General features: G+C 39.0%; 108 protein-coding genes, 3 tRNA genes and 2 pseudogenes (1 of these 113 running past the window's edge). 65 read left to right on the plus strand and 48 right to left on the minus strand.

What is annotated here, in order from left to right:
- Nucleotides 1–713: 713 nt before the first annotated feature.
- The 5 genes from G6W41_RS01230 (at nucleotide 714) to G6W41_RS01250 (ending at nucleotide 4,207) form a co-directional block, all read left to right on the plus strand.
- Complete coding sequence (locus tag G6W41_RS01230) at nucleotides 714–1,079, plus strand: SU10 major capsid protein (protein WP_194170367.1); 366 nt, start codon at nucleotides 714–716, stop codon at nucleotides 1,077–1,079.
- Nucleotides 1,048–1,296 carry a hypothetical protein gene (locus tag G6W41_RS01235; RefSeq protein WP_194170485.1) on the plus strand — a complete coding sequence of 83 codons (249 nt, stop codon included), beginning with the start codon at nucleotides 1,048–1,050 and terminating at the stop codon, nucleotides 1,294–1,296. The genes G6W41_RS01230 and G6W41_RS01235 overlap by 32 nt, the downstream gene beginning before the upstream one ends.
- Before the next feature lie 90 nt (nucleotides 1,297–1,386).
- Nucleotides 1,387–2,553 (plus strand): Cj0814 family flagellar-dependent secreted protein, encoded by a 1,167-nt coding sequence (locus G6W41_RS01240; protein ID WP_194170368.1) that lies wholly within the window; start codon nucleotides 1,387–1,389, stop codon nucleotides 2,551–2,553.
- A 26-nt stretch (nucleotides 2,554–2,579) separates the two neighbouring features.
- Nucleotides 2,580–3,383 (plus strand): hypothetical protein, encoded by an 804-nt coding sequence (locus G6W41_RS10005; RefSeq protein WP_196779788.1) that lies wholly within the window; start codon nucleotides 2,580–2,582, stop codon nucleotides 3,381–3,383.
- 11 nt (nucleotides 3,384–3,394) lie between these two features.
- Nucleotides 3,395–4,207, plus strand: a complete 813-nt coding sequence (locus tag G6W41_RS01250) for a cell surface protein (protein WP_194170369.1) — start codon at nucleotides 3,395–3,397, stop codon at nucleotides 4,205–4,207.
- A 34-nt stretch (nucleotides 4,208–4,241) separates the two neighbouring features.
- Here the strand turns inward: G6W41_RS01250 and G6W41_RS01255 are convergent, their stop codons facing one another.
- The 4 genes from G6W41_RS01255 to G6W41_RS01270 all read right to left on the minus strand — a co-directional run bounded on the left by G6W41_RS01255 (nucleotide 4,242) and on the right by G6W41_RS01270 (nucleotide 6,765).
- Nucleotides 4,242–5,285 carry a Cj0814 family flagellar-dependent secreted protein gene (locus G6W41_RS01255; RefSeq protein ID WP_194170370.1) on the minus strand — a complete coding sequence of 348 codons (1,044 nt, stop codon included), beginning with the start codon at nucleotides 5,283–5,285 and terminating at the stop codon, nucleotides 4,242–4,244.
- A gap of 148 nt (nucleotides 5,286–5,433) precedes the next feature.
- A tRNA-Leu gene (locus G6W41_RS01260) sits at nucleotides 5,434–5,520 on the minus strand.
- A gap of 71 nt (nucleotides 5,521–5,591) precedes the next feature.
- Complete coding sequence (locus G6W41_RS01265; RefSeq protein WP_012001719.1) at nucleotides 5,592–5,894, minus strand: HU family DNA-binding protein; 303 nt, start codon at nucleotides 5,892–5,894, stop codon at nucleotides 5,592–5,594.
- A gap of 124 nt (nucleotides 5,895–6,018) precedes the next feature.
- Entirely contained in the window at nucleotides 6,019–6,765 is a 747-nt protein-coding gene (locus tag G6W41_RS01270; RefSeq protein WP_194170371.1) for a YaaA family protein, read from the minus strand.
- Nucleotides 6,766–6,906: 141 nt separating this feature from the next.
- On the opposite strand from G6W41_RS01270, the gene G6W41_RS01275 reads away from it, so the two are divergent.
- The 4 genes from G6W41_RS01275 to G6W41_RS01290 all read left to right on the plus strand — a co-directional run bounded on the left by G6W41_RS01275 (nucleotide 6,907) and on the right by G6W41_RS01290 (nucleotide 13,605).
- Nucleotides 6,907–9,222: a flagellin gene (locus G6W41_RS01275; protein ID WP_021088208.1), complete on the plus strand. Its 2,316-nt coding sequence runs from the start codon at nucleotides 6,907–6,909 to the stop codon at nucleotides 9,220–9,222.
- 143 nt (nucleotides 9,223–9,365) lie between these two features.
- On the plus strand, nucleotides 9,366–11,471 hold the full coding sequence (locus G6W41_RS01280) for a DNA translocase FtsK 4TM domain-containing protein (RefSeq protein WP_430733010.1): 2,106 nt from the start codon (nucleotides 9,366–9,368) through the stop codon (nucleotides 11,469–11,471).
- Nucleotides 11,472–11,588: 117 nt separating this feature from the next.
- The gene (locus tag G6W41_RS01285) at nucleotides 11,589–12,707 is read left to right on the plus strand and encodes a GGDEF domain-containing protein (RefSeq protein ID WP_194170372.1); all 1,119 of its coding nucleotides are present in this window, start codon (nucleotides 11,589–11,591) and stop codon (nucleotides 12,705–12,707) included.
- Between the two features lie 523 nt (nucleotides 12,708–13,230).
- Nucleotides 13,231–13,605, plus strand: a complete 375-nt coding sequence (locus tag G6W41_RS01290; protein WP_194170373.1) for a hypothetical protein — start codon at nucleotides 13,231–13,233, stop codon at nucleotides 13,603–13,605.
- Nucleotides 13,606–13,679: 74 nt separating this feature from the next.
- Here the strand turns inward: G6W41_RS01290 and G6W41_RS01295 are convergent, their stop codons facing one another.
- Both G6W41_RS01295 and G6W41_RS01300 read right to left on the minus strand, forming a co-directional pair.
- Nucleotides 13,680–14,147 (minus strand): hypothetical protein, encoded by a 468-nt coding sequence (locus tag G6W41_RS01295; protein WP_194170374.1) that lies wholly within the window; start codon nucleotides 14,145–14,147, stop codon nucleotides 13,680–13,682.
- On the minus strand, nucleotides 14,147–14,356 hold the full coding sequence (locus G6W41_RS01300) for a helix-turn-helix domain-containing protein (protein ID WP_194170375.1): 210 nt from the start codon (nucleotides 14,354–14,356) through the stop codon (nucleotides 14,147–14,149). The genes G6W41_RS01295 and G6W41_RS01300 overlap by 1 nt, the downstream gene beginning before the upstream one ends.
- Nucleotides 14,357–14,648: 292 nt before the next feature.
- Here G6W41_RS01300 and G6W41_RS01305 point away from each other — a divergent pair, with 292 nt between their 5' ends.
- The 8 genes from G6W41_RS01305 to G6W41_RS01340 all read left to right on the plus strand — a co-directional run bounded on the left by G6W41_RS01305 (nucleotide 14,649) and on the right by G6W41_RS01340 (nucleotide 22,480).
- Nucleotides 14,649–15,026, plus strand: coding sequence for a hypothetical protein (locus tag G6W41_RS01305; protein WP_194170376.1), 378 nt, complete (start codon nucleotides 14,649–14,651; stop codon nucleotides 15,024–15,026).
- A gap of 93 nt (nucleotides 15,027–15,119) precedes the next feature.
- On the plus strand, nucleotides 15,120–15,338 hold the full coding sequence (locus tag G6W41_RS01310; protein WP_148804140.1) for a hypothetical protein: 219 nt from the start codon (nucleotides 15,120–15,122) through the stop codon (nucleotides 15,336–15,338).
- 544 nt (nucleotides 15,339–15,882) lie between these two features.
- Entirely contained in the window at nucleotides 15,883–17,394 is a 1,512-nt protein-coding gene (locus G6W41_RS01315) for a hypothetical protein (protein ID WP_194170377.1), read from the plus strand.
- Between the two features lie 3 nt (nucleotides 17,395–17,397).
- Nucleotides 17,398–17,814 carry a hypothetical protein gene (locus tag G6W41_RS01320; protein ID WP_194170378.1) on the plus strand — a complete coding sequence of 139 codons (417 nt, stop codon included), beginning with the start codon at nucleotides 17,398–17,400 and terminating at the stop codon, nucleotides 17,812–17,814.
- Between the two features lie 2 nt (nucleotides 17,815–17,816).
- A complete protein-coding gene (locus G6W41_RS01325; protein WP_194170379.1) occupies nucleotides 17,817–18,941 on the plus strand; it encodes a zonular occludens toxin domain-containing protein in 1,125 nt (374 codons plus the stop codon).
- Nucleotides 18,892–20,034 carry a type II secretion system protein GspD gene (locus G6W41_RS01330; RefSeq protein ID WP_103644209.1) on the plus strand — a complete coding sequence of 381 codons (1,143 nt, stop codon included), beginning with the start codon at nucleotides 18,892–18,894 and terminating at the stop codon, nucleotides 20,032–20,034. The genes G6W41_RS01325 and G6W41_RS01330 overlap by 50 nt, the downstream gene beginning before the upstream one ends.
- Nucleotides 20,035–20,264: 230 nt before the next feature.
- Nucleotides 20,265–21,605 carry a rolling circle replication-associated protein gene (locus G6W41_RS01335; protein WP_194170380.1) on the plus strand — a complete coding sequence of 447 codons (1,341 nt, stop codon included), beginning with the start codon at nucleotides 20,265–20,267 and terminating at the stop codon, nucleotides 21,603–21,605.
- Between the two features lie 2 nt (nucleotides 21,606–21,607).
- On the plus strand, nucleotides 21,608–22,480 hold the full coding sequence (locus G6W41_RS01340) for a tyrosine-type recombinase/integrase (protein WP_194170381.1): 873 nt from the start codon (nucleotides 21,608–21,610) through the stop codon (nucleotides 22,478–22,480).
- Nucleotides 22,481–22,527: 47 nt separating this feature from the next.
- Here the strand turns inward: G6W41_RS01340 and G6W41_RS01345 are convergent.
- The 5 genes from G6W41_RS01345 to rpmB form a co-directional block, all read right to left on the minus strand.
- Nucleotides 22,528–22,602, minus strand: a tRNA-Met gene (locus G6W41_RS01345).
- A 27-nt stretch (nucleotides 22,603–22,629) separates the two neighbouring features.
- Nucleotides 22,630–22,704, minus strand: a tRNA-Gln gene (locus G6W41_RS01350).
- Between the two features lie 134 nt (nucleotides 22,705–22,838).
- Complete coding sequence (locus G6W41_RS01355) at nucleotides 22,839–23,045, minus strand: DUF465 domain-containing protein (RefSeq protein WP_021088212.1); 207 nt, start codon at nucleotides 23,043–23,045, stop codon at nucleotides 22,839–22,841.
- A gap of 118 nt (nucleotides 23,046–23,163) precedes the next feature.
- Nucleotides 23,164–24,294, minus strand: a complete 1,131-nt coding sequence (locus tag G6W41_RS01360) for a potassium channel family protein (RefSeq protein ID WP_009293929.1) — start codon at nucleotides 24,292–24,294, stop codon at nucleotides 23,164–23,166.
- 22 nt (nucleotides 24,295–24,316) lie between these two features.
- Nucleotides 24,317–24,508, minus strand: coding sequence for a 50S ribosomal protein L28 (rpmB, locus tag G6W41_RS01365; protein ID WP_002942221.1), 192 nt, complete (start codon nucleotides 24,506–24,508; stop codon nucleotides 24,317–24,319).
- Nucleotides 24,509–24,660: 152 nt separating this feature from the next.
- On the opposite strand from rpmB, the gene G6W41_RS01370 reads away from it, so the two are divergent.
- From G6W41_RS01370 to G6W41_RS01385, 4 genes are read left to right on the plus strand one after another with little or no spacing between them, the layout of a single operon-like run.
- Nucleotides 24,661–25,407, plus strand: a complete 747-nt coding sequence (locus tag G6W41_RS01370) for a hypothetical protein (RefSeq protein WP_194170382.1) — start codon at nucleotides 24,661–24,663, stop codon at nucleotides 25,405–25,407.
- The gene (locus tag G6W41_RS01375) at nucleotides 25,404–26,777 is read left to right on the plus strand and encodes a hypothetical protein (protein WP_194170383.1); all 1,374 of its coding nucleotides are present in this window, start codon (nucleotides 25,404–25,406) and stop codon (nucleotides 26,775–26,777) included. The genes G6W41_RS01370 and G6W41_RS01375 overlap by 4 nt, the downstream gene beginning before the upstream one ends.
- Nucleotides 26,778–26,786: 9 nt before the next feature.
- Nucleotides 26,787–27,434: a ribulose-phosphate 3-epimerase gene (gene rpe / locus G6W41_RS01380; RefSeq protein ID WP_194170384.1), complete on the plus strand. Its 648-nt coding sequence runs from the start codon at nucleotides 26,787–26,789 to the stop codon at nucleotides 27,432–27,434.
- Entirely contained in the window at nucleotides 27,431–28,234 is an 804-nt protein-coding gene (locus tag G6W41_RS01385) for a 3'-5' exonuclease (protein WP_194170385.1), read from the plus strand. Before rpe ends, G6W41_RS01385 begins: the two co-directional genes overlap by 4 nt.
- A gap of 440 nt (nucleotides 28,235–28,674) precedes the next feature.
- Here the strand turns inward: G6W41_RS01385 and G6W41_RS01390 are convergent, their stop codons facing one another.
- The 4 genes from G6W41_RS01390 to G6W41_RS01405 form a co-directional block, all read right to left on the minus strand.
- The gene (locus tag G6W41_RS01390) at nucleotides 28,675–30,792 is read right to left on the minus strand and encodes an RNA degradosome polyphosphate kinase (RefSeq protein ID WP_346010873.1); all 2,118 of its coding nucleotides are present in this window, start codon (nucleotides 30,790–30,792) and stop codon (nucleotides 28,675–28,677) included.
- 163 nt (nucleotides 30,793–30,955) lie between these two features.
- Nucleotides 30,956–31,540 carry an NUDIX domain-containing protein gene (locus G6W41_RS01395; protein ID WP_103597555.1) on the minus strand — a complete coding sequence of 195 codons (585 nt, stop codon included), beginning with the start codon at nucleotides 31,538–31,540 and terminating at the stop codon, nucleotides 30,956–30,958.
- Complete coding sequence (gene mgtE, locus G6W41_RS01400) at nucleotides 31,525–32,892, minus strand: magnesium transporter (RefSeq protein WP_103586625.1); 1,368 nt, start codon at nucleotides 32,890–32,892, stop codon at nucleotides 31,525–31,527. The genes G6W41_RS01395 and mgtE overlap by 16 nt, the downstream gene beginning before the upstream one ends.
- Nucleotides 32,893–32,901: 9 nt before the next feature.
- Entirely contained in the window at nucleotides 32,902–34,071 is a 1,170-nt protein-coding gene (locus G6W41_RS01405) for a peptidoglycan DD-metalloendopeptidase family protein (protein WP_194170387.1), read from the minus strand.
- Between the two features lie 114 nt (nucleotides 34,072–34,185).
- On the opposite strand from G6W41_RS01405, the gene G6W41_RS01410 reads away from it, so the two are divergent.
- Nucleotides 34,186–34,908, plus strand: a complete 723-nt coding sequence (locus tag G6W41_RS01410; protein WP_002942758.1) for a plasminogen-binding N-terminal domain-containing protein — start codon at nucleotides 34,186–34,188, stop codon at nucleotides 34,906–34,908.
- 3 nt (nucleotides 34,909–34,911) lie between these two features.
- Nucleotides 34,912–35,733 carry a YihY family inner membrane protein gene (locus tag G6W41_RS01415; protein ID WP_194170388.1) on the plus strand — a complete coding sequence of 274 codons (822 nt, stop codon included), beginning with the start codon at nucleotides 34,912–34,914 and terminating at the stop codon, nucleotides 35,731–35,733.
- A 74-nt stretch (nucleotides 35,734–35,807) separates the two neighbouring features.
- On the opposite strand, the gene G6W41_RS01420 is transcribed toward G6W41_RS01415, so the two are convergent.
- From G6W41_RS01420 to murJ, 19 genes are all read right to left on the minus strand, one after another.
- The gene (locus G6W41_RS01420; protein ID WP_194170389.1) at nucleotides 35,808–36,833 is read right to left on the minus strand and encodes a hypothetical protein; all 1,026 of its coding nucleotides are present in this window, start codon (nucleotides 36,831–36,833) and stop codon (nucleotides 35,808–35,810) included.
- The gene (locus G6W41_RS01425) at nucleotides 36,820–37,536 is read right to left on the minus strand and encodes a metallophosphoesterase (RefSeq protein WP_194170390.1); all 717 of its coding nucleotides are present in this window, start codon (nucleotides 37,534–37,536) and stop codon (nucleotides 36,820–36,822) included. The genes G6W41_RS01420 and G6W41_RS01425 overlap by 14 nt, the downstream gene beginning before the upstream one ends.
- Nucleotides 37,537–37,662: 126 nt before the next feature.
- The gene (locus tag G6W41_RS01430) at nucleotides 37,663–39,138 is read right to left on the minus strand and encodes an aldehyde dehydrogenase family protein (RefSeq protein ID WP_194170391.1); all 1,476 of its coding nucleotides are present in this window, start codon (nucleotides 39,136–39,138) and stop codon (nucleotides 37,663–37,665) included.
- 126 nt (nucleotides 39,139–39,264) lie between these two features.
- On the minus strand, nucleotides 39,265–40,434 hold the full coding sequence (locus tag G6W41_RS01435; RefSeq protein ID WP_194170480.1) for a sensor histidine kinase: 1,170 nt from the start codon (nucleotides 40,432–40,434) through the stop codon (nucleotides 39,265–39,267).
- Complete coding sequence (locus G6W41_RS01440; RefSeq protein ID WP_021089189.1) at nucleotides 40,427–41,089, minus strand: response regulator transcription factor; 663 nt, start codon at nucleotides 41,087–41,089, stop codon at nucleotides 40,427–40,429. Before G6W41_RS01440 ends, G6W41_RS01435 begins: the two co-directional genes overlap by 8 nt.
- 9 nt (nucleotides 41,090–41,098) lie before the next feature.
- Complete coding sequence (locus tag G6W41_RS01445) at nucleotides 41,099–41,425, minus strand: hypothetical protein (protein ID WP_021085558.1); 327 nt, start codon at nucleotides 41,423–41,425, stop codon at nucleotides 41,099–41,101.
- 63 nt (nucleotides 41,426–41,488) lie between these two features.
- On the minus strand, nucleotides 41,489–42,394 hold the full coding sequence (locus tag G6W41_RS01450; protein WP_194170392.1) for an AEC family transporter: 906 nt from the start codon (nucleotides 42,392–42,394) through the stop codon (nucleotides 41,489–41,491).
- 94 nt (nucleotides 42,395–42,488) lie between these two features.
- Entirely contained in the window at nucleotides 42,489–44,249 is a 1,761-nt protein-coding gene (locus G6W41_RS01455) for a response regulator (RefSeq protein WP_194170393.1), read from the minus strand.
- 91 nt (nucleotides 44,250–44,340) lie between these two features.
- Nucleotides 44,341–44,979, minus strand: a complete 639-nt coding sequence (locus G6W41_RS01460) for a YggS family pyridoxal phosphate-dependent enzyme (RefSeq protein ID WP_194170394.1) — start codon at nucleotides 44,977–44,979, stop codon at nucleotides 44,341–44,343.
- Nucleotides 44,976–46,085, minus strand: a complete 1,110-nt coding sequence (rseP, locus tag G6W41_RS01465) for an RIP metalloprotease RseP (RefSeq protein WP_194170395.1) — start codon at nucleotides 46,083–46,085, stop codon at nucleotides 44,976–44,978. The genes G6W41_RS01460 and rseP overlap by 4 nt, the downstream gene beginning before the upstream one ends.
- Nucleotides 46,086–46,106: 21 nt before the next feature.
- Nucleotides 46,107–47,105 carry an AI-2E family transporter gene (locus G6W41_RS01470; RefSeq protein WP_430733011.1) on the minus strand — a complete coding sequence of 333 codons (999 nt, stop codon included), beginning with the start codon at nucleotides 47,103–47,105 and terminating at the stop codon, nucleotides 46,107–46,109.
- A gap of 20 nt (nucleotides 47,106–47,125) precedes the next feature.
- Complete coding sequence (gene pgsA / locus G6W41_RS01475; RefSeq protein WP_107892539.1) at nucleotides 47,126–47,671, minus strand: CDP-diacylglycerol--glycerol-3-phosphate 3-phosphatidyltransferase; 546 nt, start codon at nucleotides 47,669–47,671, stop codon at nucleotides 47,126–47,128.
- A 31-nt stretch (nucleotides 47,672–47,702) separates the two neighbouring features.
- Nucleotides 47,703–48,491, minus strand: coding sequence for an enoyl-ACP reductase (locus G6W41_RS01480; RefSeq protein WP_194170397.1), 789 nt, complete (start codon nucleotides 48,489–48,491; stop codon nucleotides 47,703–47,705).
- A complete protein-coding gene (dapA, locus tag G6W41_RS01485; RefSeq protein WP_196779791.1) occupies nucleotides 48,491–49,360 on the minus strand; it encodes a 4-hydroxy-tetrahydrodipicolinate synthase in 870 nt (289 codons plus the stop codon). The genes G6W41_RS01480 and dapA overlap by 1 nt, the downstream gene beginning before the upstream one ends.
- A gap of 26 nt (nucleotides 49,361–49,386) precedes the next feature.
- The gene (locus G6W41_RS01490) at nucleotides 49,387–50,628 is read right to left on the minus strand and encodes a M16 family metallopeptidase (RefSeq protein ID WP_194170398.1); all 1,242 of its coding nucleotides are present in this window, start codon (nucleotides 50,626–50,628) and stop codon (nucleotides 49,387–49,389) included.
- 11 nt (nucleotides 50,629–50,639) lie between these two features.
- On the minus strand, nucleotides 50,640–51,713 hold the full coding sequence (locus tag G6W41_RS01495; RefSeq protein ID WP_194170399.1) for a quinone-dependent dihydroorotate dehydrogenase: 1,074 nt from the start codon (nucleotides 51,711–51,713) through the stop codon (nucleotides 50,640–50,642).
- A gap of 52 nt (nucleotides 51,714–51,765) precedes the next feature.
- Entirely contained in the window at nucleotides 51,766–53,490 is a 1,725-nt protein-coding gene (locus tag G6W41_RS01500) for an ABC transporter ATP-binding protein (RefSeq protein ID WP_194170400.1), read from the minus strand.
- Nucleotides 53,483–54,877 carry a cysteine--tRNA ligase gene (gene cysS / locus G6W41_RS01505; RefSeq protein ID WP_194170401.1) on the minus strand — a complete coding sequence of 465 codons (1,395 nt, stop codon included), beginning with the start codon at nucleotides 54,875–54,877 and terminating at the stop codon, nucleotides 53,483–53,485. The genes G6W41_RS01500 and cysS overlap by 8 nt, the downstream gene beginning before the upstream one ends.
- Nucleotides 54,864–56,264, minus strand: a complete 1,401-nt coding sequence (murJ, locus tag G6W41_RS01510) for a murein biosynthesis integral membrane protein MurJ (RefSeq protein WP_194170402.1) — start codon at nucleotides 56,262–56,264, stop codon at nucleotides 54,864–54,866. The genes cysS and murJ overlap by 14 nt, the downstream gene beginning before the upstream one ends.
- Nucleotides 56,265–56,386: 122 nt before the next feature.
- Between murJ and G6W41_RS01515 the strand changes: the two genes are divergently transcribed.
- From G6W41_RS01515 to G6W41_RS01545, 7 genes are all read left to right on the plus strand, one after another.
- On the plus strand, nucleotides 56,387–58,318 hold the full coding sequence (locus G6W41_RS01515) for a flagellar assembly protein A (RefSeq protein ID WP_194170403.1): 1,932 nt from the start codon (nucleotides 56,387–56,389) through the stop codon (nucleotides 58,316–58,318).
- Nucleotides 58,318–58,872, plus strand: coding sequence for a Holliday junction branch migration protein RuvA (gene ruvA, locus G6W41_RS01520; protein WP_021085097.1), 555 nt, complete (start codon nucleotides 58,318–58,320; stop codon nucleotides 58,870–58,872). The genes G6W41_RS01515 and ruvA overlap by 1 nt, the downstream gene beginning before the upstream one ends.
- An 11-nt stretch (nucleotides 58,873–58,883) precedes the next feature.
- Nucleotides 58,884–59,924, plus strand: a complete 1,041-nt coding sequence (locus tag G6W41_RS01525) for a D-alanine--D-alanine ligase (protein WP_194170404.1) — start codon at nucleotides 58,884–58,886, stop codon at nucleotides 59,922–59,924.
- 62 nt (nucleotides 59,925–59,986) lie between these two features.
- A complete protein-coding gene (locus G6W41_RS01530; protein ID WP_002942153.1) occupies nucleotides 59,987–60,217 on the plus strand; it encodes a type II toxin-antitoxin system Phd/YefM family antitoxin in 231 nt (76 codons plus the stop codon).
- A complete protein-coding gene (locus G6W41_RS01535; protein WP_194170405.1) occupies nucleotides 60,207–60,992 on the plus strand; it encodes an alpha/beta fold hydrolase in 786 nt (261 codons plus the stop codon). Before G6W41_RS01530 ends, G6W41_RS01535 begins: the two co-directional genes overlap by 11 nt.
- Nucleotides 60,989–62,413 carry a UDP-N-acetylmuramoyl-tripeptide--D-alanyl-D-alanine ligase gene (locus tag G6W41_RS01540; RefSeq protein WP_194170406.1) on the plus strand — a complete coding sequence of 475 codons (1,425 nt, stop codon included), beginning with the start codon at nucleotides 60,989–60,991 and terminating at the stop codon, nucleotides 62,411–62,413. The genes G6W41_RS01535 and G6W41_RS01540 overlap by 4 nt, the downstream gene beginning before the upstream one ends.
- Complete coding sequence (locus tag G6W41_RS01545) at nucleotides 62,410–62,862, plus strand: hypothetical protein (RefSeq protein ID WP_194170407.1); 453 nt, start codon at nucleotides 62,410–62,412, stop codon at nucleotides 62,860–62,862. The genes G6W41_RS01540 and G6W41_RS01545 overlap by 4 nt, the downstream gene beginning before the upstream one ends.
- A gap of 170 nt (nucleotides 62,863–63,032) precedes the next feature.
- Here G6W41_RS01545 and G6W41_RS01550 read toward each other — a convergent pair whose 3' ends face one another.
- The 4 genes from G6W41_RS01550 to pta form a co-directional block, all read right to left on the minus strand.
- On the minus strand, nucleotides 63,033–63,428 hold the full coding sequence (locus tag G6W41_RS01550; RefSeq protein WP_194170408.1) for an NINE protein: 396 nt from the start codon (nucleotides 63,426–63,428) through the stop codon (nucleotides 63,033–63,035).
- 110 nt (nucleotides 63,429–63,538) lie between these two features.
- A complete protein-coding gene (locus tag G6W41_RS01555; RefSeq protein WP_194170409.1) occupies nucleotides 63,539–64,603 on the minus strand; it encodes a tyrosine-type recombinase/integrase in 1,065 nt (354 codons plus the stop codon).
- 2 nt (nucleotides 64,604–64,605) lie between these two features.
- Nucleotides 64,606–65,799, minus strand: a complete 1,194-nt coding sequence (locus G6W41_RS01560) for an acetate kinase (RefSeq protein ID WP_194170410.1) — start codon at nucleotides 65,797–65,799, stop codon at nucleotides 64,606–64,608.
- 1 nt (nucleotide 65,800) lies between these two features.
- Nucleotides 65,801–67,168 carry a phosphate acetyltransferase gene (gene pta / locus G6W41_RS01565; RefSeq protein WP_194170411.1) on the minus strand — a complete coding sequence of 456 codons (1,368 nt, stop codon included), beginning with the start codon at nucleotides 67,166–67,168 and terminating at the stop codon, nucleotides 65,801–65,803.
- A 66-nt stretch (nucleotides 67,169–67,234) separates the two neighbouring features.
- Here pta and flgH point away from each other — a divergent pair, with 66 nt between their 5' ends.
- The 16 genes from flgH (at nucleotide 67,235) to G6W41_RS10070 (ending at nucleotide 82,852) form a co-directional block, all read left to right on the plus strand.
- The gene (gene flgH / locus G6W41_RS01570) at nucleotides 67,235–67,942 is read left to right on the plus strand and encodes a flagellar basal body L-ring protein FlgH (protein WP_002940928.1); all 708 of its coding nucleotides are present in this window, start codon (nucleotides 67,235–67,237) and stop codon (nucleotides 67,940–67,942) included.
- A 342-nt stretch (nucleotides 67,943–68,284) separates the two neighbouring features.
- A complete protein-coding gene (locus G6W41_RS01575; protein WP_002940950.1) occupies nucleotides 68,285–69,430 on the plus strand; it encodes a hydrogenase small subunit in 1,146 nt (381 codons plus the stop codon).
- A 9-nt stretch (nucleotides 69,431–69,439) separates the two neighbouring features.
- Nucleotides 69,440–71,158, plus strand: a complete 1,719-nt coding sequence (locus G6W41_RS01580) for a nickel-dependent hydrogenase large subunit (RefSeq protein ID WP_194170412.1) — start codon at nucleotides 69,440–69,442, stop codon at nucleotides 71,156–71,158.
- A 9-nt stretch (nucleotides 71,159–71,167) separates the two neighbouring features.
- Nucleotides 71,168–71,848 (plus strand): Ni/Fe-hydrogenase, b-type cytochrome subunit, encoded by a 681-nt coding sequence (gene cybH, locus G6W41_RS01585; RefSeq protein ID WP_021087640.1) that lies wholly within the window; start codon nucleotides 71,168–71,170, stop codon nucleotides 71,846–71,848.
- Nucleotides 71,848–72,390, plus strand: a complete 543-nt coding sequence (locus G6W41_RS01590; RefSeq protein ID WP_194170413.1) for a HyaD/HybD family hydrogenase maturation endopeptidase — start codon at nucleotides 71,848–71,850, stop codon at nucleotides 72,388–72,390. Before cybH ends, G6W41_RS01590 begins: the two co-directional genes overlap by 1 nt.
- Nucleotides 72,387–73,859: a hypothetical protein gene (locus G6W41_RS01595; RefSeq protein WP_194170414.1), complete on the plus strand. Its 1,473-nt coding sequence runs from the start codon at nucleotides 72,387–72,389 to the stop codon at nucleotides 73,857–73,859. Before G6W41_RS01590 ends, G6W41_RS01595 begins: the two co-directional genes overlap by 4 nt.
- Entirely contained in the window at nucleotides 73,843–76,068 is a 2,226-nt protein-coding gene (gene hypF / locus G6W41_RS01600) for a carbamoyltransferase HypF (RefSeq protein ID WP_194170415.1), read from the plus strand. The genes G6W41_RS01595 and hypF overlap by 17 nt, the downstream gene beginning before the upstream one ends.
- A 45-nt stretch (nucleotides 76,069–76,113) precedes the next feature.
- Nucleotides 76,114–76,527: a nickel-responsive transcriptional regulator NikR gene (gene nikR, locus G6W41_RS01605; protein WP_194170416.1), complete on the plus strand. Its 414-nt coding sequence runs from the start codon at nucleotides 76,114–76,116 to the stop codon at nucleotides 76,525–76,527.
- Between the two features lie 363 nt (nucleotides 76,528–76,890).
- On the plus strand, nucleotides 76,891–78,156 hold the full coding sequence (locus G6W41_RS01610; protein ID WP_194170417.1) for a DUF2157 domain-containing protein: 1,266 nt from the start codon (nucleotides 76,891–76,893) through the stop codon (nucleotides 78,154–78,156).
- The gene (locus G6W41_RS01615; RefSeq protein ID WP_194170418.1) at nucleotides 78,153–78,785 is read left to right on the plus strand and encodes a GDYXXLXY domain-containing protein; all 633 of its coding nucleotides are present in this window, start codon (nucleotides 78,153–78,155) and stop codon (nucleotides 78,783–78,785) included. The genes G6W41_RS01610 and G6W41_RS01615 overlap by 4 nt, the downstream gene beginning before the upstream one ends.
- A 124-nt stretch (nucleotides 78,786–78,909) precedes the next feature.
- Nucleotides 78,910–79,722, plus strand: coding sequence for a hydrogenase nickel incorporation protein HypB (gene hypB / locus G6W41_RS01620; RefSeq protein ID WP_021093192.1), 813 nt, complete (start codon nucleotides 78,910–78,912; stop codon nucleotides 79,720–79,722).
- A complete protein-coding gene (locus G6W41_RS01625) occupies nucleotides 79,722–79,961 on the plus strand; it encodes a HypC/HybG/HupF family hydrogenase formation chaperone (protein WP_009293878.1) in 240 nt (79 codons plus the stop codon). Before hypB ends, G6W41_RS01625 begins: the two co-directional genes overlap by 1 nt.
- Nucleotides 79,961–81,049: a hydrogenase formation protein HypD gene (hypD, locus tag G6W41_RS01630; protein WP_107856757.1), complete on the plus strand. Its 1,089-nt coding sequence runs from the start codon at nucleotides 79,961–79,963 to the stop codon at nucleotides 81,047–81,049. The genes G6W41_RS01625 and hypD overlap by 1 nt, the downstream gene beginning before the upstream one ends.
- An 8-nt stretch (nucleotides 81,050–81,057) precedes the next feature.
- Entirely contained in the window at nucleotides 81,058–82,050 is a 993-nt protein-coding gene (gene hypE, locus G6W41_RS01635; protein WP_194170419.1) for a hydrogenase expression/formation protein HypE, read from the plus strand.
- On the plus strand, nucleotides 82,050–82,391 hold the full coding sequence (hypA, locus tag G6W41_RS01640) for a hydrogenase maturation nickel metallochaperone HypA (RefSeq protein ID WP_021085088.1): 342 nt from the start codon (nucleotides 82,050–82,052) through the stop codon (nucleotides 82,389–82,391). Before hypE ends, hypA begins: the two co-directional genes overlap by 1 nt.
- Nucleotides 82,392–82,588: 197 nt before the next feature.
- On the plus strand, nucleotides 82,589–82,852 hold the full coding sequence (locus G6W41_RS10070) for a hypothetical protein (RefSeq protein ID WP_242039882.1): 264 nt from the start codon (nucleotides 82,589–82,591) through the stop codon (nucleotides 82,850–82,852).
- Nucleotides 82,853–83,070: 218 nt separating this feature from the next.
- Here G6W41_RS10070 and G6W41_RS01650 read toward each other — a convergent pair whose 3' ends face one another.
- Entirely contained in the window at nucleotides 83,071–85,536 is a 2,466-nt protein-coding gene (locus G6W41_RS01650; protein ID WP_194170420.1) for an AsmA-like C-terminal domain-containing protein, read from the minus strand.
- Nucleotides 85,537–85,609: 73 nt separating this feature from the next.
- Between G6W41_RS01650 and mltG the strand changes: the two genes are divergently transcribed.
- The 12 genes from mltG to G6W41_RS01710 all read left to right on the plus strand — a co-directional run bounded on the left by mltG (nucleotide 85,610) and on the right by G6W41_RS01710 (nucleotide 98,479).
- Nucleotides 85,610–86,554, plus strand: a complete 945-nt coding sequence (gene mltG, locus G6W41_RS01655; protein WP_194170421.1) for an endolytic transglycosylase MltG — start codon at nucleotides 85,610–85,612, stop codon at nucleotides 86,552–86,554.
- Between the two features lie 63 nt (nucleotides 86,555–86,617).
- Entirely contained in the window at nucleotides 86,618–88,792 is a 2,175-nt protein-coding gene (locus G6W41_RS01660) for an NADP-dependent isocitrate dehydrogenase (protein ID WP_194170422.1), read from the plus strand.
- A gap of 3 nt (nucleotides 88,793–88,795) precedes the next feature.
- A complete protein-coding gene (locus G6W41_RS01665; protein WP_103576033.1) occupies nucleotides 88,796–89,689 on the plus strand; it encodes a lactate/malate family dehydrogenase in 894 nt (297 codons plus the stop codon).
- 8 nt (nucleotides 89,690–89,697) lie between these two features.
- Nucleotides 89,698–90,009, plus strand: coding sequence for a 4Fe-4S dicluster domain-containing protein (locus tag G6W41_RS01670; protein WP_009293870.1), 312 nt, complete (start codon nucleotides 89,698–89,700; stop codon nucleotides 90,007–90,009).
- Nucleotides 90,006–91,136 carry a 2-oxoglutarate synthase subunit alpha gene (locus G6W41_RS01675; RefSeq protein WP_194170423.1) on the plus strand — a complete coding sequence of 377 codons (1,131 nt, stop codon included), beginning with the start codon at nucleotides 90,006–90,008 and terminating at the stop codon, nucleotides 91,134–91,136. Before G6W41_RS01670 ends, G6W41_RS01675 begins: the two co-directional genes overlap by 4 nt.
- Nucleotides 91,126–91,971, plus strand: coding sequence for a 2-oxoglutarate ferredoxin oxidoreductase subunit beta (locus tag G6W41_RS01680; RefSeq protein ID WP_021091283.1), 846 nt, complete (start codon nucleotides 91,126–91,128; stop codon nucleotides 91,969–91,971). Before G6W41_RS01675 ends, G6W41_RS01680 begins: the two co-directional genes overlap by 11 nt.
- Nucleotides 91,968–92,519 (plus strand): 2-oxoacid:acceptor oxidoreductase family protein, encoded by a 552-nt coding sequence (locus tag G6W41_RS01685; RefSeq protein ID WP_194170424.1) that lies wholly within the window; start codon nucleotides 91,968–91,970, stop codon nucleotides 92,517–92,519. Before G6W41_RS01680 ends, G6W41_RS01685 begins: the two co-directional genes overlap by 4 nt.
- A 39-nt stretch (nucleotides 92,520–92,558) precedes the next feature.
- Nucleotides 92,559–92,981, plus strand: a complete 423-nt coding sequence (locus G6W41_RS01690) for a heat-shock protein (protein WP_194170425.1) — start codon at nucleotides 92,559–92,561, stop codon at nucleotides 92,979–92,981.
- Between the two features lie 430 nt (nucleotides 92,982–93,411).
- Nucleotides 93,412–95,250 (plus strand): 8-methylmenaquinol:fumarate reductase flavoprotein subunit, encoded by a 1,839-nt coding sequence (gene sdhA / locus G6W41_RS01695; protein WP_103568870.1) that lies wholly within the window; start codon nucleotides 93,412–93,414, stop codon nucleotides 95,248–95,250.
- 9 nt (nucleotides 95,251–95,259) lie between these two features.
- The gene (sdhB, locus tag G6W41_RS01700; RefSeq protein WP_103568869.1) at nucleotides 95,260–96,225 is read left to right on the plus strand and encodes an 8-methylmenaquinol:fumarate reductase iron-sulfur subunit; all 966 of its coding nucleotides are present in this window, start codon (nucleotides 95,260–95,262) and stop codon (nucleotides 96,223–96,225) included.
- A 2-nt stretch (nucleotides 96,226–96,227) separates the two neighbouring features.
- The gene (sdhE, locus tag G6W41_RS01705) at nucleotides 96,228–97,085 is read left to right on the plus strand and encodes an 8-methylmenaquinol:fumarate reductase membrane anchor subunit (RefSeq protein ID WP_194170426.1); all 858 of its coding nucleotides are present in this window, start codon (nucleotides 96,228–96,230) and stop codon (nucleotides 97,083–97,085) included.
- Nucleotides 97,086–97,195: 110 nt separating this feature from the next.
- Nucleotides 97,196–98,479 (plus strand): tetratricopeptide repeat protein, encoded by a 1,284-nt coding sequence (locus G6W41_RS01710; RefSeq protein WP_194170427.1) that lies wholly within the window; start codon nucleotides 97,196–97,198, stop codon nucleotides 98,477–98,479.
- A gap of 57 nt (nucleotides 98,480–98,536) precedes the next feature.
- Here the strand turns inward: G6W41_RS01710 and htpG are convergent, their stop codons facing one another.
- Nucleotides 98,537–100,393 carry a molecular chaperone HtpG gene (htpG, locus tag G6W41_RS01715; protein WP_194170428.1) on the minus strand — a complete coding sequence of 619 codons (1,857 nt, stop codon included), beginning with the start codon at nucleotides 100,391–100,393 and terminating at the stop codon, nucleotides 98,537–98,539.
- Between the two features lie 311 nt (nucleotides 100,394–100,704).
- Between htpG and G6W41_RS10415 the strand changes: the two are divergent.
- A pseudogene (locus tag G6W41_RS10415) lies at nucleotides 100,705–101,538 on the plus strand (Cache 3/Cache 2 fusion domain-containing protein); the annotation flags it as partial.
- Between the two features lie 27 nt (nucleotides 101,539–101,565).
- A pseudogene (locus tag G6W41_RS10420) lies at nucleotides 101,566–102,618 on the plus strand (methyl-accepting chemotaxis protein); the annotation flags it as partial.
- A 158-nt stretch (nucleotides 102,619–102,776) separates the two neighbouring features.
- On the opposite strand, the gene G6W41_RS01725 reads toward G6W41_RS10420, so the two are convergent.
- From G6W41_RS01725 to G6W41_RS01750, 6 genes are read right to left on the minus strand one after another with little or no spacing between them, the layout of a single operon-like run.
- Nucleotides 102,777–103,445: a lysophospholipid acyltransferase family protein gene (locus G6W41_RS01725; RefSeq protein ID WP_194170429.1), complete on the minus strand. Its 669-nt coding sequence runs from the start codon at nucleotides 103,443–103,445 to the stop codon at nucleotides 102,777–102,779.
- On the minus strand, nucleotides 103,432–104,739 hold the full coding sequence (locus G6W41_RS01730; RefSeq protein ID WP_194170430.1) for an SH3 domain-containing protein: 1,308 nt from the start codon (nucleotides 104,737–104,739) through the stop codon (nucleotides 103,432–103,434). Before G6W41_RS01730 ends, G6W41_RS01725 begins: the two co-directional genes overlap by 14 nt.
- Nucleotides 104,733–105,398, minus strand: coding sequence for a phosphoribosylformylglycinamidine synthase I (purQ, locus tag G6W41_RS01735; protein WP_012001682.1), 666 nt, complete (start codon nucleotides 105,396–105,398; stop codon nucleotides 104,733–104,735). The genes G6W41_RS01730 and purQ overlap by 7 nt, the downstream gene beginning before the upstream one ends.
- A complete protein-coding gene (purS, locus tag G6W41_RS01740; RefSeq protein ID WP_009293857.1) occupies nucleotides 105,395–105,631 on the minus strand; it encodes a phosphoribosylformylglycinamidine synthase subunit PurS in 237 nt (78 codons plus the stop codon). The genes purQ and purS overlap by 4 nt, the downstream gene beginning before the upstream one ends.
- A gap of 8 nt (nucleotides 105,632–105,639) precedes the next feature.
- Nucleotides 105,640–106,350, minus strand: coding sequence for a phosphoribosylaminoimidazolesuccinocarboxamide synthase (purC, locus tag G6W41_RS01745; RefSeq protein ID WP_194170431.1), 711 nt, complete (start codon nucleotides 106,348–106,350; stop codon nucleotides 105,640–105,642).
- Between the two features lie 16 nt (nucleotides 106,351–106,366).
- Nucleotides 106,367–107,641, minus strand: a complete 1,275-nt coding sequence (locus G6W41_RS01750; RefSeq protein ID WP_346010874.1) for a S41 family peptidase — start codon at nucleotides 107,639–107,641, stop codon at nucleotides 106,367–106,369.
- Between the two features lie 252 nt (nucleotides 107,642–107,893).
- Between G6W41_RS01750 and G6W41_RS01755 the strand changes: the two genes are divergently transcribed.
- Nucleotides 107,894–110,467, plus strand: coding sequence for an ATP-dependent Clp protease ATP-binding subunit (locus G6W41_RS01755; protein WP_194170433.1), 2,574 nt, complete (start codon nucleotides 107,894–107,896; stop codon nucleotides 110,465–110,467).
- A 50-nt stretch (nucleotides 110,468–110,517) separates the two neighbouring features.
- Here G6W41_RS01755 and G6W41_RS01760 read toward each other — a convergent pair whose 3' ends face one another.
- Together G6W41_RS01760 and tgt are read right to left on the minus strand one after the other, a co-directional pair.
- Complete coding sequence (locus tag G6W41_RS01760; protein ID WP_107930596.1) at nucleotides 110,518–111,216, minus strand: CorA family divalent cation transporter; 699 nt, start codon at nucleotides 111,214–111,216, stop codon at nucleotides 110,518–110,520.
- Complete coding sequence (gene tgt / locus G6W41_RS01765) at nucleotides 111,206–112,336, minus strand: tRNA guanosine(34) transglycosylase Tgt (protein WP_194170434.1); 1,131 nt, start codon at nucleotides 112,334–112,336, stop codon at nucleotides 111,206–111,208. Before tgt ends, G6W41_RS01760 begins: the two co-directional genes overlap by 11 nt.
- A 79-nt stretch (nucleotides 112,337–112,415) precedes the next feature.
- Between tgt and G6W41_RS01770 the strand changes: the two genes are divergently transcribed.
- The 4 genes in view from G6W41_RS01770 to G6W41_RS01785 are tightly spaced (each overlapping or abutting the next) and all read left to right on the plus strand, a layout consistent with a single transcriptional unit that may run on beyond the window.
- On the plus strand, nucleotides 112,416–113,522 hold the full coding sequence (locus G6W41_RS01770; RefSeq protein ID WP_103558129.1) for an MlaE family ABC transporter permease: 1,107 nt from the start codon (nucleotides 112,416–112,418) through the stop codon (nucleotides 113,520–113,522).
- Nucleotides 113,519–114,259 (plus strand): ABC transporter ATP-binding protein, encoded by a 741-nt coding sequence (locus tag G6W41_RS01775; RefSeq protein WP_021086168.1) that lies wholly within the window; start codon nucleotides 113,519–113,521, stop codon nucleotides 114,257–114,259. The genes G6W41_RS01770 and G6W41_RS01775 overlap by 4 nt, the downstream gene beginning before the upstream one ends.
- A complete protein-coding gene (locus G6W41_RS01780; protein ID WP_107829716.1) occupies nucleotides 114,260–115,192 on the plus strand; it encodes an MlaD family protein in 933 nt (310 codons plus the stop codon).
- On the plus strand, nucleotides 115,189–115,343 hold the 5' end (the start) of the coding sequence (locus G6W41_RS01785; RefSeq protein ID WP_002940902.1) for an ABC-type transport auxiliary lipoprotein family protein. It continues 406 nt past the right edge of the window; only the first 155 of its 561 coding nucleotides appear in the window; its start codon is at nucleotides 115,189–115,191; the stop codon falls past the right edge of the window. The genes G6W41_RS01780 and G6W41_RS01785 overlap by 4 nt, the downstream gene beginning before the upstream one ends.

A 115,343-nucleotide genomic window follows, 5' to 3' on the forward strand; every position in this document is an offset into this window, starting at 1 on the left:
CTCCCTTACTGGGATGTTGGAAAAGTAGGTCGTTGCGGGCTTTGTTGTTTGTCTGCTTTAATTCTTATATTATTTGATTCTAGTTTTTATTAGTGTTTATTGCTGTTTAAGTATAAAATATTGGTTTTTATTTTTATTTTTAGATTATTGGTTTGATTGTCTTTTTATTTTTAGTTTTTTACCAATTTTTAAATTCTTTAGGCTGAATTTAACTTATGGGTTTTTCTAAAAAATAATGACATGGCTAAAGTAGAACTATAAAAAGAGTTACGATGATTAAAATTTTTAGATTAAAGCTCGAATGTATATGTCTTTATAAAAATTTGATATAAATTTTTTGGAATTTTAACAATGTTTTTATTCTTTTTTTAAATGAGTTGCGAAGTTTGAGAACCCAAAGCTTAAACTACTTGATGCAATAGACACAAGTAGCGACAAGATAGGCTTAGTTAAGAAAGTGCTACTAAATAAAGACATAAGTGACGAAGTAAAAGCTAAAGCAGTAAATAGGCTGACTAAAAATAAAATTAGTCAAGGTGCAAAAACTAGCTATATATCTACTAAAAACTCCAAAAATAATTAAAAGCCCTATCTTTAGGGCTTGTTCTCTTTTTCAAAGCAAACAAAAAAATATTCTTTTTGCCAAAATTGGGTAGATTTGACACAGCGACAAATGATAAATTGCCATTAAATTGCATAAAAGGAGCAAAGAAATGGCAATAACTACAACTGGGTTTCAAGCCCCGGCTACAAAAAGAGAAGGCTTAAAGCCCTCAGTCTATGAAAACATAATCTTAATAGGTGCTGACGAGACGCCTATACTTAAACTAATTGGCACTTCAAGTGTTAAAGGTATAGAGCACTCCTGGCTAACTGACAGCTTAGCTGCCCCTAAGAAAAACGCACAGCTAGAAATTTCTGACTTTGACGATCAGATAAAATCAAGCGTGCAAAAGACTTCAAACGCAGTGCAAATTTTTACTTCAAACGTTAGCGTTTCAAGAAGTATGCAAGCAGTGGCTACTTATGGCGGTAAAGAGCTAGAGCGTGAGACAGCTAAAAAGAGCAAAAGAGCATAAGCTAGATATGGAATACGCTCTTTTTGGTCTTGGTCGTGATGCTGATGTTAAAAACCTCTCTGATAAATTTACAAGTAAATTCCTAATCGGACTTGAAAACGGCAAAAGTATCACCATCAAAGAAATTTACAACATTACCTACCTTGAAAACGACCTCAAATTTAAGGAACTATCTAGCAAAGATAGGCTTTATAAAAAGGTAGATACGAGAGTTTAGGAGTAAATTTATGTAGACTAAAAACCTTTGTAAAATAAATCTTTTCGCAAAAAAGACGATATCTTTAGCATAAAGCTAAAAGGATATTAGATGATAAACACACTTGGTAGCTACCCCTTAAATTTAGAGCAGAACATAAAGGTATCAACCAAAGTTGCCACTAACCAAACAAGCTCAGAGGTTTTAGGCTACAAGGTAGATAAGGATGGCTACTTTACAGATGAGTTTAATAAGCAAGCTGGCATCCCAAGTGAATATAAAATTCACTCAAGCACGCTAGAGTCGTTAGTCAATGTTGCAGAGGGGACATCATTTTTTAGTCGCACCTTTAAAAGCATAGATATAGCAAAGACTGCTGGCAATGCCTACAAAATCCTCTCACAAGTAGTTGGTGAAGATACATTAAACTCAAAGGATAGCTTTAGCTTAGATGAGATAAGAAATTTCCCTCAAGGCTTTGAGTATAATCGCCAAAGCATGCAAGTAACTAAGATATATAACTCCATTTATGACTTTGATGCAGCTGCTTCTAGCTTTAACTACAAAGAGTCAAACAAGCAGATGATAAGCACGCTCTTTTTCAACCCAAGCTTTAATGGCGGAGATGGCAGGCAGCCACTAAAGCCAACAACAGATATCTTTAACAACAATAATGGTGGCAAAGAGAGTGTAGGGAGTGGTGTTTTTATCGATCCGCATGGAGAGAAATACACTAATAAAGATGGCTCAATAACTAAAGGCGGACTTTTAGCAGCTGTCATAAATAGCAACCTTGACGTCAAAGAAGGTGAAACCACAGTTTTTGGAAAGAAGCAAGGCTTTGATAAGAGTGTAGATAGTAAAGAATTTAGCAGGGCATTTGAGCTATTTGAGCTTATGGGCGAGATGAAATTTGGAGCAAATTTTAACAAAGCAAGCGACTCTGATCTAGCTGGTATGCCTGAATATATGCAAGAGTATGTTAAGTATAAAAGAGACCTTGTCTATGTAGATCTAACGACTGGGTTTGTCGGTAAGTATTCAGATGAAGAAGACGAACTATCATTTAAAAAGATGATGGAGCATAATCTAAAAATGCTAAAGCTACTCTTTGGTGAGATAGACAAAGACGGCAAAAAGAGCAAAGACTTTATGGATAGCTTTTTGAAATTTAGTATGCCACCTTTAAATTTAGTAAAAGAGCTAAATGAAAACCCAGCTGGAAAATATCTAGTAGATATGCTTGGTATAAAAAGAGATGTTGATATAAAGGCATAAATTTAAAAGAAACTAAGGATAGTAAAGTGCAAATTTCTAATAATCTTTCAACTCCTAACTATCTCTCAAGAGAGAACATAGCAAGGGAGATGGGTTTTAAATTTAACGATATAAACGAGATACTTAGTAACGATATGGGTCATGGTATGACATTTCCTAAGTATGCAAGGCTAGATGATAAAGAAAGAGCAAGAGAATACGACAGATATGATCACTCACTTACTGGATTTGTAAAAGGTGAAGGAGAGCCAAGAGTAAGCATACTTGGCAAGTTGATGGGCTATGACGACGCTTTTTCAAAAGATGAGATAGATGAGCTAAAGAAATTTATAGATGATAGCGGTGCTTTAGGGCTTGAGAGAAATCCAGTATTTGAGCCAAAAGGGATTTTTAAAGATCCATTAAATAGTAAAAAGCTTAGCGTTGATGATTTTATAGATCAGTTTGCAAATAAAAAAATCCTCTCTTTTATAGCTTTTGGTGGCAGCAAGACAGCTGAACTACTTGATAGCGATATGAGTGTTGATGAGTTTAAAGGCAAATGGGCTAAATTTGCACTAAATGAGCGTTTTGGTTTAGAGCTTGACGAGGAGCTAGCAAAAGAGATTATAAATTCTATCAACGATCTTGAAACACAAAACGAAGAAGATAAAAAAGAGAAGAAATTTACGCCTATACAAGTTACTAAAAAATCTCAAACCTATAAGTTTGAAGCCGATGAGAGATTTAAAGAGATATATAAATTTATAAAGAGTGAATTTGATAGTGGCAAGAGTATGTTTGAAATTTTAGAAAAAGTGGCAAAGCTTAAAGTGGATAAGACAGCATAAGGGGAGCTGAAATGATAACTAGCATAAACGGACTTAGCAACACATCGATACAAGATAACACTATTCAAAAAGAAAATGCAACAGAAAATGTAGCCAAAGAAGGCAAGCAAGATAAAAGCGTCATCGAAGAAAAATTTGATTACTCAAAGTATATGTTTAGACCCTGGACTGATAATGTAAAAGAATTTATCGATATAGACCAAAGTAAAGAGGACTGGATAACAGATACTATAAATCGAATTGATAATATGCTGTCTGATTATCCAATGAAAGAAAGAAGAGCTTTAGCATCAAAATACCCTCCAGAAACTATGGAAGAATTTAGAGTTGGGGAGTTACAAAGCTATATGGATTGGTTGCTTACAAACTCTATAGACGGCAAACCAACGATAGTTGGTAAAATGGTTGGTCTTGGCACAGCAGAAGAGGAGGCGGAACTAGAAGCTTTTGTAAATTCATTTTCTGAAGATACGATGATGAGTAATGATGGTGCTGCTTTGTTTGTTAGAGCTGATCTAAGTATAGAAGAGTTTAAAAAGCTTTATAAAGAAGATGTAGAAAAAACTACAAAAGAGCATAAAGAATTTTTAGCCAAACTACATAAAGAAGAAAAAGAATACAATGCAAATTTTGCCAAAGAGCAAAGTGAGAAGAAATTTAAACCTATGCAGGTTAAGAAGAAGTATGAGACCTATGATATAAATAAGGATCAGAAATTTCTCTATGCAAGAGAGCTTTTAAATTTCAAAGAAAAAAGAGGCATAGACGTCTTAGAACTTATGCAAAAGATAGATAAGAAGCAAATTTTAAATAAGATGGCTTGATGGATAAAGATAGCCACCTTTTAAATTTATCTATTTAAACTTTTGTCTCGTTTTGAAGCTTTGTGGCATGAGCTAGCACACTATCTACTATCTCACCAGCACTTTTGCCATCTTTTGAAGTGAGCAAATTTCTCTTTAGTAGCTCTTCTAAGATAAATTTGATCATCTTATCATTTTTTAAAAGCCTTGAGAGAGGCACTATATCATCAGCTAGGCTTTGCTCATTCATTAACTTTGAGTAAGAGCTTGCATCTGCGCTAAGCTTCGTCTCGCCACTATCACTAGCGATAGGACTAAAACTCTTTAAAAATCCCACAAACACACCAGCATTGCTATAAGTATCATCTGCTTGATATACCAACATATCAGGGTTAAATGTATATTCGTCACTAGCTCTTGTGTCAAGATGCTCTTTGCTAAAATTTAGCTCATAGACCTCGTGGCTTACTCCAAAGCCTCTAAGCTCATCTCTAACGATCTTTGCATCATTAAATTGATCAAATGTTTTATAGACATTTGTAACGGATATTAGGCTCACATCTTTTAAGAAATTTGCATTTTTACCAAAGGTTTTTTGGTTAGTATCCAGGCTAAATCCTTTTGGTAAATTTGCTAGATCAGCTTCACTATATCTATCTTTTTCATCGCCTACAATGCTTTTAAAAAGTTTATAGTAGTGCTTTGTAGTATCAGCTACATCTATCTTTTCAAAGGCAGCCTTGCTTCTATCTTGCGTAAAGAGATATGTCTTGTTGTTGTATCTAACTATCTCATCAAGTGTGCTTTTGTGAATTTTAAAGTCTTGCGGCAAACCTGCAGCCTTGTTAAAATCAGCTCCCATAAAGCCAGCCTTATCTACTGTGTAGCCATAAGCTTGAAGGTCATTAAAATTTAATGAGATGAGGCTATTTTGTGAAGAAGAGATATAAGTAAATTTGGCTGGCTCTTGGCTTGGCTCGCTAATCTTTTCTTTGGTCTTTTGGTTAAAGATATCACTAAAATTTAAAGATCTATCTTGTTTGTGTTGTTGCTTGGTATATGAATTTATATTGGTGCTTAAGATGCTAATATCATTCATGGTTTGCCTCCTAGCTTCTTTTATAGTTTAAAGCAAAAGGTGTTCCAGAAAAAATTGGTATTTCATGCTCCGTTGTTATTCAGTAAAAAATAATTACTTATAATTATATATCGTTACATGTATTTGGATTTTTTAAGATATTGTATAATGGTGCCCGAGGTCGGACTCGAACCGACACAAGGTTGCCCTTATCAGATTTTGAGTCTGACGCGTCTACCAGTTTCACCACTCGGGCTAAGTTAAGATTGAATTTTTAAGTTTGTGAGAAGAAAGAAAAAGGGGAGACTTGCTCCCCGAAAAAGAAAATTATTTCTTTTTACCTTTTTTAGCAGCACCAGCAGCAACTGCTTCTTTAAGTTTTTTGCCAACTTTGAATTTGACTGCTTTGCTAGCAGGAACGTCGATTACTTTCTTAGTTCCAGGAACTCTAGCTTTCCTTGCAGCTCTGTCAGCAGTACCGAAAGTACCAAAGCCTATAAAGCTAATTGTATCGCCTTTTTCAAGAACCGCTTGGATTGTCTCCAAAGTAGCATCAACAACTTTTAGAGTATCTTTTTTTGAAAGACCAGCCTTGTCGGCAACCGCTTGAATAAATTCAGCTTTTTTCATGAACCATCCTTTTAAGAAGTTATGCGGCAATTCTACACTCTTTTAAAAAAAAATACAATACTTTTTCCCTAAATTTAGCTCTTTTTTTGCATTTTTTTAGTAAAAAAGACCAAAATTTGAACTTTCACTCACAAATTTCAAACGTAAGCTCGTTTTTTAGCCCTATCTTTTTCATATCTACAAGCTTTAAATTTTCAAAATTTAGAGCCATTAGCTCATCTTTGTTTGTCACTTTAGCATTTGCGATCTGGCGCAAAACCTCACCTCTATAAGCTTTTGCATGGTGGCTTAGTATCTTTTTGTTTTTCAAAAAACAAAATGTTGTAAATTCTTTTTTTACCACATAAAATTTTTCATAAAATTTAGCTCTAAGATCTAAAATTTCATCATTTTCTAAAAAGCTATCGACTGCCTTGCTAAAATTTTGCTCATAAAATTTACAAATATCAAAGCCAGCTAGCTTTTCGCCTTGTTTTAGTTTATACTCAGCTATCTCATCTTTTGCCAAAATTGGCCCAAATAAATTTGAAAATATCAAAACATTATTATCTATATATTTTTGAGCCTCAAAGCTTAGTCCGCGGTAGTTTAGGTGCTTGTAGGCAACGCCGTCATATCTTAAGATAGCTTTTATGCTACCTTTTTTAGATAGGCTTTCTCGCAGTTGCTCGCTATCCTCAAGCTCTTTTAGTCCAAAAAGCTTTTTTATCTCGTCTAAATTTGCACTTTTTAAAAACTCATCATATCGTTTTAAAATTTCAGCCCTTTTGCTAAAAAGCTCAGAAAATATCAAATTTTTACCATCAAATTTATCATTTGTATTTAGAGAAATTTTGCTTTCGCTTGGTGAGAAGAGGATTTTTAACGCCATTTTCTTTCCTATTTTATATATGTAAATTTTGGCAGATTATACAATAAAACTTTTTTGCACTAAAAAAAATCAAATTTTCACCGATATATCACAAAGCGGAATTATTCTTGCTTAGAGTGAATAAAAATTTAGGGAAAAATTATGAGAATTACAAATCAACTACGTTTTAGTCAGACTTTGCACGACTATCAAAAAAATATGGTTGGCGTAAATAAAAGCTACCAGCAGCTTTCAAACGGACTTAAAATCCAAGATCCATACGACGGTGCTGCGGTTTATAACGATGCGATGAGGCTTGATTATGAAGCGACCACTCTCACTCAAGTGGCTGATGCTACCGGTAAGTCAGTAAATTTTGCAAAAAACACAGACAATGCGCTGAAAGAATTTGAAAAACAGCTTGAAAATTTTAAAACAAAAGTCGTTCAAGCAGCCAGCGACGTGCATAGCACAACATCTCTTGAAGCTTTGGCAAACGACCTTCAAGGCATCAAAAATCACCTTGTAAATATTGCAAATACCTCTATAAATGGTCAGTTTTTATTCTCAGGTAGTGCTGTGGATACTAAGCCGATCGATGGCTCAGGTAAATATCAAGGCAACCGCGACTATATGAAAACCTCAGCCGGTGCGCAGGTTGAGCTACCTTACAATATCCCAGGATTTGATCTTTTTTTAGGAAAAGATGGCGACTACAACAAAATTTTAACAACAAACGTGATGCTAGCTGATCAAACTAGAACCGACATCTCTTATGCACCAAAATATCTTGATGAAAATAGCAAGATAAAAAATATGATCGGTCTAAACTACGCAAGCGACTCAGTTGTGGGCAGTGATGGCTCTTACAAAGGCACTATCGAGCCAGATTTTGACTTTTTGGATACTTCAAATGTAAATTTCCCTGACACATACTTTTTCATGCAGGGCAAAAAGCCAGACGGCACGACATTTACGAGCAAATTTAAAATGAGTGCTGATACGTCAATGGCTGGTTTGATGGAGAAGATCGGCATGGAATTTGGCAACACAAAGACGACAAAAGTTGTCGATGTGAGCATAAATAACGACGGACAATTTAATATAAAAGACCTTACTAAAGGCAATCAAACGATAGACTTTCACATGGTTGCAGCTACTTCTGTGGCGACAAATCGTGGTGCGATAGCTCCAAACAATACTCTTGATACGATAAATTCGCTACAAAGCCTTGAAAATATGGCAAATGCTGTGCCAAAAACGGTTCATATAACTGAATTTACAAAGAGCAAATACCTTGATAAAGATGGAAATTTAACAAACGCATTTGACTACGATAAGGTTAGGTTTGAGCGAAAAGACAATGAACTTATCGCAAATTTACCTCAAGTAGCTAGAAGAACTGGTGAGTTTGCAACCGATCAGACCAAGCTAAGTGAGGTTTCTGGTACAAAAGAGAGCTACAATAGAAATTTATACCCAAAAGATGTCGATGCTAGAAAGAGAGAGCTTTACAATATAGATAATCAAGAGATAGGTCTTCAAGTAAAATCAATCACTGGCACAACGTATGACATCAAAGTAAAAATGGGCGAAGCAGGTGGCACAAACACCCCAGTGCAGTTTCAAATAACATCAACAACAGCTGCTGGTGTGGTATCTCCAACTAGAAATTTGACCGTCTATAACTCTGATGAATTTGGTAGTTACAGAACCTATGCAAGCGACTTTACATATCGTCAGCTAATGGACATCGTAGCAATGGCTGCAAGTGACAACATCCCAAATCCTCCACACGCAGAGAATGCGAACTTTGATACAGATATCGAAAAAGTAAGAAGAGATCAAAACTATAATGCCTATAAAGACGCCCTATCAAAGACTAAAGGCGCAGTAGAGGTAAATTTAGACGATCGTGGCAGGATGGTTTTAACTGACAAGACAAAATCTGTTACAAATATAGAGCTAACCATGTATGATGCGAAAAATGGAGATATATTTGACGGAGATAGCACTGGTATGAACACAGCTGGCGCTGCAAGCCACCCTCAAGGCAAGGGCTCAGTATTTAGCTTTAACGAAAATAATGCTTTAACTATCGATGAGCCAAGCACAAGTGTCTTTCAAGACCTTGATGATATGATATTTGCCGTTAGAAACGGCTACTATAGAGCAGACGCTAATAATCACGACCCGCGAAATACCGGCATGCAAGGCGCTTTAAAAAGGCTGGATCACTTGATAGATCACGCAAATAAAGAACTTACAAAGATAGGCTCTCAAACAAAGCTACTAACTGCGACAAACCAGCGTGCGGAGGTCATGAAAGTAAATGTGCTAACTGTTAAAAATGACGTCATAGACGCAGACTATGCAGAGTCATATCTTAAATTTACACAGCTTTCACTCTCATATCAAGCTACTCTTCAAGCAAGCGCTAAGATAAATCAACTAAGCTTGCTAAACTACCTAAACTAAAATGATAAATCAGCAGGCCTAGCTTGCTGATTTTTTAAAAATTAAACTCAAGCGTGCTATAATAAGCCTTTTTAACAAAAGGATCTAAAATTTTAAGACATATATTATTTACTATTTTTGTTTGTTTTTTTATATATTTTGGTATCGCTACGGCTGCTCCGACTGCTGATTTTGTAGGCTCACTTGGACAAAGCCTTGGCGTTTTTAATATTAAATATTTTGGACTTATAGCCTATGTTTATCCATTTTTACTTATCGTTTTAGGCTATTTTGTATATAAAAATTTTAAGAAATTTGACTTTGATTTTGCCCAGTTTGTAGTTGGGATTTTTCTATTTTTTATCGCATTTTTGATGTTTCAAGCGCTAAGTACTTCTGGGGCAAATAGCGGCGTGATAGGCGGCTTTATAGTCTCAGCGCTAAAAGAAGTCATCGGCGCTATCGGCACTGCGGTTGCTATACTTATGATATTTATCATCTCACTTGGACTTGCTTTTAGAGAAAATTTTATCATCGTTTTAAGAAAGGCTTTTGTAGATAAAGAGCCAAATAGCTATGAAGAAAAAAGCAGAAGCGTAAAAGAGGTAAGGGCAAGGCAGATACCAAAGATAGAGCGCAAAAAGCCAAAAGCTGAAGAGATAAAAGAAGAAGAGCTTATAGACGCTCAGGTGCTAAATGATGATGAGCCAAATTTAGATAGTGAGCCAGAATTTGAACCAGAGCCAGAGATGGAGCCGGCACAAGAGAGCAGACCTGCAACCATAGGCGGGGTTGAAATTTTAAATGAAGTGGCTGAAAACAAAAAACTTCTTGATCAGATAGAGCGCGGCAAGGTCGAAAAACCAAAAGACTTTGTCTTGCCGCCACTTAAATTTCTAAACGATCCCCCAAAGCGCTCGCACAATATCAATGAGGCCGAGATCGACCAACAAATTTCAAATTTGCTAGATAAACTGCGTAAATTTAAGATAGATGGTGACGTGGTGAGAACTTATACTGGCCCTATCGTCACGACATTTGAGTTTCGCCCAGCCCCGCACATCAAGGTGAGTAAAATTCTCACTTTGCAAGATGATCTAGCGATGGCGCTAAAGGCTCAAACTATCCGTATCCAAGCGCCGATCCCTGGCAAAGACGTCGTTGGCATAGAGGTGCCAAATCAAAATTTAGAGACGATTTATCTAAAAGAAATTTTAGAGAGTGAAGTCTTTAAAAACGCGAGCAGCCCGCTAACCATGGCTCTTGGTAAAGATATCGTGGGCGCTCCTTTTGTGACTGACCTTAAAAAGCTCCCACATTTGCTAATAGCTGGAACAACTGGATCTGGTAAGAGTGTGGGCATAAATGCGATGCTTTTAAGTTTGCTTTATAGAAATAGCCCACAAACTTTGCGCCTAATGATGATCGATCCAAAGATGCTTGAATTTAGCATATATAACGACATCCCACATCTTTTGACGCCTGTTATCACAGAGGCTAAAAAGGCGATCACAGCGCTTTCAAACATGGTCGCTGAGATGGAGCGAAGATATAAGATAATGAGCCAAACTCGCACAAAAAATATAGAGAGCTACAACGAAAAGATGAAGAACGAGGGCGGCGAGCAGTTTCCATATATCGTCGTGATCATCGATGAGCTGGCTGATCTTATGATGACTAGCGGCAAGGATGTGGAGCTTTACATCGGCCGCCTAGCGCAGATGGCAAGGGCTAGTGGCATACACTTAATAGTAGCGACCCAGCGTCCAAGTGTCGACGTCGTGACTGGCCTTATAAAGGCAAATTTACCAAGCAGGATAAGCTATAGAGTAGGGCAGAGGATCGATAGTAAGGTCATCCTTGATCAAATGGGAGCTGAGAGCTTGCTAGGGCGAGGAGATATGCTATTTACGCCTCCTGGAAGCCCTGGAGTGATCAGGCTACATGCGCCATTTGCAAGCGAAAAAGAGATCGAGACAATCGTAAATTTCTTAAAAGAGCAACAAGATGTGATTTACGATGAGAAATTTCTAGCAGAAGAGGGCTCTAGCGCAGGCTCAGCTGCTGGTGTGCTAGGTGAAGAAGAGCTTGATGAGCTTTATGAAGAGGCAAAAGAGATCATCTTAAGCGAGCAAAAAACATCGATCAGCTACCTGCAAAGACGCTTAAAAATAGGCTACAACAAAGCTGCAAATATAATCGAGCAAATGGAGAAAATGGGTGTTTTAAGCCCAGTCAATGCAAAAGGCCAAAGAGAAATTTTAGTTTAATATAATTTTATATTTAAAAAAATAAACTAATCTCATTACTTGCAAAGAAATTTATTTATATATAAGTTATATTAAAATAAAATAAAGTGCAAATAAAGCTATGCAGGGAGTAGTAAAATGGCACAACAAGTCGTATTTGCTTGGGGAAGGGAATTTGAAACAAATATTAAACAAGTTGATTCTGAACATAGATATTTGGTTGAAATAATCAACTCTTTAGGGAATAAACTTGCTGCACATAATACAACTTTAAGTGATCTTATACCTTTGTTTGAAGAACTGGTTAGTTATTCGAAATATCATTTTTCAAATGAAGAAGGGTTGATGCTGGAGGCAGGCGTTGATGCAAGACATGCCAAAGAACATCTTAAAGCTCATAAAATTTTTATCAAAGAAGTTACATCAAAATATAAAAATTTAAATTCAAATAATATAAAGATTGAGGCAAAGGAGCTACTTGACTTTTTGGTGCAATGGCTAACCTTTCATATACTTGGCATAGATAAAAATTTATCCGCTCAAATGCGACTTATAAAATCAGGCTATACTCCAGAACAGGCATATGAAGAAGTTAGTGGAGTAAATCATGAGCAGCTTGATACTTTAGTTAAATCTTTTAATGGTGTTTTTGGTGTTTTGATGAAATATAATGAAGAACTTTTGATGCTTAAAAATTCACTTGAAGAAAAAGTTAAACAGCGCACAGAAGAGTTGATTGAGAGTAATAAAAAACTAGAAATTTTAGCGATGACAGATCAATTAACAGCACTTGCAAATCGTCGTAGAATGAGTTATGAGCTTGAAGCCTGTTTGCAAAAATACACTGAAAGCAAAGTTCCATTTACGATTATAATGTTCGATCTTGATAATTTCAAAACTATTAATGATACTTTTGGACATGATGCTGGTGATGTTGTGCTTGTGGAATTTTCAAATGTCCTTAAATTTAATCTACGCACCGATGATATAATATGCCGTATAGGCGGAGATGAATTTTTAGTAATATGTCCTGACACTGATGCTGATGGTGCATTAAAAATAGCTACAAAAATCCATAAAAAAATAAATAAAATACGTATCGAATTTACAAATGCTTGTTGGATCGGATCTGCAAGTATCGGAGTTGTTACAGTAAATGATAATATCGCAGCAAAGGATAAAATTTTAAAAGCTGCTGATGAATCAGTTTATGATGCTAAAAATGCTGGAAAAAATAAAGTTGTTTGTTTTAAATGATTTTTAGATTTCAAGTTTGAAATTTAAACTAAAAATATAACTTCTCGTTTTTTAAAATTTTTATTCATTTTTATTCGAAGAATAATATACCCTTTTTACCGTATAGACTTAGAATGCTACTCGAAGTTTAAGTCTAAACCAAACTTCAAAGGACTTCAAGCTAGGCAAGTAATACCCAAAAGACCTGCTTTAAGAGACGATGAACTTCTAAGTGCTAAAGAGTTTTTATATAACAGAGTTAAAAAATCTAAGGCACTATCTAGCGTAGAGATATACGAACTCTTTATAGTGCTATCTAATCTTGGACTAAGACCTGCTGAATACTTTGCATTAGAGCTTGGAGTAAACTTCGAGCACGATACACTCTCTATCTCAAAGGCAATTAAGACACATAAAACTAAGAAACCTATCATAGGAGCTCCTAAGAATGAACAAAGCAGAACCCTACCTTGCGGAGAGAGTGTTATGGAAGTCTTTAGAGTCATTAAGCAACGCTTAGAAATAGCTAAGAGCGTAAGTAAAAGTGGAAGCTAGAAAACTCTTTACAGAGACAAAAGATGACCCAGTGCTTAAAATGACCTACTACTGGGTATCTCAAGGGGCTTATGATAACTGCAGAGACCTACCACTAGATAAGTGTCCTATAACCCACCTAAATATTGATAGTAGCAGTAGGATGTGGTGGTTAGTAAAAGAGTTTTTAGGATATAAGGGAGATGATAGTGCTCACGGACTTTACGTATTACGCCATACAGTGGCTTCTAGGCTAGTGAGTTTAAAAGGATTTAACGCTCATAAATTAATGAGATTTATGGGTCATAAGGATATAAAGAGCAGCTTGCATTACGTCCATCTAAATGTTGATGATATACGCGATGGCACAGGGGTTGGCGTTTAGTTTTTAGTGTAGGGTATTTGGTTGCGGAGGACGGATTTGAACCGCCGACCTTCGGGTTATGAGTGTTATGCGCTTTATTTTATGTCTATTTTGATATCTTTTTTAAGCCTTGTATTCTTTACTTGCTTGCTATCTCCAAGCCTTTGCATTATTAGTTTGTCGTTTGTGCCTATTATTTCAACTAGGTATTTATTAAATTCTATTTTCTTAATTATTTTTATATCGTTGTTTGCTAGATTTTTAAATCTTCCATTTAGCATTTTTTCACCGCTGTTGTTTTGGTTATAAAATTCTATGTTTATTATTCCTTGCTCTCTTGTGTAGCTCCATCTTTCGTGTATAAATTTGCCATCTTCTAGATCATAAATAAATCCGTCATCTTTGATTTCAACTTTCCATCTATTGCCTGGACTTGTCATAAAATTAACAAATTGATTGTTTTCTGTTGTGATTTCCCATTTACCCATTATATTTACGTCTTCGCCAAAGTCATAACAAATAGCATTTATTGAAAATATTAGTATTATTAGTATTTTTTGCATTATCTTGTTTCCTTTATATTTATTTTTCCATTATTTGCTTTTTCTTTTATTTTTTCTAACTTTTCTAAGAATTTTTGGGTTTCTGAAATTTGTTCGTCTAGTGCTAGACCTTGGTTTATTAGTCTTATTAATTCTGGTTTTTCTTTTTCCCAGTTTGTGAGCGTGTTTCTAGTGATATTTAATTTTTCTGCTAATTCTTGTCTAGTCATTTTTAATACTTTTTGACAAATTATTTGGCATTTTATTAATTTTTAAGGTTTTTTTATTTAACATTTCACTATCCAAATGCATAATTATTGTGCATAGTTTTTTGATTTTTTGTGTCGCAACAAAATTATATCAAAAAAAGTTTTTAAATCTAACATAATTGTAATTATATCTATAATTATTTTAGATTTTGCCCTGAATATGGCACAAAACTATTCTAGCCCCGTTTGGACGAAACACCTTTTCGGGGCTGTGTTAAATGGTGTTTCAAATAAATAAAAAAAGGTGTTAAACATGCAAATCGTTAAATCTGACTATGATTTAAAATACATTCTAAAAGGTGGTCTTGTAAGAAGTTCAGCTTCTGGCAAGTTTGAAGGTAATGACTACTCTTCTTCTGTTCGCATATCTTCATCAAATATCTATGACGTTGTCAATGAAAAGACTGGCTTTACCGATGAAGTAGAGCAAAAGGTCGTTTTTAAAATAATTTGTCCTGATAACAACACGGCTGGACTTGTAGCAAGTGCTATAAAAGAGAAATTTCGTAAAGGCGAAGAGATACCGGTTGAAGGTGGCTTCCCAAACGATCAAAGAATTATCACAATAGCAAATCCAGTTGAATACTTCCTATTTGATACAAAGCCAGCTAAAAAGACTGAAAACAAGTAAATAAAGGGGTTTAGCCCCTTTAACTATTTATATAAGCGTGTTTCCTTATATAAGTAGTTAAGGCTACTAAATTTCTTAAAAAAAGGATTTCAGATGAAATTTCTTGCTTCTGCTAAATCTAAGGTTTTAGCTGGTGTTGCGGCTGTTAGCGTTCTTTCAAGTAATGCTTTGGCTGCTGGTATAACAATGGCGGCTGACGGCACTGTTACGGGCGATCTTAATGTTGGTCCGTTTATGAGTATCGCTGGCGCTGTTCTTGTTGCTTATGGCGTGTTCTTTGCTGTTAAAAAGGGTCTTGGTCTTTTGAAATAAAAGGCTTTTTGCTCTTTATAATGGTGTTGCCCCTTTAAAAGGGGGCTAATTTTTAAAAAGGTTAAAAATGTATTTTGATTTTATAGACGTTACGAAATTTGGTATATTTTTAAACTCTTTCTTTGGTGCTGTGATCGTTTTCTTTGCGATAGTTTTTTCCATATCTTCAGCCTTAAACCTTTTTAAAAATTAGCCCTTAAATTTATAGCTTAAAGCAGAGTGCGAAGCAAAGCTTTAAGCCGACAAACGAAGTGCGTCAGTAATGTATAGGATATAAATATTATGGATAAAGTCTATCTAAATTTAACATTAGAGCAATATAACTTCTTGATGTCCCTGACTGGGGCATTATGTGGGTTTTTGCTCTGTATGTTTATTTTTATAGTCTTATCCAAAATTTAAAAAAGGTGTTTAAATGTTTAGTGTGATTGGCGTCCCAGCTTTTGACTATTTTTTCTCTATATTTATTTGGTTTATGATCTTAACCTTGCCGATTTGTGCTGGCTTAGTCCTATTTACAAAAAAGTTTTTTTAAGGATTTCTTATGAAATTTCTTTTAAAAATTCTTTGCCTGCTTAGCTTGTTAAGCTCTTTAGGTTTTGCTTTTAATTGGCCTGATGCTTATAGTATTGGTTTATATCGTGGTAACTCTTTAAGTAGATATAATCTTGGTTCTTCTGTTGATGCTTTATTGATGCCTGATAATTTTATAAAAATAGATAACGATGTTTATCAACATAATAGTTTTAATGTTGAGTTTGTTGATCTTTCTTTAGGTGTTTCTTGGGCTGGGTTTCAATTTGATAGTAAGAATTTAACTTTATATTCTTATTTTTCTTCATTTGGGCAAAAGTCTTTATATTGTTTATTTAATAATGGTGTTAATATTGGTTCTTGCAAAGATAATTCTTCATCTTTTCAAGGTGCTTTAGATGTTAGATCTGTAGCTTTTTCTTATGTTAAAATTTATAGTCTTTCTAAATTTACTACTTGTAATGCTGGCGAGAATTTTAACACTAATTTAAAACAATGCGTGCCAGCTTGTCCAGCTGGTCAGTCTTGGGATGCTGAAAACAATCTTTGTTATGTTGATTGTTCTGATAAAAATTTAAATAAATATGGCTATTCAAACGGTACAGCTCAAGGCGGTTGCGTTGATTGCTCTAACGCTTTAAGTGATGATCAAATAATGCGTTGCGCTTGCTCTGGTTTTGGTTCTTCTTATGAACCTGGTGTGATGGTGATTAAACCACCTTTTAAATTTGGTAGTTGCTCAGATGGTAAATTAATTCGTTTTAAGCCTAAATTGAATGATAAAGATAAAGACAAAGATAAAAAGAAAGATAACAACTCTACAAATTCAAGCGATAAAGACAAAGAAAACCCTAAACCTGATAAAGATAAAGACAAGAAAAATGATAACAACTCTACAAATTCAAGCAATAAAGACAATAAAAAAGAAGATACTAAACCTAATAAAAAGGACAATAATGAAAACTCAAACAACTCTGGCGGGGAAGCTGGCAACCCTTCAAATAATAATATTGGTGGCACTTCTGGCAATGGTTCTAGCGGTGGCGGTGGGACTGGTGTAGAAACAAAGCCAAATCCTAATAACGGCAATGGCAAAGAAAACGGAAAAGGTGACGGCAAAGAAGACGGCAAAGGCGAAGAAGGTAGGGGTGATGATGCTGAAGCTCAAAAATTAGATTTTGGCGATCTTGAAAAAGATGCAGGTAAATTTGAAGGTGAATTTAAAAAAGCCGTTGATGATAGTTTTAGTTTTGTAAATGATGTAAAAGCTAGTCTAATGGATACTTTGCAAAAGATTAAAGACGGAAATTTAATGTCTTTAAATAAGGGTTCTATTTCAAGCACTTGCCCTTTAAATTATAGAATTAACTTAATATATTTTGAAAAAGATGTAACTTTTGATATTTGCAAATCTATTTCTCCAGCTTCTCAAACTCTTTATTATTTCTTTTATGTAGCCTTTTTTGTTTTGTTCTTGGTGCTTATTATCAAGTTATTTTTATTTACTTTTATGGGGTGGTAGTATATGCCAGCAATTATTGCAGTGATTTTTAATTTTTTTAGCTTCTTTAAGTGGGGAAAAATTGTTGATTATGCTCTTCGTGCTGTTACTTTTTCAAAAATGGTTATTATTAATGCCATTTTGGGCGGTTTAATCCTTTCTTACGCAACCGCTGTTCTTTATATTATAAATTTTATATATTCGAAATTTAATTATATTGTTGATTTTATTAATAATCTTTCTGTAGGCAATGATAAGCTTTTTGTAACTGCAATTTCTGTTTTAAGGGCTTTAGGTGCTTGGAATGCTTTTTGCGATGTATTTGCTATTTTCTCGCCTATATTGTTGAGTTTCTTTGTTATCTACGCTACGAAAATAGGTATTGTAGTCTTTAGATTTGTTCGCGAAACTTTAATAACCTTTATTCTTGCTAAGCTATAAAGATGATTACGTATTTAGTCGGCAATCCTGGAAGCGGTAAAACTTATTACGCTGTCTTTATGATATATAAGCTCTTTCTTTATGAGCCTAAGAAGACATTTTTAACTAAATTTGTTAAACCTAAAGAAAAGCCTAATTATTCATTTTGTTATACGAATATTAATGAGTTTAAATTTGATCTATGCGATAAATTTAAAAAGTTTGATTTTGATGAATTTTATTTAGGCTTAAGAAATTTATATGCTCTTTACAAGACTGGTGCTACCGATAATGAAGTAAATGAAAAAGCCAAAGAGTTAAATTTATATGGTTGTGTATTCGTTCTTGATGAGTGTCACAACTTCTTTAAAAATCAAAAAGATGAAATTTTAGTTTGGTGGCTTACATATCATAGGCATTTATATCAAGATATTTATTTAATTACGCAAGATCTAACGCTTGTAAATAATGAATATAAACGCATCGCAGAGAAATTTTATAGGGCTGTTGATAGCTCACGAAGATTATTCTCAAAGAAATTTCGTTATGAAGTGTATGCCAGCTTTAGGCTTTATAAAAAAGATCAATTAGAGATTATTAATATTCCATTTCTTGAAGAAGTATTTAATCTTTATCACTCAGGGCAAAGCTCAAATAAAAAATCATTTGTTCGCTTCTATTTCTTTTTAGCTGTATTAGTCTTTGTTTTACTTTTACTTTATTTTTATTTTATTGTTATGTCTATGTTTGAAGTTGAAAATCCTGATAAAGATGTTCCACCTATTGAAAATAAAACTATTGTTCCAGTTTCCGAGCAGCCTAAAAATTCAAATTTATTCTTTGATGATAAAAAGCTTAAAAACAATAATATTGATCTTTCTGAAATTTACATTTATGATATTACTTGCCTTAACAATAATTGCCATTTTAGCGATGATTATCATTTGTACCCATTATCATTGATTAGTTACATTTCTTCAACGCATACCCCATTATATTTTTATTTCGAGCCAAAATCTCACGAGCTTGTTAAATACTATTACGTATTTGACAAGCCAGTTTTTCAAAATTTACAAAAAAATAACAAAGGTGTTTCCGATGAAAAGTTTAATCAAATTCCTAATTCTTCCGTGTCTGCTATTAAATAGCCTTTTTTCTGCTGAAATTTATACTGATCTTTTAGATTTCGCACGTTTAACGAGTAAGGCGAACAATATAGCTATTGTAACTGATGAGAGCATTCATCAAGGCGAATACTATTTTATCTATCAAGACGAAGTAAAAATAACGATTTCGATGTTTAGAAAGATGCTTGAAGCAAAGAATTTGTATCTTTACAAAAAAGATAATTTTTACTATGTAAGCTCTCAAAAATTGCCTGATTATGATTTAAGGCGTATCGATCTTAAAAATTATGTTGTCGAAGATGTCAATAAAATTTTAAGCCAGTTTGATCTAAATGCTACCTATGCGACCGCTTCAAATTCTGTCTTCTTTAGGGCTGATGATTACATTTTTGATCAAGTTAAAGACGCTATCGCTAAGATCGATAAAAGCTTAGAGCAAGTAACATTTAAGCTTACAATTACTGAAACAAATTTAAAAGATATAAAAGATTTAGGCACAAATTTGCAGGGCTTACTTAAGCCACTTAATCACGGCGATTTAGCTTACTATATAAATTTAATTACTTCGCCTTACATTACTAATTCAAACGTCATTAAAAACGATGATAGTGCATTTTTTGGCATATTAAATTTTCTTGATACAAACGGCATTACAAAAATCATCTCTTCGCCAGTCTTGACGGCAAAAAATCACACAGAAGTTTATTTTAGTTCTGTCCAAAATATCCCTTATCTTGTTTCAAAAACTGATATATCAAACGTTAATTACCAAAAGACTGATAGTTATGAATATAAAGACATTGGTTTAAAAATCAATTTAAAGCCTATAATCCTATCCGATCACATTGATTTTGACTTACATCTAATCCTTGAAGATATTCTTTCTCAAAGTTCATCTCTAACGCCCATTGTTTCAAAGAAAGAGCTTAAAAGTTCATATTCTTTAAAGCGTGGCGACGTTCTGGTTCTTAGCGGCATAAATAAAAAAACTACTGCTAAGCAACGTAACGGCGTGCCTATCCTTAAAGATATTTGGCTTCTTAAGTATCTTTTTTCAGTAGAGCAAGACAGCGAAATAAACTCTGTTTTAACTCTCACAATTCAAATAATTTAATGTTTTAAGGGGTGTAGGGGATATCCCCTACAAAAGGCGAGTAGTAAGCTTTTTAGTTCGTCCAGCCTTTTCGAGCCGTGCAACAAACGAGCCAGCTGGGTCATAAAAGCCCCCTTTCGCCTAAGTGTGTTTTGGCGTAGCCAAAAAGCCAACCATTTGTGCGGACGAAGTCCGCCAAATGGTGGCTCTTGTCAAATTAATAAAAAACTTTCACCTTTAAGGAAGCGACTATGCGAGCAAGGAATTTATACGGTGTTTCGCCCTTTGATGTAGAGCTTTGTCAAGAGAAGCTTGATAGTCAAAGGGAGTATATGCGCTCTTTTTCTTTTGTTAATAGTTTAGGGCAGGTTAAAAATTTGCTTGATATTTCAATGTCAGCAAACTTTAGCCCGAAATATTACGCTGAAGTGTCTAACCGCGTTAATGTGTTTAGCTCATTTGCTATTGATAACTTTCAAGTGCCAGTTTTCTTAACGATCACTTTAAACGGCTGTTTTAGGGGTGCTTTAAATGGCGATTATTCTAAATTTAAGTCTATTGATTATAAGTATTTACCTGATGAAATCAAATATAAGGCTAAAAATTTAGCACCTTTGACTATCTCTGATTTGGTTGCCGTATTGAATTACCAATGGGTTTTGTTTCTTAAGCGCTATCATAAAGCATTTAAAAAAATAGATAGAAGCTATATAAGATGTTTTGAGCCACACAAAAAAGACGGCGTGCCACATATTCACGCTTTATTTTACGTCCCAGCCTATACGCTTGATTTTATGAAAAGAATTTATACAAATATCTTTTATGCTCCACAAAATTTAAAGACAGACGCCATTACAAGTGAGCAAGAGAAAAACGGCGAGCTAAACGGCTTTCAAACTTCAATTAATAATCCCAGTGGCTACGTGATGAAATATATTCAAAAGACTTTCATAAATTTAAAGGAAACTCAGGATTTCGATGAGCTTTCTGCGTGGTATGTAAAGCATAAGGTTAGACGTTTTTTAAGCTCACGCACTAAAGTGCCTTTGTGGGTGTATAGAAAGATTAATTTTATTAGCTCAATGCAAGACTTTTATCATTTAAACGACTTAACAAACGATCATAGGGCATTAATTGAGTGGAATAAAAAAGATGATTATATTTATATAAATTTGCCTTTTAATAAAGAAGAGATCATTTATTTAAATGGCAGATTGGAGCATTTTATAAATGGCAGGCTTATGAATTTTTACGATAGATTAAAGATAAATAATAAAGTTGATGAAGATGCAAGCGATGAAATAAAGAATTTTGGTAGCACTTTAAAACAAAGGCAAATTTTAAAAATTTGCGATGAATTGTTTAAGACTGAAAAAAGAGTTAAGCCAGTAAGCAAAATGCGAGATTATGAGCTAGTTAATTATTATCAAAGCTTGGGCGGTGATGTGAATGTTCAACACTTGGCTTACGTTGAAAATTTAATGCTAGATCGTAATTTAGATAACTTTACACACTATCACGAAAGGCACGATTTAAATGCCCCTGATATTGATAGCTTTGTAGATAGATTTTTGATTTGTAATGAGTTTTAAAAATGTGTTTAAATGATCTTTTTGATAATTATATTAGCTATTATGAGCTTATATTAAGCTCTTCAACCCTTAGAAGTGATATAGCTACTTATAACAAGCATTTTAAAAACTCGCTTGGATTAAGAGATATAAAAAAGATAAATTTTATTGATATTCAAAAGTTTTGCAATGATCTAATAAAGCAAGAATACAAGATTAAGACAATTAAAAATATTGTCGCTAAGCTTAAAGTTATCTTTAAGCTTGGCATCAAGCTGGAGCTAATAAGTAAAAATCCTTGTGATTTTATTGAGCTTCCAAAATTTGACAATAAAAGATATTTTGATTATCCGATAGCTATTCAAAAACGCTTTATAAAAGCTATTTGTGAAAATACCGATGCAAGCTCTGATATATTCTTTTTTTTACTTCACGGCAGGCGTAAAAATGAAGTATTAAGCCTTAAATTTAGCGATATAAACTTTAAAACAAGAACTTATACTATCCCTTTTAAGATCAATAAGGCGAAAAGAGATATGATTTATAAGATGAGTGATGAGTTATATTCTAGGCTTTATAAAAGGTATATAGTAGCTAAAGAGCAAAAACGTCTAAATGATTATGTATTTATTAATCCTATGACAGATGATAAATTTAAAGATTTGCGTAAAAGTTGGGCTTCACTTCTTAAAAGAAATAATTTGCCAAAGATAAGATTGCACGATATTAGGCATTTAATAGGCACATACTCAATTAATTATCTTAAAATTCCTATCGAGCAAGTATCATTTACGCTAGGTCATACAAATATAATTACTACGCAAAAATATATAACTGCAAACGTCAAAAAATCTAAAGAAACTATCGAAATTTTGCTTAATTCAATTTCAGAGTAATTTAAGCATTTTAAAAAGTGGCTCGGAGTGCCGATAAAATGGGTATTTGGTTGCGGAGGACGGATTTGAACCGCCGACCTTCGGGTTATGAGCCCGACGAGCTACCACTGCTCTACTCCGCGATAAGAGTTATTTGGGATTTTTAAAAGTGGATGGGGTAAGAGGATTCGAACCTCTGAATGACTGGACCAAAACCAGTTGCCTTACCGCTTGGCGATACCCCAATGTTTTTAAGAGTTGTAATTATATAGACTTTAATGCCATTTGTCAAGGTTTTTTGTAAAAAAATTATTTTTATTAAAAATAAAATTTTCCAAACCAAGATTTAAAAGCAAAAAATGGTTTGGAAATGGTTTGCTTATTTTTGCTCTTTGTATTTTAAAACTTGAGCGTAAATTTCATCTTTTAGTTTTAATTTTTCTTTTTTCAAGGCATCAAGCTCAGAGGCTTGCGCTGCTTTGCTATCTATCTTTTCATTTAGCTCGTCATGCTTTTTGCAAAGTGCGGCAAAATGAACATCTACTTTTTTCAACTCATTTATGAGATCAGTGTATTCGTGTAACATACGTAGCTCCTGTAAAAAATTTATAAATTTTAACAAGGCTTTGTAAATATTTGGCTATCTAAATTTAGATCTATAAAAGCTTAGTGGTTAAGTCAAATTTATCACAAAATGCAAAAAACTAAACGTATTTTAGCTCTTCTGGCTTATGCTTGCTCTTTACTAGGCGTTTGGTTAGTCGTATGCCATCAACTGTGCCGATGACTAAAAGCTTTGTGCCTGTGCCAATTAGAGTGTCACCATTTGGCATCGGGATAAATTTATTATTTATGTCTCTAATGCCGACCACGTCAGCGTTTGTGATATTTCTTAGGTGCGTCTCTTTTAGTCTTTTAAACCTGATCCAAGAGTAGTCAGGCACAAGAATTTCTTCTATGTCGATAGGTGAGCTTTTTGTGTATAGAAATTGCTCGAGTAAATTTTCCATATCAGGTCTTACGCTCATGGCACTTAGACGCTGTGCGACTAGGCGAGATGGGCTGACTACGTTATCAGCACCAAGTTTTTTAAGCCTTTGTGTGTCATCTTCACTGTCGGAGTTTGTGATGATATGGTAAGGTTTTTTGCGGCCTATCTCTTTTTCATAAAGTCTAACAGATGCGATAAGTGCGATATTGTCAGCGATATTTGGGCTAAGAGTGATTAGTCCTTTTGCACTTGATAGATGCGTTTTTAAAAAGGCGATTTGAGTGTGAGGCTGAGCTTTTATGAAGTATGGATACTTGTAAATTTGAGCTAATTCTGCGATGTCTTCTCTGTCATCAACCACTACAAATGGTATGTGATTTTCGCGAAACTGAGCACTAAGCTCGATCGTGTAGAGGTTGTGATAACAAATAACGAAGTGATTTTTTAGTCTTGCGATCTTGTAAAGCATACGCCTTTCCTTTAAAATGCTAATTAATGTGCCTCTTTTTAGAACTTCTACAACGATACCGATTGATAGCGTAAAAATGATGAAGCCAACAAGGATAAATGTTATAGTAAAAATTCGCCCCTTTGGAGTTATGGGCGCAACTTCGGTAAAACCGACCGTCGTGAATGTCATACCTGCTTGGTAAAAGGCATCTATGAGAGAGAAGTTATCTATAAAGATATAACCCAGTGTTCCAAAAAGTAACAGTAATACCACTGAAATTAGTGGAAATCTAAAAGGTTTTAGTTGTTCGTAAAGCTCAGTATCTAGGCTTATTTCTGGTTTTGCGGAGTTTGACCAGTTGAGGAATTTTAAAAGTCTTGAGAGAAAAGACATAAATTCCTCTTCATTTTATCTCTTAGTTTGACTGCTTTTTCATTGTTCTTAGAGTAGAAGCAGCAACTTTTATTCTTCTTGTTGTGCCATCTTCTAGAGTAACACGGATAGTTCTAAGATTTGGTAAAAATCTTCTTTTAGTTTTATTGTTGGCGTGGCTCACGTTGTTGCCTACCATTGGTCCTTTGCCAGTTATTGCACATCTTTTTGACATTTTTTTTCCTTATAAACAAAAATTTCTGCTGATTTTATCTAAACAAAACCAAAGTATTGCTTAAAATGAACATTTATATTTATAAGTTTTGTTGATTTTTTATTTAATTAAGGCTAAAATAGCCCCAAAATAAAAAAATCGGTAAAACAAAAATGCTAACTAAAAATCAAATAGATGAAATTTCAAATTTTATCTATACAATGCCCGATGTTTTTTATGAGTGCCAAAAGCATTTAGATGAGGGCGACATCACTGCTGCTATGGAGCTTTTTAGGGGTGACGAAGTTTTTAAAGCATATTTTACTACTGTTATAAAATTAGGAGATTTTGCTCTTAAAAGTTGGTCAAAAGATATATATTTAATGGCATATATGGTTGGCATAGACAACCTAAAAATGATAATTTGCTCTTATTTTGTTTTTATCAAATCTCCAAAAAGATATAAAAATTTTGGTGTAAATTTACACTCGATGATGGAGTTTAATGCCAAATTTCTATCTGATTGGAGCAAGCTTCTAAACTATCTTGGGCTAAAAAATCAAAAAAATTTGTTTCTAGCTGCCTACGCGCTAATTTTGTTTATATTTTGCGAGCTGATCTTTTTAAAGTATCCACACTCGCTTAAACATATCGTTGGTTTTTCTGATATGAGCTTTGATAGGATCTTGCAGCGAAGGTTTGATATTTCGCTATTTGGAGTACTTTTAAAGCTTGCGGGATGGGATAGCGATAGGCTCACTAGAGAAGAGGTTTTGGTCTTAAAATACTTTAAAATTTTGCTCTCTTATGAGGCAAGCATTGCTAAATTTTTTGACTTTGGCATCGATAGGATCACCGATGTTAGCGTCCATGCTTCGGCTGATATGGTTATAAATTTAAAAAAGGCTCTTAGAAAATGAAAGTAACTTTTGAGGGCTCTTTAGCCATAGTTAGGCCATTTGGATTTTTAGAGGTTAATATCACCCCTTCAAGTATCAAAAAGGCCGAAGTAGAGCAAATTTGCGCAAGGCAGATAAGCGCCATTTTGCTTTCATTAAAAAATGTCACATTTTTTAGCCCACTTTGGCTAAATAGCACATGCGAGCATCTATCAAGCATCGCCAGAGAGATAGGCGCTGAGTTTGCAGTCTGCGACTATGACGATACTTTTTACGAGCTTGTCGCAAAGACTTCAAAAAATATTTTGAGATTTTCACTCTTTGAAAATGAAAAAGTTGCGACGCTGTTTTTAAACGATACACTAGCAGATAGCAGCGAAGCTATCGTGATTTATAACAAAAATGAGCAGTACAAAGACTACATCAACTCGCTTTTGGAGCAAAAGTGCTACAAGTGTAAATTTGTAAAAAGCGTAGAAGAATTTAACGCTGCCAAACAAGCTTACAAATACACCATTAGCACCCTAAATCACATCGTTTTAGGTAAAAAAGAGTTTAGCACCTTTGTAAGAGGCGACGTTGTCATTTACAAGGCAGCAGGGCTTATAGATAGCTCTTTTGTGCAGAATTTTGACTATAAATTTCACGAAAGGTTGCAAAAAATTGGCTTTAAATTCTTTGTTTTTTGGTCTGATTCGGTTGGCGCTTTAAATACCATAGGTGCTAGTTTTTTGATAAAACTATCTGAGCTGAGCCAAAAAAGTGGCGCTATAGTGGCGATTTGTGGCTTAAATGAGGGCAACATCTCAGAGACACTTGCGTCAAATTTAAAAGCGGCAAAGATACTTTTATATAAAAAGATGGATGACTTTTTCAAAGATGACTCGACGCTTTATTTTAAAAAGCGCCTTATCGACATTGAGCCCACAAAGATGAATAAAAATTTAGTTGAGTTTTTGCCACTTGTCATTTCAAGCGTCACAGACGTGCTCTCGCCTTTGATAGAGAGTGAAATTTTATGCCTTGATGCAAAGATCAGCAACTTTAATGTAGAGGGCGAAAATGACTATTTGAGGGCTTGCGTGCTCTTTTATGGCGACATACAGATGAGAATTTTGCTTGGTGTTAAAAAGGACAAGCTTGGTAAAATTTGCTCGATTTTTTCAGATAATGGCGATCTAGAGTGTGGCTGTTTAAGCGGATTTTCTCAAATTTTTAGTATCATTGCAAGCAAAATTTTAGATATTTTCATCGAGAGAAATTTAAAGGTAAAACTTAGCAACTTTAAATTTTTCGAAAATGAGATGTTTTTTGACAGAGCAAGCAGTGGAATTTATGCCACATTAAATGCAAAAGAGAGCCAAACTGGCGTGATTTTTATAAGTAAATAAGGATTTAAAATGTACGTTGCACCTAGTATTTTGTCGGCTGATTTCGGAAATTTAGCAGCTGAGATAAGAGCCATTTGCGAGGCTGGGTGCGATCTGGTGCATGTTGATGTTATGGATGGGCATTTTGTGCCAAATTTAACCATCGGACCAGTCGTGGTAAGTGCCGTTGTAAAGGCTGCTACAAAGCCACTTGATATTCATTTGATGGTTGAAAATAACTCATTTTTTGCTGACCTTTTCTTGCCGCTAAAGCCAAAATTTCTAACCTTTCATATCGAAGAAGAGAAGCACCCAATGAGGCTCATCGATCACATCAGAAAAAACGGCGTAAGTCCTGGCATCGTGCTAAATCCACACACGCCAGTTAGCGCGATCGAGCACATCATCGATGAAGTCGATATGGTGCTTTTAATGAGCGTAAATCCCGGCTTTGGCGGTCAGAAATTTATGCCAGTCGTGCTTGAGAAAACAAGGGCTCTAAGAGAGCTAATAGAGCGCAAAAATGCCAAGTGCCTCATCGAAGTAGATGGCGGCGTAAACGGACTAAATGCACCTGATCTTGAAGAGGCTGGGGCTGATGTCTTGGTGGCTGGCAGCTATATCTTTTCATCAAATTCATACGAACAAGCCATTCGCGCCATAAAGCTTGAGTTTTGAAACCAAAAAAACAGCGTTTAGAAAATAGCATTGAAATTTTAGCTAGGCAAAATTTAGGCTATCACGAGTTTATCTTGAAATTTAGCGATATCGAGGAAATTTCATCGCTCATTGACGTGCGCGACCTTGATATGTGGCGAACTCTCGGGCTTGACATCACTAGAAATGAAAGCAACGAGATCGAGCTTGGCACGAGATTTAGAGATATAAGCGAGCAGGAATTTTGCGTCGTGGATATCGAAACGACTGGTGGTACGACAAATGGACAGATCATAGAAATAGGCGCTATAAAAATGAAAAATGGCACTGAAATAGGGCGCTTTGAAAGCTTTGTAGCAGCTCCTATGGTACCTGAAAATATCACAGAGCTAACTGGCATAAGAGCGAGCGATCTAGTTGGTGCGCCAAATTTACTAAACGTGCTGGAGCGGTTTAAAATTTTTCTGGGGACTAGCGTCTTTATCGCGCACAACGTAAATTTTGACTACGGATTTATCTCGCACAGCCTAAATGAGATCGGCCTTGGCATACTGCTAAATAGAAAGCTTTGCACCATCGATCTTAGCCGCCGCACCATCGCCTCGCAAAAATACGGCCTTGGCTCGCTAAAAGAACTCCTTGGCATAAACAACACCCATCACAGAGCCCTAAATGACGCCATAGCAGCGGCTGAAATTTTCAAAGTCTGCTTAACTCGCCTACCTTTTAGCATCCAAACGACAGAGGATCTCATAAGCTTTAGCAAAAATGCCCCAAGCGTAAAGCTAAAACCAGAGCCAGTTTTAATAGCTTTGGAGTAGGGCTGGTTTAAATTTAAGCCACTTGGCTGGGAATTTAGAAATTTGATTTAGCTATGACCTATTTAAACGAGATCGTCTATCTTTTTCTCGGTTTGCGATCATTGTGTTTTCAATAACGTCACGATCTATCGCCCTGCAAGCGCCGATCTTTATAAAAGCCCTAAAACAACGTTGCCGTTGTGATAAATTTCTCGTGAATGTTAGTTTTTGTATGTGTAAAATAGCCAAGCCGTCGCTACTGATGACGCAGTTTGCTAGGCGGTTTGCCTTTTGTAGCTAAATTTAGAGCTTGTGCTAATGTGAAATTTTACTTTTGCTAAAATTGCTAGCTAAATTTGGAATCAAATTTAGCTAGAAGATTAAATTTAGTCTTTTGGTTTAAGATTTATTATTTAAGATAAAAATGGCTTCTAAACTTAAATTTAAAAGCCATTTATCTTTTAGCTCTCTTTTAAAAGCTTGCTTGCAAGCATATCTGCTTTTGCTTTGTCTGTGTCTTTTTTGACGGATTTGTAAATTTTAGAGATATAGTTTTCTAAAACTTCGTGGCAAGAGATCGTTTTTTCGCCCTCGCGTCTAGCTACTTTTGTGTATTCGCCGTTATTTTGTAGCTCAAATGCTAGGTCATTATCGCTTAGCTGAAGCTCTAAAATTTCAAGCAGTCTCTCTTGTAGTCTTGGCTCAAAGATAGGCGTCATGAGCTCCAAGCGACGCTCTAAATTTCGTGGCATCCAGTCAGCGCTTGAGATGTAAATTTTTGGATTAGCGTGTTTGAAATATAAAATTCTAGCGTGCTCCAAATACTTACCGATGATCGAGCGAACTCTTATATTTTCACTTTTGCCTTTTACGCCAGGCCTTAGCCCGCACACACCTCGGACGATTAAGTCGATCTTCACGCCTGCGTTTGAGGCGCGGCTAAGCTCGTTTATCACGTCTTCGTCTATTAGCGCGTTCATCTTGGCGATGATCCTGCCCTCGCTGCCTTTGCTGGCCTCCACTCTTATCTTTTCGATGATGCGCTCTTTTATCTGAAAGGGCGACATGCTAAGGGCGTTTAGACGGCGGTTTTTGTTATATCCTGAGAGGATGTGAAAAAACGAGGTCGTATCTTGGCTAAATTCCTCTTTGCTCGTAAATAGGCTCACGTCAGTGTAAATTTTAGCTGAGCTGCCGTTGTAGTTGCCAGTGCCAAAGTGCATGTAAAATTTGAGTTTATCGCCGATCTGGCGGATCACTTGGCTAACTTTTGCATGGACTTTAAAGCCTGTGATGCCATATATCACGTGTGCGCCAGCATCTTCAAGCGCCTTTGCCCAGTGCAAGTTATTTTCTTCATCAAACCTTGCTTTTAGCTCGACCATCACGGTTACTTGCTTGCCGTCGCTTGCAGCGTCTATCAGGCTTTGGATGATCGGTGAGTTTTTATCGACCCTGTAAAGCGTCATGCGTATCGAGATCACCTTTGGATCTTTGCTAGCCTCTCTTATAAAGCTAACGACTGGATCAAAGCTCTCAAATGGATGAACTAGCAGCACATCCTCTTTGTCTATGGCGTCAAAAACTGAGATACCGTTACCAAATGGAGGCAGGGTTTTTGGGGCGTAGGGCGGATTTGCTAGGTGGCTAAAGTTCTTGCTCCCAGCTATCTCCCAAAGAGAGCTAAGCGTGAGCGGGATGCTTGAAAAGTAGATATCTTTGTGAAAAATTTTCATGTGAAAATTTAAAAACTCTAAGATATCAGCGTCTGCATCTTTATCTATCTGCATACGCACAAAAGCCCCTTTTCTACGAAGCTTTAGCCCTTGCTCAAGTATCATCATAAAGTCATCCGCCTCTTCTTCTTCGATGACGATGTCAGCGTTTCTTGTCACTCTAAAGGCAGCCGAGCTAATGAGCTTATATCCTGGGAAAATTTCTTCTGCGTGGCGGTGTACGATCGTCTCAATAGGCACAAAGACGTTGCTACTTGGCTGGGTAAATCTTGGCAATACTCTTGAAATTCTTATCATGCCATATTTTAAAATTTCAGGATGCTCGATATCAGCAAGTTTAACGGCAAGCGAGAAGCTAAGGTTGTTTAGGTGAGGGAATGGATGTGTCGCATCAACAGCGATAGGCACGATAACTGGCAGGATGTTTGAGAAAAAGTATTCGTCGCATTTTTGCTTTAAGCTATCGTCAAGCTCGTCATAGTTTTTAATAAAAAGACCCTCTTTACTAAGTGCGTCCACGGTGTTTTTGTAGTGAGCCTCGACTAAATTTTGCTCATCTTGCAGATACTTTCTGATCTCTCTTAGCTGATCAAGCGGACTCATGCCATCGCTACTGCTTGTCGTCACTCCAGCTGCAAAAAGCTGCTTTAGACCGGCCACTCTTATCATATAAAATTCATCAAGATTTGTCATATAAATGGCTATAAATTTTAGCTTTTCAAGTAAAGGTATATCCTTTTCACACTGAGCGAGCACCCTTGAGTTAAAGCGTAGCCAGCTTAATTCGCGGTTGATAAAAAGAGTTTCATTTTCGCTCATCATTTTCTCCTTATGATTTTTGATTATTTTATGATATGTGCGGTTATAAAGTTCTTATTTTGTTAAAAATTTAGTTACAATAGTGCAAATTTTAAACGTAAAGGTTTCTTATGTCGGATTATATTATTTTAGTTGGCATTTTTGTTGTGGCGGTTGTTGTCTTTGCGCTTATCAAAAAGGTCTCTTTTTAGCCTTTAAATTTCTCCCACCATAAGTAGGCAAAGATGAGCCCAAAGCCCTTGACCTTGCTCTCGTCAAAGGCAAATTTCATCATATCTTCTCGTTTTATAAAAACTAGCTCGATATCTTCGCCATCGACGCCGCCGCCTGCATTTACCTTCATGCTCTCATTTATCTTTGCGTAAAACATCGTTTGCATGTTGCCACCAAAGCCAAAAGCGCCATACGTCATCGTGATGCGCTCCATCTCTTTTAGCTCATATCCGACCTCTTCGACTGCCTCTTCTCTAGCGGTCTGCTCCTCGCTTAGCCCCTTATCCATAAGCCCTGCGCAAAGCTCATAAGTAAAGCCTTGCTCGCTTGTTTTGATGCCTTCTTTTTCTTGCGAGTACCAAACGGCTGGACGAAACTGCTTGACAAACAAAAATGCATCTTTTTGCTCGTGATATAAAAATATACTGACGCTGTTCATCACCTTGACGCAGTCCCAGTCCCTTTGCAAGCCATTTTGTTTAAATTTCATCTTAAATGGCTTTAGGTATTTTGACTCACCAAGAGGTAAAATTTCTAAATTTGTTATAGTAGTATCCATTTTGCAAGTCCTAAAAAGCTAAAAAAACCTATCGCATCGGTAAATGTAGTAAGAATGACCGCCGAGCCAACGGCAGGATCGATGTTAAAACGCCTTAGCGTCAAAGGTATGATCGTGCCAAAAAAGCCAGCAAAGAATAAATTTGTGATCATACTAAGGCCGATAACCACGCCAAGCATGCCTTTATCAAACCAAACGGCGGCGATGATACCCATGATGACGCCAAAGATGAGGCCATTTACGAGTGAGATCGTCACCTCACGCTTTAAAACGCTCTTTGCATCTTTAAATTCTATCTCGCCAAGTGCCAAACGACGAACCGTAACGGCAAGTGCTTGCGTGCCAGTGTTGCCACCCATTGAAGCAACTATTGGCATAAGCACGGCAAGTGCGACGTAAGCTGCTATCGTCTCGTCAAAAAGTCCGATGATAGATGAGCTAAAAAGGGCTGTTAGCAAATTTATACCAAGCCAAACCGCACGGCCACGACCCGCTTTAAATAGCGTATCGTCCTCTTCTGACTCGTCATCAACGCCAGCTAGGTTATAAATTTGCTCTGTTGCGCTCTCTTGGATGTAGTCGTGGATATCATCATACGTGATACGACCAAGCAGTATGCCAGTGCTACTTGTAACTGCGATAACGTTTAGATCGTACTCTTGAAACATATCAGCGACATCTTGCATGAGATCCATATCATTTGCCATGTGAGGCTTGTAGTGGTCGATCTGGGTTGATTCGATATTTTGTTTTAGCGTTTTTGTGAAGTCAAAGAGGATGAGATCTTCAAGCGGGATGGCGTATTGCAAGACGCTATTTTTATCGATGATGAAAAGCTGTGAGACATTTTCTAGTTTGCCTTCTTGCTTCTCTTGTCTTAGTCTTGCAACTGCGCTGCCAAGCTTCTCTTCAAGATGAGCTGAAAATAGCTCTGTTTGCATGTGCGCACCAGCTCTATCTTCATCGTAGCTTCTAAGTCTTAAAATTTCGTTTTGATTTTCTTTATCTAGCTCGTTAAAAAGCTCTCTAGCTTTGTCTTCATCGATATCCTCGATGTATTGGAGTAGGTCGGTCGCATCGTCACTCTCTAGCTCTTCGAGCGCTTCTACGATCTTTTCAGCTGGGAGCGTGTCAATCACGTCTTTTAGCATGTGATCAGGAAGCTCGATCGCCACGTCACCCAAAATTTCAGGATCTAGCTTTTCAAGATACTTGGCAAAAAGCTCCTCGTCGTGCTTTTTAAGTGTTTTTAGGTGCTGGGCTAGCTCGTATGCAGAGAGCTCGCCGTCTTCTAAATTTTCATCTAAGTGCTGATCTATCAGCTCTTTTGCTTCTTCTAGTTCTTGGCTCAAGTTTTACCTTTAAAAATCTATTACGTTAGGGAAAAATTCCACCTTGTGATACTCTTTGTCGTTGCTTAGAGCCTGTTTTATCAGCTCATCATTTCTATTTATGACTGCTTTAAATTTAGCAGACTCTTTTTTGTCTTCTATATTTTTTACGACCTTGATGGCGCTTTCTGGATTGATCGGTTTGCCACCTAGATAGAGGCCAAAGTGTAGGTGAGGGCCAGTGCTCATGCCGCTTGTACCAACATATGCTATTAGTGTGCCTTGTTTTACTCTAAGACCGCCTCTTATGCCCTTTGCAAAGCCGTTTAGGTGGGCATAAAGTGTCTCATAGCCACCAGCGTGAGAGATGATGACGGTTCTGCCATAACCGCTCTTTTGTCCGACAAATTTGACCGTGCCATCGCCTGCAGCCTTGATCGGTGTGCCTTTTGGAGCACCATAATCAACCCCAAGGTGCGCTCTATATCTTTGAAGGATCGGATGCCATCTTTTTAGAGTGAAATTTGATGTGATCCTAGCGTTTGCAAGAGGGCGAACGAGCAAAAATTTATCACTTTTCTTGCCGTTTTTATCATAAAATTTATCTTCAAATTTATACATCACGTAGCGTTTGTTTTTTGTCTCTATCATCGCTGCGTAAATTTCAGGCGTGCCAAAAGAGCGACCCATGCGTAGTTTTTGGTTATAAACGATAGCGATCGTATCGCCTTTATTTATCTTTTTAAAATCGATCCCGCTGCCGCTAAAAACCTCTTTGAAACCAAGTGCTAGCGTGCCAGAGCCAGTGTAGTCAAAGATATCTTCAGAGACTGATTTATCGACTTTTAGGGCTAAAACTTTATCTTCGCTTTGGTATAAGATCGGGATAAACTCAAGCTGAAATTTACCCTTGTCGTCTCTATAAATATGTATCTGAAGCTCGTCACTAACGGGGATGAGAGCTTGTTTAACCTCGCCGTTATCGTCTTTGTAAATTTGATATTTTGTGCCAGCGATGATCTCTTCTGTTAGCTCTTGATCTTCGCTTGCTAGGTTGTAGTAAAGTGAAAGTGGGATTTTATTTGATTCAAGGAAATTTAAAAAGCTGCTGCCATTTGGCCAACTAAGCTCATCGACAGTTGGTTTTATGGCATATAAATTTATACATAATATTGCAAAAATCACAAATATACGAGGCATCGATATCCTTTTAAAAAGCTGGAGGGGATTTTAACTAAAACTTGCTTTAATTTTGCAAAAGATAAAGCATTTTAGGCTATAATCGCTCTAAAAATTTAAACTTAGGAGATATTTTTGAAACGTATAATCGTGATTTTATCGCTGTTTTTTGGCTTTGCTTTTGGGGCTGATTTTTCTTTAAATGAGTATAGAACTCCTCTTATTAGCGTCGAGAGTGACGGCACGGCAACGATAGTTGATAGTCCTGAAATTTTGATCGGATCAAGCGGTGTTGTGCTTCATAAATTTGACACTGATAGTTCTATCATCGCAAGAGTGAGCGTTGTCTCTAAAAATGCCGGCTTTGCGAAGGTTAGATTTGAGGTGTTTGACCTGCTCGAGCAAAAGGCTCTTCCACTCCCTGGCATCGCACCTGCAAGTGGCGATATAGTCGTGCTAAACTACCTTTATAACCGCTCATTAATCGTCGTGCCAAATAAAGAAATTTATGAAGAGGTTTTGGGCGCATTTCCTAATATGATATTTATCCATCCAGACCTTGTCGGAGCATACTTAAGCTACGAATACAAGCCAAATCCAAGCAGAGATGACTTTAGAAAGATGTGCGCTCAAAGTGCAGCTGGACTTATCTTTGTCGCGATGGATGGCAGGAGCGTTTTTGCTGATTGTCAAAGCTTTAAGGTGCTAAAAGAGTTTAAAACTGGCGAGGTTGAGTATTACCAACTACCATTTTACACAAGAGTTAGCGACATAGATACTGTATTTTGGAAGCTAAATAGCGAGCACATCAACAACTACGACGCTCACTACGAAAAACTTTTTGAAGAAGATAACTGATAAATGAGCCGTTTGTCCTTAAGCAAGAGCGATTTAAAGAGTGGTTTAAATTTGCTAGCTGCTCTTAAGGACAAAGAGCTCTTTCACTACGCAGCAAGCCTTAGTTTTCACACGATCTTATCGATCATACCGATACTTCTTATATCGTTTTCTATCTTTACAAAACTGCCTAGCTTTGAGGATTATTACGCCAAAATTCAAGACTTTGTCTTCTCAGCTCTTTTGCCAAGCAACCAAGAGATCATCTCAAACTACTTGCAAAATTTTCTCCAAAATAGCGGAAATTTAGGCATAGTTGGCTTTGTGGCGATGATATTTACTTCAGCTATGTTTTTTAGCGATTATGAATACGTAGTCTTAAAAGTGACAAGAGCTAGCAAGGCTAGGGGCTTTTGGTCGGCACTTAGCTCGTACTGGACGCTCATCACGCTTGCGCCGCTCGGACTTGCTGGCAGTTTTTACCTCTCAAGCCTTGTGCAAGAGATGTTAAATTCAAACGTGATAACAAGCTCGATAAATTTCTTAAGCATCGTGCCATATCTCATCATCTGGGTGATATTTTGCGTCACATATCTCATCTCAGTAAATGACGAGATAAAATTTAAAAGCGCGCTTTTTAGCTCGTTTGCAGCATCGCTCGTTTGGTATCTTGGCAAGTCAGCCTTTGTTTATTACGTCCTTTACAACAAGACCTATCTAAGTGTCTATGGCTCGTTTTCAGCTGTGCTTTTCTTCTTTGTCTGGATCTACATCTCGTGGATCATCTTTTTATATGGGCTTAAATTTTGCGCCTATCTTTCAAACAGCTCTAAATTTAAAGGATAAATTTATTGCCAGCTGGCTATTTTAAATTTACCAGCTAGCAGAATATGCAATATTTTACGTAAAATTTTATGTATCTAGCGTTTAAATTCGCAAGTTTCTATCTTGATATCAAGCTCTTTGCTAAATTTACTAACAGCCTTTTCAAGCTCGTCTTTGTCAAAACAGATAAGATCAACATAAGAGTGCTTAGTGCCAGTCGCTGCTCCCATGCCCTCGCAAAAAGTACTAGTTTCAAGCTCATCTTCTATCTTAGTTTTGCTATCAATGCCAAACTGCACATCGCCGCCGTGATACAATACTAAAAAGCAGAAATTTATACCAAGCTCGTAAGCTTCGTTATAGATATCGCTTTTGCCGTCATAGTATTCATTTAACAGTGGGATTAGGCTTGTATATCCCATAAAAACATCATCTCTTAGCGCATCTGAGCGGGGTTCAAGCTCATAAAAGCTAAACTGCTTTAGCGGCTCGCTTGATGCCTCTTTGCCAAATTTATCATCTATAAGATCAGCAAAGTCGGTAAGCGCGACGCCTTTTTCTCTTGGTTCATCTACGATCTCGAAGTCTCCAAGTGTGTTTATCATCGCCGTCTCGCCAACAACATTGTCGCAAAGTATAAAAGCTAGCGTGTAGGCTTTGTTTTCATCTTCGCTTTTTAGCTTACTCAAAGTTTCATTGTATAGGCACATATCCACGCTTTTTTCTTCAAAATTTGCATAGACCATGACCTCGTTTGCATCAACACTCACGCCATACATCTGTATAGTGGCTACTTCGCGTGGTGCACGTTGTTTGCCAAGTGTGCAAGTAAGCTTTGCCTCATACTCTTTTGGCATGCGTGATTTGATAAATTTAAGCCAAAAAAGCCTATATTTCATCCCTTCTGGAGTGAGCACTAGGTCGATCTTGTCATTAACAAGACCTATCATAAAGGTTGGATCTACTAAACATAAATTTAGCGCCTCTTCTGTTATTTTGCTCGCTGTTTCGTAATTTTTATCCTCTAAATTTCGCTTGATGGCGTCTAAATTTTTACCAAGTTCGCTCCAAAATTTATCAACCCTGCTAGCAAAGCTAGAGCCCTTTTTAGAAAACCACATTTTTATCCTTTTTGTTAAAATTTTCAACATTTCTTTGCGTATAAATTTTCATCGATGGAAATTCTAACGCACTTAGTTTATCAAAACCAACTTCGTTAAAAACGCAACCTGTGTCGATATCTGCGCTATTTTTATAAAATTTTACCTCTCTTACTGGCGTGTGCCCATAGACGTTAAATATGCCTTCTACTTGAGCCTCGTCGCCTCTGCCTGAGAGTAGGTGCCTTTTAAACTCTTCGCTAGCATATTTATCGTTTCTTAGCTCCCACATATTGCCAACGGCTGAGTGAGAGACGACTAAATGCTCGCCATTTTGGGTTTTATAGTCTTTAAATTCCAGATAAACTGGCCTGCTTTCTAAAAAATCCACATGCCTTTGCTTAAACTCTACGCTTTGTCCAAGATATGATCTATATGTCGCTTCGCCGCCATTTCCAAAGAACCAGCTCCTATCAAATGGCACTTTGTTGTTTAGAAATTCAAATTTATTGCTTAGCAGTCTTCGCTCGTGATTTCCCATTACCATTTTATAGTCATTTTGCATGATAAACTCGACCACGTCGCAGCTAAAAAGCCCACGATCTATCACATCGCCAACAAAGCAAATTTGAGATTTTTCTTTGTTTGGAAACTGCTTGATAAGCTCTAAAAGCGTGTTAAAACAGCCGTGAACGTCGCCGATAATGTAAATTTGCTCGCTCAAATTTTCTCCTTTGCGCCAAATTTTAGTCTATTAAACTTAAAAATAGAGATTGTTAATTGCTGATAAATTTAGAAAGAAATTTTATTTATGAAATTTAAAGCAGTAGGGAGCATAAGCCCCCTAAAATCATTGTGCGTAAAAGCCGCTAACCTTGCCGGTTAGATCTATCATGATGTTTTTCATCTGAGTGTAGTGCTCAAGGATGATCTTGTGCGTCTCACGGCCGATACCTGAGTTTTTATATCCGCCAAATGGGCTGCCTGCTGGGATTTGGTTGTAAGTGTTGATCCAGACCCTGCCAGTCTCCATAGACCTTGCAACGCGAAGCGCTTTTGTGATGTCTTGCGTGAAAATTCCACCACCAAGGCCGTATTCGCTGTCATTTACCATTTTGATAAGTTCGGCTTCATCTTTAAATTTGATGACAACGCCAACTGGTCCAAAAATTTCTTCTTGAGCCACTCTCATATCATTTGTCACATCAACTAGCAGCGTTGGCTCGACAAATGCGCCCTTGTCGCAACCATTTGCTGTGTAGGCTTTGCCACCGACTGCCACTTTTGCGCCTTCTTTTTTGCCGATCTCGACGTAGTTTAAAATTTGCTCAGCTTGTTTTTTATTGATCTGAGAGCCCATTTGAGTGCTAGGATCTAGTGGATCACCAACTTTTATGGTGCTAAATTTCTTAACCGCAGCCTCTATAAATTTCTCATAAAAGCTCTCTTCTACGAAAATTCTCGATCCCGCGCAACAAACTTGACCTTGGTTAAACAAAATTCCAAGCTGAAGGCCATCAAGTGCCTTGTCTAAATTTGCGTCGCTAAAGAAGATATTTGCGCTCTTGCCGCCAAGTTCAAGTGTGGCTGGGATGATACGTCGAGCCGCTGCTATGGCGATATCGCGGCCGATCTCGGTTGAGCCAGTAAATGCTAGCTTGTCAAGGCCTGGATGGTTTTTGATCCACTCGCCGCTCTTGCTGCCTCTGCCAGTTACTATGTTTATCAAACCTTTTGGCAAAATTTTATCTATCAGCCTAAATAGCTCAAGCACGCTTAGGCTTGTCTCGCTTGAAGGCTTAAACACGCTCGCATCGCCTGCTGCGATAACCGGAGCTAGCTTCCAAGCTGCCATTAAAAATGGAAAATTCCAAGGCACGATCTGACCCACAACTCCTATTGGCTCGCGCAAAACGATAGAGAGTTGCTTCTCATCAAGCACGTTTGCGCTACCTTCTTCGCCCATGATAACGCCAGCAAAGTACCTAAAATGCTCGGCTGCAAAAGGGATATCGACATTTAGCGTTTCTCTAATCGGCTTGCCGTTGTCCATGCTTTCAACTTTTGCTAAGTGCTCTTTGTGCTCATCGATGATATCAGCGATCTTGTTTAGCAGCTTTGCGCGCTCGCTAACTGTGGTGTGTTTAAATTTCTTAAAAGCTTCACGTGCAGCACGAACTGCGTCATTTACATCTTCTTCGGTAGCATCAGCGATATTTGCAAGGTGCTCGCCGTTTGCTGGATTTTTGGCATCAAGTGTAGCGCCGTCTTTTGCGTCACGCCACTCACCATTTATGAAAAGCCCGTATTTTTCAAGTAGTTTCATACTTTTCTCCTTGATTAAGATTTTGTAAAAGGATTATAATATTAATAAAATTTATCAAAAATAAATTTTGGATATAAATTCTCTTTTTTAATAAATTTTATTATTTAGAGTAGGGTGATTTTAAATTTAACTCTGCCAAGAGAGCAAAAATGTAGTCTCGCCATCAAATTCGCTTTGGCATTTTACGGTGATGTCATTTTTCTTGCAGCACTCTTTTACTAAATTTAGCCCTATGCCAAAGCCACCTTGATCGTCGTTAAATCTCGTGTAGCGATCAAAAATTTTCATCTGCTGCTCTTTACTGATGCCACGCCCAGTGTTGCTTATACTAAAGAAATTTGATTCTAAAACGATGCTAACCTTTGAATTTGGCGCTGCATATTTTGAGGCGTTGCTTAAGAGGTTGTCTAAAATTTTACTCACATCCTCAAGGTCTGCGTTTATGAAGCTTGGTTTTAAGCTAGCCTCTATCTTAAGCCCGCGTTTGGCAAAAAATGGCGAGAAGTAGCTAAGCCTTTGTGTGGTTAGTAAATTTAGATCGATTAGCTCTTTTTTACTTGGTTTATCAAGGTTGAAGCTTAGATGAACTAGCGCGTCATAGATGCTGCCTAGGCTCTTTGCAGCAAGGCTGATGTTGTTAAAACGCTTTAAATTTCGCTCATTTAGGTTGTTGCGATCAGCCGTTTCTATGCTCATCGAGATGACGCTTAGAGGCGTGTTTATCTCGTGTGTTGAGTCTTTTATGAAGTGATTTAGCATCTCTATCTTTTCATAAAGTGGTCTTAGGCTTAGTTTTGCGAGGTAAAAGGCGATGAAGAGCAGTATAAAAAGGAAAAATATAGCATCCACAACGCATGAAATTACAAGGGATAAGATCTCTTTTTTGATGTCCTTGCCAACTAAAAATATCTCAGCGCTAGATAGCTCATCTGTTATATCGTTATCCATGCTTTGGATGTTTTCAAAGATCGTGACCTTGCCGTTTATCAAATTTATATTTTTTTCTCTATCTATCTTCTCGCAGTCAAAGTCCTGATAAATTTTGGCTCCATTTTTTGAGATGATGCAGGCTTTTACCCCTTTTTCTTTTGTTAGGCTTGAAACCGAACTAAGACCATTTGTCCTTGCTTTCATATAAATGCCCATCTTTATCTCTTTTAGCATTTTGACCTCGTTTAAGATGAGCGCGTTTTTTTTATTTTTATAGTCGTTTATGAAAAAATAGCCCAGAAAGAGCACGGAGCTAACAAGATAGAGGGATAAAATTTTAAATAAAATTTGCGTCTTTTCAGACATAGATGTAACCATCTCCACGCCTATTTAAAATGGCATCTTTGCCTAAAATCTGGCGTAGATTTTTGATATAAACACGAAGGCTAAGCTCGCTTGGCTCCTCGTCAAATTTCCAAATTTTATTAAAAATTTCATCTTTGGTTAAAATTTTGCCCTTGTTTTGCAAAAATAGGGCGAGCAGGTCGCTCTCTTTGCTCGAGATATTTACATTTTCGCCGTTTTTACTTAGAGTTTTGCTCTGTGGGTGAAAGCAAAGATCATCTAAAATTTTGATATCTTCGCCGTTTTGGTGTGAGAAATTTCTTTTTATGAGAGCTTGCATGCGGATAAGTAGCTCTTTTAGCTCAAATGGCTTTTTTAGATAGTCATCGCAGCCGCTTTTGTAGCCTTTTTCAAGGTCGTCTATGGTGTTTAGCGAGGTGGTAAATATGCTAGGTGTTGTGACGCCAAGCTCACGTAGCGATGAAAGTAGGGAGAAGCCGTCGCCTTGCGGGAGTTTGACGTCTAGTATAAGTAGGTCAAAATTTCGCTCGTATGCAAGATCTAGTGCGTCTTTGGCATTGTTTGTAGTGGTGACATCGTAACCATTTTCGCCCAGATACTCGCTTATTAGATCAAGTAATGTTTCATCATCTTCAACAAGCAAAATTCTGACCATTAAGCACCTTTACATGCCTTTTTTCATTTCGTCTTTCATGCCCATGTCGTCTTTTTTCATACCCATGTCATCTTTTTTCATTTCGTCTTTCATGCCCATGTCGTCTTTTTTCATACCCATGTCATCTTTTTTCATTTCGTCTTTCATGCCCATGTCTTCTTTTTTAGCTTCGTGTTTTTTGACAGGATGTTTTTTAGACATATCATCTTTCATCATCTGCTCTTTCTTCATCATCTCATCTTTGCCCATCTTGTCCTTTTGCATCATTTCAGTAGCATTTGCAAGACCGCCAAACATAAACATAGCACCAAGTGCAACTAAGATTAACTTTTTCATAAAGTCTCCTTTAAATTAAATTATGTTGCAATTGTAGCCTCTTAGTGTGAAATAAGTGTGAATTTACGCAAATACAAAATAGATAACTGGTAACGTGATAAATGAAAAAAGCACGCCTATGGCCACTGACGAGATCGCTAGCGAGCTGTCAAGGCCTGCTTTTATAACCATCGCACTTGCAAGGGCTGACGTTGGCATAGCGCACTGAAAGAGGCCGACGACCCAAGTTTTACTCATCTGTATGTCTGAAATTTTTAAGATGACAAAAAAGACGATCGCTGGCAAGATCATCTTGCATAAAAGCACGACGCTAACGCCTTTATATGAGCTTGTGATACTGCTAAAGTTAAGACCAACGCCGATCGCAAAAAGTGCCACTGGAGTGACGCTGCCTTCAAACATCCTAAGCGGTGCAAAGATAAAATCTGGAAGTGGGACTTCTTTTAAGATAAGACCCATAATGAGCGCTATAAATGGTGGAAATTTTAAAATTTTCATTGTATTTTGAAATAGCGAAACCTTCTCTGGTGCGGCAAAAGATAGGATGAGTGGTCCAAGGATCGAAAGCGGGATACCAGTGGCTATTTGATCGTAAAAGATGACCTCATTTACCATCGCATCACCAAAGAAGCCCTGAATGACAGGCATACCGACAAATAGTGTGTTACCAAAAAGGCTTAGCATGACCATGCTGACGGTTGTTATTTTGGTAAATTTAAAAATCTTGCCTATGACAAATGCCAAAGCGGCGCTAATGGCGGTTGAGGCAAAGCCGATTAGGATCGTGTTTATAAGCGAGGCATCGACATTTACGTGGTAAATTTTATCAAAGATTAGCGCAGGCATTGCAAAACAAAGGACAAAATCCACAAATGGGATCGAGTGCTTTTGCTCAACAATGCCGACTTTTTTAGCAAAAAAACCAGTTGCGATTATGAAAAATATTGCAAAAAGTGGTGTGAAATTCATAGCAGTCTCTTTTAAGTTTGGAATTTACAAAAAATTGATTATATGCCCCAAAAGATTAAATTACAATAAACTTTTTTTGATTTTACCCTCAAATTTAAACCCTAGCATCAACCTTTTTGTAAAATTTATCTCTTTCATCTATCTTTTCTTTATTTTTTAGATCGTTTTCAAGATAGCTGATATTATAAATTTCTCTTGCAGATATGCTTTTGCCGCTATTTAGGCTGATTAAAAATTTACTCTCAAATTTATTTGATAGGTTGATGATAGCGATCGCTCCAGCATCTTTTAGGCTTGTGATCTTGCCATTTTGCATGACGCCGATATCTTTGAAATTTAGGCTATTTAGCTGCGCATTGTCCATCTTTTTTGCATCTAAATTTACGCTAGTTTTTAGCTCGCTTGGTGTATTTAGTTTGCCAGTGTCATTGTAAAGCTCATTTACGTCTAGCTCTCTGCCACTATCAAATTTTAGTCTTATCGTGCCATCTTGATTTAGCTTCATAGCTATGACGCTATCGCTATCTCGTAGTGCAGTGGCGGCTGTGGCTTCATTTGTAGTAAAAGCCTTTTTTACCTTTTTTAGATTTGAGATGCTAAAATCAAGCCCAGTTGCTTGCTTAAATTCATTTTCCATTGCGATCATTTTGGCGGATTTTGTATTTTCAAGCTTTGATATGTAAGCGTCCGCATTTTCGTCAAATTTCTTTAAATTAGTGCTAAGATTTTCTATTGTCTTTTTATGCGCATCAAGCTCAGCGTTGTAGTCATTATAAAATTTCATAAAACTATCTTTTTGAAATTTTGTATATGAGAAATTTTCATCTTTTTTCTGCTCTTTGCTTGGCTCAACAATAGGATTAAACTCGCTTAGTCTTGCAGTGTCATCAAAGCCTATTTTTGTATAAGCGAAATTTTTAAAAGAGCTATCCTTGCCAAAGATATTATTGTGCCTTAGATCGACCCAGCCGTCATTTTGAGCATATTTTTTAAAGAAATTATTTATATCATTTTTGCCTATCTTTTCATATCTATTTTCTGCAGCAAACAAGGTATTTGGATCTGAGGCGTAGTAGGAGTGTCTGTGATCGATCTCTTTTGTATCTACGTAAAGATCGGGACTATTTGTGATCACCGCTTTATGGTTTAGTTCTTCTCTTGCTATTTGATTGTGATTTATGACATTTGTGCTGATAAACTGCCTAAGATCAACTCTAGCCGTGACGTCACTTAAATTTGCTATTTTTTCATTTCCGTCTTTGTCGTATCCTCTTACTTTTAGCTTGTCAAAGAGCATATCTTTTTGATCTAGCGTGCCGTCATTATTACTATCAAAGCTAAAAAGTGCGCTGTTGTTTTCTAGCTTTCCAACGCCTAGCGCGTCGTTATCGCCATAAATGTCTAAAAAGACTTCCACTTCGCCATAATTTGTTTTTAGAGTGTTTGAGTGGGCATAGTCGTTTAAATTTTTAAATTTTGTATTTTCTAAGTAGCCACTTTTTAAGACAGGTAGCATGCTAGCATCATTTGTGGCATTTATATTTTTAAAGTAGGCGTTTTTGCTAAAGCCATTAGAAGGTTCGTCTGAGTAAATTTTGTTGTTGCTATCTATTAAATTTTGCGAGTAATCTTTTAAAATTTCTTTTGCTTTTTGTATTGCTAGATATTTGTTGTATTCTTTGATATCAGCCTCAGTTATGTAGATGGTATCTGTTTTATTTGCTTCATAAAGCTCGTTAAACTGGCTTAAATTTACTTTTGAGCTATTTTGATCGCCATGATTTAAAAATCTTTTAGAGAGATTTTGTAAATCATTTAAATTTATAAAATCATATTTTTGCAGTGCAACATTCATCTAAAATCCTTTTAAAGATGTTGCACTCAATATCGGCTAAATTTATAAATTATTTAAATAAACCGATCTTGCCTCTATAAAAGAGGCAAATTTATAGATATAGCATCGTCCCAAGGCGGATCATGTTTGAGCCACATTTTATCGCCAGCTCGAAGTCGCTACTCATACCCATCGAGCAGATGCTTGCGCCTTTTGGTTTTAGGCTCTCGTAAATTTTATATGTTAGCTCAAAGCTCTTTTGCACCTCTTTTGGCTCATCCACATGCGCTCCGATGCTCATTACGCCTTTTAAATTTATATTTTTGCACTCGCTTTGGATCCGCTCATAAATTTCAGCCGCATTTGCGACGCTCACACCTTGCTTTGTATCTTCATCGGCCGAGTTTATCTGAAGCAAAGTATCTAGCTTATAGCTAAGCCTTTTATCGACCTCTAGGGCTCTTTCGAGGCTATCACAGCTTTGCCAAAGCACTGGTTTTAAGCTTATCATTTGATTGATTTTGTTGTTTTGTAGGCGTCCGATCATGTGCCATTTAATGTCAGTGAAATTTTGCAGCTCTAGCTCTTTTTTGGCTAACTCTTGGACTCTGTTTTCGCCAAAATTTCTCTGCCCTTGTGCGTAAAGCTCCCTCACTTCAGTGCATGTCACGTTTTTGCTAACGGCTATTAGCGTCACATCTTTGCTTAAATTTTCTATCTTTTCAAGTAGATCTTTTAAAACTATCATCATAAACCTCCGCTTAATCTCATAATGTCGTTAAAGGTCGCGAGCACCATTATGCCAAGCAGTAGCGCCCAGCCGCAGTAGGTAAGCGTAACAAGCACTCGCTCATTTATCTCGCGTCTAAAAATTAGTTCATAAATGTTAAATAAAATGTGCCCGCCATCAAGCGCAGGGATGGGAAAGAGGTTTAGCACGCCCAAATTTACAGAGATGAGCGCCACGATGGTTAAGAGCACACTAAGGCTGATCTTAGCGGCTTTTGAAGTGACATCGGCGATCTGCACAATACCGCCGACCTCTTTTAGCGGTACAGCTCCAACGACTAGCTTTTCAAAGCTTTTAAAGATGAGCTTTGAAGCCTCAACTGTCTCGCCAAAGGCAAATTTTAGGCTCTCTAAACCTGTGTGATAAATTTTCACCACTTTGCCATTAGGCTGGATACCGATCAGTGGGCGCTGCACCTTTTCATTAAATAAATTTATCGTTTCACCTATCTTTGGTGTTAAATTTATGGTTAGTGACGAGCCGTTGCGATCTATCAAAATGGCGCTAGGTTCAAGCTTTACGTTCTTACTGATCTCGTCCCACTCGTTTATTTTTACGCCATTTATAGCTAAAATTTTATCGTTTATTGCTATGCCAGCGCTCGCAGCTGCCGAGCCTTCAGCTATGTGTCCGACACTTGGCGCAAGCCTCTCAACGCCGATAAATCCAAGCAAAATGTATATGAAAAATGCCAAGATAAAGTTAAAAAATGGCCCTGCAAAGAGGATGTAAATGCGCTTTATCGGACTTAGCACGTTGTAGCTATCAGCGTCGTAGTTTTTGGCCTTTGGGTCGGTGTCGTCTTGCCCTTTTAGTTGCACATATCCGCCAAGCGGGATCGCACTTAGGCAGTAGTCGGTGCCGCCAACGTTTTTGGTGTAAATTTTCTCGCCAAAGCCGATACTAAAGGTATTTACTTTGACGCCGAGCATTCTTGCTACTAAAAAGTGGCCAAGCTCGTGGAAAAATATGAGAAAACTAATGGCTAAAACGGTCACTAAAAAATAAAACGAATACGCATAAAGCCCAAGGCAAAGCAGGGCTAGCGTGAAGAGAATGCCTTTCAAAACTTACCTTTAAATTTGATTTTACCGCTCGAGTTTATCGCTGAGCAAAACGGCGATAAATTTCGTGCTCGGGTTTGCGTCAAGCGCGATCTTTAGGCTCATGGTAAGCGGTACTGCTAAAAACATACCGCCGATGCCGAACAAAAATCCCCAAAAAAGTAGGCTCAAAAGCACCACAAGCGTGCTTATACCAAGGCCTTTGCCTAGAAATTTCGGCTCGATAAAGTTGCCGATGACGATATTTACGGCTAGATATAGCGCCGCAGTCCAAGCACAAGAGGCTGCGTCGTTTAGCAAAAGCGCCACCAAAAGCGCCGGGACGGCCGCGATAATAGAGCCGATCGTCGGGATAAAATTTAGCACGAAAGCTAAAATACCCCAAAGCGGCGCGTAGGGCACGCCGATGAAATTTAGCCCGATAAATATAAAAACGCCCGTCGCAAACGACGCTGCGGACTTGATCGCGAGATAGCGCTTGAGATTTGATATAAACGTATCTACGATCTGGTTCGTTTGCGGATTTTTGCTCGCAAAATACTCGACTTTTTGAGAAAATACCTGCACTTCAAAAAGCATAAAAGTAATGAGCAAAAAGACGAAAAAGCTCTTTGAAACGAGCTCGGTGCCGCTCCTTAAAAATCCGCCCAGTACGGCAAAAATTTTATTTATATCAAAGTCTGCGGGCGCAGCGATGCTCTCGGGATCGATTAGGCCGCGGCTCGCTAGCATCTGGTGGTAATGATCGGCGAGGGCTTTAAATTTGCTCTGAAGCTCGGGCATGTAGCTAACTAGCCCGTTTATCGTCTTTATCACGGTGTTTGCGATAAATCCCAGCGACAAAAACACTACCGCCGTAACTAGCGCGAAGGCTAAAACGCGCGGAAATTTGAGCTTTTCGAGCGCATTTATCGCAGGCGTCGCCACGATAGCGATAAAAACCGCCATCAAAAACGGTAGCACGACGACGCTAGCAGTCTTTAGTCCCGCCGCGACCACGACGAAGCTAGCTAGATAGATTATAGCGTTTCCGGTTCTCAAATTTAACTCTTTTTCATCGCTTTTACGTAGGCAAAGATGTACTCAAACCCAGAATAAAGCGTAAGCGCGACAGCTATCCATAGTAAAAGCTCGCCACCAGGCCAGCTCATCAGCAAAAATCCAACCGCAAACATCTGCGAAACGGTTTTAACCTTGCCAGCCATCGAAGCAGCAACCTCTACGCCGTCACTTGCCATTACGACACGAAATCCAGTTATAAAAAACTCTCTTATCAAGATAAGATAAACAGCCCAAGCGCTCGCTCTGCCAAGCATCATAAGGCCTAAAAATGCAGCCAAGATCAGCATCTTATCAGCTAGTGGGTCAAGGATAGCGCCAAGCTTGGTCTTTTGATCCCAGCTTCTAGCGATGTAGCCATCAAAAAAGTCAGTCACCGAGGCGATCACAAAAATGAGAGCTGCGAAGTAGTTTATCCAGCTTATATGAATTTGCGTAAAAATTCCTGGCGCATTTACGAGTATAAAAAACATAAGCGGAGCTAGCAATATCCTAAAAAATGCCAGTGAATTTGGTAAATTTAAGCTCACAAATATGCCTTTATGCTTAGAAATTTAGCTCTCATTTAAAAGTCGTGCCACCATCTATTATAAATGTATGTCCAGTCACCCAGCTAGCCTTAGACGAGCATAAAAATAGACATGCTCCAGCTAGATCAGCAGGCTGTCCCATGCGGTTTAGCGGGCTAAGCTTTGCCGTCATATCGCGCACCTCTTCGTAGTTTGTAAAGGCTCTTAGTGCGTCTGTCTCGATAGGGCCGCCGCTTACGACATTTACGCGGATGTTTTTCTCGCCAAGCTCTGTCGCAGCGTATCTTGCCATCGCTTCAACGGCTGCTTTTGCTGTGCCGTGACCTGCGTAGTTTTCGATATAGACTAAATTCCCAGTTGAGCTGAGGCTAATTATGCTGCCGCCACCCACTTTTTCCATGCGTTTTGCAGCCTCTTGTGCGCCCACGACAAAGGCATTTACGGTTGCTGTGAAGATGTTGTTTATGCCTCTTGGTTTTAGCTTCATAAATTTAGTGTAGCCGCCAGCTACCGCACGGCCTGAGATGATAGCGTTTGAGATGAAAAAATCAACCCTGTCAAAGTCCTCATCTATCTTTAAAAATAGCTCCTTATAAGTCTCTGGCCCAAGGATATTTAGCGCGTAGGCTCTAGCTTTTATCTTGTAGGTAGCCTCAAGCTCTTTTGCCTGCTCTTTAGCGAGCTCCTCGTTTGAGTTATAAGTAAATGCGATATTTACGCCAGCTTTTGCAAATTCTTCGACTATGGCTCTGCCGATGCCTCTAGTGCCGCCGCTGATGACTAGCGTTTTACCTTTAAATTCGTTTAGTGTGTCCTTCATTAAAATCCCTTTATTTCGTAATTTTTAATAACTTCTTCGATCTTTTTGAAATTTTCTTTGCTCGGTTTGCAAAGTGGCAAGCGATACTCCAAAGTGTCGATGAGTCCAGCTAGATACATCGCCGCTTTGATCGGTATCGGGTTGCTTTCGCAAAAGAGTGTTTTGTTTATCGTATAGAGCTTGTCATTTATCAGTTTTGCTTTTTTATACTCTTCGTTCATCGCAAGGTGAGTAAGCTGTGAAATTTGATCTGGCAAGAGGTTTGCAGTGACCGAGATGACGCCCTTGCCACCGTATGATAGGATAGGGTAGTTTATCGCATCTTCGCCGCTAATAACCACTAAATCAGGCTCGTGAGCTAGCAGATCGACGCATCTATCGATGCTGCCTGTTGCTTCTTTGATGCCAAAAATATTTTTACAATCTTTAAAAAGCCTAAAAACGGTTGCTGGCAAGATATCTACGCCAACTCTGCCTGGGACGTTGTAAAGAAGCACTGGAATTTCTATGCTATTTGCAATAGCCTTGTAGTGCTCGTAAAGCCCTTCTTGTGTTGGTTTGTTGTAGTAAGGAGCGACTGATAGGATGCCGTGAGCACCGTGAGCTTGGGCAAATTTAGCGATATCGATGGCCTCGTGAGTGGCGTTGCTGCCAGCACCAGCTAGCACCTTGACATTTGTGCCTTTACATGCATCTACTGCTATCTCGATACAAATTCTATGCTCATCATGCGTTAGAGTCGCGCTCTCACCAGTTGTTCCAACTGGCACAACGACGTCTATGCCGTTTTTTATCTGTCTTTTTATCAGTTTTTCAAAACTGACTTCGTCTATTTTTTGGTTTTTAAATGGCGTAACTAGTGCTGTCATCGCACCTTGAAGCGAATTTTTCACGTCTATTCCTTTTTTAAGATTATTGTCGTGCTAGTTTTTTCATTGAAATATCTATTTGCTATCTCTTTTAAAAGCTTTGCGTCTATCTTATCTATATTTTTCTCAAGCTCGTAAAGTGGCTTTATATCGCCTCTGGCAAGGTATGAGCCATATAAATTTGCCACCTTGCTCGCGCTCTCAAATGAGTAGATAAAGTCAGTTTTTATCAAATTTTTAACTCTTAAAACATCCTCTTTGTCGATTGGCTTTCTCTTTAGATCATCTATGATCTTTAAAATTTCAGTCTCAACTGCGCTAGCCTCGACGTCTGGGTTGCAAACTGCTAAAAATATAAATAAATTTTCATCAACGCAGCTCATATTGTAAGCGTAAATTTGATTTACAAGCATGAGCTCATCGACAAGGCGCTGCTGTAAAATGGAGCTTTTGCCAGTGGCTAGATATTCGCTTATCGCATTTAGTCCCACTTGATCAGCGTGTCTGAAGTCTGGAATTTTATAAGCGATCGCTAGCATTTGCGTTTGGCTATCTTTGTAGATGATAGCTCTTTTTGCGCCGTCTTGCTCAGGCTCTTTGCAGTGCAGTTTTGGTATAGCTCTTTTGTTTTTTACACTGCTAAAGTTTTTCTTAGCCAGTTTAAATGCCTCGTCTTTACCGATGTCGCCACTTATCATTAAAATGGCATTTTTTGGCTGATAGTATGTAGCGTGAAATTCTTTTATGTCAGCGATCTTCCAGTTTTCGATATCTTTTATGAAGCCTATTGGCGTCCAGTGGTATGGGTGGTAGATAAATGCGTGGTTGTAGAGCCTAAAGTAGAGGTATCCCATAGGGTTGTTGTCCGTTCGCCACCTGCGCTCTTCGTGCACCACCTCGCGCTCTGGCTGAAATTCTTTATCTTTTAGGCTTAAATTTTTCATAAGCTCGGCAAAAAGTCCAAGCGTTTTGTCTAAATTTTCATTTGAGGCTTTTATAAAGTAGTGAGTGTAGTCAAAGCCAGTGCTTGCGTTATTTACGCCGCCAAAGCCCTTTACGATCTCGTCAAACTCCCCAGCTCGTAAATTTTTGGTTGATTTGAAATTTAGATGCTCTAGCAAGTGAGCGATGCCGCTTTTGCCCATCACTTCGTTTCTGGAGCCAACTTTATAAAAGACATCGACACTTATCACTTTTGAGCCAGGATTTACTGGCACGTGATAAATTTCAAGTCCATTTTCTAGTTTAAATTTATTAAATTTTATCAATCTATTGCCCTCTATTTTTTAACATTTGCGCCGACTGCTTCGCTGATAGAGGCAAAGCCATCTCTTTTTAAAAGCTCTAAAATTTCTAAATTTATATCTCTTGCGATCATCGGCCCTTTAAAGATAAAGCTTGTAAAAATTTGGACTAAATTTGCTCCCATTTTTATGCGCTCATAAGCCTCTGCACCGCTGTCTATGCCGCCACATGCGATAAGCGTCGTCTTGCCATAAAGCTCATCTGCCACGGCTTTAAACATCTCTTTTGACTTTTTGGCGATCACCTTGCCGCTTAGTCCGCCAAAATCCTTTAAATTTGACGAGTGAGAGAGCGAATAATCAACGCTTGTATTTGAAACAAGCACGCCACTAGCGCCGTTTTCTACCGCGCAGCTACAAAGCTTAATCGCATCTTCGTGGCTCATATCAGGAGCTATCTTAAAGATGATAGGTTTTTTAGTAAGTGGCAAAATGACGCTAAAAAGCTCTTTTATGAAGCTCTCATCTTGCAATGCTCTTAAATTTGGTGTGTTTGGCGATGAGACATTTATGACAAATGTATCGCAAATTTCACTAAATTCTCTTACTAAAATTTCATAGTCTTTTATCGCATCTTCGTTTGGCGTAACCTTGTTTTTACCGATGTTTGCCCAGATCGGTATGGTAAAAGGATATATTTTTTTTACTCTATTTTTGATAGCCTCGCAGCCTTCGTTGTTAAAGCCCATCGCATTTTGGATGCTCTCTTCGTCTATGAGTCTAAAAAGCCTTGGTTTTGCGTTGCCAGGTTGTGGTTTTGGTGTAAATGTGCCAAATTCTAAATGCCCAAATCCAAGAGCCGTTAGCGCCTCAAACATCGTGGCGTTTTTATCAAAGCCGCCAGCTATGCCAACTGGGTTGTGGTAGGTGCTTGAGAATAAATTTTGTTTTAGCGCGTTGTCATCGACCACGCATTTGTGCGCCAAAAAGCTTAGCGAGCCAGGGAAGATTTTATTTGCCCCAACCATCGCTACTTCAGCGATCTTGTGGGCAGTTTCAGGATCAAATTTAAAAAATATAGATTTTAAAGTATTGTAGTTTAAGTTCATTTTAACCTCTTTAAAATGCCTAAAATTTCTGCAAATCTTAGCAAAAATCGCCTTAAACTAAGGCTTTGCCCTTAAGCCTTGCATAAATTTCATTTCTCTTGCTAAGCTCCTCGTCGCTTCCACTGTCAATGATCTTGCCATCGCTTAAAACTGCGATCTTATCGGCATTTTCAACCGTGCTTAAGCGGTGAGCGATGACGAAGATGATCTTTTTGCTTCTTAGATTATTTATCGCTTTTGTGATCTCTTTTTCGCTCTCGTTATCAAGTGCAGAAGTAGCCTCGTCAAAGATGAGGATTTGTGGGTTTTGATAAAGTGCCCTAGCTATGGCGATGCGCTGTCTTTGACCGCCTGAGAGGTTGGTGCCAAATTCATTTAAGATAGTGTTTATGCCGTTATCTAGCTTGCTTACAAACTCATAGGCATTGGCTAGTTTTAGTGCGTTTATCACGGCATCTTCGTTAAATTCTCTGCCGTAAGCTACGTTTTTAGCAATTGTGTCGTTAAAGATATAGACGCGCTGTGTTACAAGGCCGATATTTTGGCGAAGTGAGTGAATTTTAATATCTTTTAAATTTATGCCGTTTATCAAAATTTCTCCGCCATTTACATCGTAAAATCTCATAAGCAAATTCATAAGCGAGCTTTTTCCGCCGCCGCTTGAGCCAACAAGGGCTATAAATTCTGACTTGTTTGCCTCTAAATTTATCCCTTTTAAGACCTCTTTGTCGCCGTAGCTTAGGCGGACATCGTTAAATTTGATCAAATTTATCTCTTCGTTTAGCTCTTTTTGGCCGTCTTTTATCTGGCTTACTTTATCCATCAAGAAAAACGTCCTCTCGCTTGCTGCGATGGCGTCTTGCATCTTGTTGTAGATATTTACGATGCGTTTTAGCGGGGTGTAGAGCATGAAAAGTGCTGTTAAAAATGAAAAGAATGCGCCCATATTTATATGCCCGTCGATGACGTCTTTGCCGCCTATTATTATGACTGCTGCCACGCCTATTGAGCCTATGGTCTCCATTAGCGGGCTTACTAGCTGTTCGATCTTGACGCTTTTTAAATTTAGCCTAAAAAATTTATTATTTTCATCAACAAAGCGTGAATGCTCGTATTTTTGGGCGTTATTTGCTTTGATTATCTCGATATTTGTAAAAATTTCACTAAGCGCAGAGGTGATGTCTGATGTTTTTTCTTGCGACTGCTTTGAAATTTTTTTCATCCTTTTAGCAAGGCGCGAGATCGGATAGATCGCCACTGGCATGACGACAAGGGCGAAAAACGCCAGCTTTGGACTTTGATAGATGACGACGCAAAGAAGCCCTATAATAGTTATAAATTCCCTCGTAAGTTCAGGGATCATGCTTGATACTATCGATCTTATGCGGTCGATGTCGTTTGTTGTTCTGCTGATTAGCTCGCCAGTTCTAAATTCATTGAAAAAATCCATATCTAAATTTAAAAGGTTTGCAACCATCTTTTCGCGAAATCTTCTAATCGTATCTTGCCCGATATATGCCGTAAAATAGGCCTGCATGAAGGTTCCGATATTTTTTATCACGTAGATCGCGATGATGGCGCAAGGCAAGATGTAGAGCAGCTTTTCGTTTCTCTCAACGAAAATTTTATTTAGCACAGGCTCCACTAGATAGGCACTTACCGCCGTTCCACCACTTGCAAGCCCCATGCCGATGATGGCAAAAATAAAGTGTGGGATGTAGTCTTTAAAGTAAGGACCAAAGCGCTTTAGTACATCTTTTAAGCCAAAATTATTCATTATTTCTCTCCCAAACTGCGCCATTTGGTGTATCCATGATAGAGATATTTAGGCGAGAGAGCTCATCTCTTATCTCATCAGCTCTTGCGAAATTTCTCTCTTTTTTAGCTACCGCGCGCTCATCAAGAAGTTTTTGGATATGCTCTTTTTGCTCGTCACTTACGCCAAACTGAAAATACTCCACATAGTTTGTGATAGCAATGCCTAAAATTTCGCCAATGAGCTCTAAATTTGCCACCACTTCAGCCTTATATGCTTTATCTTTTGGGTTATTATCAAGTTTTTCATTTGCCGTTTTTACAAATTCATCGACGCTTGCAAGCGCCTTTGAAGCGTTTAGATCGTCACTTAGTGCCTCAAGTAGCTCGCTTTTAAAGCTCTCGTTTATAGCACCGGCTTGCACGCCATCGACTCTTTTTTTGAGGCGGTAAATTTTATCTAACCTCTTTTTAGAAGCCGCAAGATTATCGTTGGAGTAATTAAAATGCGCCCTGTAATGGCTCGTAAGCAAGTAATATCTAAGCACTTCGCCATGAACGTTTTTTAGGGCATCCTTTACAAAAAAGCTGTTATTTAGGCTCTTGCTCATCTTTTCGTTATTTACCTTTATAAAGCCATTGTGCATCCAGTATTTGCTCAAATTTTTATGATAGGCACATCTACACTGGCTTGCCTCGTTTTCGTGGTGTGGAAAGAGCAGGTCGATGCCGCCAGCGTGGATGTCGATCTCAAATTTATCATTTTCTTTGTCGCTTAAAAACTCCCTTATCATCGCTACGCACTCGGTGTGCCAGCCAGGGCGACCCTTGCCAAATGGGCTCTCGTACCATTTCTCGTCAAATTTCCAAAGCACAAAGTCTTTTTCATCTCTTTTCTCGCAAAAACATGCCACGCGCGCGATAAGATCGGTGTTGTTATCCTTGCCGCTAATGCTAAAATATCCACTATCCTTGCTCGTATCAAAGTAAATTCCATCGCTGGTTTTATATGCCGCCCCTTTATCCATGAGCACCTTGATGTAGCTAATGATCGCCTCCAAGCACTGCGTAGCCTTTGGTTTAAAGTCTGGATCAAGCACGTTTAAAGCGCCCATGTCGCTCTCGTAGTGCGCTATATATTTGTTTGTGATCTCCTCTAGGCTTTGGCCAGTTTGCGCCATTTTATTTAAAATTTTATCATCGATGTCGGTGTAGTTTCTTGCAAATTTGACCTTGTAGCCAAGCGCTTTTAAGACTCTTCTTAAAAGATCAAAGCTAACGGCTGACTTTGCATGTCCCAAATGTGCGTCGTCATAGACCGTTGGACCGCACAGATAGATGCTTACTTCACCATCTTTAATAGGGCTAAACTCAACCTTTTCTCTTTTAGAAGTATCAAAAATTCGCATTAAATATATCCTTTAAAAATGTTAAACCAAAATAGAGCAAAACCGCCAAAATAGCGATGGCGGCTATAAATTTAGGCTCGATTATAGCTAAAAATCGCTTAGCTCCAAAGGCTCTTATATATAAAATAAGCTGTAAAAATCCCCCAAGCGAGCTTGCAAATGCAAGGCCAGCAGCTCCAAATTTCTGCATCAAAATGACAGCTAGGATCAAATTTATCACAAGGCAGATGATAGAAATTTTGGCCGCCTCTTTTTGCTTCATATTTGCGTAAAGCCAAAGTGAGAAAATTTTAGCCAGTCCAAATGGCGTAAGCCCCACCAAATAGGCACTTAGCACCTTAGCGCATTCAATGGTGTTTGCCCTTACAAAATTCCCTCTCTCAAACAATAGCCAGATGATAAACTCGCTTAGCACAACACCTGTGATAGTGGCTGCTAGCAGGGCACAAAGAAGCAAGTAAAAGCTCTTTTTCGTCCAAACTAGGGCGTTTGCTTCGTCTTTTTGCTTTAAAAGTCTAGTGATCTTTGGAAAGAGTGCCTGAGAGAGTGCGATCGCAAAGATGGCAAGTGGGAGCTGAAAAATTCTATTTGCATAAAAAAGATAGCTTATCGAGCCACTTACCAAAAAGCTAGCTAGCCAAGTGTCCATAAATGCGCTTATCTGCATCGCACTTGAGCCAAGCAAGCCGTGATAAAAATTTATAAAAAAGCCTTTGCTTTGCGCTCTTTTGCCTTTAAAATATCCGCTTAGACCGCCCCAGAAAATTTTATTTAAGGTGTTAAATTTCATAGCGACTAGATGCACTAAAACCTGCAAAATGCCGCCTGCAACAACGCCAAAGCTAAGATAAAGTGCGACCACGCCCTCGCTCTTGCCACGAGCCAAAAGTAGTGAAGCTATCATGGCTAAATTTAGTAGCGCAGTAGAAAACGCAGTCGTTGCAAAGTGCCCTTTATACTGAAGCAATGCACCCATGAAAGTGACGATATAAACAAGGGCTAGATAGTAGAAATTTATGCGCACAAGTGGCACTGCATCGGTTATGTTTTGCTCGCTTAAACCGCTTGCGATGATCTTTATAAAATAGGGTGTAAATAAATTTACAAGAAGCGTCAAAATACCTATAAAAAGTAGAAATTTGATGAAAATTTCAGCTTGAAAGATCGCTTTTTTCTTGCTATTTGCAAAATTTGGCAAAAATGCCTGCGTAAAGGCACCCTCGCCAAAGATGCGGCGAAATAAATTTGGTATCTTAAAAGCTATAAAAAAGAGGTCGCTAAATATGCCAGCACCAAGGATAGAAGCCGTTAAAAGGTCTCTTATAAGCCCTAAAATCCTTGAAGTCATGATGCCAACTGAGTTTGAAAAAAAGCCTTTTATAAACATCGCCCACCTAATAAATTTAAAAACGCAATAGTAACAAAAGATGCTTTAAAGCTTACATAACCCAAATTTAATAAAGTTTTAGAGATAATAAGAGCCAAAATTTTATGTGAAATGGATCAAATTTGAGCGAGAACGTGCAAGAAAACGAGAGATTTTTACCGCCAACGCAAATTCAAACTTCAACACCTTATCTATCGCTTAAAGAGCTAAGCAAACAATACAGCGTGCCGGTAGAATTTATAGATTACAAACTCTCAAATATCTTAACTTACTACAAAAATAAAGACAACGTCGAGCCAGTTTTTGTCCCTGAAGAAAATTTAAGCTTTTTTGATGACAACACATTTTATCTTGACGAGACGCTAGAGATCGAGCAGGTCTATGACGTGGAGTTTTTTGACGTGAGGCTAAATGCCACGCCAAAGCTGCCAAAGATCGACATCGGCGTAAATTCAACCATCACAAAGGTCATCGCAAAGGTTAGAGCGAGCAAAGAGTGTGAATACGAGCAGCACTACGAAGACAAGCTTTATGAATACATCGCCAAACAGCTTATGAAGGCTCAAATTTTAATAGGCATAAGGATCGGCAAGCTAAAAGAAGAACTAAAGCAAATCGCCTCGATAATCCACGTAAAAGGCGAGCTTGACAAGGACTACACACTAAATTTAACCCAAGGCATCAACCCTAAAAAAGCGATCGACGCTAAGATCATCTACTACTACAAAGATAAGCTTGATGGGTTAAAAGACGAAGATAAGGTTGATTACGCTGATAGGGGCTTTGTCTTTGGCGTGGCAAAAGATGAAGTGATAATGGAGGAGAAAAAGTCTCACGAGGGCGCAAATGGACGCGACGTAAGAGGCAAACTTATAGAGGTTGCAAAGCCAAAAGAAGAGAGCGAAAAAGAGATAAGCATAAGCGAAAATATCGAGCGCGTAGAAAATGATGAGAGCATAAAATATATCGCTAAAAAAGCAGGCTATGTGGTCGAGAAAAACGGCTCTTTTGACATAGAAGAGCGCATAGAGATAAATGAAGCAAATTTTAAAACGACTGGCTCGATCCAAGCAGGCACCGACACAAACGTCACATTAGTAGTTCGCGAAACTGACACGATCAAAGATGCTATCGGCACTGGCATCATCGTCGAGGCTGACGAGATCGAAGTAAAAGGAAACGTCGGCGCAAATGCGATGGTCAAGGCAAATGATGTAAATATCGGCGGTCAAACTCACCAAAAGGCTAAAATTTACGCCAAACACGCCAAAATTTCTATCCATATAGGCAAGGTTGAGGCTGAAAGCGTCGAGATAGATAGGCTTGAAGGTGGCACTGTCATAGCAAAAAGAGTGAAGATAAATAGCGTAGTTGGTGGCTCTATAACAGCTCAAAATATCCAGATAGACACGCTTGGCTCAAACTGCACCATCACAGCCTCACATCTAATCGACGTTAGATATCTAAGAGGCACTGATAATAAATTTATCATTGACGCTAGCAAGATGCCTGAGAGTGCGGAGGCTACGCAAGATCAGCTAAGTAAGATCGAAAACACCAAGTCAGAGCTAGCTACGCTTCTAAAAAACATAGAGAGCAAGAAAAACGTCATAAATGAGAACAAAGACTCTATCTATACGATAAAAGCTAAGATCGAGGAGCTCTCAAAGGCAAAGGTGATACCGCCAGTTACATTTATGAAAAAGCTAAAAGAGTATCAAGGGTTAGTCAATGAGTACAACACCTTGCTTAGGATATTTAAAGAGAAAAAGGAGTTTTTGGCTGATCTAAAAGATGAGCTTGAGATCATGCAAAATGGCATATTCTCAGCCAAAGTGATAAACAGAGGCAACTGGATCGAGCTAAATGAGATAAGATTTGTCATCGTCGATCCTCCGCAAAATGTCACCTACGTCTCAAAACAAAACGAGACCGCTCACGTCATCACGCTAGATAAATTTGATAACGGCGGTGAGGTTGAGTACAAGATCAAAAAGTCAAACAAACTTGAAGACTACGCGGATATAAATTTCATGGAACAAAAGGTTAAATGATGATAAAAGCAATCGAAGGCGTCGTTACAAAAAAAGAGCCCGCATTTGCCATACTTAAGACAAATAGCGGCGTAAGTTATGGGATTTTCATCTCGCTTTTTTGCTCTGCAAAACTTAGCAAAGGCGAAAAGGTCGAGCTTGCCATAACGCAGATCATAAGAGAGGACGCAAATTTACTCTACGGCTTCTTAGACGCAAACGAGCAAAAGATGTTTGAGATGCTTATAAAGCTAAATGGCATCGGAGCTAGCACAGCGATGGCTGTTTGCTCAAGCCTTAGCTCGCAGGCATTTACAAACGCCATAATAAGCGGCGACGCAGACACTTTTAAAAGCGTGCCAGGCATCGGACCAAAGACAGCTAGGCGAATAATAGCTGAGCTAAGTGATGCAAAACTTATAAGCGACGAGAGCGTGCCAAGCTACCAAAATGAGGCGCTTTTGGCACTTGAGGCACTTGGCTTTAAGCGTGAGAAGATAGTGAAAATTTTGCCTGATTGTAAGAGTGAAAACACGAGCGATCTTATAAAAGAGGCACTTAAAAAACTAGGATAAGGATAAAAAAGATGAATTTAGGCGTGATATTTGGGGCAAAGAGTTTTGAGCATGAGATAAGTATAGTAAGCGCGATAGTTTTAAAAAACGTCCTAAAACAGGAGCTAAAATTTATATTTTGCGATGCAAATAGGGACTTTTACTTGATCGAGCAAAAAGATATGAGGGCAAATTTCTTTAGCTCTGGCAAATACAAAAACTCAAAGAAGCTATCTTTAGCAAAGGGCGGCTTTTACGCGCACTCGCTTTTTGGCGCAAACAAAGTTGAATGCGATGTCGTTATAAATTTGATCCACGGCATGGACGGCGAAGATGGCAAGATAGCGGCACTTTTTGACTTTTACGGGGTCAAATACATAGGTCCAAGGCTTGAAGCAAGCGCGCTTAGCTACAACAAAGAGCTTACTAAATTTCTAGCGCAAAAGGCTGGTGTAAAGGCACTTGACTATGAGATGCTAACTCGTCAAAGTGAGCCAAAATTTCACTATCCTATTATATTAAAGCCAGCAAGGCTAGGCAGCAGCATCGGCGTGAGTGTCGTGCATGATGATAGCGAGCTAGCCTACGCAAAAGACGTGGCGTTTGAATTTGACAAAGATGTCTTGGTGGAGCCCTTTATAAAAGGGGTCAAAGAGTACAACCTTGCAGGCTGCAGGATCGATGGAAAGATCAAATTTTCTATCGTTGAAGAGCCAAAAAAGAAAGAATTTCTTGACTACGAGCAAAAATATCTAAGTTTTTCAAATGAAAACAAGGTAAAAGAGGCAGAAATTTCTGAAGAGCTAAAGCAAAAACTTAAATTTAACTTTTCTAAAATTTATGATTGTGGATTTGACGGAGCGATCATAAGATGCGACTTTTTCGTGATAGATGGCGAAGTCTATTTAAACGAGGTCAATCCAAACCCAGGAAGCCTTGCAAACTACCTATTTGAAGACTTTGAAAGCACGCTAAATGCCCTTGCAGGCTCACTTCCAAAAGAGCGTGAGATAAAGATTGATTATAAATTTATAAACTCGATCACTTCAGTAAAAGGTAGCAGCAAGCTCTAGTATTTAGCGATATATAAAGTAGTTTGTGATATTTTACGTAAAATTTTACATAAAGAGCGACAATGGTAACTTTTACAAAAGATGAAATTTATACGGCAACCGAGGTGGTTAGAAATTTTAGCTCAGTGCTTTCACGCGTGGGAGCTAGCGAACTAAAGCGCGCTGTCATCGTTAAAAACAATAAATTTGAAGCTGTCCTTTTAAATATGGAGGAGTATGAGCGCCTTTGCGAGGCTGTAAGCGTGCTTGAGAGCATTTACGCTGCTAAAAAGAGAGAAAACGATGGCGAGTAGAGCAGTCAAATACGGCTCAGACGAGTACGAGATCAGCTACGAAGTAGTAAATCCAAAATGCAAAAAGGTAGTGCTCTTCTTGCACGGCTGGGGTGCTAATAAAGAGATAATGAAAAAGGCTTTTGGGCACTATCTAAGCGAGTTTTGCCACGTCTATATCGATATGCCAGGCTTTGGTAAAAGCTCCATTTTTAAGCCTTTAAGAACAAGTGACTACGCAAAAATCGTTGCAAATTTCTGTGACGAGCTACAAATAAAACCAGACATCATCGCAGGACATAGCTTTGGCGGCAAGGTCGCAACACTTCTAAAACCGCCATATCTAGTGCTTTTAAGCTCTGCTGGCATAGTCGTCAAAAAGCCATTTATCGTGCGAGCAAAGATAGCAATTTTTAAAATTTTAAAGATATTTGGCTTTGGTAAATTTTACAAACTCTTTGCCACAAAAGATGTGAGCGGCATGAGCAGAGTGATGTATGAAACCCTAAAAAACGTCGTTGATGAGGATTTTACAAAGCATTTTGCCGATTTTTGGGGCAGGGCTTTTATATTTTGGGGAGAAAACGACAAGGCAACGCCTGTAACAAGCGGCGAGGGCATAGATAGACTCATCAAAAATAGCTCATTTTTCCCGCTTAGTGGCGATCACTTTTTCTTTTTGCTTCACGCTAAATTTATAAGTGACGAGATAGAAAAAGGGATAAAATTTGAGCCAAATGAAGCAAAAAATGTCGTGCTAGATGACGATGAGAGCGGGACTGAGGAGATAAGATGAGTATATTTTTAAGCATAAGCACGGTTTTATTTATCTTTGCGCTTGCTTTTTATGTGATCACTTGCTTTCAGTGGTTTTCATATAGGCCTGAGCGCGTGCTCTTTCACTTTACAAAGCCCGCTTGGCACGTCTTTTTCTTTATAGTGCCTTTGGTGCTATTTTACACGACTGGCAAGTGGTTTTTTATCTATTTTTACTTTGCACTTTTGCCAGCTCTTTATCTTTGGCATAAAAAACTTGATAAAAAGCTAGTCTTTACCGCTAGGATCAAGCATTTTTTTGCGATCCTTGCTTGCGCTATCATCTTAAACTATGCTTTAAATTTCATCATTCACAAGGCGTTTTTGGCTCCGATGCCACTTTTTGTCTTGGTCGTGAGCCTATTTTTTAGTGAAATTTTAGAAAAGATCAAATTTCAAGGCTTTAAAAACAAGGCGCTTAAAAAACTTGGCGCAAACAAAGAGCTAAAGATTATTTTAATCACCGCAAGCTACGGCAAAACGAGCATCAAAAATTTCTTATTTGAAATTTTAAAAGATAGCTTTGTCTGCTACAAAACGCCTCGCAGCGTAAATACAATGGCTGGCATTATCAAAGATATAAACGAAAATTTAAGCGAGCAAACGCAAATTTACATCGCTGAAGCAGGCGCTAGACTAAAGGGTGACATCCTAGAGATCACTAAATTTCTAAATCCACAAATCGTCATCGTTGGCGAGATCGGCGCGCAACACATTGAGTATTTTAAAACGCTTGATAATATCCGCGCGACAAAGCTCGAGGCGTTGCAAAGCGCTCGCTTGCAAATGGCATTTTTACATAGCTCGACAAAAAAAGAGCCAAGCCAAAATTTAGAAATTTACGATGAGAGTCTAAAGGATATAAACGCAAATTTAGATGGAATTTCATTTACGCTTGATGGCAAAAACTACGCCTCTCCGCTACTTGGTAAATTTAACGCTACAAATTTAGCCGTTTGCATCAAGGTGGCAAGATACCTAAAAATGAGCGATGAAGCGATAGATGGTGCGCTATCTAAAATGAAAAACGTCGAGCACCGCCTAAGCAAGATCGAGGCTGGCGGCAAGCTGATAATCGATGATAGTTTTAATGGAAATTTCTCAGGCATGAGCGCAAGCTACGAGCTTGTAAGCACCTACGCTGGTAGAAAAGTGCTACTAACACCTGGTATCGTTGAGAGCGATGCGGAGCAAAATGCAAATTTGGCTAAGGTGATAAATGAAATTTTCGACCTCGTCATCATCACAAGCTCGCTAAACGCCCAAACTCTGCTAAAACATATCGTAAAGCCAAAGATCATCATCCTAAAGGACAAGAACAAAATGCAAGAAATTTTAGCCCAAAACACGCATGCTGGCGATCTTATACTATTTTCAAACGACGCACCGAGTTTTATATGAAAAAGATAGTTTTTTTAGCTTTAATCTTAAGCTTAGCCTCAGGCTTTGACATCGATGACTACGACAGGGGCAATGAGGCTAGAAACGCCGGAGACTACGCAACTGCGTATGAAATTTTTTACGATGGTTGCGAGCAAAAAGATGTGCTTTCTTGTGAGGCTTTGGGCGATATGTTTGTAAATGAAGAGATAAACGAGCAGATGGATAGTGATCTAAAAAAGCACTCAAATGTCGAGCTTGGCGTGAGTTATTTTATGAAAAGCTGCGACCTTGGCTATCAAAACGCCTGCGATGACGTACTAAGCCTAAAGGACGATCTAAATATCACTTTGCCATCTGGCGTATACGAAAACGCTAAGGCTAGGTATGACGAGCTTTTTGAAGAGTTTAAAGAGCAAGAGGCAAATAAAACTATGGAAAATTTAGAAGAGCAAAAGGCTAAAAAATAGTCAAATTTAACTTTGTGAGCAGGCTAAATTTCACATCAATTAAATTAAACTGCCGCCCTTATGAAAGCGGCTAATACAAAATAGGCATAAAGACAAGACACATCTTGCGTCAAAACTACGCACTTTTTATATAAGCAGGGTTAAATTTATACCGCAGGACAAAGTATTATTTAGGCTTGCTCGTCTATGGCTTTTAAAATTTTTTCTAAATTTTGCTTTCTCACGGCACTGCTGGTTATAAAAAGATCGACAAACCACCAAATGGTTATGACAATGCCCAAGATACCAGCTATAAAGGTATTTACTCCGATTAGTTTAAAGGCATTTTGCAGATCTTCATTTGTAGCGGCGTTTGCAACTGCGTCAAGTGTCGCACCGGTTATGACTATAAAAAGGATCATATGGGCTAGAAAAAGGGCTAGTTTTAGCACCCCAAGCCAAATTTGCCCTGTCATAAAGCGGTTTACGCCAAGCGCACCAAAGATGAAGCTCCCCACCCAAAAGACAAAGATAGGCGACTTTAAATTTAAGATAGCTATCCACCAGCTTATCAAGCCTTTTAGCATCAAATTTTTAGTATTTTTAGCAGAGCAAAGTCCTTTGGCAACTTGCTCTGCAATAATAAAATGATAAATTTACGTTTTTTCGCTATTGATGTATGAAATTTGATTTAAATTTACTCATTTGCTAGATCCTCAGCCACTTTGGCGGCGAGTTTTAGCTTGTCGCTATCAAAGTGCGTGTAAATTCGCGAGGTATTTAGGCTCGCATGCCCAAGGGCTTCTTGCACTAGCACAAGGTCTTTTTGCTTTTTATAAAGCATCGTTGCAAAGGTGTGGCGCAGCATGTGAGCGCCATTTTTCTCTTTTCTGATGCCAGCTTTAAATAAAATTTGCTCCACGATACGGCTAACATAAGCCTGTGTGAGCCTCGTGCCTTTTTTGTTTATAAAAAGATAGCCCTCTTTGTTGATGTAGTTTATGGCGATTGCGTTTAGATGAGCTTCGATTAGGTGGCGCTTTATCATTACTATGCGGTATTTGTTGCCTTTGCCACGAATTCTAATGATAAAAAGATCGCCATCTTCAGTGATATCTTTTCTCTTTAAATTTAGCGCCTCGCTCACGCGAATTCCAGTAAAGATAATGACCTTGATGATGAGCTTGTTGCGGTTTGAGTTTTGCTTAAAGTCGCTCTCCTCGATCGCTTCAAGAAATTTCTTGACCTCCTCTTCGCCCATAAACTCAGGCAGCTTTTGCCCTTTGTTGCCACTAACGCCGCCCCAGTTTTTTAAATTTATATCAAAAACATGAGCCTTGCCGTCCTCTTCGTTTTGTTTATCTAAAAAGGCAAAGAAATTTATCACTGAAATTCGGTAGTTTTTCTTGCTCGCGTCACTTAGTCCGCCAGTCGTGCTTGCTAATATTTCACTTAGTAACTCTTCATCGATCTGCTTTAGACTGCTAAGCTCATAAAATTTCATCGTCTCATATATCTTTTTAAGCGGGTTAAAGTAGGTATTTATGCCAGTTAGCCCTGCATTTCTTGCGCTTTTTACCAGCCCATCAAGCTGCTCTATATTTTTTATCTCACGGCTTAGGGAAAAATTTACACTTGCAAGCGCCTTTGGGTCTCTTAGCTCCTTGTTTGAAAGCGAGCTAAGTTTAAATTTGACATAACGAGTTAGCCAAAAGATAAATGAGCTATCAAAACTATCTTTGCAGTCAAGTGGAAATTTCATACTTAAAGCGTTCTCTCTTTTATCACTCTGGCTGTCTCTATGGCGATCTCAAGCTCTTCGTTGGTTGGGATGATGAGCGTTTTTATCTTAGCGCCTTCTTCATCTATGCACCTCTCGCCTCGCATGTCTTTGAAATTTAGCTCGTGGTTGATGTGGATACCAAGATGTTTTAGATCATCACAAATTTTTTGCCTTGTATTTGGCGCATTTTCGCCGATGCCGCCAGTAAATATGAGCGCATCAACACGCCCTAAAATGGCGTAGTATGAGCCGATATACTTTTTCACTCGGTAGCAAAACATATCAAATGCAAGCTTTGCGCGTTCGTCGTTTTGCATCTTGGCTACGACCTCTCTCATGTCGCTTGAGCCACAAATTCCAAAAAGTCCGCTCTTTTTGTTTAAGAAGTTATCGATCTCGTTCCACTTTAAAACGCCGATATTTAGCAGATAGATGACCACGGCCGGGTCCATATCGCCGCTTCTTGTGCCCATTATGAGCCCTTCAAGCGGGCTAAGACCCATCGAAGTGTCGATACTTTTGCCATTTTGCACAGCACAAGCTGAGGCGCCGTTGCCTAGATGAAGCGAAATAGCGTTAAATTTATCAAACTCTATGCCAAGCATTTTTGCCGCTTGCTTGCAGACATATCTGTGCGATGTGCCGTGAAAGCCGTATTTTCTGATGTGGTGAGTCTTGCAAACGTCGTATGGCAGGGCATAGCGGTAGGCGTACTCTGGCATGCTTTGATGAAAGACTGTGTCAAAAACGACCACGTGAGGCACATTTTTGCTCTCTTTCATCGCGTTTTTTATGCCAGCAAGGTGCCCTGGGTTGTGAAGTGGGGCTAGTGGGCTTATATCCTCGATCTTTTTGATGACGCTTTCATCAACGATCATCGAGCTAAAAAAGCTCTCGCCACCGTGTACTATCCTGTGTCCGATGCCGTCAAGCTCGCTTAGATCATGCAGCGTATGCGAGGTGGTAAAGAGCTCGTTCATCGCCTCAAGTCCGTCGTGGTGGTCTTTTATGAAGCGTTTTATCTCATAAACTTCGCCATTTGCCTTTAGCACCGCCCTTGAGCTAGAGCTGCCGATTTGCTCGACTAGACCGCTTGCTAGGCTTGTTTTTGTCTGCATTTCAAAAAGTTGAAATTTTATCGAGCTACTACCTGAGTTTAAAACTAGAATTCTCATATCACTCTCCTGCTTGTATCGCGCTTATTAAGATGGTATTTACGACGTCTTCGACGAGGCAGCCGCGGCTTAGGTCATTTACTGGCTTTTTTAGTCCTTGAAGTATCGGGCCCACAGCTAGGGCGTTTGCGCTTCGCTGAACGGCTTTGTAGCAGATGTTTCCGCAGTTTAAATTTGGAAATATAAATACATTTGCCTGCCCAGCGACATCGGAATTTGGCATCTTTTTGTTAGCCACGCTTAGATCAACCGCCGCGTCAAACTGAATTGGCGCTGCAATCTTTAAATTCACATCAAGCTCGCTCGCTTTTTTGGCTGCCTCTTTTACAAACTCCACGTCAGCCCCGCTGCCACTATCAGCTGTTGAGTAGCTTAGCATGGCGATCTTTGGGCTAAGTCCAAAGGCACTTGCTGTTTGAGCACTACTTAGCGTGATACTAGCTAGCTCGTCTGTGCTTGGATTTGGCGTGACGGCGCAGTCTGCAAAGAGTAAAATTTCCTCTTCAAGCGCCATGAAAAATGCCCCGCTTACCACGCTTACATTTGGCTTTGTCTTTATGATCTGCAGGGCTGGGCGGATCGTATCAGCTGTGCTCATCGTAGCGCCACTCACCAAAGCATCAGCTATGCCTTCATGAATTAGCATCGTGGCAAAGTAAATTTTATCTCTTGCAAGTGCGTTTGCCTTGGCTTCATCCACGCCTTTATGCTTTCTTAGCTCATAAATTTTCTTTGCAAATTCATCTGTTAGCTCATTTTGCTCTGGGTTTAGCACTTTGGCTTTGCTTAAATTTAGCCCCAAAGTGGCTGCTTTTTTTGAAATTTCGCTCTCAAGCCCAAGCAAGATGATATTTGCTGCCCCTTTTTCTAGCACGATGTGAGCCGCTTTTAAAATTCTCTCATCATCACTTTCAGGCAAAACGACGCTTTTGTTTGCCGCTTTGGCTCTTTTTAGAAGCAAGCTTTGAAATTTAAATGGCGTGATGATCTCGTGCTTGTAGCTCAAAATTTCATCAAATTTATCAGTTATTAGAAGCTTTGAGTTTAAATTTAGCGCCCTTAGCTCGCTTGCATTTTCGTCAAAGACTGGAGCGTTTAAATTTCTAGCTAGCTTTAAATTTAGCTCGCTCTTGCCAAAGACGCTAAAGCCCTCACAGCCAACGACTATGACGAAGTCGCTTCTCTCCTTTAGCTCTTCAAATTTATCTATAAATTTTAAAAAAAACTCCTTTTCATTTAAATTTATTAGATTTTTTTTGTCGTTTTCGTTTGGAGTTATCTTAAAGATCTCAACTTTTTTGAATTTTGTAGCTATAATTTCCTGCAAATATGCTAGATTTTTGTCTGAAAAAATGTAACAACTTTTCATTTGTGACCTTTTTGGGAACTTAAATTGCTTAATCTTAGCACAAAGATACTTATTTTAAGGCATTTTATGAACTATAAAAAGATTTGGCTCGTCACATTTGCGGGCATTTTTTACACAGGTTGCACCCCAAGTGCAGATCCTCACATCAATATGAAACCTCCAGTTTATGTCGAGCAACTCCCTTCAAAAGATAGTGGCAGCGGTCAAAGCAACGCCGGCAGCCTCTTTGGCAAGGGCGAAAATCCTCTATTTTCAGATAGAAAGGCGATGAATGTAAATGACATCGTAACCATCGTCATCTCAGAAAATGCAAGTCAAATTTCAAGCGGCAGCAAAAGCACCAACAAAGATAGCACCATTTCGCTTGGCGGAGGCGTTTTCACAGCTGGAGCTGCGCCACTTTCAACCGTGGCTGATAATCTAAACAAATACGGCGACATCGGCTTTAAAGCAGGTGGTGGCAATAAATTTACAGGTAGTGGCACTAGCAATAGAAGCGAGAAATTTACCGCAACCATCTCAGCTAGGATCATCAAGATCTTAAACAACGGCAACTACTTTATCGAGGGCAGCCGCGAGCTACTTATAAACGGCGAAAAACAGATCATGCAAGTAAGTGGCGTCATCAGACCTTACGACATCTCGCAAAACAACGAAATCGACTCAAAATACATAGCTGACGCCAAAATTTTGTATAAAACTGAGGGCGAGCTAGACAAATCAACCAAAAAACCTTGGGGCACAAGGCTTATGGAGGCTATCTGGCCATTTTAATGCAAATTTAAAAGCCTAAATTTAACCCATTTGGGCTTTTAAAATTTATACTTCAAAGTCATTTCTTCTTAAATATACTAAATTATACTTTTTAAAAATTATTAAAATTTAATTGATATTTACTTTCAGAAAAATAGATTTTTTGCCATATCATTTCTCAAAATGGGATAAATTATCACTAAATATTATTTTTTAGCATATTTTAAGATTATTGATAACAAGGCATTTAAAATTTTATTTTAAAATTTATTTAAATATAATTATTAATAGAATAAAATAATATTTGTCTTCTTTAAAAAAGATAAGATACAAAATAAACAAATTTCTAACGAAGGAGCTTATATGAATAATGACTTGCGTCAAAAGATAAATAGACGCTTAAGCGAACTTAGTGCATTGCCTAAGATGAAAAATGACACTAGTATTGCGCAGCTTTTAAAAGATAAGGGCTTTACTAGGCGTGATTTTATGAAGTGGGCTGGTGCGATGACAGCTTTTATGGCATTGCCAAGCGCGATGACACCGATGGTTGCTCGTGCTGCTGAGCTAAGCGATAGGCTCCCTGTGATATGGCTTCACATGGCAGAATGCACTGGCTGTAGCGAGGGCCTATTAAGAACTGACGCTCCAAGCATAGATAGCCTTATATTTGACTACATAAGCCTTGAATACCACGAAACTATCATGGCAGCTGCTGGCTGGCAGGCTGAAGAAAATTTAGAGCATGCGATAGAAAAATATAAAGGCAGATACATCTTGCTAGTTGAGGGTGGCGTGCCAACTGGAGCAACTGAGCACTTTTTAACAGTCGGACCTCACGGCACAAGCGGCAAAACTCACGCTGTAAATGCCTCTGCTAACGCTGCTGCTATCTTTGCCATTGGCACCTGTTCTAGCTTTGGCGGTATTCAAGCAGCTAAGCCAAATCCAACAAATTCAGTCGGTCTTTCAAAGGTGACTGACAAGCCAGTCATAAACGTGCCAGGCTGTCCTCCAAGCGAGAAAAACATCGTTGGCAACGTGCTTCACTACTTGCTATTTGGCACTTTGCCTGCACTTGATGTTTATAACAGACCAAAATGGGCTTATGGCTTAAGAATTCACGATCTTTGCGAGAGACGCGGACACTTTGACGCAGGCGAGTTTGTCCAAAGCTTTGGCGACGAGGGTGCAAAAAATGGCTACTGCTTATATAAAGTAGGCTGTAAAGGTCCATATACATTTAATAACTGCTCACGCGAGAGATTTAACCAGCACACATCATGGCCAGTTCAGGCAGGTCACGGCTGTATAGGCTGCTCAGAGCCAGACTTCTGGGATACGATGGGGCCTTTTGAAGAGCCGATGGCTGATAGGCTATTTGACACTGTTTTAGGGCTTGGCGCTGATAATGTAAGTGATAAAATAGGCATTGGAATTTTAGCTCTAGCAGGTATCGGTATAGCGGCTCACGCTGCACTAGCTTGTATGAGTAAAGATAAAGAATAAGGCGAAAAAATGAGTGAAAAAAGAATAGTAATAGACCCTATAACACGTATCGAAGGGCACTTAAGAATAGAAGTTGTCGTAGATGAAAACAACGTTGTAAAAGAGGCTTACTCTGGCTCAACTCTTTGGAGGGGCTTAGAGCAGATAGTAAAAAACAGAGACCCAAGAGATGCTGGCTTTTTTATGCAAAGAATTTGTGGCGTTTGCACATACTCACACTACCGAGCAGGCATAGTCGCAGTTGAGGACGCCCTTGGCATCAAGCCTCCACTAAATGCAGAGCTAACTAGAACGCTCATGAATGCAGCTTTATATCTTCACGATCACATCGTGCACTTTTATCAGCTTCACGGCATGGACTGGGCGGATGTCGTCTCTGCACTAAGCGCAGACGTGCATAAGGCTAGCGAGGAGGCGTTTAAATACACAAGCACGCCATTTGCAACAGGAGCTGACAAGCTAAAAGAGGTAAAAGAGAGGGTTGAAGCCTTTGTTAAAAAGGGCAACCTTGGACCATTTGCCAACGCATACTGGGGACATAGCACATATAAATTTACTTCAGAGCAAAATTTAATCGTCCTCTCTCACTACCTTGAGTGCCTTAGAATCCAAAGAACAGCAGCTCAGATGATGGCTATCTTTGGCGCGAAAAACCCACACCCACAAAGCCTAACAGTTGGCGGCGTGACCTGCGTGATGGACCTTATGGATCCAGCTAGAATGGGCGAATATATGAGCAAATTTGCTGAGATCAAAGAATTCGTTGATAGAGCTTACTACCCAGATATTTTGATGGCTGCTAAGGCTTATGCAAACGAGCCAAGCGTTCTAAACGACGTTGGCGTATCAAATTTATTCTGCTACGATGAGTTTTTGATCGGCAAAAATGACCATCTATTTAAAGGCGGTATCATCTTAAATGGCGATCTTAGCAAAGTTTATGACATAGACGAAGACAAGATCACAGAAGAGGCGACAAGAGCTTGGTATAAAAATGACAAAGCGCTTCACCCATATGACGGCGAGACAGAGGCAAACTACACAGGCCTTGTTGATGGCGAGAGCATAGACGGCGAGGGCAAGCTAGCTCACAGCAAGCTTTTTGACACAAAGGGCAAATATAGCTGGATCAAAGCGCCAAGATATGATGGCATGCCTATGCAAGTAGGACCGATCGCAAGCATCGTCATAAACTACGCTAAAGGCAACGAGAGAGTTAAAAAGGTAGTCGATGAGTTTTTAGCAAAGAGTGGCTTGCCACTAAGCGCAGTCTTTTCAACTCTAGGTAGAACCGCTGCTCGTATGCTTGAAGCAAAAGTGGTCGCAGAGCACACGATGGACGCATTTAATGCCTTGATCGAAAATTTAAAGACAGATCAAGAGACCTGCACAAAATATGTCATAAACAATAGCAAAGAGTATAAAGGTCACTTCAAAGGCAACGCTCCAAGAGGTGCGCTAAGCCACTGGTGCCGCATAAAAGATGGCGTTATTTCAAACTGGCAAGCAGTCGTGCCAAGCACTTGGAACGCCTCTCCAAAAGACGCCAAAGGTCAAATGGGCAGCTACGAGGCGTGCTTAGTTGGTATGAAGATCGCTGATCTTTCAAAACCACTTGAGATAATACGAAAAATTCACTCTTACGACCCTTGCATCGCGTGTGCCGTGCATGTTATGGATACGAAGGGAAATGATTTGAGTACTTATAAGATAAATCCAAATTTGTAAGGAGAAAAGATGTCACATAAAAATCCTGACAGGATCAGCGAATATGAATTCTCCATCGGCGTTAGGCTGACACACTGGATTAGATTTATAGCTATCACGCTTTTGATTGTGAGCGGCTACTACATCTCTTATGTCTTTATGAGCCCAGAGATCACGAGCGAGCCTACAAATTTCATGCAAGCAAAGTGGCGTTTGGCGCACCAGGTTGCTGGCTTTGTGCTAATAGCGGTATTTATCTTTAAATTCTATCTATTTGTCTTTGACAAACACAGCAAAAAAGAGTGGATGAGTGTGCTTGACTTTTTAAGTCCAAAAGTTTGGATAGCGCAGATAAAATACTACATCTTTATGGGGCCACACCCGCATTTAAGGGGTGTTTATAACCCATTGCAGTTTGCCTCATACTTTTTCTTTTACGTCATCTTGGCACTCATCTGCCTAACTGGCCTAGTGCTTTACGCTCACGTTTATCACAATGGACTTGGCGGAGCGATCTACGAGCCAGCGAGATACTTTGAAGAGCTTATGGGTGGGCTAGCAAATGTTAGAACGATACATAGAATTTGCATGTGGATCATCATGATATTTGTGCCTATTCACGTTTATATGGCGATATTTAACGCCGTTAAAGGCAAAAATGGAGCGATGGACGCCATCGTTAGTGGCTATAAATTTGTAAAAGAACACTGATGAGAGTGCTAGTTCTTGGCATTGGCAACGTGATGTTTGCTGATGAGGGTATAGGTGTTCATTTTGTAAATTTGATGGCTAAAAACTATAAATTTACAAGTTCTAAAAACGAGCTTACTCTAATGGACGGGGGCACTTTAGCCCTCGCTCTAACTCACATCATAAGCGAATTTGACTATCTTATCGTCGTTGATTGCATTAGCGCAAATGGCGCAAGCGTGGGCGATGTTTATTTTTTCGACTTTCTAAACGTACCAAATTTTATCAGCTGGGACGGCTCGGCTCACGAGATCGAGATGCTTCAGACTCTTCATCTAATGGAGCTTGCAGGCGACAGACCGACAACCAAAATTTTAGGAATCGTGCCTAGCCGCATAGAGTCATCAAATTTTAGCCTCTCAGATGAAGTGATAAAAGCTTCTAATATCCTAGAAAAAACGCTGCTTGATCACTTAAAAGAGCTTGATTTTAAGTGCGAAAAGGTGGCAAATTTTACCCTAAACGACACCCTCTATGACTACGCCAAAAAAGGTTTAAAATGATACTTGCTTTTAAATTTGACTGCTTTAAAGACCCAGCCTTTTTGGCGCCATTTTTACGCTCATTAGCTGGGGAGCTTAAGCACTCTATAAGCTGTAAAGATGATCAAATTTACCTAAAAGTAAGTGGCTCTGCCAATGAGCTTAGCGCCCTAGCAGACAGAGCAAGTGCTGTTTTACCTTATAGCCTTTTTATAAAGCATAGTGAGGTTGATGTGGCAGATGAGCTTGACGTGGCAGGTGAGATTAAAGAGATAAAATTTGGCACGCTTAGCCCATCTCAAGCGGCGGCATTTTTGGCTAATGGCAAGGCTATTTTAAATGAAAGTGGCGTGCTCTCTTTGAGCAAATTTGATGGCGAGATAACGCTTGATAATTTTAATGAAAAGCTAAAAACCTGCCTAAATTTATTAAAAAACGGCAAGAGCATTTGCATAGAGCAAGATGAAAATTTATATGAAATTTCCCTTGGGGTAAATTTTGATGCAAATTTCTTGATGCCTGTAAATTTAAAGCAGCTACCAAAAATTTTCATAGCCGACGATAGGGCGCAGATCGCGCTTGCTAGCTTTGAAAAGCCACTTTTGGCACTAAAAACGACAGCCATTTATAGGCAAAATCACGAGAGCGCACCGCTGTTTTTTGACGTGATGGCGCCAAATGATCTTTTTCTTTACGCCCTTTGCGAGCAGCTAAACAAAGAGGGCTTTAGCTTTTTAAGCGTTACTGTAAAGGAGCAAAAAAACGCCCTTTCAAGGCTTGCTTTGCTTGAAAACAGCGCGCTTTTAAGCCCATTTTTTTATACAAAAGATGAGGAATTTGAGCTTAGCTATTTGGGCGAGGTGGCTTTGGGGCTTAAATTTAGCAAATTTAGCGATGATGAAATTTGCCTGCTTTCAAAATCAAGCAAAACGCAGCTTCTATTTTTACCAAAATTTAGCAGCTTTGAAGAAATTTATGAGCTTATAAGAGCTGATGAGAGCGGCGAAAGACTACTTGAAAACTTTAGTAAAGAACGCGCCCTGCCAAGTGGTAAATTTAGCTCAAACGCTAGCTTTTTCTCGCTATTTTGCATAGCTGGACGCTTGCTTGGCTTAAGTGATGAGTTTAAAAAAGCAGGGGAGAATTTGCTCCTTATGGCAAGCGATTTTAGCGGTCAAAAGGGCGTTAGGATCGATTATAAGATGAAAGATGACTTTGGTTTAGACGGGGTTAAGTTTGTAAAAAGTATTATTTCATTTATCCTTGCTGGCGCTGGAGAGAAGAATATCAGCTTTGGTTGCACCGAGTCTTTGGCGCATTTTTTGAGCGATTTTAGCTATGAAAAACGAGATAAATTTAAGATCAAAAATGTTACTTTAAGCGGGGATTTATTTTATAATAAGGTAGTTAGCAACTTGATAAAAAAACACCTAAACCCAAATATAAAAACAAATTTTGACCCCGGATTTGGCGTTGAGATCAAGCTTTAGATATGAGATCAAAGGCTTAGTTCAAGGCGTTGGTTTTAGACCTTTTGTCTATACTTTGGCGCATAATTTTAAGCTAGTTGGCGAAATTTACAACGATGATGAGGGTGTGAAGCTAAATTTTAGCGGCGAAGAGGCTAGCTTTTTGGCTTTTGAAAAGGAGCTTTATGAGAAGCTACCAGCCCTTGCTAGGATCGATGAGTTACATAAATTTAAGATAGATCAAATTTATGAAAAGCTTGAGATCATCGCCTCAAAATCAGCCACCAAACAAGCGCCTATTTTGCCTGATTACGCACTTTGTGATGACTGCTTGCGCGAGTTTTATGACCCCACAAACCCACGCTACAAATATCCATTTATAAACTGCACCAACTGCGGACCGAGATTTTCCATCATCAAAGCCTTGCCCTATGACAGGGTAAATACGACGATGAGCGAGTTTAAGATGTGCGAATTTTGCGAGAGCGAGTACAAAGACCCGCTTAATCGCCGCTACCACGCAGAGCCGATCTCTTGCCCAAACTGCGGACCAAAGCTATATCTAAAAGATAAATTTGGCAAAGTCTTGGCTAGTGAGAACGAAGCGACAAAAGAGGCGGCTAGGCTCATAAACAAGGGCAAAATTTTAGCCATTAAGGGGCTTGGTGGCTTTCATCTAGTTTGCGACGCGACAAATGAAGCCGCAGTTTGCGAGCTAAGAGCTAGAAAACATCGCCCAAGCAAGCCTTTTGCTCTAATGAGTAAAAATTTACAAAACGCTAGAGAGATAGCGCAAATTTCAGAGGCTGAGGCGAAGCTTCTTACTTCAAATTTAAAGCCGATCGTCTTGCTTGAAGCAAAAAATGGCTCAAATATCGCAAAAAGCGTAGCTCCAAATTTAAATAAGCTTGGCGTTATGCTTGCATTTAGTGGCATACATCTTTTGCTTTTTGACCACTTAGAACACGACATCATCGCAACTAGCGCAAACATCTCAGGCGAAGTCGTTATAAAAGACGAGAGCGAGCTAAGGGAAAAACTAGGCGACGTCATAGACTTTTATCTTGATCACGACCGAGAAATTTACTCACCAAGTGACGATAGTATCGCATTTTGCGTTGGTGAAGAAGTCATTTTTACAAGGACGAGCCGAGGGCTAAATCCAAATTTCATACATACAAATTTCAAGCAAAAAGGGACATTTTTAGCCCTTGGAGCGGAGCTAAAAAGCTCATTTTGCATCTACAAAGACGGTCTTTTGATGGTTAGTCCATATATCGGCGATCTAAAAAACGTGGCGACTTTTGATAGGTTTAAGGACATTTTCACCCTTTTTGAAACTACTTATGATCTAAAGATAGACAAGGTCATAGCTGATTTGCATCCAAATTTTTTAAATACAAAATGGGCGAAAGATCAGGGCTTTGAGCTAGTTCATCTGCAGCACCACTACGCGCATTTGCTAAGTGTGATATTTGAAAATGATTTGCCAGATAAAGAGTATCTTGGATTTTGTTTTGACGGCACAGGATACGCAGAGGACGGCAAAATTTGGGGTGGCGAGATTTTTAGGCTGGATAAAAATAGCTACAAAAGAGTTTATCACTTTGATGAATTTAGCTTATTTGGCGGCGAAAATAGCATAAAAAATATCTATCTCATCGCTTATTCGATTATTTTGAAGTATGAGCTTGAGGACGAGGGGCGTAAATTTTTAGTAAATTTTGATGAAAAGGTACTTCGAAATTTCAAGATGATGGAGCAAAAGGGGCTAAATTTAGTAAAAACTAGCTCTGTTGGTAGGATATTTGACGCATTTGGTGCGATAATATGTGGCATATCTCACTCGAGTTTTGAGGGCGAAAGCGGCATGAGGCTTGAGGCGCTTTATGATAAAAATTTAGATGCGTGTTACAAATTTAGCCTAAATGACGGAGTTATCGGCTTTAAAGAGGCTTTTAAAAATGCTTTAAAAGATGAGCCAAGAGTGGCGGCAACGGCATTTATAAATGGCATGGCTGATATTATTTTTGAAATTTCCAAAAATGAGAAAAAAGAGATTTTGCTAAGCGGCGGAGTTTTTCAAAATAAGACTTTGCTTGAGCTTATTTACAAAAAATTTACTGAAGCAAATTTGAAATTTTATATCAATAAGAAATTCTGCAGTAACGATTCTAACGTAAATTTAGGGCAAATTTATTATTATTTATCCACATTTTCTAATAAGTGATGTATAATGATTATAAACGGTAATCAAACGAGAAAGGAGCAAAAAATGGATAGTGTTATACGTTTTAGTGTCTCTTTGCCTAGTCAATTACTAGACGAACTAGATAGAAAAGTTAGCGAACAAGGCTACGCTTCTAGGAGTGAATTTGCAAGGGATTTGATCCGTGAAAAGATCGTAAGCGACAGCTGGAAGGACGCTAACGAGGAGTTGATTGGGGTTTTGACACTCATTTATGTGCATCATCACAACGATTTGGTGAATAAAAAAATGGATATCGAGCATGACTCTGATGTGAAGATCATCTGCACAAATCACGTTCATGTCGATCACCACAACTGCTTAGAAACGATCTCGATAAGAGGTGAGGCTAGCAAGATAGAGCGCTTTGCTGATAGGATTGCTGGCTTAAAGGGTGTTAAGTTTTCTAAACTTACAAAGGCCGCTGTGCCTAAATTTTAAGCTAAAAGCTTTTTTGGCTCTTAAATTTAGGTTTTTTGTAAATAGCTAGCAGCGCTTTCTTGGCTGCAGAGCTTGTCTTATTTTGTCTTTTTGGTAGTTTTTAGCAGTTTTTGTGATCCATTTTTGCAAATTGATAGCGGGTTTTGCTATTTCTTGCTTGCCTGATATCTTTTTTGTGGCGAAAGTTTGATGACCGTTTGTTTTTTGCTTGGGCTTTGGCTAAAGCTAAATTTGCAAAAGCCCGCCCAAGTTCTATTTTTTATTTTTTAAATTTCTCCCTTTTTTGCTTCATTTTATTCTGGCATTTTTGGCGCTTGTATGCTATCATTAGCCACAAAAAATGTCATTTAAAGAGAATGAAAGATGAATTTTTACAATAGAAATTTTCTAGCCAAAGAGCTAGATCGCTGGCAAAAAGAGGATGTGGTCGATAAGGCCACCGCTTTAAAGATAGCAAATTTATATGAAATAGATCTAAACGCTCATAGCGAAAAGACTAGCTTTATCTTAAAGTTGGTTGCTTATCTCTTTTTCGCGCTGGCATTTTTTACGCTAGTTGGAGCTTACTGGGAGGAGATACCAAGGATGGGGCGCCTTGTCATCATCTTTGGCGTGCTTGCTCTTTTAAATTTTGGCGGAGTTTATTATCTCAAAAAAGGCAAAGATAAGCTTGGCACAGCCACGCTCTTTTTGGGGAATTTCTGCTACGGAGCGGCCATAGCGCTTATCGCTCAAATGTATAACATTAGCGACGAGCCAAGTGGCGGAGTTTTGCTCTGGAGCGTTGGAGCGATGGCGCTCTCTTTTGCTAGTAAAAAGGCCTTGCTGGTGGCTCAAAGCCTTGTTTTTGCGACGATCTGGTTTGTTTTAAAGGGCATGGATGGCGAGTTTGCGTATGAATTTATCGTCTTTATAGCCCTTGGCGCCTACATGCTTTATAAAAGTGACTCGGTATTTCTTGCTATCATGCTTTTGGCGGATATATTTTTATACATCGTTTCGCTTTGCGCTAGGATCAGTGGGTTTAACGAATTTTATGGCTATGATGATCTTATGTTTAGAGCGCCGATGGCTGCTACTTTATCGCTCTCATACGCGCTTTTACTTGTCGCACTCTTTAGCACGTTAGCTGGCTTTAGAGATAGGCTAGCGCACCTTGTAAAAGGCTTTGGCAAGTATCTTGGCATCATTATCTTGATCGTTTGCTTGATAGCTTATGCAAATGGCGATATCTACGAGCTGGAAGAAGATAAATTTTGGTTTGCAAAAGCATTTTTTTATAGCAGTTTTGGCAAGGTTTTTGCCGTATTTAGCATCGCTAGCATTGCACTATTTTTCAAAGAGAAAAACAAAAGTGGCTTGTTTCTTGGCTTGATACTCTTTGCGTTGCCATTTGTCTTTAGCCTGGGTGTGGGATATGCAAATATCTTCTTCTCGCTAGCAAATATCATCGTTGCAGCAGTGCTTATCAAAAATGGCGAGCTTGCACTTGGACTATGCATGATATTCTTAGTTGCGGTGGTTAGATACTTTGAGCTAATAGGCGATTATTTGGGGGCTACGGCGCTATTTATCGTCTTTGCCTTCGTCGTGCTCGCAGTCGCTGCTAAAAAAGGACGTACAAAATGAAGATAAGATCACTGATACTAGCCATATTTTTTCAAATTTTACTAATAATTGCGATGCTTGCATACGCGCTCATGCCACTTTATCTTGGAAAAGAGGTAAAAGTGAGGGTAAAACTTTACGATCCAAGGGATCTCTTTCGCGGAAACTACGTGAGCTTGAGCTATGATTTTTCAGATTTTTCAAATTTACAGCAGTCTAAATTTGATGAAAAAACTGGCGTTGAGATATATATATATGATAGAAATATCTCAAAAAATGATGAAATTTACGCCATTTTAAAGCAAGATGCTAATGCTACTTACGCTTTTGATAAATTTAGCTTTACTAAGCCAAAAGACGCTCTTTTCTTAGCTGGCAAATTTGATGGATATTTATTTGTAAAATATGGCATCGAAGAGTTTTACATGCCAACTAAAAAGGCAAAGCAGACTGAGCGAGAGATGATGGATCAAGATGTGGATGCTGTTGCTGTTTTGATGGTGATGGATGATGGTAGGGCAAGGCTAAAAGATATCATCATCACACCAAATGGCAAAAAAAGAAGCAATGATGAAAATTTTGATGAAAATGGCTACACAGATGATAACGAGAGCCTTGAAGAGCCAGTTCGCTTGCAAGATCAAAGGTAAATTTAAAGGGATGATTAAAAAACGGGTTAATTTATCTCATTTGCATAAAATGCCCTTAAATTTTAATTTTATTTTTAAATTTAAGCGTTAAAATCTCTGAAAATTAATAAAAAAGGATAATAAAATGTGTAAAGATTGCGGTTGTTCAATGGGTAATCACGCCCACACTCACACTCACGCTGATGGCACTACTCACTCACACCCACATACTCACGACGGGCATACGGACCACGCTCATGACGCACACGAGCATAGTCACGAGGCTCACGCGCACCCTGTACTAAACGAGAGCAAAACCATAGACGTGATAGAGAAAATTCTTTCTGAAAACGACAAAGAGGCCGCTCACAACAGAGCGCATCTTGATGAGAAAAAGATACTTTGTGTAAATTTGATGAGTAGCCCAGGCGCTGGTAAGACTACGCTTTTAGAGGCTACGATAAAGGCTGGTAAATTTAAAATAGGCGTTGTCGAGGGCGATTTGGAGACCAATCAAGATGCCGACCGTATAGTAAAAGCTGGTGCAAAAGCTCATCAGATAAGCACAGGTCAGACCTGCCATTTAGACGCATTTATGGTACATGAGGGGCTTCATCACTTGCCACTAAACGAGCTTGATCTAGTCTTTATAGAAAATGTTGGAAATTTAGTCTGTCCTGCAAGCTACGACGTTGGCTCACACTTTAATGCTGTTCTTCTTTCAGTGCCAGAGGGCGATGATAAGGTTAGCAAATATCCAGTGATGTTTAGGGCTGCTGACGTGCTTTTGATCACTAAAGCTTCGCTTGCGCCACACTTTGACTTTGACATCGAGCGAGTGAAAAACGACGCTAGAAAGCTAAATCCAAAGGTCGATATCTTTGTGGTAGATAGCAAAACAGGCGAAGGCATCGATAAATGGATAAGTTATTTGGAATTTAAAAAAGAGCTAAGATAATGTGTCTTTCGATCCCTTCAAAAGTAATAGAAATAGATGAAAATAACGTTGCTACCGTTGAGACTTTAGGCGTTACTAGAAAGGTAAGCTTAGATCTCATCTCTGAAGAGGTAAAAGTTGGCGAATACGTGCTAATCCACGTTGGATACGCCATGCAAAAGATCGATACGCAGTTTGCGCTTGAGAGCTTGGAGGTCTATCAAAAGATCGCTGAGGATATGGACGCGGGGAAAATTTGATGGATCTTATCAATGATTTTCGCGATAAAAATTTAATCCTAGCCCTTTCAAAACTGATACAAAAAGAGAGCGTAAAACCGCTAAATATCATGGAAATTTGCGGCGGCCACACGCATAGCATTATGAAATTTGCACTGCCAAGCTTGGTTGGAGAACATATAAATTTCGTCCACGGCCCAGGCTGTCCAGTCTGCGTGATGCCAAAGAGCCGCATAGATGAGGCCTGTAAGCTAGCTAGCATGGACAATGTGATCTTTTGCACGCTAGCTGACATGCTAAGAGTGCCTGGCTCAAAGACAAGCTTGCAAAAGCTTCGCGGCGAGGGTCACGATATAAGGGCACTTTACACGCCACTTGATGCGCTAAATATCGCTAAGCAAAATCCAGACAAAAAGGTCATATTTTTTGCCATTGGCTTTGAGACGACGACTCCGATGAGCGCAAATTTGGTTGAAAAAGTGGTGCAAGAGGGCATTAAAAATTTATACTTTCATATAAATCACGTAACCGTCCCAGCTCCAGTTAGAGCTATAATGAGCGATGAAAACGTGAGGATTGATGCATTTTTAGGCCCAAGCCACGTGAGCGTCATCACTGGAAGTAAAATTTACAAAGAGCTAGCAGATGAGTTTAAAAGACCGATCGCCATTAGCGGTTTTGAGCCGCTTGACATAATGGCAAGTGTGTTAAATTTAGTCCGTCAGCAAAACGCAGGCACTTATGAAGTCTATAACGAGTACGCAAGGGCGGTCAAAGAAGAGGGCAACTTAAGAGCAAAAGAGCTCATAGCTAAGTACTTTGAGCCGTGCGACTTTGTCTGGAGAGGCCTTGGCGAGATAGCGCAAAGCGGTATGAAGCTAAAAGATGAGTTTGCCTATCTTGACGCTAGAGTGCAGTTTGACTGCAGCGTAGAGAGCGCTGGCGAGAGCAAGGCTTGCATTTGTGGGCAAATTTTAAGAGGGTTAGCAAAGCCGACTGATTGTAAGGTCTTTGGCAAGGTCTGCAACCCGCAAAATCCGATAGGATCGTGCATGGTCTCAAGCGAGGGCGCTTGTGCGGCATATTTTAAATACGCAAGAGTTGGTTAAGGAATTTAATGAAAAAGATAATGCTAAGCCACGGCGGCGGTGGCGAGGAGATGAACTCGCTTATAAACGAGACGATATTTAAAATTTTTGATAACGAAATTTTAAGGCAGAGCAACGACTCAGCGATACTAAATTTAAACGGCAAGATCGCATTTAGCTCCGATAGCTTTGTGGTAACTCCCATTTTTTTTAATGGCGGCGACATCGGTAAGATCGCAGCTTGCGGCACGATAAACGACCTAGCAATGGTTGGAGCAAGCGCAAAATACCTAAGCTGCTCGCTCATCATCGAAGAGGGGCTTAGTATAGAAGAGCTTGAAAAGGTGCTTGGCTCACTTGCAAAAACTTGCAAAGATAGCGGCGTGAGCGTAGTTTGTGGCGATACGAAGGTCGTGCCAAAGGGCAAATGCGATAAAATTTTCATAAACACAGCAGGCATCGGCGAGATAGTTTGCGAAGGCGTGGAGCTTAAAAATTTAAAAGCAGGAGCAAAAATTCTCATCTCTGGAGATGTTGGCAGACACGGCGGCGTGGTGCTAGCTGCAAGAGAGGAATTTGAGCTTGGGCTTGATCTAAAAAGTGACTGTAAGAGCCTAAAAGAGGTTGTCTTAAAACTATTTAGCGCTGGTATAAAGCCACAAACCATGCGTGATGCGACTAGGGGAGGGCTAAGTGCGGTGCTAAACGAGTGGGCTAAATTTAGCAAATTTGACATCTTGGTTTTTGAAGAAAATATCAAGGTCGCAGACGAAGTTATGGGCGTTTGTGAGCTATTTGGATTTGAGCCTTATGAGCTTGCAAATGAGGGCACTTTTGTAATGGCTGTCGATGAGAGCCAGGCTGAGGAGGCTCTTGGAATTTTGCGAGAATTTGATAAAAACGCGATGATAATAGGCGAGGTAATGGAGGCAAAAAACGAGCGCGTCATCATCGAAAATGCCTATAAATCAAGAAGATTTCTCGAGCCGCCAAAGGGCGAGCTACTGCCAAGGATCTGCTAATGCACGAGCTTAGTATCGTTCAAAATTTAGTCAGCCTTTGCGAGAAAAATGCCGCCAAAGAAAACGCAAAAGAGATAAGCAAGATCGAGATAAAAGTTGGCCGCTTAAGCGGAGTGGAGCCACACTATCTAGAGAGTGCATTTGATGTTTATAAGGCTGGCACGATCTGTGAAAACGCCGAGCTTGTGATAAATTTACAAGGCATTGTTGTAGAGTGTTTGGATTGTGGATTTGGCGGGGAGCTTAGCGAAAATGACTTCACCTGTCCAAAGTGCAAAAGTCAAAATTTAAAGGTGACTGACGGCGAAGATATGTATCTTATGCGCCTTGAGATGAAGTAAAATTTTACGTATTATAATGCGTAAAATTTTATGAATTTATTGTTTTTTTATGGATAGTGTTAAATTTTTCTCAATCAAACGCCTAAAGAGCTATAAAAACGAGCAAGATCATAAAAAGAACTTTTTGCTAGTACAGGGTAGCTTAAAAACTTGGTATTTTAGAAATTGCCACTAGAAATTTAGCTTTTAAGGCTTTAGTGGATAATAACAAGGTAGATATTTTAAGCTCTTTTGGCGGCTACTTTGAGCTAGATGATCTCTTTGTCTCAAAGCAAACTTTTGGATTTTGGGCAAAAATCATCGATGAAGCCAAAATCCACAATGATACCTTCAATCTTGATAAGCTTGATTTTAAAAAGTATTCTAAATTTAACCGCAAAAATAAACTTTTAAACTATCAAAAAGTAAAGATTTTATATGACCTTGCTGTTAAAATTCGAAACCAAGCATTTTCATTTTGAAAATCTTTATAATCTAAATGACGATCAAACGCCGAGAATTTCAACTCGTGTTGGTAAAACTTTAGTAGGCATTGATCCGCAAATGTTAGAAGATTTTATTAATGATGCGTTGTTTTGATGAGGATCTGACAAGATACTTAAAATGAGTGGCGGATAATAAGCTCCGCCGTGAACTTCGTCGCAATTATACTAAACAATAATATTTTTTGTGTAATACTTTACTCAAATATCAAAAACGGAGCTTGCAGGACGTTTCTTATTATCTTTAGTGGCGAGAGTAGGGCATCTCGCAATATTTGCGTCGAGTACTCTGGCTTTTCAGTCGTGCCACGTATGGCGATGACTGTTGAGAGCGAGCGGTCTTTACCAAGGATGATTTGGTTGATAAGTGGGATCTTGTCGATGATGCCGCTTGCGTCTTTTAGTATCTTTAGTTCAAGGTCGATGTTTATCTTTTTGCTCTTTAGATCGATCGTGCCGCGTCCGCCAATATCTGCGCTCGTGCCTATCATCTCAATCGCTAGAAACTCGATCAAATCGCCCTTTCTAGTTAGTAAAATTTTGCCGTTTTTAACGGTAAAACCCTTGTCGTTAAAATCAGGCGTTTTAAAGCTAAGAAGCGACGGCACCGAGTTTAGAAAGCTTAAGAGCCTTTGATAAAAGATATAGTCTTTTAGATAGGTGCCAAAAAATCTCACCTCAGCCTTGAAATTTTTAGAGTTTTCTCCAAGCATTTTTAGGCGAAATTTACCGCCCTCAAAGCTCTTGGTGCCTAAAAGACCATTTATAAACTCGCCGCTTATGTCGGTTGCGTCTAAATTTATGCTTTTCTCATCGCTAAAATATCCAACTCTGCCTTGCTTTGCTAGTCCATTTAGCGAGGTGCTTTTGCCTTTTTTCTCGGCGCTAAAGCTAGTAAATGGCAAGGTTTTGTTTAAGTCCTTTAAGATGATGTCGCCATTTTTTGCAAAGAGCTCAAGTGGCGTGCTTTGCTCTTTTGTGCTGTTGTCATCAAGCACAAGCAAATTTAGGTCGTTGCTCTTAGCTTCTATGCCTTTTTCGGCGATATTTAAAGAGAGTTTTTTGCTTGCACTTTGCACCTTTACACCAGCTTTTGAGACCGTGATCAAAAAGTCGTCACTATCATATTTTGAGCCATTTTTATCCAAAAACGGCATGTCAAATTTAAGCCCTTTTGCCAAAATTTCAAGATTAACAAAGTCCTTGCTTTTTATGCTCACATCATCAAAGCCAAGCACGCCATTTTGCTTTAAAACTGGGGAGTTTTGCATGATGAAGTTACTATTTTTTGTGCCTATCACGCTCTCATCGCCAAAGCTTAAATTTAGCCCAAAAGGCTCAATGCTAAGCGTGGTCTCACTTGGCTTACTAAAGTCAAGAAGCGCGGTAAATGGCTCATTTTTAAAGGCTAAAATTTCATCATTTTTCTCTTTTAGATCAAAGCTTTCTATGACGCCCTTTATCTCGCCGGTGCTTTTTTGTAAATTTATATCTGCTTTCGCATTTGCCCTGAAAAAGTCAAGCCCAAAGCCGCTTGCATCGATGTTTAGCGCAGAAGTATTTACAAGCTTTACAAGAGCGCTTTTAGCGTTAAATTTACTCCCAGCGATATCTAAAACCGCATCACTTATCTTAAAGTCGCCATTTGCGATGACACTTTTTTCATCAAAATTTTCTAAGCTCTTCTCATCAAGCTTTATCAAAATTTTTAAGCTAGCGTCCATTTTGCCGCTTAGCTGCCTAACTGGCACGTTGATCTTATAAGCTCTTAGTATCTCATTTATCGCCTCATCGTAAATGGAATTTGTCTTTATAAAAAGCTCTAAATTTGCACTTTTTTCATCAAAGATGTTGTTTATCGCAACGTTTGAGCCATCAAGCTTTTTGCTCTTATAAACGGGAGCTGTAAGGTCAAATTTAAGCTTTGAGTTATTAAGCGTGATGTTTGCCTCAGCGACATTTACAGCTGGCAAGCTTTTATCAAATTTAACAAGTAAATTTTTGGCATTTGCAGTCGCGTTTAGCTCGTTTAAGAAAAGATCATTTTCTTTAAGATCAGCCTTGCCATTTATCTCATTTAGGTGATAGTCATCAGCCACGATGTAGCCATATATCCAGTTTTTAACCTCGCTGTTTAGGTGTATGCGGCTATCAAGCTCAGCGATGAAGTCCTTGATGCTACCAGCTTCGACGTCATAGGCTTTGTAGGTTAAAAGCGTATCTTTTAAGGCAAAGCTAAGCTTGCCATTTAGCTCGTGCGAGGTGAAATTTCCATCAAATTTATAATCATCCTTGTCAAAATTTGCACTGCCCTCGCCGCTGATGCTTACGTTAAAATCTTTAAGACTTAAATTTTTTACTATGAAGCGATCTATGCCATCTTTCTGCTTATTTTGAAATTTGATATCGATGTTTAGATAAGGGCTATCAACGAAAAATATATCATCTAAAAATAAAATTTTGATCTTAAAATCATCGCCTATTTGCACGCTCTCAAGCGAAATTTCTTGAAAAAAGGTCTCAAGATAATCAACGCCCTGACTAAGGTTTAAAAGTTGCTTGTCGCTAGCTTTTTGCGCCACGTCTTTTTTAAAGCTTGGTAGCTTGATCTGCTTTGCTCTTACAATTAATTTTTTATCTAACTTTATATATAATTGCTCCAATTTTACGCCGTAAAACTCGAAATCGTTAATTTTTATGCCGTATTTTAAAAGCAAAAGAAGCGAAAGAATTAAAATGATAAAAAATTTTATAAAAAAGCCATACCTAGATATTTTCTTTGATATCGTACTCATCGTCGTCCTAAGTGTATTTGTCTATTTGGCACGCCCCATAAACACGAGCAAAGTCGTCTTTGTGCCAAAAGGGAGTGTGGGCGAGATTATATCTTATTTAGCTAATCGCAACTTTAACTTAAGCGCGATCGACAAGTATGCCATGCGCTTCATCGGCTCGCCTCAGTCTGGCTGGATCGAGATAGGCAAAGATAAAATTTCAAGGATTGATTTTTTAAAGAGACTTGCCAAGGCAAAGGCAGCGATGACCGAGATCACGCTCATCCCTGGCGAAACTACGATCGTTTTTTTAAACCAGATCGCTGCCCAGCTTGGGCTTGACGGAGCTAAACTAAATAGCGAGTATAACGCCCTTGCGCCAGTGAGCGACGGCTTTTTAATGCCAAATACTTATAAAATTCCAGTTGGCATCAGCGAGAGGCATCTAGCATATTACCTCGTAAATTCATCTAAAAAGGCGCAAAGCGAGATCAGTAGGAAAATTTTTGGCGAATACAACGAGAAAAAGTGGTTTAAAATTTTAACCATCGCCTCAATCATCCAAAAAGAGGCCGCAAACGACGCTGAGATGCCACTTGTCGCCTCAGTCATTTATAACCGCCTAGATAAGGGCATGAGGCTGCAGATGGATGGCACGCTAAATTATGGCATCTACTCGCACGATGTGATCACAGCTGAGCGCATAAGAAGCGATATGAGCGAGTTTAACACCTATCTAAACGACGGCATACCGCCAAGTCCAGTCTGCTGCGTCTCTATAAGTGCGATTAAAGCGGCGATAAACCCTGCAAAGAGCGATTATCTATACTTTGTGCTTGATAAAAAGGCGAAAAAACACATTTTTTCAAAAACCTTAAGCGAGCACAATCAAAATATCGCAAAATAGGGCTAAAATACAACTAGCTTTAATAAAAAACGTGATAAATTTCAAAAAATCAAAAGGGCTAAAATGAGTGACATTATCTGGACAAAAACCGACGAAGCACCGCTATTTGCAAGCTACTCTCTCTTTCCTATCGTTAAGAGCTTTTTATTACGCGCTGGCATTAGCATAACTAGGGCAGACATAAGCCTAGCAGGGCGAATTTTATCTCTTTTTAGCAAAGAGCTTGGGCTAAACAAGGCTGACGAGCTAGAGCTTTTGGGTGAGCTAACCGCGCACAAAGAGGCAAATATCATAAAACTGCCAAACATCTCAGCCACGCTCGTTCAGCTAAAAGCAGCCATTGATGAGCTTAGAAGCAAGGGCATAAACGTGCCATTTTATCCAGACGAGATCATCACAGACTACGACGAAGAGATCGCTAAAAAATATGCAAAAGTGCTTGGTAGCGCTGTTAATCCAGTGCTAAGACAAGGAAACTCAGATAGAAGAGTTTTGCCACCGGTTAAAGAATTTGCCAAAAAGCATCCACATAGCAACGGCGACTGGAACAAGGCAAATAAAACTAAAATTTGCTATATGCAAAAGGGCGATTTTTATGAAAATGAGCGCTCAATAATTGCTAGCAAAGATGAGAAATTTTATATAAATTTTATAAGCATGGAGGGCAAAAAAGAGCTTTTAAAAGAGCTTGCTGTTCAAAGTGGCGAAATAGTTGATGCCACATATTTAAGCGTAGATGAGCTAGATAAATTTTATGAAAGCTGCTTTGATGAGGCAAAAAAAGAGAATTTGACCTTGAGCTTGCATCTAAAATGCACGATGATGAAAGTTAGCGATCCAGTCATCTTTGCACACGCGATAAAGAGCTATTTTAAAGAGGTTTTTGAGCTATTTGGTGATGAATTTAAAACTCACGGCGTTGAGGCAAAAAATGGCTTAAAAGATATGTTTGCTAAAATTTCAACTCTTAAAAATAAAGATGAAATTTTGGCTAAATTTGATGAAATTTTGAACAAAAAGGCAAAAATTTGGGTACTAAATGAAAGTGCCAGCAACTTTGACGTGCCAAATGACGTCATAATAGACGCCTCAGTGCCAGCGCTCATTAGAAACTCTGGTAAGGTAAAAGATAGAAACGGCGAGCTAAATTTCTCGCTTTGTATGATCCCAGATAGGACTTACGCTAGGGTTTATGAGGCCTGCGTGGCGGACTTTAAGGAGTATGGCGCGCTTGATGTGAGCAACATTGGCAGCGTAGCAAACGTGGGGCTAATGGCTAAAAAGGCCGAGGAGTACGGCAGCCACGATAAGACTTTTATCGCAAAAGAGGACGGAGAATTTGTTGTTTTTGACGAAGCTGGCGAGAGTGTCTTTAAATTTAGCGTCAAAAGTGGCGACATTTTTAGGATGACGCAGGCTAAAGAAGACGCGATAAATGCGTGGTTTGAGCTTGCTTTAAAAAGAGGCGAAATTTCAAAAGATGAGCTTATATTTTGGCTAGATAGCAGCCGTGCTCATGATAGAAATTTGATAGCTAAATTTGAAAAATTTAGAGATAAATTTACTAGTGCTGGCGTGAAATTTGAAATTTTAAACTACGAGCAAGCAACTAAAAAATCGCTTGAAGCAATAAGAGCTGGCAAAGACGTCATAGGCGTCACTGGCAACGTTTTAAGAGACTATCTAACCGATCTTTTCCCGATATTTGAGCTAGGTGGCAGCTCAAAAATGCTCTCAGTAGTGCCACTACTTGCTGGTGGAGCGATGTTTGAGACTGGTGCTGGTGGGACGGCTCCGACGCTTGTAAAAGAGCTAAAAGAGAAAAATCACCTGCTTTGGGATAGCTTGGGTGAGTTTTTGGCACTTAGTGCATCGCTTGAACATCTAGCATTTTTTAGGCAAAAAAAAGAGGCAAAAGAGCTAAGCGATGCGCTAAATAGAGCTGTTGCTAGCTATCTAGATGAAAACAAAACTCCAAACGCCACTCTTGATACCAGAGAGTCGCACTTTTATCTGGCACTTTTTTGGGCGAGAGAGATGGCAAAAAGTGGCGGGATTTTAAGCGCTATTTTTAAAAATTTAGCAGACGAGCTAGAGAAAAATGAGAGCGAAATTCTAAAGCAGATCAGAGAAAAAGATGGTGCAAGCGTGGAATTTGGCGGATACTACCTGCTAGATGAAGCAAGAGCAAATGAGATCATGAGACCAAGTGAAATTTTAAATCAAATAATAGGATAAGAGATGAAAATAAGTGTAGTTGGAGCTGGAAACGTCGGTGCTAGCATAGCTTATGCGCTTTGTATGAGAGAGCTTTGCGATGAGATTGCGCTTGTAGATATCTTTGGCGATGTGGCGCGCGCAAAAGCGATCGATCTAGCGCAGTCAAGCTGCGTCTTTAACGCAAAAACTAGCGTTTGTGGTGGCGAGGACTTTGCTTTGTTAGAAGGCAGCGACATCGTCATTGTAACTGCTGGAAGTCCAAGAAAAGAGGGTCAAACCAGAGAGGACTTGCTGCTTAAAAACGCCGTTGTCGTAAAGCAAACAGCGCAAAAGATAGCTGAATTTGCCAAAAATGCAGTGATAATAGTCGTCACAAATCCTCTTGATGTGATGGTCTGGACGGCTCATAAATTTAGCGGTTTTAGCAAAAACAAAGTGATCGGCATGGCTGGCGAGCTAGATAGCGCAAGGTGCAGATATGAGCTAGCACTTTTAAAAGATAAAGACGCCAGCAAGCTAAGAGCAAAGATCGTAGGCGCTCACAATGACGAGATGATCGTATCAGCTAGCAATATCAGCGAAAATTTAAATGAAAATGAGCTAAAAGTGCTCAAAAAAGAGACAAGCACCGGTGGTGCAAAGATCGTTAAACTGCTTGGCACTTCAGCTTACTACGCACCAGCGGCTGCAGCTGTGAAGATGTGCGAGATGATCGTCGGTAAGAGCGATGAGATAATAAGCGCTAGCGTGCTAATCGATGATGAACTAAGTTGTGGCAGGCTAGTAAGGCTTGGACGTGATGGCTTGAAAGAAATTTTAGAGCTAAATTTAGACGAAGACGAGCAAGAGCAACTAAACAAAAGTGAAGCTGAAATTAGAAAAAATATCAAATTTTTAAAAGAAAACTTAGAGTAGGAAGATATATGATAGTAAAAGAAAATGTGCCCGTTTGGGTCGATGAGAGCAGGTGTAAGGCCTGTGATGTCTGCGTGAGCTACTGCCCAGCAGGCGTGCTAGGTATGAGGCTTGAGCCAAAGGCGGTGCTTGGCAAGATGATAGAGGTGGTCTATGCTGACTCATGCATAGGATGCCGTGACTGCGAGCTTCACTGTCCTGATTTTGCCATTTATGTGGCTGATAAAGGCTTTAAATTTGCAAAGCTAACGCCTGAGAGCAAAGAGCGAGCTGCGGCTGTAAAGGCAAATAAATTTGCAAAACTTGGAGAGAGCGCATGAGAGAGGTAGTATCAACTGGAAATGCCCTAGTAGCAAGGGCTGCGGTCGAGTGTGGCTGTAACTTCTTTGGCGGATATCCTATCACTCCAAGCAGCGAGATCGCCCACGAGCTAAGCGTGCTTTTGCCAAAACATGGCGGCACATTTATACAAATGGAAGATGAGATAGCTGGCATTTCCGTAGCTCTTGGCGCAAGTGCGAGCGGTGCAAAGGCGATGACTGCAAGTTCTGGTCCTGGGATTTCACTAAAGGCTGAACAAATAGGCCTTGGCTTTATCGCTGAGATACCGCTTGTCATCGTAAATGTCATGCGCGGTGGCCCTTCAACTGGCCTACCAACCCGTGTAGCACAAGGCGATATCTTGCAGGCTAAAAACCCAACTCATGGCGATGTAAATATGATAGTGCTAGCGCCTAGTAGCCTAGAGGAGTGCTATACGCAGACGGTTCGCGCATTTAACCTCGCAGCTAGGTTTATGACGCCAGTTATGCTATTACTTGATGAGACGATAGGTCATATGCAAGCAAGGGTTAGTTTGCCTGAGATCAGCGAGCTAGAAATTTATAAAAGAAGAGAATTTTGCGGCGAGCCAAAAGAGTATAAACCCTACGAGGCAGCACCAGACGCGCCAGCCACGCTAAATCCTTTCTTTAAAGGCTATCACTACCACATAACAGGGCTTCATCACGGCGCTACTGGCTTTCCAACAGAAGATGGCAAGATCGTTGAATACTCAATGAATAGGCTGTTTAACAAGATAAATTTACACATCAATGAGTGCGAAAAATTTGAAGAGTTTATGCTAAATGATGCTGAAATTTGCATCATCGCCTTTGGTAGCGTGGCGCTTTCGGCCAAACAAGCGATATTAAATTTACGTGAAAAAGGGCTAAAAGTAGGGCTATTTAAGCCACTCACACTTTTCCCAGCTCCAGCTAAAAAGCTAAAAGAGATATCAGATAAATTTAAGAAAATTTTAGTCTGCGAGCTAAATTTAGGCCAGTATAGTGGCGAAATTTCAAAGATCATCTTAAGAGATGACTTTGCAAAACTGCTAAAAGCAAACGGCAGACCGATAAGCCCAAGCGAGATCGAGGCGAAGATAGGAGAAATTTATGGCTTTTAATTACGATAAATATTTACGAACAGATAAAATGCCTACTCTTTGGTGCTGGGGCTGCGGCGACGGCGTCATACTAAAGGCGCTTATCCGCGCTATTGACACCATGGGCTGGGATATGAACGACGTTTGCGTGGTCTCAGGCATAGGCTGCTCTGGCCGCTTTAGCGGATATCTTGACTGCAACACCATCCACACAACTCACGGCAGAGCCGTAGCATATGCCACTGGCGTAAAGATGGCAAACCCAGACAAGCACGTCATAGTTGTAACTGGCGACGGCGACGGACTAGCGATCGGAGGCAACCACACGATACACGGATGCCGCCGAAATATCGGACTAAATCACATCCTAATAAATAACTTTATCTACGCATTAACAAACTCACAAACCAGCCCAACCACGCCAAAAGGCATGTGGACGGTCACAGCGCAATACGGCAACATCGATCCTAGCTTTGACGCCTGTAAGCTCGCAACCGCCGCAGGTGCTAGCTTTGTCGCGCGTGGTAGCGTCATCGAGCCGGAGAAGCTTACAAAGCTCTTTGTAGAGGGCTTTAGCCACGATGGATACAGCTTTTTTGATGTATTTTCAAACTGCCATATAAATTTAGGTCGCAAGAACAAAATGGGCGAGGCGGTGAAAAATTTAGAGTGGATAAAGGGCCGCACGACTAGCAAGGTCAAATTTGACATGCTAAGCGATGAAGAGAAAAAGGGCATTTTCCCACTTGGTGTGCTTCACAAAGATGAAGAAAAGATCGAATACACCAAGGCTTACGACAAGGTAAGAAGGGCTGCAATGAGCAATGAAGCGATAAATTTTGAGGAGCTAGCATGAAGTCACAACTAAGATTTGTCGGAGTTGGCGGACAGGGCGTCATACTAGCTGGCGAGATCCTCTCAGCTGCCAAGATAAAAGCAGGTGGATACGGCGTCAAGGCATCTACCTACACATCTCAGGTGCGTGGCGGTCCAACGAAGGTCGATATCATACTTGACGAGAAAGAAATTTTATACCCTTATGCAAACGAGGGCGAGATAGACTTTATGCTTGCCACTGCGCAGATAAGCTACAACGCCTTTAAAAGCGGCGTGAAAGAGGGCGGTGCGATCGTTGTCGAGCCAAATTTGGTAAAAGTAAGTGACGAGGACAAAAAGCGCTGGAAAATTTATGAAATTCCTATCATCTCTATCGCAAAAGACGAGGTTGGAAACGTCATCACTCAAAGCGTTGTGGCTCTTGGTGTGGCGGTGGCTATGAGTGGGTGCATGGATGAAAATTTAGTGCGTGAAGAGATGCTAGCAAGCGTGCCATCTAAGGTCAAAGAGGCAAATGCAAAAGCTTACGAGCTAGGCCTAAAATACGCAAAAGAGCTTTTAAAATAAATTTTTGGCTAAATTTAAATTTAGCCAAAACCTCCCAAAATGGATCAGATAAAACTAGAAAATTTCCGCAAAGAATATGGCTTTGATATGCCGATCGTTAGGAGCTTATCGCCTGATGAGTGCTTAAAGATAAGAGAAAATTTACTTCATAAATTTAGCCTAGATGATATAGATGAGTTTTTTAAGATGGATAAATTTAGTAGGCTTGATGGCTTTAATGCGGACGAAGAAAATTTTGATCTCAAGGCTGTTTTTAGAAAGCTTAACATCGCTACACCAAATGAAATTTGCATAAATTTTAATAAATTTGAGAGCATTGATATTTTGCACTTTGATGATCTCTTTAAATTTTTTAGCGATATCTGGTATCCATCACTTGATGATATTGAGATATTTGATATAAATTTAAACTGGATCGTTTTAGTCAGACACTATGGGGCTATCTATTATTTTACTTTCTAGCTATCAAAAATTTACAAATTTATATAATTTTTGATAATCATATGATTTTTATCTCATTTAAATTTATTAGTTTTAATTATTTATTTAGTTTTAAGTAATATCCTAAAAGATACGTAGAATTAGCGATTTTATAACATTTTATCTATTTTTATTAGTATATTGCGAGATAATATTATTTTTATCTTTATCAAAATAATAAATTTAAAAGCAGTAGCTACAAACACGATAAAATGGTCTTTTACCAAATGATTTTAGCTATCAAATCTCACTATATAACCTAAAATAAATCTTTATGTTTCTTTTAAGTAAATTTTATGTAAAGTTTCATCATTAATTTTTTTATTAATATAGTTGTTTTAAAAAATATTAAGAAATGAACTGGCGGTGCGTTTTTTGACGCTAATAAACTTATTAAAATAGGAAGTTATCAATGAGTGAAAAATTTACCAGAAGAGAATTTCTACAAAGCGCCTGTATCAGCGTAGGTGCGCTAGCTACAACAGCTGGTGCGACCAATGTTTTTGCTAGCGAGTTGCCAAAGGGCAATGAAAATGGCTTGCCATCTGTTGATGTGCTAATAATCGGCTCTGGCGGTGCTGGACTTCGTGCAGCAACAGCCGTTCGCAAGCAATATCCAAACTCAACCGTCGTTGTCGCTACAAAGATGATGCCATCACGTAATGCGACCTGTATGGCAGAGGGCGGTATAAACGGCGTTACTGACTTTAGTAACGGCGACAGCTTCAAGCTTCACGCCTATGACACCGTAAAAGGTGCAGCTTATCTTGCTGATCAAGATGCAGTTGTGAAATTTTGCGAGGCAGCAGGCGCAGTCATTCACGAGCTAGATTATAACGGCATGCTCTTTTCTCGTAAAGATAATGGCGACGTGGCATTTCGTTTCATGGGTGGCGCTAGTAAAAAACGCTGTAACTACGCAGCTGATAAAACTGGCCACGTTTTGATGCACGCCTGTCTTGACGACGCTATCACGGCTGGCGTTAAATTTCTAATGGATCACGAGCTACTTGAGATCGGACTTGAGGACGGCAAGGTCGAAGGCGTCGTTCTTCGCAACATCCAAGATGGTCAAATTTACCCAGTTCTTTGCAAATCTCTAGTCATCGCAACTGGCGGATACACTAGAATTTTCTACAACCGCACATCAGTTCCATTTATAGCAACAGGCGATGGCATCGCTGCTGCGCTTAAAGTAGGTCTTGGTTTTGAAGACCCTGAGATGCTTCAGTTTCACCCAACTGGCGTTCAAAATGGTGGTACGCTTATCACAGAAGCTGCTCGTGGCGAGGGTGGTTACTTGCTAAACAACAAGGGCGAGCGCTTTATGAAAAACTATCACGAAAAGATGGAGCTAGCTCCTCGTGACGTCGTCGCTCGTGCGATCGAGACAGAAATTCGCGAGGGTAGAGGCTTTGGCGAGGGTATGAGCGCTTATGTGCTTTGCGATGTTCGTCACCTTGGCAAAGATACTATCATGAAAAAGCTTCCAAAAATTCGCCACACAGCTATGCTTTTCCAAGACATCGACCTTATCGAGCAACCAGTGCCTATCCGCCCAACAGCTCACTACTCAATGGGTGGTATAGAGGTAGCTAAATTTGATGATATGAGCACAAAAATCCCTGGAATTTATGTAGGTGGCGAGGCTTCATGCGTATCTATCCACGGTGCAAACCGCCTTGGTGGTAACAGCCTAACTGACGCAGTTGTAACTGGCGATCTAGCTGGCAAAGGTGCTGGTGCTTACGCTCAAAATGCAAAATTTGCAAGCGGTAAGAAAACTTCTGAGCTAGCAAAAATGTGGCAAGATAAATTTAAAGCCATAGCAACAGGCGAGGGTGGCGTAAATGGTATGTACGCACTTCGCGAAGAGCTTGGTAAAAACAACTGGGATCTAATGGGTATCTTTAGAACTGGTGCAAAACTAGATCAACTCTCTAAAAACCTAGAAGCTATCCAAGCAAAATATGACACCCTTAAAGTGCCAAATCAAAACCCAGTCATGAACACAGCATTTACCGACTATGTCGAGCTTGGCAACCTTATACTTCTTTCTCGTGCAGCATGTCTTGCAGCGCAAAATCGTCTTGAGAGCCGTGGCGCTCACACAAGAGAGGACTATCCGAAAAGAGATGATGTAAATTTCTTAAAACACAGCATAGTCACACTAAAAGACGGCAAGCTTGAACTTAGCTACAAAGACGTTGTGACAGGCATATTTTCACTTGACGGCAAGAAGCCAGAGTAAGGAGCTAGGATGAAAATTATTATCGACCGTTTTGACGGAACTAAAAAATATGAATCAACTTATGAGCTAACAAATGAAGAAATCAAAGGCAAAACTCTTTTAACAGTGCTTTTTGATATCAAACAAAAAAAGGATGCGACGTTAAATTTCACAGCATCTTGCCGCTCAGCGATATGCGGTGCGTGTGCTGTTAGAGTAAATGGTCACTCATATCTAGCTTGCGATACAAAAATGAACGAGCTTTTGGCTGAGTATGGCAACCCAGATACTATTAGAATTTCACCACTTGGAAATTTCAAGGTTATCTCAGATCTTATGGTGGATTGGGAGCCAAGTATCGAAAATTTACGCAAGATTAGGCCTAGCATCACTGCTAAGCCAGAATTTAGCGCTGAAAAAGGCTGTAAGCAAAGCCAAAAAGAGTACGACAAAGTCGCACTTGAATGGGACTGCATACTTTGCGGTGCATGCGCTAGCGAGTGTAATAAACTTGAAGCAGACGCGAGTGACTATATGCAGCCATTTGTATTTGTGCATGCTTATAGAGCTGCCTTTGACTCACGTAGCAAAGATCCTATGCCACACCTAAAACCAGCTATCGATAATGGCCTTTGGATGTGTGTAAAATGCCAAGAGTGTGCTGATCGCTGTCCAAAAGGCATAAGCGCATGCGGCAACATAACTGATCTTCGCATCATGGCTATACAAAAAGGCTTTAATGAGGGCATGGGACCAGATCACGCTGAGGCGTTTTTAACTGATCTAGTTGATGGCTCAGGCAGACTAAATGAGGTTAGACTTGCACTTCGTTCAGAAGGCGTTATTAAAAATATGGGCAAATTAGACATCGCTGCAAACTTAATGCTTGCTGGTAAGATGAATCCGCTTCATGTATTTGGCGAAGAAGACATAGAGGGTCATGACGATCTAGTAAAAATGATAAATGCGGCTCGCAAAGCTGCTAGTAAGGAGTAATTATGCAAAATGAATTCGCTTTTTTCCCAGGATGCGTACTCACTCAAGCAGCTAAAGAGGCTAAGATGTCGCTTGAGGCCATCGCTCCAGTACTTGGCTGGAAGCTTCACGAGATAAAGGGCTGGAGCTGCTGTGGTGCTCAACAAGCACAAGACGTAGATCCTATGGCTGCGCTTGTGGCAAATGCTAGAAACATAGCGCTTGCAGAGCAGATGAATATGCCGATGCTTACGACATGCTCAACTTGTATGCTAACTCTAACAAGAGCTAAAAGCACGCTTGATAAGGGTGCAAAAGATCGTATCAATACATTTTTAGCTGAAGGCAATATGAAATATAATGGTACATCTGAGGTAACAAGCCTTCTTTGGGAGCTTTACCAAAATGTCGATACACTAAAAGCAAAGGTTGTTAAGCCACTTAGCGGTCTAAAAGTAGCGCTATTTTACGGCTGCCACAGCCTAAGACCTGAAAAAGATCTACATAACAGAGAAAGCTCAGTAAATCCTAAAAGCTTTGAAACCGTTGTAAGCGCACTTGGTGCTACTATCGTGCCATTTGAGAAAAGACTTGACTGCTGCGGCTTCCATGCTAGCTATCCAGCTGGAAAATCGGTAAGAAAAATGTCAAGCCAGATCGTAAATAACGCTGATCAAAATGGCGCAGACGTAGTTGTCACTCCATGCCCACTTTGCCAAATGCAACTTGACATCTATCAAGAGAGATACCAAGATGAGAACAACTCAGATGTTAGAAAACCTATCATCCACCTCTCTCAGCTTGTAGGTCTTGCACTTGGTCTATCTGTAGAAGACTTAGGTCTTGATCTAAACATCATAGACGCTAGCAAGATAGCGTAAATTTAAATTTGTGTGAGCTTTGGCTCACACTCTACTTTAACGCCAAAATCAAATTTACTTATTTTTAAAATTTCTACTATAATTTATCAATTTAAATACCAAGGATAAAAATGGCTATACCAAAATTTGGCAATAATATTGCTGCAATGATCAGTAAATTTCAAGATGATGCAATGGCATATGCAAGAAAAGGTGATCTAAAAAAGGCAGTTGCAACTGCACAAAAAGCTTACAATATCGCACCACAAAATTTAAAAACTCTTGAAATTTTAAATGCTGCACTTATAAGGTTATTTGACTTTGACAAAGCCATAGAATTTGGACTAAAAACTATCAAGCTAAACCCAAATAATTTAAATGCATGTGATACTTTGGCTCATGCATATGGATATAAAGGTGATTGGCAAAAATGTGGAGAATTTGGAAAGCGTGCCCTTGAGATAAGAGATGCAATGGTAATGACCTCACTAGGAGGCAAATTGCCTGCATTGCCGAAAGTAAAAGATGAGTCAAATCGTACAAAAAATATCATTTCTTTTACGCTTTTTGGCTCAAGCCCATATTACTGCGAAACAGCTATCTTGAATGCACAATTAGTAAGAGAAATTTATCCAGAAAATTGGGTTTGTCGTTTTTACATTGATGAAAGTGTGCCAGAAACGATAGTTAAAAGATTAAAAGAGCAGGGTAGCGAGATAGTTGTAGCTGATGATGAGATGAAGAAATTTCCAAAAATATTGTGGAGATTTTTAGCAGCAGATGATAAAAATGCTAAATTTGTAGTCTTTCGTGATGCTGATAGCGTGATATCTGAGCGCGAAGCATGGTGTGTAAATGAGTGGCAGCAAAGCAATAAGTTATTTCACATAATTCGTGACGGCTCATCTCATACTGAACTTATCCTTGCTGGCACATGGGGCATGAGAGCTGGTTTGCTTAATATGAAAGATTTAATGACTGATTATTTTAAATACGCAAAAATAGATGGCAGATATGATGATCAATTTTTTCTTAGAGGCAAAATTTGGCCTTATGCAAGACAAAGCGTGCTAATGCACGATAGAATTTTTGGTTTTATGGATGCTAAAAAGATAGCGCCACATCTTTTTTTTGATTATGCCATTACACATATAGGATGCTGTGAAGGAAACGCCACTATAAATGTAAATGCACCTACAGGTGTTAAGGATGCAAGCCGTGTCAAATGGCAGTTATTTAGTAGAATTTCTCCAAAATTAGATAAAAATTTAAATATAGTTGATAGCGGTAATGAACGTTTTATTTGCGAGTATGAAGCCGTTGTAAAGAACGCTAAGATAGAAATTTTCTTACCAAGACGCTATGCGTATGGCTTTTCAAGTGGATTAAGTCGCATTAATATTGATGTGATTTAGTTTTATAAATTTAATTTTAAGTTTTAAAAAGCCCAAATTTCTTTGGGCTTATAAATTTTATATAGCTTTTATCATCACTTTTGTTAGAAGTTCTGAAAATTTAGCTGGATTTTCTAGGCTCATGCCCTCATTTAGCCTTGCCATATCAAGAAGCAAGGGCGCTATGTCATAAATCATCGCCTCATTTTTCTCAAGTTTTGCAAAAATTTCATGATCGGCATTGATCTCCAAGATCGGCTTAACTTTTGGAGCGTTTGCGCCTTGTCCCATCTGTTTTAGCATCTCTTGCATAGCGTAATCAGGGTCGTTTTTATCATATATTAGCACTGCAGCCGAGCTTGAGAGCCTTGAGCTTAGCCTAACGTCTTTAACCTCGTCTTTTAATATCTCTTTCATCTTAACAAGTGTGTTTGCAACCTTGCTCTCATCGACCTTCTCATCGTTTTTGATCTCGTCGTTTATATCAGCATGTGAGACTGATTTTAGAGGTGTTTTGTCAAATTCATTGACCATTGGCATGACGATCGTGTCGATCTCTTCGTCCATTATTAACACTTCGATGTCGTTTTTCTTAAAGCTCTCAAGAAGTGGCGAATTTCTTAGCATATTTTCGTTGTTGCCGCTGATGTAGTAGATCGACTTTTGATCCTCTTTCATCGCTTCTTTGTACTCTTTTAGGCTGATAAGTCCGTCTCTTTTGGAGCTTTTAAATAGGCAAAGATCCAAAATTTGCTCTTTTTCAGCGTTAAAGCCGTAAAGTCCCTCTTTTAAAACCTTGCCAAATAGTTTGTAAAATTTTATGTATTTTTCGCGGTCGTTATCTTTTACTTTTGCAAGCTCGCTTAAAATTTTCTTCACGCTCTGCTCTTTAACGGTTCGCATGATCGCATTTTCTTGTAAAATTTCGCGGCTAACGTTTAGCGGCAAGTCTTCAACGTCGATCACACCTTTGATAAATCTTAAATACGGTGGCAAAAGCTCTTTTGCATCGTCAGTTATAAAAACCCTCTTCACATAGAGCTTCACGCCACTTTGATAATCAACCCTAAAAAGATCGAACGGCTCGGTGCTTGGCACATAAAATAGCGTCGAGTACTCGATCTTGCCCTCAGCTTTTGTGTGGATATAAAGGAGCGGATCGCTACTGTCGTGTGAAATTTGCTTATAAAAGTCGTTGTAGTCTTGCTCTTTTAAGCTGGCTTTATTTAGTCTCCAAAGTGCATTTGCCTTGTTTATCTGCTCGTTTTTGCTCTCGTATGTGCCTTCTTTTTCACCTTCTTTTGGAGCGACGTAGCTCTCTTTATCCATAAATATAGGATAAGGGATGTGGTTTGAATATTTTTTAACTATCTCTTCGATACGCCAAGAATTTGCAAATTCATCGTCATTTAAATGGAGGATTATATCCGTACCAAAGCCATCTTTTTTAGCATCTTCGATCTCGTAGCTTTTTGCATCAGATGTCCATTTATAGGCCTTTTCGCTTAGCGCTCGTTTGCTTATGACTTCGATCTTGTTTGCCACCATAAATGCTGAGTAAAAGCCCACGCCAAACTGGCCGATCAGCGAGCTATCTTTTTTAGCATCGCCGCTTAAGCTTTGCATAAAGCCCTTTGTGCCACTTCTTGCTATCGTGCCTAAATTTGCGATAAGCTCGTCTTTATCCATGCCGATACCGTTGTCGCTGATCGTTAAAATTTTAGCTTTTTCATCTACTTTGATGTCGATCCTTGGAGTGTAACTTAAGCTTTTATACTTTTCATCGGTCAAGCATAGGTAGTTTAGCTTATCAAGTGCGTCGTTTGAGTTTGATATGAGCTCTCTTAAAAATATCTCTTTGTTTGAGTAAAGAGAGTGGATCATCAAATTTAAAAGATCATTTACCTCGGTTTGAAATTCAAATTTATCTGCCATTTTCTTTTCCTTGTTTTAAAATTTTTGGCAGATTATAGCACAAAGTGATAAAAATATACTTAACCTTGATAGCACTACTATCAAGTTTTTTAACTTTATTTTTTAAAATTTGTGTTATAAAAGTAATAATTATAAATATAAAATTAATGTAAATTTAAAAAATATTATTAAATATGCGTTTTTCTACATTTTTTCATTTAAAATAGGAGTATAATTAAGATGAAAAATTAATAGCATGGAGGGATGAGATGAATTTACGTAGTATTTTAGTAAAAGTTTCAGCAACGATTGCTGTAGTTTTAGCGGTCTGTATGACATGTTTTGTTTTCTATACGTCACATATATTAGAGCGTGAGATCAAGGATGGAGTGGTAACTACAGTTAAACAAGACGTTGCCCTTGCGATGGATACAGTTGAGCTATTTGACAGAGATAATGTAAATAGCGCTGAGACACTGCTTAGTGTCTTTAAAGAGATAGCTGGTAAAATCTCATCTGATCATCAAATGAGCAAAACTGGCAACTATGAAGCACTCGAGCTTGTCTCTCAAAGTGGTGTTTTAAACAACAACTATGATATCATCGATAAATTTGGCAGAGCATCAAAAGGTGGAGTTTCTACTATTTTTGCTAAATCAGGCGATAGCTTCTTAAGAGTAAGCACCTCTATAACGCAGCCAGATGGCAGCAAGGCTGTCGGCACTCTACTAGATAAAAGTAGTCCAGTTTTTAAAAGCGTAATGAATAAAGATAGATATGTAGGCGTTGTAAAACTATTTGGACACAACTATATGAGCATATATGAGCCTATTGTTAATGGTAATGACGTTATAGGAATTTTATATGTTGGTTACGACTTCACTGAAGGCCTAGAGGATCTTGAAAAAACAATGTCACAAATGAATTTAGGCGAGCATGGGTATTTCTCTATCTACAACACAAAAACTAATAAATTTGAGATCCACCCAACTCAAGCTGGTAAAGAGCTAAGCAGCGATATTAAAGCTGCTATGGAAAAAATAGCGAAACAAAAAGAAGGTGTTGAATTCGCTAATACTGGTGGTGTTGAGCGTATAGTTGCTTTTGAGCCATTTGACAAGCTAAACTGGATCGTGCTTGGCTCAGCTGTTACTGATGACTTTTTAACACCACTAAAAGTAGTTAGTAAAAACTTCATCATTGCAAGCATTATAGTTACCTTGCTTCTTATAGTTGTATCTATATTGCTACTTAAAAAGCTAGTTGCAAATCCTATCGATAGACTAGGAGCAAATTTAAATGCTATAACATCTGACTTTACACTTAAAATCCCAATCTACGGCAAAGACGAGATAGCTAAAATAAGCAATGATATAAATAATTTCATAGAGCGCATAAGAGTGCTTATAAGTGATACTAAAAACCTTTCAAGTGAAAACAGCTCAGTCGCAAATGAACTAAGCTCTACCTCTCTTCAAACAGGCAAACGCGTAGAAGAATCAACCCAGATCGTTGAAGAGACAAATCAAAGATGTAAGTCTATGCAAGAAAGCATGAAAGAGTCTCTATCTATAGCTCAAGCTGGTAAAGATGACCTTCAAAAGGCAAGCACTCATATAAAAACAGCAACTGACGCTATCAGAGCCCTATCAACTCAGATAGTTGATTCTGCTAATGTAGAAAATCAAATGGCAGGTAAGATCGAGCAGCTTAGCCGTGATGCTGAGCAGGTTAAATCAGTGCTTGTTGTTATTAACGATATCGCAGATCAGACAAATCTACTTGCTCTTAACGCAGCTATCGAAGCAGCAAGAGCTGGTGAGCATGGACGTGGCTTTGCAGTCGTTGCTGATGAAGTTAGACAGCTAGCTGAGAGAACTCAAAAGTCTCTAACTGAGATAAACGCAACTATCAACGTTATCGTTCAAGCGATCAATGATAGCAGCGAGCAAATGGGCATCAACTCTAAGCAAATTCAAGAGCTAACCCATGTGGCAAGCGACGTTGAAAAGACTATAAATGATATGAGTGCAACTATGAATAACGCCATAGCGATGTCTGATAAGACTATGCAAGACTACATCGCAACTGGCAAAAACGTAAATGAGATCATGGATGGCATCTCAGAGATCAATCAAATTTCATCTGAAAATGCTAGAAGCGTCGAAGAGATAGCTTCTGCGGCTGAACATCTAAATAAGATGACAGATGCGCTAAATACAAAACTAAGCGTCTTTAGAACTTAAGTTTTTACCTCTTTTACCTTTTAAAATTTAAAATTTAATGTTTTAGGTCTAGCTTTGGCTAGACCTTTTTAAATTTATAGATAAAATTTTCTCGTATATAAAACAAAAAATTTATAAATAATAATAGAGTAGGGCTTTGTAAATTTACAAAGCTAAATTTATTTTCTATTTTCGTCTAGGACTTTTTGCATGCTCTCCCTAGTCGCCTCTAGCCAGTTTTGTTTTGAGGTATTGACTAGATCAAGACAAAAGAGCTTGATGTCAGCTTTTTTAAAGCTAAATTCTTTCACTTTCATCGCATCGCTTCCGACGATTACGATAGGTTGAACCTTTAAATTTAGCTTTTCAACTAGCAGTTTTGCGCCACCTTTAAATGGCAAGAGCTCTTTAGTTTGAGACCTTGTACCTTCTGGAAATATCGCTAAAACACGTCCATTTTCTACTCTGTCTTTTGCTTCGCTTAAAAGTTTTATTAGCGAGTGCTTATTTTCTCGCTCGACTGCTATCATCTTTGGAAGGCTCAAAATTTTACCGATGATTGGGATCTTGCCTATCTGCGCCTTTGCGATCCAGCAGATATTTTTAGGATGGATCTCTTCAAGCACGATGATGTCAAGCATGCTTTGGTGATTTATCAGCAAGATATTTGCTTCGTCGCTAAATTTACCGATGACTTCTAGCTTATATCCGCCAAAAAATCTCTGCGATCTGCCCCAAAATTTTCTTATGGCTCTATTTTTAGAGTTAAAGAGCCACATAAAAAATACGACGATAACAACGCTTATCACAAATTCAATAGAAAAGAAAAAAGCTCTAATTTTTGACAAGATCACCCTTTCTTACCCAGCCGATTTTGCCATCTGCGAATAAAATTTTTGAGTAGTCATCTTTTGTGTCTAAAATTTCAACATTTTCGTTTTTACGAGATGTATAAAAAACGGTTGAATTTTTAGTCGGCAAGATAGTGACGCTCACATCTGGCTTAAGCACTGCTTTGCCAAAAGGATTGTAAGTGTAAATCCCAAGTGCGATAAAAACAGCTGCCACAAAGAAGTAGCTTAGCTTTCTTCGCCAGATCGCTAGCAAGATAAAGATAGCGACCAAAGAGTAGATCGTGATATCTTTGTAAGTGCTAAATTCGCTTTGTTTTGGATTTAGACCGATTTGCGTGCTAACCTCGTCCTCTTCGACGCTCACAGGCAGTGAAAAGCTCTCAAATTTGGCTTTTTTTAGGTTGTAGTAGTTAAAGTCAAGCGTCTTTTTGTTTGGCTTAAACACTGCAAAATAATATGCACTTTGCGAGTTAAAGTCGCCGTTTATCGTATCTACGCCTTGCTTTAGGATAGTTTTATTTTCGATATTAAATGCGCTTAGATCGACATTGTTGCCGTAAATCTCAACGACCATGATGTTGTTTATATCATCAAATTTAGTCGTTTTAAATTTCTTCACCTCAAGGTTGTCAGCGACGATGTGGTTGTAGTTCTCGTCACTTCTAAGCTCTTTTAGCTTTGGTAAAAAGATATTTATGTTTGAATTTTGATAGTTCTCGCCATTTCTTTTTAGATCCAAGCTAACTCGTAAAGTCTTTGCATCAATGCTCGTTGCTTCAAGGTAGAAAGTGCCGATATATTTGTTTTCATCGCCTTTTACCCATTGAAAATTCTTCTTATTTAGCCATTTGATATTTGTCTCATCAAGCTGTGTCTCAAACTCAAACTCAAGGTCGCTTTGCGTATCAGCTACGATCTCAACGCTAAAAATTTCTCCTACGACGACATTTTTAGGGATATTTGTCGCTTTTAAAAGGAGGTCTTTTATTTTTATCTTGTCATAGACTTGATTATCAGGGACGCTGATGTCTGGTTCGTTTGTCGGCACGATATTTCGCATCTGCTCTGGAGTGATACGCTCTGGCTGTGGGGCGATAGAGCGTGGAGATACGAGCTTTCTTGATATTTCTTCTTCGCTTGGAGTCTTTGTTTGTGGCTTTGAACTTGGGCTATTTACAAATCTATCCTCTCTTGCCTCATCCATCATGTCAAAAACGCTGACTTCATCAGTGTTTGCGGCAAATAAATTTAGCGCGAGTAGGGCGATAAAAAGTGTTCGTTTTACCAAACTAGCCCTTTTAACATCTTCATGCCATCATCTGTGCCTAAAATTTTCTCGCAAGCGCGCTCTGGGTGAGGCATAAGACCAAATATCCTCTTACTCTCATCGCAAATCCCAGCTATGCTATCAACTGAACCATTTGGATTTATCTCATTGCCGTGGCTGTCACAGTATTTTAGCAGGACTTGCTCATTATCATATAGGCTTTTTAGTGTATCTTCGTCGGTATAGTAGTTGCCCTCTCCATGAGCGATAGGGATATTTACTACTTCATTTTTGGCTAAATTTGCTAGGAATTTATTGTTATTTGAGATCACTTTTAGGTGGTGATATTTTGAGACGAAATTTAAATTTTCATTTCTTCTCATCGCACCTTTTAAAAGTCCAAGCTCAAGAAGCATCTGAAAGCCATTGCAAATTCCTAAAATGTAGCCACCTTTTTTCGCATGCTCTTTTACAGCCTGCATAGCAGGGCTAAATTTAGCTATCGCAGCCGTTCTTAGATAGTCGCCATAGCTAAAACCACCAGGCAAAACGACTAGATCGGCATCGATCTTATCTTCTTTGTGCCAGATGATCTGCGTTTGGCAGCCAAGTAGCTTAAAAGCGTGAGCTGTGTCTTCTTCGCAGTTTGTGCCAGGAAAAAGTATGATGGCTACTTTCATAGCACGATCTCGTAGTCTTCGATGACAGTGTTTGCTAGAAGCTCTTCACACATCACTTTTAGCTGCTCTTTTGCTTTGTTTTTATCGCTCTCGTCGATATCTAAAACGATTTGTTTGCCTATCCTGACATTTGAAACACCGCTAAATCCAAGTGAATTTAGCGCGTGCTCCACCGCCTTACCAGCAGGGTCAAGGACCCCACTTCTTAATGCTATATTTACAACAGCTTTCATCTTTGTCCTTAAGAAAGAATTCTTCTTAAAACTTCTTCGTAAGCTACTTTTACGCTACCAAGGTCTTGTCTAAATCTATCTTTGTCAAGTTTTTCGTTTGTTGTCGCATCCCAAAATCTGCAGCTATCAGGGCTTATCTCGTCAGCTAAGATGATGTTGCCATCTTTGTCGATACCAAATTCGACTTTGAAATCAACTAGTTTTAAATTTCTCTCTGCAAAGAATTTAAATAATATAGAGTTGATCTCTCTTGCTGTGCGTCTTAGTGTTTGTAGATCTTTTTCGCTCTTTACTAGACCCATGATGATGCAGTGCTCATCAGTAACTAGTGGATCGTGTAAATCGTCGTTTTTATAGTAGAACTCAACAAGTGTAAAAGGTAGAACTGTGCCTTCTTTTATGCCAAGTCTTTTGCTAAGTGAGCCAGTTGCGATATTTCTCACAACAACTTCAAGAGGTATGATCTCGCATTTTTTGACCACTTGCTCAGTGTCGCTGATGGTCTCAACAAGGTCAGTGACGATACCTTTGCTCTCTAGCAGTTTAAAAAGCTGAGTAGAGATTTTGTTATTTAGTGCGCCTTTGCCAGCTTCGTTGCCTCTTTTTTGAGCGTCAAATGCTGTTAGATCGTCTTTAAATTCAGCCACAAGTAAATTTGGATCGTCTGTGGCGTACATTTTCTTGCCTTTTCCCTCGTAGATAAGCTCTCTTTTTTGCATGTTGTTCTCCTTTAGATTATTGTTGTTTTATCTTTAAAATTTTGATCGTATCAATCGCTGTTTTTAACTGAATATCTTCATCGACTTTTTTCTGTGTGATTATATTTTTATCATCTTTTGCTTCAGTTTTATTACCCTCGCTTGTTGGATTTATCTTGTTTAGCTCGCTTTTTAGGTGTGCTTTTAGTTCGCTCTCTTTGATGCTAAATGCGCTATCATCACTTTGTGGTACTTTGCCAGGATGCACAACTACATCTGGTGTTACGCCAACAGCTTGGATGGTTCTGCCGCTTGGCAAGTAGTATCTTGCGATGGTTAGCCTTAAGGCTTCAGTGTCGTCTATTGGTAAGATCACCTGAACGCTGCCTTTACCAAATGTGTTTTCGCCGATTATCACCGCACGCTTATGATCTTGCAACGAGCCACTTACGATCTCGCTAGCACTTGCACTTCCGCCATTTACAAGGACAACTAGTGGGAGTTTTGATGAGGTTTTGCTAGCGCTTGCTTTATACTCTACATTTTCAGATGCATCACGACCCTTTTGAGATACAATGACGCCGTTATCTACGAAAAGATCTACTAGATCGACAGCTTGATTTAAAAGACCGCCAGGGTTGTTTCTAAGATCAAGTATGATGCCATTTGCTTTAGGATACTCTTTGATCGCCTCTTTTACCTTTGTGACGACGTTTTTGTCAAAATTTGTGACGCGTATATAAAGGATGTTTTCATTTTCTATCATTTTTGCATAGACAGACTCAACCTTTATAAGATCCCTTATGATCTTTACGTCAAATGGCTTTTGCTCGCCTTTTCGCAAAATTGTAATTGTTATCGGAGTTTTTGGCTTGCCACGCATCTTATTTACGGCTTCATCTATCGTTGTGCCGATAGTTGAGTTGCCATCGATCCTTAAAATGATATCGCCTGCCTTTATGCCTGCTTTATCAGCTGGAGTGTCTTCGATAGGCGAGATAACGGTTAGTGCGCTATCTTTCATGCCAACTGTTATACCAAGTCCGCCAAATTCGCCGCTTGTTTGCACCTGCATATCTTTATATGCTTTTTCATTTAAAAAGCTTGAGTGAGCGTCCAAATTTTGCATCAAACCAGCGATGGCTTTGTCGATTATCTCTTTAAATTTAATGTCATCAACGTAGTATTTTTCAACGGTTGAGATGGTTTTTGTAAGTTTTGAAAGTGCTTCAAGTTTTGCACTCGCCTCATCTTCAGTTTTAGCAAAAAGTGCATTTACTGCTACGCTTGAGATGAGCAGGGCGCCTGTTATTTTTAGCGCAAAAGATCTAGTAAATTTGTTCAAAATATCTCCTATATTTTTTGGCTCAATTTTATTAACATTTGGCTAAAAAAAGCATAAATTTAGCCTTATATTTTTAGCTTTTGTCTATTTTTAACACAAATTTATAACAGCAAATTTTAGCAATTAAATAAAAAGAGTGACAAATGTTATAAAAATACTTGACAATATAAGACTAAAGTTATATAATGCCGCCATTATAAAATAACTTAAGGAGCTTTAATGGCTGACATAACAGAAAATTTAACAGCACAGATGCAAGAGACACTTGAAAAAGGCGTTAGTTTAGCGATCTTTTCTAAAAATCCACAAGTTGTGCCACTTCACGTCTTTTGGGCTTTGCTCGCTGATAGTAATTCTATTTTAAATCAAGTATTTAATAAGATGAACATAAGTAAAGACGCGGTCGAGCTTGAGATAAAAAGCAAGATCTCGTCACTCCCAAGCAGCTCAAACGTCACAAAAGATAACGTTTCAGTTTCAAGAGAGCTTATAAATTCGCTTGAAAATGCAAAAGCTTTAATGGTAAGTATGGGCGATAGCTACATAGCTGTTGATACATGGATCATCTCGGCTCTTGAGCTTAGTGAGATCAAACAAATTTTAAGCAAATTTTGCGATATCTTAGAGATCAAAAAGAACCTTGAGAGCATAAGAGGTGGTAAAAAGATAGATAGCCAAACTGGCGATGATACTCTTGATAGCTTAGAGAAATTTGGTATCGATCTAACGCAAAAAGCGCTAAATAAAGAGCTTGATCCAGTCATCGGACGTGATGAAGAGATCACTAGGATGATGCAAATTTTAATAAGAAAGAGCAAAAATAACCCTATCTTGCTTGGCGAACCAGGCGTTGGTAAAACAGCCATCGTTGAGGGCCTAGCTCAAAAGATAGTTGCTCGTGACGTGCCAACAAGCCTTGCAAACAAGCGTGTTATCGCACTTGATATGAGTGCAGTCGTAGCTGGTGCAAAGTATAGGGGCGAGTTTGAGGACAGGCTAAAAGCTGTCATCGACGAGGTTAAAAAATCAGGCAACGTCATACTATTTATAGATGAAATTCACACCATAGTAGGAGCTGGTGCTAGCGAAGGCGGAATGGACGCTGCAAATATCCTAAAACCAGCTCTTGCACGTGGCGAGCTTCACGCTGTTGGTGCGACCACGCTAAAAGAGTATAGAAAATACTTTGAAAAAGATGCAGCACTTCAAAGACGCTTCCAACCAATAGACGTCAAAGAGCCAAGCGTAAATGAAGCGCTTCAAATTTTACGTGGCATAAAAGAGCGCCTTGAAGTTCACCACGGCATTACCATAACAGATAGCGCACTAGTCGCTGCAGCAAGGCTAAGTGACCGCTACATCGCAAACCGCTTCTTGCCAGATAAAGCGATCGACCTTATCGACGAGGCAGCAGCTGAGCTTAAGATGCAAATAGAGAGCGAACCATACGAGCTTTCAAAGATAAAACGCGAGATCGTAACGCTTCAAGTAGAAAAAGAAGCTCTAAAGATGGAGGATGCGGATAAAAATAAAGAAAGACTTGGCGAGATCGAAAAAGAGATAGCTGATCTAAATGAGAAAAAGCTAGCGCTTGATACTAAATTTGAAAATGAAAAGGCTGTTTTTGGTGGAATTTCAAAAGCAACAAAAGAGATCGATAGCTTAAAATCACAAGCTGAGATAGCAAAAAGAAATGGCGATCTTCAAAAGGCTGCCGAGATAGAATACGGCAAGATAGCAGACTCCAAAAAGCACAAACACGAGCTTGAAGAAAAATGGGAGCACATGAAAAAAGAGGGTGTGCTTCTTAAAAATCAAGTCGATGAAGAGCTTGTGGCTGAAATTTTGAGCAAATGGACCGGAATTTCAGTTAAAAAGATGCTAACAAGCGAAAAAGAGAAATATCTGCGCATCGAAGAGCATCTAAGAGAGAGCGTTGTCGGTCAAGATGACGCACTACACGCACTTGCGCGTGCTGTTAAGAGAAACAAAGCTGGGCTAAATGAGGGTCAAAGGCCGATTGGTTCATTTTTATTTCTTGGACCAACAGGCGTTGGTAAAACTCAGTCAGCTAAGGCTTTGGCTAAGTTCTTATTTGACGATGAGAAGGCGCTCATCCGCTTTGATATGAGCGAATATATGGAAAAACATAGCGTGAGCAGGCTTCTTGGTGCGCCTCCAGGATATGTAGGCTACGATGAGGGTGGCCAGCTAACAGAGGCAGTTCGCAGAAGACCTTACTCAGTCATACTTTTTGACGAGGTTGAAAAGGCTCATAAAGACGTATTTAACATACTTCTTGGCATTTTAGATGATGGACGCGCGACTGATAACAAAGGCGTAACGGTTGATTTTAAAAACACTATCATCATTTTAACTTCAAACATCGCTTCAAATTTCATAATGGAGCTAAAGGGCGAAGACCGTGACGTGGCTGTTAAAAATGAGCTTAAAAACTACTTTAAACCTGAGTTTTTAAATAGGCTTGATGATACTATCATCTTTAATCCTCTAAATGAGCAAGGTTTGATATCTATCGTTGAGATCATGTTTAAAGAGCTTGAAAAAACTCTTCACAACCGCGGTATCAAGGCAGTTTTAAGCGAAGAGGCTAAGAAATTTATCGCAAAAGCTGGCTTTGACATAGTTTATGGCGCAAGACCTCTTAGAAGAGCGCTTTATGAGCTAGTTGAGGACAAGATCGCTGATATGATTTTAAAAGATGAGCTTGAAAGTGGCGATGAGATCACCATTGATAGCAACGGCGAGAAGATCATCATTAAGAAAAAATAACTTCAAATTTACTTGGCAGGTTGGATCAACTTGCCAAGCCTCGCATAAATTTAACTAATATCCTTATTTGACCTGTAATAAAATATAAAAAATAGCACACAAAGCATCGCTACAAAGGCAAAGACTATCAATGTGCCATCTTTAAATGAGCTTAAAAACATGCCATTTGTATTCATGCCAAAAAAGCCAGTGATGAAATTTAGCGGCAAAAATAGAGCCGAAATGAGCGTCAAGAGGTAGATGTTTTTATTTATCTTGTCGTTTTTAGCGCTTTGTATAAATGTATAGATGTCTTCGACCCTGCAAGCATATTCGTTAGCTATTGTTTTAAAGACACTTGCTTCATGGATGCTGTTTTTAAGCTCTTTTTTTAGCCCTTGCTGCTCACTTTGACATATTGCAAGTGCTTCATAAAAGTGCGAAATGCTATTTTGAAATTTTCTGATCTCATACTTTAAAAAGTGGTGTCTTTTTATAAATTTCTCAAAATTTTTTTGACTAGCATAAATTTTCTCATACTCATTTAGCTCGTCTTGGTGCTCTAAAATTTTATTTGCATATTCGTTACAAATCCCCTTAATAGCTGCTTCAAACGCGCTTTTGTCACATTCATGCTCAAGATCTTCTTTGTAAATTTTGCCATCTTTGAATAAAAATTTAAAAACTTGCTTTTGCGATGATGAGATGAGCGTGATGTAGTCAAATGCATCTCCATAAAAATATCCACAAAGTGCGCTTTTATAGCTCATCTGCGCTCCTTTTTGCGTAGAAATTTCGCTTAAATTTAGCAAATTCGCCGACCTCTATCGCCTCTCTCATCTCTTTCATCAAATTTAGATAGTAGTGCAGGTTGTGAAGGCTTGCTAGTCTAAAAAAAGTTAGCTCTCTTGCCTTAAAAAGGTGGTTTAGATAGCCTCTGGAGTAGCGCTTGCAGGTGTAGCACTGGCAAGTTGGGTCTATCGGTGCGTGGTCGTTTATAAATTTGGCTGATTTTATATTTATCTTGCCAAAGCTAGTAAAAAGCGTGCCGTTTCTTGCGTTTCTTGTTGGCATGACGCAGTCAAACATATCAACGCCTCGCTCCACGTTTTCTACAAGATCTTCAGGCGTGCCAACGCCCATTAGATAGCGAGGTCTTAGCTCATCCATAAATGGCATAACTGCCTCAACCGTCTCATACATCGCCTCGTTGCTCTCGCCAACGCTAAGACCTCCTATGGCAAGGCCGTCAAATGGCATCTCATTTAAGGCTTCAGCGCAAAATTTACGTGCCTCATAGTCGGTGCCGCCTTGAACGATACCAAAGATATTTTGCTGCAAGCCAACGCCCTTGCTTTGCATAAATTTGTGGTAATCAATTGCCTCTTTTGCCCATTTTATTGTTCGTTTTATGCTTAGATCTATCCTTTTTGGCTCAGCAGGCAAGGCGACTAGATCATCAAGTATCATCATGATGTCGCTGCCTAGGTCATACTGCGTATCAAGGACGGATCTTGGCGTGAAGTAGTGCGTGCTGCCGTCGATGTGGCTTTTAAATTTTATCCCGCCATCGTCGTTTTTGGTGTTTGACCTAAGCGAAAATGCCTGAAATCCGCCGCTATCAGTTAAAAACGAGCGCTCAAATTTAGAAAATCCATGAAGTCCGCCAAACTCACGCACGACCTTGCTGCCAGGGCGCAAATACATGTGGTAGGTGTTTGCTAAGATTATCTTTGCGTCTAAAATTTCACTCATATCAAAGGCATCTAGGCTTTTAACTGCGCCAACCGTGCCAACTGGCATGAAAACTGGCGTTTGTATCACGCTGTGAGCAGTTGTTAGGACGCCGCGCCTTGCGTTGCCATCTTTTTTTATAACTTCAAATTTCATCTAAGTCCTTAAAATTTTTGATTTTTTATTTTAACAAAATTTATAATATAATCCAGAAATTTTAAGGCAAAGGAACTTTTTGCAAAAGAGAAATGATATCGTTTTTACCGAAGCAAACGGCACTGCGACCATAAAATTTGCAGGCGAGTTTAGCTACAAAGAGGCTAAAAATTTACAAAGCATTTTTAAAAAAATCCAAAAGCTTAACGGCAATGTTAAATTTGACTTTAGCGAGCTAAAGAGCATTGATTACGCTGTTTTGATCCTTTTAAAAAACACGCTAAATGGCAAGAAATTTGAGATCATCACAAATGATGAGAAGATAAAGGCGATGAGCGATCTTTTAAATGACGAGAAGATCGACTTTAACTATATGCCACCGCACAATAGCCTAAATTTTTTCTCGCGCCTTGGTGAGAAAATTTGCGAGGGATTTGTAAATTTGCTTGAGTTTGGCTCGTTTTTGGGCGAGTTTTTGATAAAGAGCGTGAGGATTTTATTTAATCCTGCAAATTTAAGATTTAGAGAATTTAGCAACTACATAAAAGATGGTGGCGTAAATGCTGTTTTCATCGTATCGCTCACCGCTTTTTTGATAGGTGTCGTGCTTGCTTATCTTGGTAGTGCGATGCTCGCAAGTTTTGGGGCAAGTATATTTATAGTTGAGATCATGGGCATGCTAACGCTTAGAGAGGTGGCACCGCTCATCGCTGCTATCGTCGTGGCGGGTAGATCAGCCTCCAGTTTTACCGCGCAAATTGGCGCTATGAAGCTAACTGAGGAGATAGACGCGATGAAGACGATGGGTTTTGAGCCATTTAACTTCTTGGTGCTGCCGCGCATCATCGCCATGGTGCTTTGCGTGCCTGTCATCATCTTTATAGCTGATAGCATAAGCATCTTAGGGCAGATGATCATTTGCCAAACGATACTTGATATCAGCTTTAGCGACTATCTCAATAGATTTCGCGAGATGGTCGAGCTTAGACACTTTGCCGTTGGCATGATAAAGGCTCCATTTTTTGGCGCGGTGATAGCGATCATTGGGTGTATGAGGGGATTTGGCGTTAGTCAAAACGCCCAAAGCCTTGGAGCGATGACAACCGTTAGCGTTGTAAATGCGATATTTTGGGTCATTGCGCTTGATGCATTTTTCGCGATAATTTTTATGTGGCTAAAGATATGAACGAGATAATAGTTGGAAAAAACATAACAACAAGTTATGGCGACAAGATAATGCACGATAATGTGAGCTGGAGCGTCAAAGAGGCTGAAATTTACGGCTTTTTGGGCGGTAGTGGCGCTGGTAAAACGACGCTTATGAAGACGATGATATATCTAAAAAAGCCAAGCAAGGGCGATATATTTTTTGACGGCGTCAATATGTGGAAAAGTAGCCAACAAGAACAACAAGATATAAAGCTAAAAAGTGGGACGATGTTTCAGTTTGGAGCGCTTTATAGCTCGATGACGATACTTGATAATGTGGGCGTTTTGCTCCATGAATACTCTAAATTTAACAAGCGCCAGATCGATGAGATAGCGATGTTTTGGATACAAAAGGTGGGGCTAAAAAAAGAAGTTTCAATGCTCTATCCAAGCGAGCTAAGTGGGGGTATGAAAAAGCGTGCCGCGCTTGCAAGAGCCTTGGTGCTAAGCCCTAGGGTGCTATTTTTAGATGAGCCAAACAGCGGACTTGATCCTGTTAGCTCGCGGCAGATGGACGCTCTCATAAAAGAGCTTCGTGATAGCATCGGCGTAACCGTTGTCATGGTGACACATGATGCGGATAGTATTTTTGATATTTTGGATAGATTTTTGATAATAGATAACAAAAAGATAGCCTTTGAGGGAGATATAAAAGAGCTTGAGCATCTTGAAAATAACCCGCTTGAAGAGCTATTTAAAATGAGGAAAAAGTAGATGGAAAATAGAAATTCTTATACCATTGTCGGCATGTTTTTCATAGCCTGCCTTACAGCATTTGCCATATTTATCTGGTGGATGACTAGCAAAAATAACACAAAGGTTGATTTTAAAGAGTATTACATCCACACGACCGAGCTGCCAAGCGGACTGAAGGTTGATTCTACGGTTAAATTTATCGGCGTGCCAGCTGGAAGCGTTAGTGATATAAATTTTGTCGATGACAAAAACGCTCTTATAAACATCACGATGAAGATAAGAGAGGATCTGCCTATCAAGGCTGATAGCGTGGCTAGCATCGAAGTTCAGGCTATTAGCGGTGTGGCTAGTATAAATATAAGCCGAGGCACGAAGGATTTTAAACCAGGCGATAAGCCTATCTTAAAGCTTGAAGAGAGCCTTCTTTCAAAGCTTGGAAACAACGCTGAAAACATCACTTTAAAGATAAATCAAACCCTTGATAAAGTTGATGGCTTTTTCTCAGCTGAAAATATCTCTCACATCGAGTCAATCCTAAGAAATATCGATAAATTTACACAGGTTTTAACCGATGAAAATGGTCTAAGCGAGGTTGATAGCATCGTTAAAAATGTAAAAAATTTCACCGACAGCCTAAACAAAACAGATACAAAAGAGCTTGCTAAAAATTTAAACACGCTAATCGCAAGTGCAAATTCAGTTTTCAAATCAGCAAATTCGGCTGTCACTGGATATAGCTCGCTTCAAGATATCATCACTCAAAAGGTAAAAAACGGCGAGTATGACCTTAGAAACACGGTCTCACCGCTTCTTAGAGAGGCCAGCGAGTTTTTAAATGGATTTGACAAGACGCTACGTGAGTTTAGAGGTGCGCTTCAAAGGCTTGAGGACAATCCTTATGAGTTTTTCTTCACAAATCCAGTGCCAAATGACAAAGGAGATAAAAAATGAGAAATTTAATCTTTCTAGCAGCTGCATTTTTATTTTTTGGCTGCTCGCTAAAGACCGACGTGCCAATGGCAACTATGTATGAAATTCACTACTCAAACAAGGAGTGCTCGGCTGAAAACAAGCAAAAAGAGCTAAAAAATGTCTTCATAGA

Source organism: Campylobacter concisus (assembly GCF_015230035.1).
Taxonomy (GTDB): domain Bacteria; phylum Campylobacterota; class Campylobacteria; order Campylobacterales; family Campylobacteraceae; genus Campylobacter_A; species Campylobacter_A concisus_BK.

Excerpts from the sequence above, each read along its gene's own strand:
- G6W41_RS01230 (WP_194170367.1), top strand. The coding sequence starts at position 714 with ATGGCAATAACTACAACTGGGTTTCAAGCCCCGGCTACAAAAAGAGAA.
- G6W41_RS01240 (WP_194170368.1), top strand. The coding sequence starts at position 1,387 with ATGATAAACACACTTGGTAGCTACCCCTTAAATTTAGAGCAGAACATA.
- G6W41_RS01250 (WP_194170369.1), top strand. The coding sequence starts at position 3,395 with ATGATAACTAGCATAAACGGACTTAGCAACACATCGATACAAGATAAC.
- G6W41_RS01255 (WP_194170370.1), bottom strand. The coding sequence starts at position 5,285 with ATGAATGATATTAGCATCTTAAGCACCAATATAAATTCATATACCAAG.
- G6W41_RS01265 (WP_012001719.1), bottom strand. The coding sequence starts at position 5,894 with ATGAAAAAAGCTGAATTTATTCAAGCGGTTGCCGACAAGGCTGGTCTT.
- G6W41_RS01270 (WP_194170371.1), bottom strand. The coding sequence starts at position 6,765 with ATGGCGTTAAAAATCCTCTTCTCACCAAGCGAAAGCAAAATTTCTCTA.
- G6W41_RS01275 (WP_021088208.1), top strand. The coding sequence starts at position 6,907 with ATGAGAATTACAAATCAACTACGTTTTAGTCAGACTTTGCACGACTAT.
- G6W41_RS01285 (WP_194170372.1), top strand. The coding sequence starts at position 11,589 with ATGGCACAACAAGTCGTATTTGCTTGGGGAAGGGAATTTGAAACAAAT.
- G6W41_RS01295 (WP_194170374.1), bottom strand. The coding sequence starts at position 14,147 with ATGCAAAAAATACTAATAATACTAATATTTTCAATAAATGCTATTTGT.
- G6W41_RS01300 (WP_194170375.1), bottom strand. The coding sequence starts at position 14,356 with ATGACTAGACAAGAATTAGCAGAAAAATTAAATATCACTAGAAACACG.
- G6W41_RS01305 (WP_194170376.1), top strand. The coding sequence starts at position 14,649 with ATGCAAATCGTTAAATCTGACTATGATTTAAAATACATTCTAAAAGGT.
- G6W41_RS01310 (WP_148804140.1), top strand. The coding sequence starts at position 15,120 with ATGAAATTTCTTGCTTCTGCTAAATCTAAGGTTTTAGCTGGTGTTGCG.
- G6W41_RS01315 (WP_194170377.1), top strand. The coding sequence starts at position 15,883 with ATGAAATTTCTTTTAAAAATTCTTTGCCTGCTTAGCTTGTTAAGCTCT.
- G6W41_RS01320 (WP_194170378.1), top strand. The coding sequence starts at position 17,398 with ATGCCAGCAATTATTGCAGTGATTTTTAATTTTTTTAGCTTCTTTAAG.
- G6W41_RS01325 (WP_194170379.1), top strand. The coding sequence starts at position 17,817 with ATGATTACGTATTTAGTCGGCAATCCTGGAAGCGGTAAAACTTATTAC.
- G6W41_RS01330 (WP_103644209.1), top strand. The coding sequence starts at position 18,892 with ATGAAAAGTTTAATCAAATTCCTAATTCTTCCGTGTCTGCTATTAAAT.
- G6W41_RS01335 (WP_194170380.1), top strand. The coding sequence starts at position 20,265 with ATGCGAGCAAGGAATTTATACGGTGTTTCGCCCTTTGATGTAGAGCTT.
- G6W41_RS01340 (WP_194170381.1), top strand. The coding sequence starts at position 21,608 with ATGTGTTTAAATGATCTTTTTGATAATTATATTAGCTATTATGAGCTT.
- G6W41_RS01355 (WP_021088212.1), bottom strand. The coding sequence starts at position 23,045 with ATGTTACACGAATACACTGATCTCATAAATGAGTTGAAAAAAGTAGAT.
- G6W41_RS01360 (WP_009293929.1), bottom strand. The coding sequence starts at position 24,294 with ATGTCTTTTCTCTCAAGACTTTTAAAATTCCTCAACTGGTCAAACTCC.
- rpmB (WP_002942221.1), bottom strand. The coding sequence starts at position 24,508 with ATGTCAAAAAGATGTGCAATAACTGGCAAAGGACCAATGGTAGGCAAC.
- G6W41_RS01370 (WP_194170382.1), top strand. The coding sequence starts at position 24,661 with ATGCTAACTAAAAATCAAATAGATGAAATTTCAAATTTTATCTATACA.
- G6W41_RS01375 (WP_194170383.1), top strand. The coding sequence starts at position 25,404 with ATGAAAGTAACTTTTGAGGGCTCTTTAGCCATAGTTAGGCCATTTGGA.
- rpe (WP_194170384.1), top strand. The coding sequence starts at position 26,787 with ATGTACGTTGCACCTAGTATTTTGTCGGCTGATTTCGGAAATTTAGCA.
- G6W41_RS01395 (WP_103597555.1), bottom strand. The coding sequence starts at position 31,540 with ATGGATACTACTATAACAAATTTAGAAATTTTACCTCTTGGTGAGTCA.
- G6W41_RS01405 (WP_194170387.1), bottom strand. The coding sequence starts at position 34,071 with ATGCCTCGTATATTTGTGATTTTTGCAATATTATGTATAAATTTATAT.
- G6W41_RS01415 (WP_194170388.1), top strand. The coding sequence starts at position 34,912 with ATGAGCCGTTTGTCCTTAAGCAAGAGCGATTTAAAGAGTGGTTTAAAT.
- G6W41_RS01420 (WP_194170389.1), bottom strand. The coding sequence starts at position 36,833 with ATGTGGTTTTCTAAAAAGGGCTCTAGCTTTGCTAGCAGGGTTGATAAA.
- G6W41_RS01430 (WP_194170391.1), bottom strand. The coding sequence starts at position 39,138 with ATGAAACTACTTGAAAAATACGGGCTTTTCATAAATGGTGAGTGGCGT.
- G6W41_RS01435 (WP_194170480.1), bottom strand. The coding sequence starts at position 40,434 with ATGTCTGAAAAGACGCAAATTTTATTTAAAATTTTATCCCTCTATCTT.
- G6W41_RS01440 (WP_021089189.1), bottom strand. The coding sequence starts at position 41,089 with ATGGTCAGAATTTTGCTTGTTGAAGATGATGAAACATTACTTGATCTA.
- G6W41_RS01445 (WP_021085558.1), bottom strand. The coding sequence starts at position 41,425 with ATGAAAAAGTTAATCTTAGTTGCACTTGGTGCTATGTTTATGTTTGGC.
- G6W41_RS01450 (WP_194170392.1), bottom strand. The coding sequence starts at position 42,394 with ATGAATTTCACACCACTTTTTGCAATATTTTTCATAATCGCAACTGGT.
- G6W41_RS01455 (WP_194170393.1), bottom strand. The coding sequence starts at position 44,249 with ATGAATGTTGCACTGCAAAAATATGATTTTATAAATTTAAATGATTTA.
- G6W41_RS01460 (WP_194170394.1), bottom strand. The coding sequence starts at position 44,979 with ATGATGATAGTTTTAAAAGATCTACTTGAAAAGATAGAAAATTTAAGC.
- G6W41_RS01480 (WP_194170397.1), bottom strand. The coding sequence starts at position 48,491 with ATGAAGGACACACTAAACGAATTTAAAGGTAAAACGCTAGTCATCAGC.
- dapA (WP_196779791.1), bottom strand. The coding sequence starts at position 49,360 with ATGACAGCACTAGTTACGCCATTTAAAAACCAAAAAATAGACGAAGTC.
- G6W41_RS01495 (WP_194170399.1), bottom strand. The coding sequence starts at position 51,713 with ATGAACTTAAACTACAATACTTTAAAATCTATATTTTTTAAATTTGAT.
- G6W41_RS01500 (WP_194170400.1), bottom strand. The coding sequence starts at position 53,490 with ATGAATAATTTTGGCTTAAAAGATGTACTAAAGCGCTTTGGTCCTTAC.
- cysS (WP_194170401.1), bottom strand. The coding sequence starts at position 54,877 with ATGCGAATTTTTGATACTTCTAAAAGAGAAAAGGTTGAGTTTAGCCCT.
- murJ (WP_194170402.1), bottom strand. The coding sequence starts at position 56,264 with ATGTTTATAAAAGGCTTTTTTTCAAACTCAGTTGGCATCATGACTTCA.
- ruvA (WP_021085097.1), top strand. The coding sequence starts at position 58,318 with ATGATAAAAGCAATCGAAGGCGTCGTTACAAAAAAAGAGCCCGCATTT.
- G6W41_RS01525 (WP_194170404.1), top strand. The coding sequence starts at position 58,884 with ATGAATTTAGGCGTGATATTTGGGGCAAAGAGTTTTGAGCATGAGATA.
- G6W41_RS01530 (WP_002942153.1), top strand. The coding sequence starts at position 59,987 with ATGGTAACTTTTACAAAAGATGAAATTTATACGGCAACCGAGGTGGTT.
- G6W41_RS01535 (WP_194170405.1), top strand. The coding sequence starts at position 60,207 with ATGGCGAGTAGAGCAGTCAAATACGGCTCAGACGAGTACGAGATCAGC.
- G6W41_RS01540 (WP_194170406.1), top strand. The coding sequence starts at position 60,989 with ATGAGTATATTTTTAAGCATAAGCACGGTTTTATTTATCTTTGCGCTT.
- G6W41_RS01545 (WP_194170407.1), top strand. The coding sequence starts at position 62,410 with ATGAAAAAGATAGTTTTTTTAGCTTTAATCTTAAGCTTAGCCTCAGGC.
- G6W41_RS01550 (WP_194170408.1), bottom strand. The coding sequence starts at position 63,428 with ATGCTAAAAGGCTTGATAAGCTGGTGGATAGCTATCTTAAATTTAAAG.
- G6W41_RS01555 (WP_194170409.1), bottom strand. The coding sequence starts at position 64,603 with ATGAAATTTCCACTTGACTGCAAAGATAGTTTTGATAGCTCATTTATC.
- G6W41_RS01560 (WP_194170410.1), bottom strand. The coding sequence starts at position 65,799 with ATGAGAATTCTAGTTTTAAACTCAGGTAGTAGCTCGATAAAATTTCAA.
- pta (WP_194170411.1), bottom strand. The coding sequence starts at position 67,168 with ATGAAAAGTTGTTACATTTTTTCAGACAAAAATCTAGCATATTTGCAG.
- flgH (WP_002940928.1), top strand. The coding sequence starts at position 67,235 with ATGAACTATAAAAAGATTTGGCTCGTCACATTTGCGGGCATTTTTTAC.
- G6W41_RS01575 (WP_002940950.1), top strand. The coding sequence starts at position 68,285 with ATGAATAATGACTTGCGTCAAAAGATAAATAGACGCTTAAGCGAACTT.
- G6W41_RS01580 (WP_194170412.1), top strand. The coding sequence starts at position 69,440 with ATGAGTGAAAAAAGAATAGTAATAGACCCTATAACACGTATCGAAGGG.
- cybH (WP_021087640.1), top strand. The coding sequence starts at position 71,168 with ATGTCACATAAAAATCCTGACAGGATCAGCGAATATGAATTCTCCATC.
- G6W41_RS01590 (WP_194170413.1), top strand. The coding sequence starts at position 71,848 with ATGAGAGTGCTAGTTCTTGGCATTGGCAACGTGATGTTTGCTGATGAG.
- G6W41_RS01595 (WP_194170414.1), top strand. The coding sequence starts at position 72,387 with ATGATACTTGCTTTTAAATTTGACTGCTTTAAAGACCCAGCCTTTTTG.
- nikR (WP_194170416.1), top strand. The coding sequence starts at position 76,114 with ATGGATAGTGTTATACGTTTTAGTGTCTCTTTGCCTAGTCAATTACTA.
- G6W41_RS01610 (WP_194170417.1), top strand. The coding sequence starts at position 76,891 with ATGAATTTTTACAATAGAAATTTTCTAGCCAAAGAGCTAGATCGCTGG.
- G6W41_RS01615 (WP_194170418.1), top strand. The coding sequence starts at position 78,153 with ATGAAGATAAGATCACTGATACTAGCCATATTTTTTCAAATTTTACTA.
- hypB (WP_021093192.1), top strand. The coding sequence starts at position 78,910 with ATGTGTAAAGATTGCGGTTGTTCAATGGGTAATCACGCCCACACTCAC.
- G6W41_RS01625 (WP_009293878.1), top strand. The coding sequence starts at position 79,722 with ATGTGTCTTTCGATCCCTTCAAAAGTAATAGAAATAGATGAAAATAAC.
- hypD (WP_107856757.1), top strand. The coding sequence starts at position 79,961 with ATGGATCTTATCAATGATTTTCGCGATAAAAATTTAATCCTAGCCCTT.
- hypE (WP_194170419.1), top strand. The coding sequence starts at position 81,058 with ATGAAAAAGATAATGCTAAGCCACGGCGGCGGTGGCGAGGAGATGAAC.
- hypA (WP_021085088.1), top strand. The coding sequence starts at position 82,050 with ATGCACGAGCTTAGTATCGTTCAAAATTTAGTCAGCCTTTGCGAGAAA.
- mltG (WP_194170421.1), top strand. The coding sequence starts at position 85,610 with ATGATAAAAAATTTTATAAAAAAGCCATACCTAGATATTTTCTTTGAT.
- G6W41_RS01660 (WP_194170422.1), top strand. The coding sequence starts at position 86,618 with ATGAGTGACATTATCTGGACAAAAACCGACGAAGCACCGCTATTTGCA.
- G6W41_RS01665 (WP_103576033.1), top strand. The coding sequence starts at position 88,796 with ATGAAAATAAGTGTAGTTGGAGCTGGAAACGTCGGTGCTAGCATAGCT.
- G6W41_RS01670 (WP_009293870.1), top strand. The coding sequence starts at position 89,698 with ATGATAGTAAAAGAAAATGTGCCCGTTTGGGTCGATGAGAGCAGGTGT.
- G6W41_RS01675 (WP_194170423.1), top strand. The coding sequence starts at position 90,006 with ATGAGAGAGGTAGTATCAACTGGAAATGCCCTAGTAGCAAGGGCTGCG.
- G6W41_RS01680 (WP_021091283.1), top strand. The coding sequence starts at position 91,126 with ATGGCTTTTAATTACGATAAATATTTACGAACAGATAAAATGCCTACT.
- G6W41_RS01685 (WP_194170424.1), top strand. The coding sequence starts at position 91,968 with ATGAAGTCACAACTAAGATTTGTCGGAGTTGGCGGACAGGGCGTCATA.
- G6W41_RS01690 (WP_194170425.1), top strand. The coding sequence starts at position 92,559 with ATGGATCAGATAAAACTAGAAAATTTCCGCAAAGAATATGGCTTTGAT.
- sdhA (WP_103568870.1), top strand. The coding sequence starts at position 93,412 with ATGAGTGAAAAATTTACCAGAAGAGAATTTCTACAAAGCGCCTGTATC.
- sdhB (WP_103568869.1), top strand. The coding sequence starts at position 95,260 with ATGAAAATTATTATCGACCGTTTTGACGGAACTAAAAAATATGAATCA.
- sdhE (WP_194170426.1), top strand. The coding sequence starts at position 96,228 with ATGCAAAATGAATTCGCTTTTTTCCCAGGATGCGTACTCACTCAAGCA.
- G6W41_RS01710 (WP_194170427.1), top strand. The coding sequence starts at position 97,196 with ATGGCTATACCAAAATTTGGCAATAATATTGCTGCAATGATCAGTAAA.
- htpG (WP_194170428.1), bottom strand. The coding sequence starts at position 100,393 with ATGGCAGATAAATTTGAATTTCAAACCGAGGTAAATGATCTTTTAAAT.
- purQ (WP_012001682.1), bottom strand. The coding sequence starts at position 105,398 with ATGAAAGTAGCCATCATACTTTTTCCTGGCACAAACTGCGAAGAAGAC.
- purS (WP_009293857.1), bottom strand. The coding sequence starts at position 105,631 with ATGAAAGCTGTTGTAAATATAGCATTAAGAAGTGGGGTCCTTGACCCT.
- purC (WP_194170431.1), bottom strand. The coding sequence starts at position 106,350 with ATGCAAAAAAGAGAGCTTATCTACGAGGGAAAAGGCAAGAAAATGTAC.
- G6W41_RS01755 (WP_194170433.1), top strand. The coding sequence starts at position 107,894 with ATGGCTGACATAACAGAAAATTTAACAGCACAGATGCAAGAGACACTT.
- G6W41_RS01760 (WP_107930596.1), bottom strand. The coding sequence starts at position 111,216 with ATGAGCTATAAAAGCGCACTTTGTGGATATTTTTATGGAGATGCATTT.
- tgt (WP_194170434.1), bottom strand. The coding sequence starts at position 112,336 with ATGAAATTTGAAGTTATAAAAAAAGATGGCAACGCAAGGCGCGGCGTC.
- G6W41_RS01775 (WP_021086168.1), top strand. The coding sequence starts at position 113,519 with ATGAACGAGATAATAGTTGGAAAAAACATAACAACAAGTTATGGCGAC.
- G6W41_RS01780 (WP_107829716.1), top strand. The coding sequence starts at position 114,260 with ATGGAAAATAGAAATTCTTATACCATTGTCGGCATGTTTTTCATAGCC.